Source organism: Streptomyces sp. SS7 (assembly GCF_037993025.1).
Taxonomy (GTDB): domain Bacteria; phylum Actinomycetota; class Actinomycetes; order Streptomycetales; family Streptomycetaceae; genus Streptomyces.
The window spans coordinates 4,092,312-4,207,654 of record NZ_CP141223.1; the positions used below are offsets into that span (position 1 = coordinate 4,092,312).

General features: G+C 71.6%; 100 protein-coding genes, 3 rRNA genes and 2 pseudogenes (2 of these 105 cut by a window edge). 32 read left to right on the forward strand and 73 right to left on the reverse strand.

The genetic code is table 11. The annotated features are described in order from the left end of the window. Window positions 1-42 carry the final stretch of an SAM-dependent methyltransferase gene (locus U5640_RS18875; RefSeq protein WP_340376933.1) on the forward strand. It extends 756 nt beyond the left edge of the window, so only the last 42 of its 798 coding nucleotides appear in the window; its start codon lies beyond the left edge, outside the window; the stop codon is at window positions 40-42. 166 nt (window positions 43-208) lie between these two features. Here U5640_RS18875 and argG read toward each other — a convergent pair whose 3' ends face one another. The 13 genes from argG to U5640_RS18940 form a co-directional block, all read right to left on the reverse strand. Beyond that, window positions 209-1,657 carry an argininosuccinate synthase gene (gene argG, locus U5640_RS18880; protein WP_340376934.1) on the reverse strand — a complete coding sequence of 483 codons (1,449 nt, stop codon included), beginning with the start codon at window positions 1,655-1,657 and terminating at the stop codon, window positions 209-211. 61 nt (window positions 1,658-1,718) lie between these two features. Then, window positions 1,719-1,952: a hypothetical protein gene (locus tag U5640_RS18885; protein ID WP_340376935.1), complete on the reverse strand. Its 234-nt coding sequence runs from the start codon at window positions 1,950-1,952 to the stop codon at window positions 1,719-1,721. 122 nt (window positions 1,953-2,074) lie between these two features. Then, window positions 2,075-4,561, reverse strand: a complete 2,487-nt coding sequence (locus tag U5640_RS18890; protein ID WP_340376936.1) for a SpoIIE family protein phosphatase — start codon at window positions 4,559-4,561, stop codon at window positions 2,075-2,077. Window positions 4,562-4,646: 85 nt separating this feature from the next. After that, entirely contained in the window at window positions 4,647-5,336 is a 690-nt protein-coding gene (locus U5640_RS18895; protein WP_340376937.1) for a sigma-70 family RNA polymerase sigma factor, read from the reverse strand. Between the two features lie 139 nt (window positions 5,337-5,475). Then, complete coding sequence (locus tag U5640_RS18900; protein WP_340376938.1) at window positions 5,476-6,204, reverse strand: hypothetical protein; 729 nt, start codon at window positions 6,202-6,204, stop codon at window positions 5,476-5,478. 202 nt (window positions 6,205-6,406) lie between these two features. Further along, on the reverse strand, window positions 6,407-7,822 hold the full coding sequence (locus tag U5640_RS18905) for a HAMP domain-containing sensor histidine kinase (protein WP_340376939.1): 1,416 nt from the start codon (window positions 7,820-7,822) through the stop codon (window positions 6,407-6,409). Next, complete coding sequence (locus U5640_RS18910; protein ID WP_340376940.1) at window positions 7,823-8,545, reverse strand: response regulator transcription factor; 723 nt, start codon at window positions 8,543-8,545, stop codon at window positions 7,823-7,825. It abuts the gene before it with no gap. A gap of 93 nt (window positions 8,546-8,638) precedes the next feature. Beyond that, window positions 8,639-9,238, reverse strand: coding sequence for an FMN reductase (locus U5640_RS18915; RefSeq protein WP_340376941.1), 600 nt, complete (start codon window positions 9,236-9,238; stop codon window positions 8,639-8,641). Next, a complete protein-coding gene (locus tag U5640_RS18920; protein ID WP_340376942.1) occupies window positions 9,235-10,323 on the reverse strand; it encodes an LLM class flavin-dependent oxidoreductase in 1,089 nt (362 codons plus the stop codon). The genes U5640_RS18915 and U5640_RS18920 overlap by 4 nt, the downstream gene beginning before the upstream one ends. 249 nt (window positions 10,324-10,572) lie before the next feature. After that, window positions 10,573-11,307, reverse strand: coding sequence for a TIGR03943 family protein (locus U5640_RS18925; protein WP_340376943.1), 735 nt, complete (start codon window positions 11,305-11,307; stop codon window positions 10,573-10,575). Next, entirely contained in the window at window positions 11,304-12,422 is a 1,119-nt protein-coding gene (locus U5640_RS18930; protein ID WP_340376944.1) for a permease, read from the reverse strand. The genes U5640_RS18925 and U5640_RS18930 overlap by 4 nt, the downstream gene beginning before the upstream one ends. Before the next feature lie 6 nt (window positions 12,423-12,428). After that, on the reverse strand, window positions 12,429-12,902 hold the full coding sequence (locus tag U5640_RS18935; protein ID WP_340376945.1) for a MarR family winged helix-turn-helix transcriptional regulator: 474 nt from the start codon (window positions 12,900-12,902) through the stop codon (window positions 12,429-12,431). Between the two features lie 58 nt (window positions 12,903-12,960). Further along, the gene (locus U5640_RS18940) at window positions 12,961-13,440 is read right to left on the reverse strand and encodes a hypothetical protein (protein ID WP_340376946.1); all 480 of its coding nucleotides are present in this window, start codon (window positions 13,438-13,440) and stop codon (window positions 12,961-12,963) included. Window positions 13,441-13,551: 111 nt separating this feature from the next. Here U5640_RS18940 and U5640_RS18945 point away from each other — a divergent pair, with 111 nt between their 5' ends. The 3 genes from U5640_RS18945 (at window position 13,552) to U5640_RS18955 (ending at window position 14,969) form a co-directional block, all read left to right on the forward strand. Further along, window positions 13,552-13,887, forward strand: a complete 336-nt coding sequence (locus tag U5640_RS18945; protein ID WP_340376947.1) for a YnfA family protein — start codon at window positions 13,552-13,554, stop codon at window positions 13,885-13,887. Window positions 13,888-14,067: 180 nt separating this feature from the next. After that, a complete protein-coding gene (locus U5640_RS18950) occupies window positions 14,068-14,844 on the forward strand; it encodes an SDR family NAD(P)-dependent oxidoreductase (RefSeq protein ID WP_340376948.1) in 777 nt (258 codons plus the stop codon). Further along, window positions 14,844-14,969 carry a hypothetical protein gene (locus U5640_RS18955; protein WP_340376949.1) on the forward strand — a complete coding sequence of 42 codons (126 nt, stop codon included), beginning with the start codon at window positions 14,844-14,846 and terminating at the stop codon, window positions 14,967-14,969. Before U5640_RS18950 ends, U5640_RS18955 begins: the two co-directional genes overlap by 1 nt. Before the next feature lie 4 nt (window positions 14,970-14,973). Here the strand turns inward: U5640_RS18955 and U5640_RS18960 are convergent, their stop codons facing one another. Together U5640_RS18960 and U5640_RS18965 are read right to left on the reverse strand one after the other, a co-directional pair. Further along, on the reverse strand, window positions 14,974-15,282 hold the full coding sequence (locus U5640_RS18960) for a hypothetical protein (RefSeq protein ID WP_340376950.1): 309 nt from the start codon (window positions 15,280-15,282) through the stop codon (window positions 14,974-14,976). Beyond that, complete coding sequence (locus U5640_RS18965; protein WP_340376951.1) at window positions 15,270-15,554, reverse strand: hypothetical protein; 285 nt, start codon at window positions 15,552-15,554, stop codon at window positions 15,270-15,272. Before U5640_RS18965 ends, U5640_RS18960 begins: the two co-directional genes overlap by 13 nt. A gap of 91 nt (window positions 15,555-15,645) precedes the next feature. Here U5640_RS18965 and U5640_RS18970 point away from each other — a divergent pair, with 91 nt between their 5' ends. Further along, window positions 15,646-16,734, forward strand: a complete 1,089-nt coding sequence (locus tag U5640_RS18970; protein ID WP_340376952.1) for a tyrosine-protein phosphatase — start codon at window positions 15,646-15,648, stop codon at window positions 16,732-16,734. Window positions 16,735-16,786: 52 nt separating this feature from the next. Here the strand turns inward: U5640_RS18970 and U5640_RS18975 are convergent, their stop codons facing one another. After that, entirely contained in the window at window positions 16,787-17,980 is a 1,194-nt protein-coding gene (locus U5640_RS18975) for an RtcB family protein (RefSeq protein WP_340376953.1), read from the reverse strand. A 216-nt stretch (window positions 17,981-18,196) separates the two neighbouring features. Between U5640_RS18975 and U5640_RS18980 the strand changes: the two genes are divergently transcribed. The 3 genes from U5640_RS18980 (at window position 18,197) to U5640_RS18990 (ending at window position 21,547) form a co-directional block, all read left to right on the forward strand. Further along, entirely contained in the window at window positions 18,197-19,057 is an 861-nt protein-coding gene (locus U5640_RS18980) for a DUF3558 domain-containing protein (protein ID WP_340376954.1), read from the forward strand. A gap of 118 nt (window positions 19,058-19,175) precedes the next feature. Next, window positions 19,176-20,126 carry a DUF3558 domain-containing protein gene (locus U5640_RS18985; RefSeq protein ID WP_340376955.1) on the forward strand — a complete coding sequence of 317 codons (951 nt, stop codon included), beginning with the start codon at window positions 19,176-19,178 and terminating at the stop codon, window positions 20,124-20,126. A 74-nt stretch (window positions 20,127-20,200) separates the two neighbouring features. Further along, window positions 20,201-21,547, forward strand: a complete 1,347-nt coding sequence (locus tag U5640_RS18990) for a DUF2637 domain-containing protein (RefSeq protein ID WP_340376956.1) — start codon at window positions 20,201-20,203, stop codon at window positions 21,545-21,547. Between the two features lie 227 nt (window positions 21,548-21,774). Here U5640_RS18990 and lysS read toward each other — a convergent pair whose 3' ends face one another. Continuing rightward, window positions 21,775-23,520 (reverse strand): lysine--tRNA ligase, encoded by a 1,746-nt coding sequence (gene lysS / locus U5640_RS18995; RefSeq protein ID WP_340376957.1) that lies wholly within the window; start codon window positions 23,518-23,520, stop codon window positions 21,775-21,777. A 191-nt stretch (window positions 23,521-23,711) separates the two neighbouring features. On the opposite strand from lysS, the gene argS reads away from it, so the two are divergent. Together argS and U5640_RS19005 are read left to right on the forward strand one after the other, a co-directional pair. Continuing rightward, complete coding sequence (gene argS, locus U5640_RS19000; RefSeq protein WP_340376958.1) at window positions 23,712-25,472, forward strand: arginine--tRNA ligase; 1,761 nt, start codon at window positions 23,712-23,714, stop codon at window positions 25,470-25,472. 81 nt (window positions 25,473-25,553) lie between these two features. Next, on the forward strand, window positions 25,554-25,976 hold the full coding sequence (locus U5640_RS19005; protein ID WP_340376959.1) for a VOC family protein: 423 nt from the start codon (window positions 25,554-25,556) through the stop codon (window positions 25,974-25,976). Here the strand turns inward: U5640_RS19005 and U5640_RS19010 are convergent. Then, window positions 25,973-26,374: an ATP-binding protein gene (locus U5640_RS19010; protein ID WP_067249598.1), complete on the reverse strand. Its 402-nt coding sequence runs from the start codon at window positions 26,372-26,374 to the stop codon at window positions 25,973-25,975. The genes U5640_RS19005 and U5640_RS19010 overlap by 4 nt on opposite strands. A 112-nt stretch (window positions 26,375-26,486) precedes the next feature. On the opposite strand from U5640_RS19010, the gene U5640_RS19015 reads away from it, so the two are divergent. The 3 genes from U5640_RS19015 to U5640_RS19025 are packed head-to-tail and all read left to right on the forward strand — an operon-like array spanning window position 26,487 to window position 28,347. Next, window positions 26,487-27,293, forward strand: a complete 807-nt coding sequence (locus U5640_RS19015) for a helix-turn-helix transcriptional regulator (protein ID WP_340376960.1) — start codon at window positions 26,487-26,489, stop codon at window positions 27,291-27,293. Beyond that, a complete protein-coding gene (locus U5640_RS19020) occupies window positions 27,290-27,535 on the forward strand; it encodes a DUF397 domain-containing protein (RefSeq protein WP_340376961.1) in 246 nt (81 codons plus the stop codon). Before U5640_RS19015 ends, U5640_RS19020 begins: the two co-directional genes overlap by 4 nt. Before the next feature lie 35 nt (window positions 27,536-27,570). Beyond that, window positions 27,571-28,347 carry a DUF4253 domain-containing protein gene (locus U5640_RS19025; protein ID WP_340376962.1) on the forward strand — a complete coding sequence of 259 codons (777 nt, stop codon included), beginning with the start codon at window positions 27,571-27,573 and terminating at the stop codon, window positions 28,345-28,347. A gap of 9 nt (window positions 28,348-28,356) precedes the next feature. Here the strand turns inward: U5640_RS19025 and U5640_RS19030 are convergent, their stop codons facing one another. The 7 genes from U5640_RS19030 to U5640_RS19060 form a co-directional block, all read right to left on the reverse strand. After that, the gene (locus U5640_RS19030) at window positions 28,357-29,550 is read right to left on the reverse strand and encodes a PLP-dependent aminotransferase family protein (protein WP_340376963.1); all 1,194 of its coding nucleotides are present in this window, start codon (window positions 29,548-29,550) and stop codon (window positions 28,357-28,359) included. 359 nt (window positions 29,551-29,909) lie between these two features. After that, window positions 29,910-30,902: a porphobilinogen synthase gene (gene hemB, locus U5640_RS19035; RefSeq protein WP_340376964.1), complete on the reverse strand. Its 993-nt coding sequence runs from the start codon at window positions 30,900-30,902 to the stop codon at window positions 29,910-29,912. A gap of 131 nt (window positions 30,903-31,033) precedes the next feature. After that, window positions 31,034-32,743 carry a uroporphyrinogen-III synthase gene (locus U5640_RS19040; protein WP_340376965.1) on the reverse strand — a complete coding sequence of 570 codons (1,710 nt, stop codon included), beginning with the start codon at window positions 32,741-32,743 and terminating at the stop codon, window positions 31,034-31,036. Next, entirely contained in the window at window positions 32,740-33,699 is a 960-nt protein-coding gene (gene hemC / locus U5640_RS19045; RefSeq protein ID WP_340376966.1) for a hydroxymethylbilane synthase, read from the reverse strand. The genes U5640_RS19040 and hemC overlap by 4 nt, the downstream gene beginning before the upstream one ends. A 5-nt stretch (window positions 33,700-33,704) precedes the next feature. After that, a complete protein-coding gene (locus U5640_RS19050; protein WP_340376967.1) occupies window positions 33,705-35,405 on the reverse strand; it encodes a glutamyl-tRNA reductase in 1,701 nt (566 codons plus the stop codon). After that, on the reverse strand, window positions 35,402-36,166 hold the full coding sequence (locus tag U5640_RS19055; RefSeq protein WP_340376968.1) for a redox-sensing transcriptional repressor Rex: 765 nt from the start codon (window positions 36,164-36,166) through the stop codon (window positions 35,402-35,404). Before U5640_RS19055 ends, U5640_RS19050 begins: the two co-directional genes overlap by 4 nt. A gap of 333 nt (window positions 36,167-36,499) precedes the next feature. Then, complete coding sequence (locus U5640_RS19060; protein WP_079079528.1) at window positions 36,500-36,784, reverse strand: glutaredoxin family protein; 285 nt, start codon at window positions 36,782-36,784, stop codon at window positions 36,500-36,502. 107 nt (window positions 36,785-36,891) lie between these two features. On the opposite strand from U5640_RS19060, the gene U5640_RS19065 reads away from it, so the two are divergent. From U5640_RS19065 to U5640_RS19075, 3 genes are all read left to right on the forward strand, one after another. Beyond that, complete coding sequence (locus tag U5640_RS19065) at window positions 36,892-37,824, forward strand: HAD-IB family hydrolase (RefSeq protein ID WP_079079529.1); 933 nt, start codon at window positions 36,892-36,894, stop codon at window positions 37,822-37,824. Window positions 37,825-38,165: 341 nt separating this feature from the next. Beyond that, window positions 38,166-38,954: an ECF subfamily RNA polymerase sigma factor, BldN family gene (locus tag U5640_RS19070; protein WP_079079530.1), complete on the forward strand. Its 789-nt coding sequence runs from the start codon at window positions 38,166-38,168 to the stop codon at window positions 38,952-38,954. A gap of 249 nt (window positions 38,955-39,203) precedes the next feature. Beyond that, window positions 39,204-40,439 carry a DUF5667 domain-containing protein gene (locus tag U5640_RS19075; protein WP_340376969.1) on the forward strand — a complete coding sequence of 412 codons (1,236 nt, stop codon included), beginning with the start codon at window positions 39,204-39,206 and terminating at the stop codon, window positions 40,437-40,439. A gap of 216 nt (window positions 40,440-40,655) precedes the next feature. On the opposite strand, the gene U5640_RS19080 is transcribed toward U5640_RS19075, so the two are convergent. The 6 genes from U5640_RS19080 to U5640_RS19105 all read right to left on the reverse strand — a co-directional run bounded on the left by U5640_RS19080 (window position 40,656) and on the right by U5640_RS19105 (window position 45,779). Next, a complete protein-coding gene (locus U5640_RS19080; RefSeq protein WP_340376970.1) occupies window positions 40,656-41,717 on the reverse strand; it encodes a lysophospholipid acyltransferase family protein in 1,062 nt (353 codons plus the stop codon). Window positions 41,718-41,731: 14 nt separating this feature from the next. Further along, on the reverse strand, window positions 41,732-42,826 hold the full coding sequence (locus U5640_RS19085) for an NAD-dependent epimerase/dehydratase family protein (protein ID WP_340376971.1): 1,095 nt from the start codon (window positions 42,824-42,826) through the stop codon (window positions 41,732-41,734). A 317-nt stretch (window positions 42,827-43,143) separates the two neighbouring features. After that, a complete protein-coding gene (locus U5640_RS19090; RefSeq protein WP_003948845.1) occupies window positions 43,144-43,242 on the reverse strand; it encodes an AURKAIP1/COX24 domain-containing protein in 99 nt (32 codons plus the stop codon). Between the two features lie 122 nt (window positions 43,243-43,364). Then, the gene (locus U5640_RS19095; RefSeq protein ID WP_004984898.1) at window positions 43,365-43,577 is read right to left on the reverse strand and encodes a helix-turn-helix domain-containing protein; all 213 of its coding nucleotides are present in this window, start codon (window positions 43,575-43,577) and stop codon (window positions 43,365-43,367) included. 129 nt (window positions 43,578-43,706) lie between these two features. Next, complete coding sequence (locus U5640_RS19100; RefSeq protein WP_340376972.1) at window positions 43,707-44,525, reverse strand: phosphatase; 819 nt, start codon at window positions 44,523-44,525, stop codon at window positions 43,707-43,709. Window positions 44,526-44,615: 90 nt separating this feature from the next. Beyond that, window positions 44,616-45,779, reverse strand: a complete 1,164-nt coding sequence (locus U5640_RS19105; RefSeq protein WP_340376973.1) for a histidine kinase — start codon at window positions 45,777-45,779, stop codon at window positions 44,616-44,618. Window positions 45,780-46,074: 295 nt separating this feature from the next. Between U5640_RS19105 and U5640_RS19110 the strand changes: the two genes are divergently transcribed. Then, complete coding sequence (locus tag U5640_RS19110; RefSeq protein WP_340376974.1) at window positions 46,075-47,811, forward strand: PQQ-binding-like beta-propeller repeat protein; 1,737 nt, start codon at window positions 46,075-46,077, stop codon at window positions 47,809-47,811. Between the two features lie 203 nt (window positions 47,812-48,014). On the opposite strand, the gene U5640_RS19115 is transcribed toward U5640_RS19110, so the two are convergent. From U5640_RS19115 to U5640_RS19145, 7 genes are all read right to left on the reverse strand, one after another. After that, the gene (locus U5640_RS19115; protein ID WP_340376975.1) at window positions 48,015-49,187 is read right to left on the reverse strand and encodes an acetoin utilization protein AcuC; all 1,173 of its coding nucleotides are present in this window, start codon (window positions 49,185-49,187) and stop codon (window positions 48,015-48,017) included. Then, window positions 49,138-50,373, reverse strand: a complete 1,236-nt coding sequence (locus U5640_RS19120) for an MFS transporter (protein WP_340376976.1) — start codon at window positions 50,371-50,373, stop codon at window positions 49,138-49,140. The genes U5640_RS19115 and U5640_RS19120 overlap by 50 nt, the downstream gene beginning before the upstream one ends. A 66-nt stretch (window positions 50,374-50,439) precedes the next feature. After that, a complete protein-coding gene (locus tag U5640_RS19125) occupies window positions 50,440-51,156 on the reverse strand; it encodes a VC0807 family protein (RefSeq protein ID WP_340376977.1) in 717 nt (238 codons plus the stop codon). 69 nt (window positions 51,157-51,225) lie between these two features. Continuing rightward, window positions 51,226-51,870, reverse strand: a complete 645-nt coding sequence (locus U5640_RS19130; protein ID WP_340376978.1) for an HAD family hydrolase — start codon at window positions 51,868-51,870, stop codon at window positions 51,226-51,228. Window positions 51,871-51,933: 63 nt separating this feature from the next. Then, window positions 51,934-52,050 (reverse strand): 5S ribosomal RNA (gene rrf, locus U5640_RS19135). An 84-nt stretch (window positions 52,051-52,134) separates the two neighbouring features. Beyond that, window positions 52,135-55,255: ribosomal RNA gene (locus U5640_RS19140) — 23S ribosomal RNA — on the reverse strand. Between the two features lie 293 nt (window positions 55,256-55,548). Next, window positions 55,549-57,074 (reverse strand): 16S ribosomal RNA (locus U5640_RS19145). The 16S, 23S and 5S rRNA genes sit together here, the layout of an rRNA operon. A gap of 846 nt (window positions 57,075-57,920) precedes the next feature. On the opposite strand from U5640_RS19145, the gene trpS reads away from it, so the two are divergent. Next, entirely contained in the window at window positions 57,921-58,964 is a 1,044-nt protein-coding gene (trpS, locus tag U5640_RS19150; RefSeq protein WP_340376979.1) for a tryptophan--tRNA ligase, read from the forward strand. Here trpS and U5640_RS19155 read toward each other — a convergent pair. Beyond that, a complete protein-coding gene (locus tag U5640_RS19155; protein WP_340376980.1) occupies window positions 58,886-59,899 on the reverse strand; it encodes a helix-turn-helix domain-containing protein in 1,014 nt (337 codons plus the stop codon). The genes trpS and U5640_RS19155 overlap by 79 nt on opposite strands. 75 nt (window positions 59,900-59,974) lie before the next feature. Here U5640_RS19155 and U5640_RS19160 point away from each other — a divergent pair, with 75 nt between their 5' ends. After that, complete coding sequence (locus tag U5640_RS19160; RefSeq protein ID WP_340376981.1) at window positions 59,975-60,559, forward strand: cysteine hydrolase family protein; 585 nt, start codon at window positions 59,975-59,977, stop codon at window positions 60,557-60,559. A gap of 33 nt (window positions 60,560-60,592) precedes the next feature. Here U5640_RS19160 and proC read toward each other — a convergent pair whose 3' ends face one another. The 3 genes from proC to U5640_RS19175 form a co-directional block, all read right to left on the reverse strand. Then, entirely contained in the window at window positions 60,593-61,405 is an 813-nt protein-coding gene (gene proC, locus U5640_RS19165; RefSeq protein ID WP_340376982.1) for a pyrroline-5-carboxylate reductase, read from the reverse strand. 103 nt (window positions 61,406-61,508) lie between these two features. Continuing rightward, window positions 61,509-62,276: an ABC transporter permease gene (locus U5640_RS19170; protein WP_340376983.1), complete on the reverse strand. Its 768-nt coding sequence runs from the start codon at window positions 62,274-62,276 to the stop codon at window positions 61,509-61,511. After that, window positions 62,273-63,091, reverse strand: a complete 819-nt coding sequence (locus U5640_RS19175) for an ABC transporter ATP-binding protein (RefSeq protein WP_340385196.1) — start codon at window positions 63,089-63,091, stop codon at window positions 62,273-62,275. Before U5640_RS19175 ends, U5640_RS19170 begins: the two co-directional genes overlap by 4 nt. A gap of 293 nt (window positions 63,092-63,384) precedes the next feature. Between U5640_RS19175 and U5640_RS19180 the strand changes: the two are divergent. Next, window positions 63,385-64,834: pseudogene (locus U5640_RS19180) on the forward strand (SulP family inorganic anion transporter). Window positions 64,835-64,839: 5 nt separating this feature from the next. Here the strand turns inward: U5640_RS19180 and U5640_RS19185 are convergent. From U5640_RS19185 to U5640_RS19200, 4 genes are all read right to left on the reverse strand, one after another. Further along, window positions 64,840-65,628, reverse strand: a complete 789-nt coding sequence (locus U5640_RS19185; protein ID WP_340376984.1) for a class I SAM-dependent methyltransferase — start codon at window positions 65,626-65,628, stop codon at window positions 64,840-64,842. 27 nt (window positions 65,629-65,655) lie between these two features. Continuing rightward, window positions 65,656-66,222, reverse strand: a complete 567-nt coding sequence (locus U5640_RS19190) for a hypothetical protein (RefSeq protein WP_340376985.1) — start codon at window positions 66,220-66,222, stop codon at window positions 65,656-65,658. A gap of 91 nt (window positions 66,223-66,313) precedes the next feature. Continuing rightward, window positions 66,314-66,754 (reverse strand): EamA/RhaT family transporter, encoded by a 441-nt coding sequence (locus tag U5640_RS19195; protein WP_340385198.1) that lies wholly within the window; start codon window positions 66,752-66,754, stop codon window positions 66,314-66,316. Between the two features lie 260 nt (window positions 66,755-67,014). Beyond that, window positions 67,015-67,338 (reverse strand): SH3 domain-containing protein, encoded by a 324-nt coding sequence (locus U5640_RS19200; RefSeq protein WP_340376986.1) that lies wholly within the window; start codon window positions 67,336-67,338, stop codon window positions 67,015-67,017. A gap of 178 nt (window positions 67,339-67,516) precedes the next feature. Here U5640_RS19200 and U5640_RS19205 point away from each other — a divergent pair, with 178 nt between their 5' ends. Continuing rightward, window positions 67,517-69,724, forward strand: a complete 2,208-nt coding sequence (locus U5640_RS19205; RefSeq protein WP_340376987.1) for a serine/threonine-protein kinase — start codon at window positions 67,517-67,519, stop codon at window positions 69,722-69,724. A gap of 135 nt (window positions 69,725-69,859) precedes the next feature. On the opposite strand, the gene ilvD is transcribed toward U5640_RS19205, so the two are convergent. From ilvD to U5640_RS19225, 4 genes are all read right to left on the reverse strand, one after another. After that, a complete protein-coding gene (gene ilvD / locus U5640_RS19210; RefSeq protein ID WP_340376988.1) occupies window positions 69,860-71,713 on the reverse strand; it encodes a dihydroxy-acid dehydratase in 1,854 nt (617 codons plus the stop codon). Window positions 71,714-71,854: 141 nt separating this feature from the next. Further along, window positions 71,855-72,520, reverse strand: a complete 666-nt coding sequence (locus tag U5640_RS19215; protein ID WP_340376989.1) for a TetR family transcriptional regulator — start codon at window positions 72,518-72,520, stop codon at window positions 71,855-71,857. Further along, entirely contained in the window at window positions 72,517-73,341 is an 825-nt protein-coding gene (locus tag U5640_RS19220) for a sugar phosphate isomerase/epimerase (RefSeq protein ID WP_340376990.1), read from the reverse strand. The genes U5640_RS19215 and U5640_RS19220 overlap by 4 nt, the downstream gene beginning before the upstream one ends. Before the next feature lie 123 nt (window positions 73,342-73,464). Next, window positions 73,465-74,397 carry a Ppx/GppA phosphatase family protein gene (locus tag U5640_RS19225; protein ID WP_340376991.1) on the reverse strand — a complete coding sequence of 311 codons (933 nt, stop codon included), beginning with the start codon at window positions 74,395-74,397 and terminating at the stop codon, window positions 73,465-73,467. Window positions 74,398-74,469: 72 nt separating this feature from the next. Here U5640_RS19225 and U5640_RS19230 point away from each other — a divergent pair, with 72 nt between their 5' ends. Then, the gene (locus tag U5640_RS19230) at window positions 74,470-75,303 is read left to right on the forward strand and encodes a hypothetical protein (RefSeq protein ID WP_340376992.1); all 834 of its coding nucleotides are present in this window, start codon (window positions 74,470-74,472) and stop codon (window positions 75,301-75,303) included. 119 nt (window positions 75,304-75,422) lie between these two features. Here the strand turns inward: U5640_RS19230 and U5640_RS19235 are convergent. Next, window positions 75,423-77,169 (reverse strand): annotated as a pseudogene (locus tag U5640_RS19235) (hypothetical protein). A gap of 237 nt (window positions 77,170-77,406) precedes the next feature. On the opposite strand from U5640_RS19235, the gene radA reads away from it, so the two are divergent. Both radA and disA read left to right on the forward strand, forming a co-directional pair. Further along, the gene (gene radA / locus U5640_RS19240) at window positions 77,407-78,816 is read left to right on the forward strand and encodes a DNA repair protein RadA (protein ID WP_340376993.1); all 1,410 of its coding nucleotides are present in this window, start codon (window positions 77,407-77,409) and stop codon (window positions 78,814-78,816) included. A gap of 81 nt (window positions 78,817-78,897) precedes the next feature. Then, window positions 78,898-80,022: a DNA integrity scanning diadenylate cyclase DisA gene (disA, locus tag U5640_RS19245; RefSeq protein ID WP_340376994.1), complete on the forward strand. Its 1,125-nt coding sequence runs from the start codon at window positions 78,898-78,900 to the stop codon at window positions 80,020-80,022. 68 nt (window positions 80,023-80,090) lie between these two features. On the opposite strand, the gene U5640_RS19250 is transcribed toward disA, so the two are convergent. Beyond that, window positions 80,091-80,936, reverse strand: a complete 846-nt coding sequence (locus U5640_RS19250) for a hypothetical protein (RefSeq protein WP_340376995.1) — start codon at window positions 80,934-80,936, stop codon at window positions 80,091-80,093. Between the two features lie 263 nt (window positions 80,937-81,199). On the opposite strand from U5640_RS19250, the gene U5640_RS19255 reads away from it, so the two are divergent. From U5640_RS19255 to cseC, 5 genes are all read left to right on the forward strand, one after another. Beyond that, window positions 81,200-82,123 carry an A/G-specific adenine glycosylase gene (locus U5640_RS19255; protein WP_340376996.1) on the forward strand — a complete coding sequence of 308 codons (924 nt, stop codon included), beginning with the start codon at window positions 81,200-81,202 and terminating at the stop codon, window positions 82,121-82,123. A 323-nt stretch (window positions 82,124-82,446) separates the two neighbouring features. Next, the gene (locus U5640_RS19260; protein ID WP_055631904.1) at window positions 82,447-82,989 is read left to right on the forward strand and encodes a SigE family RNA polymerase sigma factor; all 543 of its coding nucleotides are present in this window, start codon (window positions 82,447-82,449) and stop codon (window positions 82,987-82,989) included. Further along, window positions 82,974-83,660 (forward strand): hypothetical protein, encoded by a 687-nt coding sequence (locus U5640_RS19265; RefSeq protein WP_340376997.1) that lies wholly within the window; start codon window positions 82,974-82,976, stop codon window positions 83,658-83,660. The genes U5640_RS19260 and U5640_RS19265 overlap by 16 nt, the downstream gene beginning before the upstream one ends. 259 nt (window positions 83,661-83,919) lie before the next feature. Beyond that, the gene (cseB, locus tag U5640_RS19270; RefSeq protein WP_340376998.1) at window positions 83,920-84,618 is read left to right on the forward strand and encodes a two-component system response regulator CseB; all 699 of its coding nucleotides are present in this window, start codon (window positions 83,920-83,922) and stop codon (window positions 84,616-84,618) included. Between the two features lie 22 nt (window positions 84,619-84,640). Then, complete coding sequence (cseC, locus tag U5640_RS19275; protein WP_340376999.1) at window positions 84,641-85,975, forward strand: two-component system sensor histidine kinase CseC; 1,335 nt, start codon at window positions 84,641-84,643, stop codon at window positions 85,973-85,975. A gap of 683 nt (window positions 85,976-86,658) precedes the next feature. Here cseC and U5640_RS19280 read toward each other — a convergent pair. Continuing rightward, on the reverse strand, window positions 86,659-88,233 hold the full coding sequence (locus tag U5640_RS19280) for an MDR family MFS transporter (RefSeq protein WP_340377000.1): 1,575 nt from the start codon (window positions 88,231-88,233) through the stop codon (window positions 86,659-86,661). Between the two features lie 135 nt (window positions 88,234-88,368). On the opposite strand from U5640_RS19280, the gene U5640_RS19285 reads away from it, so the two are divergent. Continuing rightward, window positions 88,369-88,956 (forward strand): TetR/AcrR family transcriptional regulator, encoded by a 588-nt coding sequence (locus U5640_RS19285; RefSeq protein WP_340377001.1) that lies wholly within the window; start codon window positions 88,369-88,371, stop codon window positions 88,954-88,956. 13 nt (window positions 88,957-88,969) lie between these two features. On the opposite strand, the gene U5640_RS19290 is transcribed toward U5640_RS19285, so the two are convergent. After that, complete coding sequence (locus U5640_RS19290) at window positions 88,970-89,539, reverse strand: M23 family metallopeptidase (RefSeq protein WP_340377002.1); 570 nt, start codon at window positions 89,537-89,539, stop codon at window positions 88,970-88,972. A 533-nt stretch (window positions 89,540-90,072) separates the two neighbouring features. On the opposite strand from U5640_RS19290, the gene U5640_RS19295 reads away from it, so the two are divergent. Then, entirely contained in the window at window positions 90,073-90,705 is a 633-nt protein-coding gene (locus U5640_RS19295) for an HAD family acid phosphatase (protein WP_340377003.1), read from the forward strand. Window positions 90,706-90,795: 90 nt separating this feature from the next. Here the strand turns inward: U5640_RS19295 and U5640_RS19300 are convergent, their stop codons facing one another. Next, window positions 90,796-93,321, reverse strand: a complete 2,526-nt coding sequence (locus U5640_RS19300; RefSeq protein WP_340377004.1) for an ATP-dependent Clp protease ATP-binding subunit — start codon at window positions 93,319-93,321, stop codon at window positions 90,796-90,798. 430 nt (window positions 93,322-93,751) lie between these two features. On the opposite strand from U5640_RS19300, the gene U5640_RS19305 reads away from it, so the two are divergent. Beyond that, entirely contained in the window at window positions 93,752-94,516 is a 765-nt protein-coding gene (locus tag U5640_RS19305; RefSeq protein WP_340377005.1) for an SCO3374 family protein, read from the forward strand. Here U5640_RS19305 and U5640_RS19310 read toward each other — a convergent pair. From U5640_RS19310 to U5640_RS19395, 18 genes are all read right to left on the reverse strand, one after another. Then, complete coding sequence (locus tag U5640_RS19310; RefSeq protein WP_055631914.1) at window positions 94,495-94,830, reverse strand: Lsr2 family protein; 336 nt, start codon at window positions 94,828-94,830, stop codon at window positions 94,495-94,497. The two genes, U5640_RS19305 and U5640_RS19310, sit on opposite strands and share 22 nt — an antisense overlap. A 224-nt stretch (window positions 94,831-95,054) precedes the next feature. Further along, the gene (locus U5640_RS19315; protein ID WP_340377006.1) at window positions 95,055-95,612 is read right to left on the reverse strand and encodes an amino-acid N-acetyltransferase; all 558 of its coding nucleotides are present in this window, start codon (window positions 95,610-95,612) and stop codon (window positions 95,055-95,057) included. A gap of 9 nt (window positions 95,613-95,621) precedes the next feature. Next, the gene (locus U5640_RS19320) at window positions 95,622-96,056 is read right to left on the reverse strand and encodes a BlaI/MecI/CopY family transcriptional regulator (RefSeq protein ID WP_340385200.1); all 435 of its coding nucleotides are present in this window, start codon (window positions 96,054-96,056) and stop codon (window positions 95,622-95,624) included. 120 nt (window positions 96,057-96,176) lie between these two features. Further along, the gene (locus U5640_RS19325) at window positions 96,177-96,356 is read right to left on the reverse strand and encodes a hypothetical protein (RefSeq protein WP_340377007.1); all 180 of its coding nucleotides are present in this window, start codon (window positions 96,354-96,356) and stop codon (window positions 96,177-96,179) included. 57 nt (window positions 96,357-96,413) lie between these two features. Further along, the gene (locus tag U5640_RS19330; protein ID WP_340385202.1) at window positions 96,414-97,100 is read right to left on the reverse strand and encodes a hypothetical protein; all 687 of its coding nucleotides are present in this window, start codon (window positions 97,098-97,100) and stop codon (window positions 96,414-96,416) included. 108 nt (window positions 97,101-97,208) lie between these two features. After that, on the reverse strand, window positions 97,209-98,006 hold the full coding sequence (locus U5640_RS19335; protein ID WP_340377008.1) for a type III pantothenate kinase: 798 nt from the start codon (window positions 98,004-98,006) through the stop codon (window positions 97,209-97,211). A gap of 16 nt (window positions 98,007-98,022) precedes the next feature. Next, window positions 98,023-99,009, reverse strand: coding sequence for a carboxylating nicotinate-nucleotide diphosphorylase (gene nadC / locus U5640_RS19340; protein ID WP_340377009.1), 987 nt, complete (start codon window positions 99,007-99,009; stop codon window positions 98,023-98,025). Window positions 99,010-99,014: 5 nt separating this feature from the next. Next, window positions 99,015-100,730: an L-aspartate oxidase gene (locus tag U5640_RS19345; RefSeq protein WP_340377010.1), complete on the reverse strand. Its 1,716-nt coding sequence runs from the start codon at window positions 100,728-100,730 to the stop codon at window positions 99,015-99,017. Beyond that, on the reverse strand, window positions 100,727-101,740 hold the full coding sequence (panC, locus tag U5640_RS19350) for a pantoate--beta-alanine ligase (RefSeq protein WP_340377011.1): 1,014 nt from the start codon (window positions 101,738-101,740) through the stop codon (window positions 100,727-100,729). Before panC ends, U5640_RS19345 begins: the two co-directional genes overlap by 4 nt. Then, entirely contained in the window at window positions 101,737-102,684 is a 948-nt protein-coding gene (locus U5640_RS19355; protein ID WP_340377012.1) for a DUF2520 domain-containing protein, read from the reverse strand. The genes panC and U5640_RS19355 overlap by 4 nt, the downstream gene beginning before the upstream one ends. Window positions 102,685-102,795: 111 nt before the next feature. After that, window positions 102,796-105,471 (reverse strand): amino acid adenylation domain-containing protein, encoded by a 2,676-nt coding sequence (locus U5640_RS19360; RefSeq protein ID WP_340377013.1) that lies wholly within the window; start codon window positions 105,469-105,471, stop codon window positions 102,796-102,798. A gap of 49 nt (window positions 105,472-105,520) precedes the next feature. Next, the gene (locus U5640_RS19365) at window positions 105,521-106,345 is read right to left on the reverse strand and encodes an SDR family oxidoreductase (RefSeq protein WP_340377014.1); all 825 of its coding nucleotides are present in this window, start codon (window positions 106,343-106,345) and stop codon (window positions 105,521-105,523) included. A 16-nt stretch (window positions 106,346-106,361) separates the two neighbouring features. Then, the gene (locus tag U5640_RS19370; RefSeq protein ID WP_340377015.1) at window positions 106,362-107,078 is read right to left on the reverse strand and encodes an alpha/beta fold hydrolase; all 717 of its coding nucleotides are present in this window, start codon (window positions 107,076-107,078) and stop codon (window positions 106,362-106,364) included. Beyond that, the gene (locus U5640_RS19375) at window positions 107,075-108,469 is read right to left on the reverse strand and encodes a cytochrome P450 (protein WP_340377016.1); all 1,395 of its coding nucleotides are present in this window, start codon (window positions 108,467-108,469) and stop codon (window positions 107,075-107,077) included. Before U5640_RS19375 ends, U5640_RS19370 begins: the two co-directional genes overlap by 4 nt. After that, window positions 108,469-109,773, reverse strand: a complete 1,305-nt coding sequence (locus tag U5640_RS19380; protein WP_340377017.1) for an MFS transporter — start codon at window positions 109,771-109,773, stop codon at window positions 108,469-108,471. The genes U5640_RS19375 and U5640_RS19380 overlap by 1 nt, the downstream gene beginning before the upstream one ends. Then, window positions 109,766-113,521, reverse strand: coding sequence for a beta-ketoacyl synthase N-terminal-like domain-containing protein (locus U5640_RS19385; protein ID WP_340377018.1), 3,756 nt, complete (start codon window positions 113,519-113,521; stop codon window positions 109,766-109,768). The genes U5640_RS19380 and U5640_RS19385 overlap by 8 nt, the downstream gene beginning before the upstream one ends. A gap of 2 nt (window positions 113,522-113,523) precedes the next feature. Then, window positions 113,524-114,618, reverse strand: a complete 1,095-nt coding sequence (locus U5640_RS19390) for a cytochrome P450 (RefSeq protein WP_340377019.1) — start codon at window positions 114,616-114,618, stop codon at window positions 113,524-113,526. Continuing rightward, window positions 114,615-115,343: the end of an amino acid adenylation domain-containing protein gene (locus tag U5640_RS19395; protein ID WP_340377020.1), read on the reverse strand. Its footprint extends 2,691 nt past the window's final position; the window shows 729 of its 3,420 coding nt (coding positions 2,692-3,420); its start codon lies off the right edge, out of view; its stop codon occupies window positions 114,615-114,617. The genes U5640_RS19390 and U5640_RS19395 overlap by 4 nt, the downstream gene beginning before the upstream one ends.

Sequence of the window (115,343 nt, forward strand, 5' to 3'; positions counted from 1 at the left end):
CCGATCGGCTTCTACGGCGGCGTGGCGCGCAAGGACGCCTGAGACCAGGGGACCGGGGGACCGGGAGGCCCGGACCGGAAGACCGGGACCGGAAGACCGGGACCGGAAAACCGGTCGGCGACGGCGGTACGACAGCTGTGGGACGGCGAGGGGCCGGGCGGGCGCGTCCTTCTCGCGCCCGCCCGGCCCCTCGCCGTCGGTCGGTGGATCAGTCCGTGCCGGACTCCATCGCCGCGCGGTCCAGGAGGGCGTCCTCCTCGGAGACCTCGCCGCGGGAGGCGATCGCCTCGGCACCGCCCTCGGGAAGGGTGCCGATCAGACCGGTCGCGGCGGCCTGGGCGGCGCCCAGCGCCGGGGTGGCCGTGCTGCCGAGCAGCCCGAGGCCGACGTACTGCTCCAGCTTGGAGCGGGAGTCGGCGATGTCGAGGTTGCGCATGGTGAGCTGGCCGATCCGGTCCACCGGGCCGAACGCGGAGTCCTCGGTGCGCTCCATGGACAGCTTGTCCGGGTGGTAGCTGAAGGCCGGGCCGGTGGTGTCGAGGATCGAGTAGTCCTCGCCGCGCCGCAGCCGCAGGGTGACCTCACCGGTGACGGCGGCGCCGACCCAGCGCTGGAGCGACTCGCGGACCATCAGCGCCTGCGGGTCCAGCCAGCGGCCCTCGTACATCAGCCGGCCGAGGCGCCGGCCCTCGTTGTGGTACTGGGCGACGGTGTCCTCGTTGTGGATCGCGTTGACCAGACGCTCGTACGCGGCGTGCAGCAGGGCCATGCCGGGCGCCTCGTAGATGCCGCGGCTCTTGGCCTCGATGATCCGGTTCTCGATCTGGTCGGACATGCCGAGGCCGTGCCGGCCGCCGACGGCGTTGGCCTCCATCACCAGGTCGACCGCGGAGGCGAACTCCTTGCCGTTGATGGTGACCGGGCGGCCCTGGTCGAAGCCGATCGTGACGTCCTCGGGGGCGATCTCGACCGACGGGTCCCAGAACCGGACGCCCATGATGGGGTCGACGGTCTCGATGCCCGTGTCCAGGTGCTCCAGCGTCTTCGCCTCGTGGGTGGCGCCCCAGATGTTGGCGTCGGTGGAGTACGCCTTCTCGGTGCTGTCCCGGTAGGGCAGTCCGTGGGCGAGGAGCCACTCGGACATCTCCTTGCGGCCGCCGAGCTCCGTCACGAAGTCGGCGTCCAGCCACGGCTTGTAGATCCGCAGGTGCGGGTTGGCGAGCAGACCGTAGCGGTAGAACCGCTCGATGTCGTTGCCCTTGAAGGTCGAGCCGTCGCCCCAGATCTGGACGTCGTCCTCGAGCATGGCGCGCACCAGGAGGGTGCCGGTGACCGCGCGGCCGAGCGGGGTGGTGTTGAAGTACGCCCGTCCGCCGGAGCGGATGTGGAACGCGCCGCAGGCGAGCGCCGCCAGGCCCTCCTCGACCAGCGCCGCGCGGCAGTCGACCAGGCGCGCGATCTCGGCGCCGTAGGTGTGCGCGCGGCCGGGCACCGAGGCGATGTCGGGCTCGTCGTACTGGCCGATGTCGGCGGTGTACGTGCAGGGGACGGCGCCCTTGTCGCGCATCCACGCGACGGCGACCGACGTGTCGAGTCCGCCGGAGAAGGCGATGCCGACGCGCTCGCCGACCGGAAGGGAGGTGAGGACCTTGGACATAGGAAGAGTATGCATGATGACGCATGACCATGCAAAGTCGCCCGGATGGCTGTGAGAGGGGTCACACTCCAGGGGTCACTCCCCCCTCCCGTCGGCGGTCCTGCCAGGCCCGGCGGACGGTGTGCACCCGGATGGCGGTGAACAGCAGCGCGGCGGCACCGATGCCGACGGCGGCCCAGCCCCCGTCCCGGACGACCGCGACGTAGAAGAGGAAGCCGGCGAAGACGACGCCGAAGACGATCAGCAGGGGTTCGCGCACCCAGAACGGGAGTGCGCGGAGAACGAGTCCGACCATGGCGCCAGTTGATCAGGTTCATGCCAGCAAGCGCCACGGAATTCGTACGGCTGCCGCACGGCTCCCCTCTCTCCCGGCTCCCCTCTCCCGTCTCTCCCGGCTCCCCTCTCCCGCCCCCCACCTCACTTACCGACGTTCTGTTCCGCCCAGATCGTCTTGCCGCCCCGGGTGCCGGGGCGGGTGCCCCAGCGTTCGGTGAGCTGGGCGACCAGCAGCAGGCCCCGGCCGCCCTCGTCGTAGGTGCGGGCCCGCCTCATGTGCGGGGCGGTGCCGCTGGCGTCGGAGACCTCGCAGATCAGGGCACGGTCGTGGATCAGGCGGAGCTGGACCGGCGGTTCGGCGTGCCGGATGGCGTTGGTGACCAGCTCGCTGACGATCAGCTCGGTGACGAAGGCCGCGTCGGTCAGCCCCCAGGCCTCCAGGCACGCGATCACGTTCTTGCGGGTCTCGGCGACGGCGGCCGGGTCCGGCTGCACGTCCCAGATCGCGACCCGGGAGGCGTCGAGGCCCCGGGTGCGGGCGACGAGCAGCGCCACGTCGTCGGCGGGCCGCTGCGGCAGCATCCCGCCGAGGACGGTGTCGCACAGGTCGTCCAGCGAGGCGGCGGGCCGGGCGAGGCTGCTGCACAGCAGGGAGACGCCGTCGTCGCCGTCGTCGTCGCCGCCCGCGCCCGCGCCGGTGCCCGTGACCGTGCCGTCCTCGCCGGGCGGGTCGGTCCGGCGGGTGCGGGAGTCGAGCAGTCCGTCCGTGTAGAGAGCGAGCACACTGCCCTCGGGCAGATCGAACTCCACCGACTCGAAGGGGAGTCCGCCCAGCCCCAGCGGCGGCCCGGCGGGCAGGTCGAGCAGCTCCACCCTGCCGTCCGGGCTGACCAGCGCCGGCGGCGGGTGCCCGGCCCGGGCGAGCGCGCACCGCCGGGAGACGGGGTCGTAGACGGCGTACAGGCAGGTCGCGCCCACGTCCCCGGCGGTCTCGTTCTCGGCGGCCTCCGCCTCGGTGGCCAGTCTCGCCACCAGGTCGTCGAGATGGGTGAGGAGTTCGTCCGGCGGCAGATCGATGTCGGCCAGGGTCCGTACGGCCGTCCGCAGCCGCCCCATGGTCGCCGAGGCGTGGATGCCGTGGCCCACCACGTCCCCCACGACCAGCGCCACCCGCGCCCCGGACAGCGGGATCACGTCGAACCAGTCGCCGCCCACCCCGGCCCGGGCACCGGCCGGCAGATAGCGGGAGGCGACCTCCACCGCCGACTGCTCGGGCAGCCGCTGCGGCAGCAGACTGCGCTGGAGGGTGACCGCCGTGCCCCGGGCGCGGGTGTAGCGCCGGGCGTTGTCGATGCAGACCGCCGCCCGGGCGGCCAGCTCCTCGGCGAGCACCAGGTCGTCGTCCTCGAACGGGTCGGGACGCCGGTGCCGGGCGAGGACGACCACCCCGAGGGTCGTCCCGCGCGCCGAGAGGGGGACGGCCATCACGGAGTGGAAGCCGAAGTCGCGGATCCGGGCGGTGCGCTGCGGATCGTCGGCGACCCAGGGCGGCAGCGCGGCCGGGAACACCCGGCGGTACAGGCCCCGCCCCGACCGCAGGCTCTCCACCGGTGGCGAGCCCTCCGGGTACGCGTCCACGTCACCGAGCGCGAGGACCGCCTCGGGGACGCCCGGCAGCACGGACTGGTGGGCGACCCGCCGCAACGCCAGCGGCGCCCCGGCCGCGGCCCCGGCGCCCGCACCACCGCCCTCGGTGCCCACCCCGGCTCCCCCGGCCCCCCAGGCTCCCCCGCCCTCCTCGAAGGAGGTCAGCAGGTCCACGGTGAGGAAGTCGGCCAGGTCGGGCACCGCCACGTCCGCCAGTTCCTGTGCCGTCCGCGTGACATCGAGGGTGCTGCCGATCCGCGAGCTGGCCGCGGCGATCAGCTGGAGGCGTTTGCGCGCCCAGTACTGCTCGGTCACGTCGTGCCCGGTGGCGGCCACCCCGAGCACCCGTCCGTCGTCCGGGTCCTCCACCCGGTACAGCTGGACCGACCAGGCGTGCTCACGGTCCTCGCCGGGGGCACGGGCGTGGTTCTCGACGTACTGCGGTTCGCCCGTCTCCAGGGCGAGCCGCATGCGCCGCTCGACCGCCTCCGACACCGGGGTCGGGATCACGTCCGTCGTCCGCAGCCCGCGCAGTTCCTCCTCACCGAGGCCGAGGGCGTGCTGTGCGGCCCGGCTGGAACGGCGGTAGCGCAGGTCGGTGTCGTACACGGAGGTCGCGCAGGACGGGGACTGCATCAGGCCCCGCCGCATCAGGGCGTCGTCCTCGGGCCGCGGGGTCCCGGCCACGGCGGAGACCAGCAGCCAGTCGCGGCTGCCGTCCTCCGCCGTACGGTGATGGGCCAGGACCCTGGCCACCAGGCGGCGGCCGGACCGGTGCAGGAGGGTGAGGGTGCCGTGCCACCGTGGCGGCCCGGCCGACGGGGGGAGCTCCTGCGGTACCGGCCGCTCGGCCAGCAGCAGCACCGCCGGGCGGCCCACGATTTCTTCCGCCGGGTAACCGAGAAGCCGCTCGGCACCGTCGTTCCACCCGGTCACCGTGCCGAGTTCGTCGAGGGTGACCCGGGCGCTGAGTGCCTCCATGGCCGCTCATCTCGCTCTCCTGCGTGACGCGCTTCCTGGCTTACATGTCGCACTATTGGGCACTATTACCCATTCGTACCACCGTTCAGGCAGCCACGTGCGGGTGCGCCTCCGCCTCGTCCAGCAGGTCGGCCAGCGAGGCCCGGGCCCGGGCCACCCGGGAGCGGACCGTGCCCACCGGACAGTCGCTGACCTCGGCCGCCTCCGTGTACGGCAGTCCGAGCAGCTGGGTGAGGACGAACGCCTCCCGCCGCTCGTCCGGCAGCGCGGCCAGCAGGTCGAGCAGCACGATCCCGTCGTCGAAGCCGGGCAGCCCGCGCGGCTGGGCCGACTCCACGGCGAGCTGCCAGTCCGGTACGTCGGCGTGGCGCGGCCGGGCGGAGGCGTACCGGTAGCTGTCGGTCACCGCGCGGCGGGCGATGGACAGCAGCCAGGAGCGCGCCGAGGAACGGCCCTCGAACCGGTGCAGACTGCCGAGCGCCCGCAGGAAGGTGTCCTGGGCGAGGTCGTCCACAGCCTGGGGATCGCCGCACAGATGGGCGACGTACCGCAGGACGTCCCGGTGCAGCGCGCTCACGAACCGCTCGACGGCGGCCGGGTCACCACCGCGCGCGGCCAGCGCCCACGCGGTGATCGAGTCGTCACGGGACGCATCGGGGCGGGACGAGGCGGCCGGGGAGACGGGGGAGGCAGAGGAGACGGGGGAGACGGGGGAGACGGGGGAGACGGGGGAGACGGGGGAGACAGTTGAGACACGGGAGACTGAGGTGATCACCTGGGGGTGTCCTTCTCGGTCGTCCGGAGGCCGGGACCAGGGCCCCGGTCCGGATACGGGGAGACGGCCCCACGGCGCCTGTGCGCGCGTACGGCCGAAGCCCGGGGCGCACAGGGGCGGCCCGGGTCACCGGCTGCCGTCAGACGGCAGCGGCCCCCACGGGCGGGCCCCGAGAAGTGATCGCGTGGACGAGGAGGAGCCGCGGCACCCGCTCGCGGTGGCGGCGGCGCGGCCGGACACGCGGGCGGGCGGGCGCGAGGGGCAGGGCGAGCAGCAGCCGCAGCGGCGCCGCGAGCCGGCCGGCCACCGCCCGCAGCACGCGGAACGCGGCGCGCTCACCGTGGGCCAGCCACAGCCCGCACAGCAGCGCCGCCAGCAGGTGGGCGGCGAACATCCCCCACGAGGAGGAGCCGAAGACGTCCTCCAGGACACCGCGGCCACCGCCGCCGCCCTTCCCGGGGTGGCTCATGTGGCCCATGCCGACCATGTGCGCCATGTCCATGCCGTCCATGGACGTGTTCATGGACATGTTGCTGGACAGGGAGGGGGACGAGGACGTGGACACCGAGCCCATGCCCCCGGCGACCGGCACCTGCGCGCCCGGGCCCACACCCACCGTCTGGGCGTACTCGAACGCCCGGTGCAGCAGCGCCTGCGCGGCCACCACGACCGCGACCACCGACGCCGGCCCCCGTTCGCGGCCCGCCAGGCACCAGCCCGCCGCGCCGGTCACGGCCGCACCGGCGGCCAGGGCCCAGGCGGGGACGTGGGCGCCGGACATCAGGACGTGGCCCAGGGCGGCGAGCAGCACACAGACGGCCGCGAACATCGCGGCACGCAGTGTGCGTGTACACCACCCGGCAGTCATGGCGCCTCATCCTCGCATCCGCAGGGCCCCTCGGGCGGTGGTACGGAATCCCGCGCGTCCGCGCTCACCCGCCGCCGCCCCGGAGAACGCCCCCGAGGACGCCACCCCGGAGGAGGGGAATCGACCGCCCGGGGTTCCCCGACCGCCCTGGTCACCCCCCCGTCACCAACCCCCGTCACCAACCCCCGTCATCAAGCCCCCGTCACCAACCCCCGCCCACCGTGAACCCGGTCACGGAGCCCCCGCCCTCCCGTCGGCGGGCGAAGGGGGCGCCGCCGTGGGAGAGGGCCACCTCCCGCACGATCGACAGGCCGAGGCCGGATCCGGGCAGGGAGCGGGCGTCGGCGGCGCGGTAGAAGCGGTCGAAGACGCGGGTCAGGTCCTCGACGGCGATGCCGGGCCCGCGGTCGAGGACCTCGACGCGGACGACGCCGGGCCGGGCGGGCCCGGTGACGGAGATCTCGACGGGCGCCACGCCCTCGCGGTCGAACTTGGTGGCGTTCTCCACGAGGTTGGACACGGCCCGCTGGAGCATGCCGGGCCGGCCGTCGGTCGTGGTGTCACCGCTCGCCCGGACCTGGATCACCCGTCCGGTGCGGCGCCGGGCGAGCACCGCGACCTCCTCGGCGATGTCGGCGAGGTCCACTTTCTGCGGGGGTTCGTTGTCGGCCTGGCCTGCGGCGAGGTCGACCAGCTCGTTGACCAGGTCGGTCAGCTCACGGGCCTCCTGGGTGAGGTCGGCGACCAGGTCCTCGCGCATGGCGGGCGGCAGCTCGTCGATCCGCCGCAGCAGCGAGATGTTCGTCCGCAGCGAGGTCAGCGGGGTGCGCAGTTCGTGCCCCGCGTCCTGCACCAGGCGCCGCTGGTCCTCCTCCGACTGGGCGAGCCGGCCCAGCATCCGGTCGAAGGCCCGGCCGAGCCGGCCCACCTCGTCGTAGCCGGTGACCGGCACCTGCACACCGAGCCGCCGGGTCCGGGCGACGTCCTCGGCGGCGGTCGTGAGGATGACCAGACGGTGGGTGATGCGACGGGCCAGCCACCAGCCGAACAGGCCCGCGGCCAGGACGACGGCGGTCATCAGGATCAGGGTGCGCTGCTGGAGCGCCCGCAGCAGGTCCTCGGTGTCGCTGAACTCCTGCGCCACCTGCACCGCACCGCGCCCGCCGCCGAGCGCGACGGTCGCGACCCGGTACACGTCGCTGCCGACGTCCACGTCCTTGTGCTCGGCCATCCGCCCGGCCGCCGGGGCCGCTGCCACCTTCCGGTCGGCGGCCACCACGGGCAGCCGCGGACTGCCGCTGTCGACGACCGTCCCGTCGGCCCCGAGCACCTGCACGTTCGTCCGCGCGGGCCGCACGATGTCGTGCCCGGGCGCCGCGGAGGAGAAGTCCTCCGGTGCCATCGCGTGCCCGCGCACCTCGTCGCGCAGATCCTGGACGACCTCGTCGAACACCGACTCCTGGTCGACCCGCACCAGGCGGGCCGCCGCCGAGTACGACAACACCCCCACCAGCACGGTCACGGCGGCGGTCACCGCGGCGAACGACACGGCGAACGTCGTCCGCAGGGACACCAGCTTGGGCCGCGGCCCACCCAGCAGCCGCCGCAGCCGGCCCACTCAGTCCTCCCGGAGCACGTATCCGACGCCGCGCACCGTGTGGATCAGCGGGGAGGCGTCCGGGTGGTCGAGCTTGCGGCGGAGGTAGCCGACGTAGACGGCGAGGTTCTTGGAGCCGGGGCCGAAGTCGTAGCCCCAGATGCGGTCGTAGATCGTGGAGTGGTCGAGGACGATCCCGGCGTTGCGCACGAGGAGTTCCAGCAGTTCGAACTCGGTGCGGGTGAGCTCCAGCTCGCGCTCGCCCCGCCAGGCCCGCCGCGCCTGCGGGTCCATGCGCAGCCCGGCCGCCTCCAGGTACCGCTCGGGCGTCTGCCGCGGGGCGGCGGCGGTCTCCACCGGGGCGGGGACACCGCCCGGGTTGGTGCGCCGCAGCAGGGCCCGCAGCCTGGCGAAGACCTCCTCGACGTCGAACGGCTTGACGACGTAGTCGTCGGCGCCCGCGTCGAGCCCGGCGATCCGGTCGGCGGTCTCCACCAGCGCGGTCAGCATCAGGATCGGCGTGCGGTCGCCCTCGGCGCGCAGCACCCGGCAGACCTGGAGTCCGTCGATCCCGGGCATCATCACGTCGAGGACGAGCACGTCCGGCGGCGTCTTGTGGGCGTGGGCCAGCGCCTCGACGCCGTCGGCGACCGCGGTGACCTGGTACCCCTCCAGGGCCAGGGCGCGTTCCAGGGCGTGACGGATGGCGCGGTCGTCTTCGGCGAGCAGCAGGGTGGGAGGCACGAAGCCAGTCTGCCAAGCTTTCCGGGTCGGACGACCTGATGATCTTCCTTCCGTCGGGCTTCTTACTGCCCTCTCACTCAGCCGGAGGCAACCTCATCCCGCGGGCCGCAGCGCGGCGAGCTGCTCGGCGAACGGTACGACGTCGAAGGCGTCCTTCACCGGCTCGGGCTCGCGCACCGCCGACAGCCCGCCCATCAGCGCCGCCAGCTCTCCCGCGGCCCGCTCGATCCGCTCCGGCAGCCCCTCGGCGCCCCAGTCCTCCGAGGCGGCGTAGACGGCGGTCGGCACGACGACGGCCCGCAGGTGGGCGAAGAGCGGCCGCAGGGCGTGCTCCAGGACGAGGGAGTGCCGGGCGGAGCCGCCGGTCGCCGCGATCAGCACCGGCTTCCCGGTCAGGGCGTCCGGGTCCAGCACGTCGAAGAACGACTTGAACAGTCCGCTGTACGACGCGGAGAACACCGGCGTGACCACGATCAGGCCGTCGGCGGCCCCGACCGCGTCCAGGGCGGCGGCGAGCCTGCGGCCGGGGAAGCCGTTGGTGAAGTGGTGCGCGATCTCCACGGCGAGGTCGCGCAGCTCCACGATCTCGGTGTCCACCGGCGTCCGCGCCCCGGCCGCCTGGGCGAGCCGGTCGGCGAGCAGCCGGGTCGACGAGGGGACGCTCAGTCCTGCCGAGACGACGACGAGCTTCATGCCACGGTCTCCTTCCGTGCGGCCGCGAGCAGCGACTGGTGGGTGGGCGCGTCCGGCACCTCGGCCGGGCGCCGGGCGGCGAACTCCTTGCGCAGCACCGGCACGACCTCCTCGCCGAGCAGGTCGAGCTGCTCCAGGACGGTCTTCAGGGGGAGGCCTGCGTGGTCGAGCAGGAACAGCTGGCGCTGGTAGTCGCCGGCGTACTCACGGAAGGTGAGGGTCTTCTCGATGACCTGCTCGGGGGTGCCGACGGTCAGCGGGGTCTGCTCGGTGAAGTCCTCCAGGGACGGCCCGTGCCCGTAGACCGGCGCGTTGTCGAAGTACGGCCGGAACTCGCGGACCGCGTCCTGCGAGTTCTTCCGCATGAACACCTGACCGCCGAGCCCCACGATGGCCTGCTCGGGCGTGCCGTGCCCGTAGTGGGCGTACCGGGAGCGGTACAGCTCGACCATGCGCTTGGTGTGGTCGGCGGGCCAGAAGATGTTGTTGTGGAAGAAGCCGTCGCCGTAGTAGGCGGCCTGCTCGGCGATCTCCGGGGAGCGGATGGAGCCGTGCCAGACGAACGGCGGGACGTCGTCGAGGGGCCTCGGCGTGGAGGTGAACCCCTGGAGCGGGCTGCGGAACTTGCCCTCCCAGTCCACGACGTCCTCGCGCCACAGCCGGCGCAGCAGGGCGTAGTTCTCGACGGCGAGGTTGATGCCCTGCCGGATGTCCTGGCCGAACCAGGGGTAGACGGGACCGGTGTTGCCGCGGCCCATCATCAGGTCCACCCGGCCGTCGGCCAGGTGCTGGAGCATCGCGAAGTCCTCGGCGATCTTCACCGGGTCGTTGGTGGTGATGAGGGTGGTGGAGGTGGAGAGGATCAGCTTCTCCGTCTGCGCGGCGACGTACCCGAGCATGGTGGTCGGCGAGGAGGGCACGAACGGCGGGTTGTGGTGCTCCCCGGTGGCGAAGACGTCGAGCCCGACCTCCTCCGCCTTCAGCGCGATGGCGACCATGGCCTTGATCCGCTCCCGCTCACTCGGCGTACGGCCGGTCGTCGGGTCCGGCGTCACATCGCCCACCGTGAAGATCCCGAACTGCATGGTCGCTCAACCTCCAAAGTTGTTGACCGTTCAACTATACCCCTTGAACGGGACCCGGGGGCGGGGTATTCCCCTCCTCGGAGAAGGGCCGGGGGAGGTCGGAGGGCGGTGCGCAGAACCCAGGATCAGCGCCGGGCAGGCAGGCCGGGAGGCACCCCCGGGCAGGCAGGCCGGGGCCCAAGGCAGGCAGCGCCGGGCAGGGAAGTCAGGGTTCGGCCGGGGTCGAGGCCCCGGGGCAGGCGTCCGGTGTCAGCCCAGGGGAAGCGCGTCCATGTACGCGTTCGACGGCTTGCGTACCTTCTTCAGCGCCTGGGCGTCCAGCGCCACCGCCGCCGACGAGGTGCCGAGCCTGCCACCCGGGTGCCAGGTCCCGGTGACCGTCACCCACGTGTCCGCCTTCGGCGTCGTACCGCCGTACACCCGCACCTTCAACGTCGTGGCGTCCGCCGCGCAGCAGCTGATGAGAATCCGGGTCAGGTACCAGCCGCCCCCGTCGGCCGGCGACGCGAACCCCGTCAGCTGCACCGCGCGCCCCTTGATCGCCCGGCTGCGGTCCTGCTGCACCCGCTGGGTGAACCCCGTCAGCGTGATCGGCAGCGGCGAGGTCGCCGGCAGCGGATCGAACCCGTCGTCCTCGACCGCGACGACCTTGGCCGGCTCCCGCGACGCCGTGTACGAGCCCAGCGCGGGCGGCGCGTAGAACAGCAGGCTCAGCACCGGCAGGAACAGCAGCCAGGCGACCCGCGGCACCCGGGAGTGGTCATGCCCGTGCCCGTGGTCCTCCCCCCGCGCGCCCTGTCCGTCCCGTCGGCGCGCGGCCAGCGCCTCCAGGACCCCGAGCCCCACCAGCACCACACCCGACACGACCAGCAGCCACCGCATCCCCGGCTTCACGAACCGCAGGTACTCGTCCGTGAACAGCGCGGTCTGCAACAGCCCCAGCCCGCTCAGCAGCAGCAACGCCACCCGTATGAACCGCTTCACAGCAGCACCCCTCCCACGATCGCGCTGCACACCACCGCGACGACCACCGTCGCCGAGGAGAACCGGACCGCGAAGGCCCGGCCGAACGTCCCCGCCTGCAACGCGATCAGCTTCAGGTCGACCATCGGCCCGACCACCATGAACGCCAGCCGCGCCAGCGGCGAGAACCCGCTCAGCGAGGCCGCCACGAACGCGTCCGCCTCACTGCACACCGCCAGCAGGATCGCCAGCGCCGCCAGGAACAGCACCGACAGCCACGGCGACCCCGAGAACACCTCCAGCACCGACCGCGGCACCGCCACGTTGAAGGTCGCCGCCGCCATCGCCCCGACCACCAGGAAGCCCCCCGCGTGCAGGAAGTCGTGCTGGAAACCCTGCCGGAACTCCTCCCAGCGGCTGTGCCCCGCCCGGTGCCCGGTGTGCCGTACGGCCGGCCGCAGCCACTCCTCGCGCCCCAGCCAGAGCCACAGCCAGCCCATCACGGCCGCCGTCACCAGCGAGGCCAGCAGCCGGGCCAGCACCATCTGCGGACTGCCGGGGAACGCCACCGCCGTCGCCGTCAGCACCACCGGGTTGATCGCGGGCGCGGACAGCAGGAACGCGAACGCCGCCGCCGGAGTCACCCCCCGCCCGATCAGACTGTTCGCCACCGGCACCGAGGCGCACTCACACCCCGGCAGCACCACCCCCGCCGCCCCCGCCACCGGCACCGCCAGCGCGGGCCGCTTCGGCAGCAGCCGGCTGAACACACTCGCCGGCACGAACGCGTTGATCGCCCCCGACAGCGCCGTCCCCAGCAGCAGGAACGGCAGCGCCTGCACGGTCACCGCCAGACACACCGTCCGCCACGCCTGCACCGCCGGCTCCTCCAGCGACCGGCCCACGACCACCAGCACCGCCCCCGGCAGCACCGCCGCCCCCAGCAGTACCAGGGGCCAGTGCCGGGGCAGCCCCCGCCCCGAGAACGCGGACACCGCCTCGGCCACCTCGGCCGCCCCACTCCTCTCGGCCTCCGCCGCCCGCGCCTGCCGGCGGGCCTGCACCACACCGAACTCCAGCGTCTCGGAGTCCCGGAAGTCCGGTACGCCGGAGCCCCGTATGCCCGTGTCCCGCATGAACCCCTACACCCGGCCTTCCCGCAGTCGTGCGATCCGCTCCCCGTGGAACTCCACCGTCCGCCGCATGTGCCGCACGATCACGGCCAGCTCCGCGTCCGGCAGATCCGCGACCAGGGGCGTGCGGTCCCCGCCCAGCCGCTTCCACATCCGCCCGAACTCCGCGATCCGCTCCGGCACCGGCGCCACCAGCACCCGCCGCCGGTCGGCCGCGTCCCGCTCCCGGACCACGTACCCCGCCCGCTCCAGCCGGTCCACCAGCCGCGTCGCCGACCCCGTCGTCAGCCCGGTCAGCTCGGCCACCCGGCCCGCCGTCACCGGTTCCGGCTCCAGCGTCAGCAGGTTCAGACACTGCAGATCGGTCGGATGCAGCCCGAGCCGGTCCGCCAGAGCCTGGTTGAACAGGGCGTACGACGCCACGTACCGCCGGGAGACCACGGACAGCTCGTCCAGCAGACCCGACCGCACGTTCCCGGACATCGCCCAACCCCTTCGTCAGCGCCGCCTGCCGAGATCGTACTCAGGGACCTCACGGCCCTCAGAAGTAGTAGGTGTCCCCGGTGTCCAGCACCAGCACCTGCTGCCGGTCATTGGCCCGGTTGCGGTCCACCGCCCCGCCCGCCCACACCGTGTCCACGTCCAGCGTCGCCTCCGCCGGCCGCCCCCGCAGCCGTACCTCCAGCTCGATCCGCTCCCCCAGCGTGTCCGCCGCGAGCGGCCCCGTCCGGCACACCACCGACCGCTCCCCCGTCCGCGCACACCCCTGCGGCAGCCGCTGACCGCGCGCCGCCAGCGGCACCGACCAGCGCAGCCGGACCGTCGCGTCGGCCACGTCCGCCGGACCGTGGTTCCGTGGCGTCAGCCGTACGTCGACCCGCCCACCGTGCAGGACCGCGAACCCGTGGTACGACAGATCGGCCTCGGCCCCGTCCCTCGCCCCCGCCCCCGCCACCGCGGGCGAGCCCACCGCCAGTACCGCCAAGGCCCCCCACACCGCGAGCCCCCGCATCCTGCGCATGCCACCACTCCTTGCGTCGGCCGGTCCTACCGGGGGGATGTATCCCACGGCGAGCGGGCGGTGAGGCGCCCTCCAACAGGTGACGCGACCCCCCGTGCGAGGCTGAGCGGCATGACGATCCTCCGCTCCGCCGCCCTCTTCGTCCTCGCCGCCCTCTTCGAGATCGGCGGCGCCTGGATGGTCTGGCAGGGCGTGCGCGAGCAGCGCGGCTGGCTCTGGGCCGGCGGCGGCGTCCTCGCCCTCGGCGCCTACGGCTTCGTCGCCACCTTCCAGCCCGACGCCCACTTCGGCCGCATCCTCGCCGCGTACGGCGGGATCTTCGTCGCCGGCTCGATCCTGTGGGGCACGGTCGCCGACGGTTTCCGCCCCGACCGCTGGGACATCACGGGCGCGCTGATCTGCCTCGCGGGCATGGCCGTGATCATGTGGGCCCCGCGCGGCGAGTGAACGCCGCCGCGCCGGTGCCGGGGGGCCATCTCATGGACACCCAGCCGATGCCGGGGGTGGTCCACCTCACGGACACCCCGGCGTCCGTCCCGCGTTTCCCGCCTATCCTGGCCGGACGGCCTTTCGAGGCCGGCCGACCTTTCCGCGCCAGCCCGATCGCGTAGCCCGAGGAGCAGTCCCATGGCCACCGCCGCCCCGTCCGCCGCCTCCCGCATCGCCGTCGTCACCGGTGCGAGCAGCGGAATCGGCGCCGCCACGGCCCGCCGCCTCGCCGCCGCCGGCTACCGCGTCGTCCTCACCGCCCGCCGCAAGGACCGTATCGAGGCGCTGGCCGAGGAGATCGTCGCGGCGGGCGGCTCGGCGACCGCGTACCCGCTGGACGTCACGGACCGCGCCGCCGTCGACGAGTTCGCCACCGCCTTCACGACGGTCGGCGTCCTGGTCAACAACGCGGGCGGGGCGCTCGGCGCCGACCCGGTGGCCACCGGCGACCCCGCCGACTGGCGCACGATGTACGAGACGAACGTCATCGGCACCCTCAACCTCACCCAGGCCCTGCTGCCCAAGCTCGACGCGAGCGGCGACGGCACGATCGTCGTCGTCTCCTCCACCGCCGGCCACGGCACCTACGAGGGCGGCGCCGGCTATGTCGCCGCCAAGCACGGCGCGCACGTCCTCGCCGAGACCCTCCGCCTGGAGATCGTCGGCCGGCCGGTCCGCGTCATCGAGGTCGCCCCCGGCATGGTCAAGACCGACGAGTTCGCCCTCACCCGCTTCGGCGGCGACGAGGACCGGGCCGCCAAGGTCTACGAGGGCGTCGCCGCACCGCTCACCGCCGACGACGTCGCCGACACCATCGCCTGGACGGTGACCCGGCCCAGCCACGTCAACGTGGACCTCCTGGTGCTGCGCCCCCGCGCCCAGGCCTCGAACACCAAAGTGCACCGGGAGCTGTGATGGCGGGCGAGGAACCCCGGGGGCCGCACGACGAGCGCCAGATGTGGTGGTGGCTCGGCTACTTCCTCTTCGGCATCCACATCGTGGCGTTCGTCATGATCTACGCGGTGCGGCACGCGAAGTGACCCCTCACGGCGCCTGACACCGCGGGTCGTCGACGATCACCGCGTTGGCCGGGACGACGATCACCTCGTCCTCGTCCTCCTGCTGCACGAACTTCGTCGTCGCGTACGCCCGCTTGCCCTTCCCCACGCACTTGGTGGCGAGGTTGCCGAACCCGTCGGGGAAGTTGTAGACCTCGGCGGCGGAGTCCTCGCCCGCCCGCCCCGCCACCGGGGCGTCGGCCTTCCCCCGCTCGTCGTAGTACTGCTGCGACGCACACCCGCCGAGCGCGAGCACGAGCACGGCCACCGCCCCCGCGGCCCTCAGCCCCCGCACGACTTGTCCTCGACGATCTGCACATTCGACGGCCCCGTCGCGTTGGTCGTCACATACGCCCTGAACCCGTGCCCCACGCACTTGGTGGCGAGGTTGCCGAACCCGTCCGGCATGTTGAACACCTCGGCCGGAGTGTCGTCCCCCGCCTTCCCGGCGACCGGGGCGTCCCCCTTCCCCCGCTTGTCCTCGTACTCCTGCGAACACCCCGCGAGCAGAGTGCCCACGACGAGCACGAGCCCCGCCACCGCCACCGCACCACGCATCCGCTGCATCCGACACCCCCGTGTCCACGACCCGAACCGGCCAGCCTAAGACACCAGTTCACCCCCATCCGGTTCCGCGCCCTCCGCATAGGGTCACACCGTGGACAGACACCCCGCCTTCGACAGCCCGCACACCTTCCGCGACCTGGGCGGCTACCGCACCACCGACGGCCTCCGGGTCCGCCCCGGCCGCCTCTACCGCGCGGACTCCCCGGGCGACCCGACGAAGCACACCGCCGACCGGGACCGGTTCCCGTCCCTGTCCGTGGGCACGGCGATCGACCTCCGCACGGAGAAGCCGGCGACCGCTCTCGGACTGATCGCGCGGGCCCGCTCCCCCCTCGCCTTCCACTGCGCCTCGGGCAACGACCGCACGGACCGGCTCGCGGCCCTGGTGCTGGCCCTCCTCGGCGTCCCCGACGACACGATCGTCTTCGACTGCACCCTGACCGAACTGGCCGGCCGGGCCCCGCTGTCCGACGGGCGCATCCGCAACGAGGGCCGCTCCCCGGCCCGGCCGGCCGCCGCACGGGCCCCCGAGTCCGTCATGCGCCTGTTCCTCGCCTCCCTGCGCAGCCGCTACGGCTCGGTGGAGTCCTACGTCACGACCGCCCTGGGCGTGGACGCGGCGCCGCTCTCCGTCGCCCTCCGCGCCCACCTCCTGGAGCCCGTCCCCGCCACCTGGCCACCCCTGACCTTCCGCAGGGCGACCCCGGCCGAGGCCCCCCTGCTGGTCCGCCTCCGCGACACCGCCGCCCTCTGGCAACTCGCCCACGGAATCGACCAATGGAAGCCGGGCGAGAAGGACGAGACCCACTTCCGCGACCGCATGGAGTCCGGCGAGGTCTGGCTGTCCCACACGGACGCCGTGCCGACCGGCGCCTACGAACTCTGGTGGTCCGACCCCGCGGCCTGGGGCCCCCGCCCACCCGACGCCGGCTACGTCCACCGCCTGATGACCACCCCGTACACCGCACCCCCGGCCACGGGCCGCGCCCTCCTGGCCCACGCCGAATCCCGCATAGCCGCAGCGGGCCGCCCCTACGCCCGCCTGGACTGCCTCTCCTCCAACCCCCGCCTGCGCGCCTACTACGAGGCGGCGGGCTACACGGTGGTGGGCGAACAACGGGAAAAGGACGGCGGATCGGGCAGCCCGTACGCGGTGACACTCCTGGAGAAACGGCTGTAGCGCGTTGCCCTCGCCCGGTGACGGGGACAACGCGCCGGCCGTGTGAGGCGGGTCAGCCCTTCACGCAGACGACCTGCTTCAGCTTCGCCACGACCTCGACCAGGTCCCGCTGCTGGTCGATGACCTGGTCGATCGGCTTGTAGGCGCCCGGGATCTCGTCCACGACGCCGGAGTCCTTTCGGCACTCCACGCCCCGCGTCTGCTCCTCCAGGTCCTTCGTCGAGAAGCGCCGCTTGGCCGCGTTGCGGCTCATGCGCCGACCCGCGCCGTGCGAGGCGGAGTTGAAGGACTTCTCGTTCCCGAGGCCCTTCACGATGTAGGAACCGGTGCCCATGGAGCCGGGGATGATCCCGTATTCGCCGGAACCGGCCCTGATCGCGCCCTTGCGGGTCACGAGCAGGTCCATCCCGTCGTAGCGCTCCTGGGCAACGTAGTTGTGGTGCGCGCTGATCTCCGGCTCGAAGGTGGGCTTCGCCTTCCGGAACTCCTTGCGCATCACGTCCTTCAGCAGCGCCATCATGATCGTGCGGTTGTACTTCGCGTATTCCTGCGCCCAGAACAAGTCGTTGCGGTACGCCGCCATCTGCGGTGTCTCCGCGATGAAGACGGCGAGGTCGCGGTCGACCAGGTTCTGGTTGTGCGGGAGCTTCTGGGCTATGCCGATGTGGTGCTCCGCGAGCTCCTTGCCGATGTTCCGGGAACCGGAGTGCAGCATCAGCCAGACAGATCCGACCGTATCCGTGCACACTTCGACAAAGTGGTTCCCGCTTCCGAGAGTTCCCATCTGCCTCGTGGCACGCTCCTGACGGAACTTCACCGCCTCGGCCACCCCGTCGAACCGCCCCCAGAAGTCGTCCCACCCCGCGGTCGCGAAGCCGTGGAACGCCCCCGGGTCCACGGGGTCCTCGTGCATCCCCCGCCCCACCGGAATCGCCTGCTCGATCTTCGAGCGCAGGCGGGACAGGTCCCCCGGCAGGTCGTTCGCCGTCAGGGACGTCTTCACCGCGGACATCCCGCAGCCGATGTCCACACCGACCGCCGCCGGGCAGACCGCGCCCCGCATCGCGATGACCGACCCGACCGTCGCGCCCTTGCCGTAGTGGACGTCCGGCATCACGGCGAGGCCCTTGATCCACGGCAGGGTGGCGACGTTGCGCAGCTGCTGGAGCGCCACGTCCTCCACCGACGCCGGGTCGGCCCACATCCGGATCGGTACCTTCGCGCCCGGCATCTCTACATATGACATAGCGTCCTCAATCCCCCGGATACCCAACAGAAGTCTCAAGTCGCAAAACCGGCGCCAAGATCAACGAATGGGACATCGGACCGGCGGCCACGGTGTTGCGTGCGATACACATTGTCTGCTGGGGCCGCCCCCGTCCGGCAAGCGATTAAGCAGCGGGGACACTGGACCCAAGATCGCCGTCCCGCTCGCCACGCGAACCGTCGAGAGGAGCCGACCGTGCACCGGAAGGCCTACGTACCCGGCATCGCCGCACTCCTCGCGGCGCTGCTGGCCGGCTGCACCGGCAGTTCGGACAACGGCGGTTCCACGGACGACTCCAACCCCGGCGAGGCCGGCACCGCCTCGGCCACCGCGCAGCCCGGCAAGTACACGACCCTGCCCGAGGCCTGCAGCGCCGTCGCCCGTCCCACGCTCGACTCCCTGCTGCCCGGCATCGGGCAACTCACCGACGAGAAGCAGCGCGAGACCGCCTACGACGGCGAGGCGACGCTGACGTTCGACACCGACCGCAAGGACGGCTGCCGTTGGAAGGTGCAGTCGGCGGACGCCACGGACCATCTCTTCGTCGACCTCGAACGCGTCGTCTCCTACGACAACTCCGTCAGCGACGACGACGAGGCCGAGGAGTTGTTCGCGCGGAAGGTCACCGCGGCCGACATCCCGCAGCCCGCGGCCTCCGAGTCCGGCACGGGGTCCCCTTCCTCCGCCGCACCCTCCTCCACCGCATCCCCTTCGTCCCCTTCGTCCTCTCCCTCCGGTGCGGCCGCCTCCTCCGCGCCGCCCTCGGCCTCCGGCTCCGGCTCGGCGGGCGCCTCCCCCTCCTCCGCCCCCACCGACCTCCAGCCCCGCCTGCTGGACGACCTCGGTGACGAGGCGTTCGTGGACGACGCGCTCAGCAGCTCGGGTTCCACGGTCAGACAGCGCACGGTGACTGTGGCGTTCCGCACGTCCAACGTCATCGTGACCATCGAGTACGAGGAGCAGCCGGCGACGGTCGGAACCGTCCCGGACAGCAAGGAAATGCAGGACAAGGCCCGGAAACTGGCTTCTCAGCTCGCCGACTCCCTGGCCGGATAACGGCCTTCGGCGTCGGCGTCCGGCGGGTCCGCACAGCGGGTGAAGCGGAACCGCACAGCTGTCCCACCGCGTACCGTGGCCCCTCGGACCCGATCCGACCGCAGGAACCACGAGCGTCATGAGTGAAGGAACCATGCAGCGACGAGCCCAGCGAGACGACCAGTTTGACCAGCGCGCCACCCGCACGGGGGGCCTGAACCGCGTCCTGGCCGCCGCGCTCGCGGTGCCGGTGATGGTGTTCGCCGCGGCATGCTCCTCGGACTCCGGCTCGGACTCGGGCTCGGCCGGCGCCGCCTCCGCCGCGGACGGCGCGCAGGGCACGGGCGGTTCCGGCGACACCGCCGCGACCACCGCCCCCGCTGTCGAGGCGGCCGCGTACGCGACGCTGCCGGGCGCCTGCAAGGTGCTGTCGAAGAAGACGCTGACGGAACTGGTCCCGAAGGGCACGTCCTCCGGCAAGGAGGGCGACTCCTCCGACACGGGCGCCCGCGCCAGCTGTTCCTGGTCCAGCCTGGACAACAACGGGGTGAAGGGGTCGCAGTTCCGCTGGCTCAACGTCTCCCTGCTGCGGTTCGAGTCGGACGCGGCGACCGGTGACGCCGAGTCGCAGGCACAGACGTACTACGCGAAGCAGGTCAAAGCCGCCCAGACGGTGGCGGACGCCAAGAACGCCAAGACGGAGACGGTCACCGGCACGGGCGACCAGGCGACGGTGGTGCGCTACGACCTGAAGAAGAAGGAAGGCGCCTTCAAACAGCAGACGGTCGTGGCCCGCGTCGAGAACGTCGTCATCACGCTCGACTACAACGGCGCCGGTCTGGCCGGCGAGAAGACGCCCAGCGGGGACACCCTGACGGCGTCCGCGAAGAAGGCGGCCCAGGAGGTCGTGGCGGCGGTCCGGTCCGCCAACGGCGAAGGGGACAACGGGGGTTCGGCCGCGACGACGAGCCCGTCGCAGTCCCCGTCGGCGTCGGGGTCCGCGTCCGCCACCCCGAAGCCGACGGCGACGAAGTCGGCTTCGGCGGCCGCGAAGGCGACGGCGTCCAAGGCCTCGTCCGCAAAGAGCTGACGGACCGGACACGCGTCCGCCGTACACATGTGCCACCCTGTTGCGCGCAACAACACGCAAGGGGAGGGGAGTAGGTGTCCGCGCCAATCCAGCTGACTCGGATGCACCGCGTTCTCATAGGCGTGGTCGTGACCGGCGCCGTGATCATCGCCGGCATCGGCTTCGCCGGCTCGTACGCGGCCGTGCGCGAGCTGGCCCTGAAGAAAGGTTTCGGGAACTTCTCGTACGTGTTCCCGATCGGCATCGACGCGGGGATCTGCGTCCTGCTCGCCCTGGATCTGCTCCTGACCTGGATCCGCATCCCCTTCCCCCTGCTGCGGCAGACGGCATGGCTGCTGACGGCGGCCACGATCGCCTTCAACGGCGCGGCCGCCTGGCCGGACCCGCTGGGCACCGGCATGCACGCGGTGATCCCGATCCTGTTCGTGGTCTCCGTCGAGGCCGCCCGGCACGCGATCGGCCGGATCGCGGACATCACCGCGGACAAGCACATGGAGGGCGTCCGCATCACGCGCTGGCTGCTCTCGCCGGTGCCGACGTTCCTCCTCTGGCGCCGGATGAAGCTCTGGGAACTGCGCTCCTACGACCAGGTGATCAAGCTGGAGCAGGAACGTCTCGTCTACCAGGCCCGCCTGCGCTCCCGCTTCGGTCGCGCCTGGCGCCGCAAGGCCCCGGTGGAGTCCCTGATGCCGCTCCGTCTGGCGCGCTACGGCGTGCCCCTCGCGGAGACGGCCCCCGCGGGCCTGGCGGCGGCAGGCATAGAACCGGCGGTACTTCCCCCGGCGCCCCATCACCAGGAGCTGCCGGCGGCGGCCGAGATGTTCTCGACGGCCGCGGGCGGCCGCGCCGCCGGGGCGGTACCCGTCCCACCGAGAGCCACGCCCGCGGACGAGCAGCGCGCCATCCCCGGCGGCGGCCGCAACCCCGGGCCACAGGCCTACGCCCCCGAGCCCGAGCCCGACCAGAGCCCCTGGTTCCAGACGCCTCCGCAGGAGGTCGAGTACCACGGCGGCTACGACCCCAACTACGACCCGCCGTACGACCCTTCCGAGCAGTACGACCAGTGGTACGAGCAGGAGCAGCAGGCCACGGAGTACCGGGAGCAGTACGAGGAGGAGCCCCCGGCCCCGGGCCAGGAACCGGCCCCGGAGGAGACCGGCACGTTCCCGATCCCGGTGGGTTCCGGTGGCCGCACCCGCGAGCTGGGCGAGGGCGGCGGCTACGAGCCGGACGAGAACGCGTACTACCAGGTCTTCCGTGAGTCGATCAAGGGCGGCAACGGTGCGCCGACCCCCAAGGGGTTCATCGTCGACGTGGAGGCGATCTACGGCATCTCGCTCCCCGAGGCCGAGGCCAAGCGCATGGTGAACCGCTTCTCCAACCGTCTCAACGCGGAGATGGCGGACGAGCACATCGCCTAGTGCCGTGACCGGAAAGGTTTGCCGGGAAGCTCGCGGCGTCCGGTGCGGTGCATCGCAAGGCGGAGCGTCGCCTGCGTACTGGATGTACTCGGGTGATGCGACAACGCGGCGAGGTGCCGTGCCGGGCGTCGCGAGCCGGTGAACCTTTCCGGTCACGGCACTAGGAACGCCCACGCACACGAGAAAGCGCCCGGTCCCCCAAGGCACCGGGCGCTTTCCTCACGGCGTCACTCGCCGAGCAGGCCCCGCACCCGCTCCTGCCCCACCGCGAGCAGCAGCGTGGGCAGTCGCGGACCGGTGTCGCGGCCGACGAGCAGGTGGTAGAGCAGCGCGAAGAACGTCCGCTGGGCGGTCTTGATCTCCGGCGGCAGTTCCTTGGGCGTGGCGTCGGCCGGGAACCCGGCCTGGACCTTCGGGACGCCGTAGACGAGGTGGGTCAGTCCGTCCAGCGACCAGTTCTCGGCGAGTCCGTCCAGCAGCAGCCGCAGGGACTGCCGGGACGCCTCGTCGAGGGACTTCAGCAGTTCGGCGTCGGGCTGCTCACGCACGACGGTCCGCTGGTCGGCGGGGACGTACGTGTTGGTCCAGGCCTCGGCCTTGTCGTAGCGCGGACGGGCCTCGTCGAGGGCGGTGAGCGGGTCGGAGGGGTCGAGTTCGCTCAGGATGCGCAGCGCCTGGTCCTCGTGCCCGGCGGTGATGTCGGCGACGGAGGCGAGCGTCCGGTACGGCAGGGCGCGCGCGGTCCGCGGCAGCTCGCCGCCGGCGGTCCGCACCGCACGCGAGTGGGCGGCCACGTCGGCCGGCAGGGCGGAGCCGTCGGCGACCTTCGCGTCGAGCTTGTCCCACTCGTCGTAGAGGCGCTGGATCTCCTGGTCGAAGGCGATCTTGAAGGACTGGTTGGGGCGGCGGCGGGCGTAGAGCCAGCGCAGGAGCTGCGGCTCCATGATCTTCAGCGCGTCGGCGGGGGTCGGCACACCGCCCCGCGAGGAGGACATCTTGGCCATGCCGGTGATGCCGACGAAGGCGTACATCGGGCCGATGGGCTGCTTGCCGCCGAAGATGCCGACGATCTGGCCGCCGACCTGGAAGGAGGAGCCGGGCGAGGAGTGGTCGACGCCGGAGGGCTCGAAGATCACGCCCTCGTAGGCCCAGCGCATGGGCCAGTCGACCTTCCAGACGAGCTTGCCGCGGTTGAACTCGTTCAGCCGTACGGTCTCGGAGAAGCCGCAGGCGGTGCAGGAGTAAGTCAGCTCGGTGGAGTCGTCGTCGTAGGCGGTGACGGTGGTCAGGTCCTTCTCGCAGTTGCCGCAGTACGGCTTGTACGGGAAGTACCCGACGGACCCGGCGCCGGAGCTGCCGTCGTCCTCGCTCGCCGCGCCGGAGCCCTCGGCGGCCTCCAGCTCGGCCTCGTCGACCGGCTTCTGCGACTGCTTGGCGGGCGCCTTCTTCGTGCGGTACTGGTCGAGGATCGCGTCGATCTCGGCGCGGTGCGCGACGGCGTGCAGCACCTGGTCGCGGTAGACGCCGGAGGTGTACTGCGCGGTCTGGCTGATGCCGTCGAACTCCACGCCGAGCTCGGCCAGCGACTCGGTCATCGCGGCCTTGAAGTGCTCGGACCAGTTCGGGTACGCCGACCCGGCGGGGGCCGGGACGGAGGTCAGGGGCTTGCCGATGTGCTCGGCCCAGGAGTCGTCGACGCCGGCGATGCCGGCGGGCACCTTGCGGTAGCGGTCGTAGTCGTCCCAGGAGATCAGGTGGCGGACCTCGTGACCGCGGCGCCGGATCTCGTCGGCGACCAGGTGCGGGGTCATGACCTCGCGGAGGTTGCCCAGGTGGATGGGGCCCGAGGGCGACAGACCGGAGGCGACGACGACAGGTTTGCCGGGGGCCCGACGCTCCGACTCCTCGATGACCTCGTCCGCGAAACGGGAGACCCAGTCGGTGGTCTCGGTGCTCTGACCCACGATCGGCACGTCCTTCTTTCTCCGGGGCAGTCGATACGGTCAAACGGCCGCGCCCCCAGTTTAGGCGGCGCAGCCGCCTCTTAGGAGCGCGGGGAACTGCGCGACGAGCCCCCACCGGCCCGCGGCCAAAAAACCGCTTCATCCCTCATGGGATACTGACGACGTCTATCTGATCCCCTCGACGAGAACGGCCCTTTCCCATGGCCCCGGTCAAGTCCCTCAGCGACTCCGTCAACCAGCACCTCGCCTCCGCCCTCGCTTCCGCCCTCCCGGAAGCCGACGGAGTCGACCCGCTGCTGCGCCGAAGCGACCGGGCCGACTTCCAGGCCAACGGCATCCTGGCCCTGGCCAAGAAGGCGAAGGCCAACCCGCGGGAGCTGGCGACGCAGGTCGTCTCCCACATCGCCACCGGCGCCGAGCTGATCCAGGACGTCGAGGTCTCCGGCCCCGGCTTCCTGAACATCACGCTCGCGGACGGGGCGATCACCCGGAACCTGGCCGCGCGGTACGCGGACGGCGACCGGCTCGGCGTGGCGGCCAAGGCGGACCCGGGCACCACGGTCATCGACTACGCCCAGCCGAACGTGGCGAAGGAGATGCACGTCGGGCATCTGCGCTCGGCGGTGATCGGCGACGCCCTGCGCGGCATGCTCGACTTCACCGGCGAGAAGACGATCGGCCGGCACCACATCGGCGACTGGGGCACCCAGTTCGGCATGCTCATCCAGTACCTGATCGAGAACCCGGACACGCTGTCCGCGGAGACCGACACGGACGGCGAGCAGGCCATGTCGAACCTGAACCGGGTCTACAAGGCCTCCCGCGCGGTGTTCGACGCGGACGAGGACTTCAAGGAGCGGGCGCGCAAGAGGGTCGTGGCCCTCCAGTCCGGCGACAAGGAGACCCTGGACTTCTGGCAGCGGTTCGTGGACGAGTCGAAGGTCTACTTCTCCTCGGTCTTCGAGAAGCTCGACATGGAGATCCGCGACGACGAGATCGTCGGCGAGTCGGCGTACAACGACGGCATGCCCGAGACGGCCCGGCTCCTGGAGGAGACGGGCGTCGCGGTCCGCTCCGAAGGCGCGCTCGTGGTCTTCTTCGACGACATCCGGGGCAAGGACGACCAGCCGGTCCCGCTGATCGTGCAGAAGGCCGACGGCGGCTTCGGCTACGCGGCCTCCGACCTCACCGCGATCCGCAACCGGGTCCAGGAGCTGCACGCCACGTCCCTGATCTACGTCGTGGACGTCCGCCAGTCCCTGCACTTCAAGATGGTCTTCGAGACGGCCCGCCGGGCGGGCTGGCTCACCGACGACGTCACCGCGCACAACATGGGCTACGGCACCGTGCTGGGCGCGGACGGCAAGCCGTTCAAGACGCGTGAGGGCGAGACCGTACGCCTGGAGGACCTGCTGGACGAGGCGGTGCAGCGGGCCGCCGAGGTCGTCCGGGAGAAGGCGCAGGACCTCACCGAGGACGAGATCCAGGAGCGGGCCGCCCAGGTCGGCATCGGCGCCGTGAAGTACGCGGACCTGTCGACGTCGGCCAACCGCGACTACAAGTTCGACCTGGACCAGATGGTCTCGCTGAACGGCGACACCTCCGTCTACCTCCAGTACGCGTACGCCCGTATCCAGTCGATCCTGCGCAAGGCGGGAGACGTCCGGCCGGCCGCGCACCCGGAGCTGGAACTGCACGCGGCGGAGCGGGCGCTGGGCCTGCACCTGGACGCGTTCGGCGACACGGTCTTCGAGGCGGCGGCGGAGTACGCCCCGCACAAGGTGGCGGCTTATCTGTACCAGCTGGCGTCGCTCTACACGGCCTTCTACGACAAGTGCCCGGTGCTGAAGGCCGAGACGCCGGAGCAGGTGGAGAACCGTCTCTTCCTGTGTGACGTCACGGCCCGCACGCTCCACCAGGGCATGGCCCTCCTGGGCATCCGCACGCCCGAGAAGCTCTGAGCGTCAAACGCTCCTGCTCGGCGCCGGTCCGCTGCTGACCGGCGCCGCCCAGGGCGGCTTGTCCTGTGGCAAGATCGCGGAATGCTGCGACTGACCGACTTCATCATCGACTGCCCGGACACGATGAAGCTGGCTGCTTTCTACTCCGGGGTGACGGGCCGTCCGATCAAGGAAGACAGTTCCGAGGACTGGGCCGGCATCCAGTTCGGCGAGATCGAGCTGGCATTCATCCGGGTGGACGACTACCGCGCTCCGCAGTGGCCCGACAGCGAGCACCCCAAGCAGTTCCACCTCGACTTCGAAGTGGACGACATCGAGTCCGAGCAGCGCCGCGTCCTGGACCTCGGCGCCACGCTGAGGCAGGACTTCATCGGCCCCGACGGCTACGGCTGGCGAATCTACACCGACCCGATCGGCCACCCCTTCTGCCTCTGCCGCAACAAGGGCGTCACCTGGACCGACGAGGGCCCGATCTGGCCCAAGCGCGACCAGGACAGGTCCTAGGGTCCGGCGAACTCGCACCACACCGCCTTGCCGAGCCCTCGCTCCCGAACCCCCCAATCGTCACTCAGCGCGGCCACCAGCAGCAGTCCCCGCCCGCCCTCACCCTCCGGCTCGACCACCCGGGGCACCCCCGGCCCGCTGTCGTGCACCTCGACGCGCAACGCCCGGCCGTCGTACCGCAGGAACAGCAGGAACTGACGGCCGGGCGGTACGCCGTGCAGCAGCGCGTTCGTCACCAGCTCGCTGACACACAGCAGCACGTCGTCGGCCCGCTCGGCCCCGGCGAGCCCCCACCCGGCGAGGGTCTCCGACGCGAACCGCCGCGCGGCCGGCACGGAACGCCGCTCACGCCGGAAGAACCTCTCGCACAGGGGCGGGAGTTGAATCGTCTCGTTCACGGGACAAGAGTCACGGAAAGTGACTACCGTTGATCAGTGAGTGAACCCGTACAGATTATTTGTACGGGTCGCCACCGGGTCGGGAACGGGCACGCGGGGGGATGGCAGCACCATGAGCCAGCGCAAGAAGAACCTCTCCACCATGAAGATGCTGGGCAGACAGCTCGGCACGGCCCGGCGCGGGGCGGGCCTGACCCAGATCGGCCTCGCCGGACTCGTCCGGGTCGACGAGGAGACCATCGCGTCGATCGAGCAGGGCCGACGTGCGCTGAAGCCGGACCTGGCGGCACTGCTGGACGAAGTCCTGGACACGAAGGGGATGTTGGCGACGGGGGTGGCCAACCTCCCGGAGATCGACCAGTTCCCCCTGTGGGCAGAGCTGTACATGGAGCACGAGCGGGAGGCCATCGCGCTGTCCTGGTACGACAACGCGGTCCTCCCGGGCCTCCTCCAGAACGAGCCGTACGTCCGGGCCGTACTGCGCAACAGGGTTCCGGCGTACGACGAGGACGAGATCGAGACGTACACGGCACTGAGGTTGAACCGCCAGGAGATCCTGCACCGGAAGAGCCCGCCGACGCTGAGCTTCGTGGTGTGGGAGCCGGTGCTGTACCTGGAGATCGGGGATCGGCGGGCGCAGCTTCGGCATCTGCGGGAGCTGGCCGAACTGTCCTGCGTGTCCTTGCAGTTCCTACCGATGCGAAGCCCGTGCAACGCAGGCTTGGACGGACCTTTCATCCTGGTCGAGACACCAGATCACCAGCACCTTGCGTATGCCGAAGGTCAACGCGGCAGCCAGTGGGTTTCCGACCCAGATGAGGTGTCCATCCTGGCGCGCAAGTATGCGATGCTGCGAACACAGGCCCTGACCCCCCAGGATTCGCTGGGCCTGCTCGACCGCCTGCTAGGAGAGCAATGAGCGCCGATGCACTGAAGTGGTTCAAGTCGAGCTACAGCGGCAGCGAAGGCGGCGCCTGCCTCGAAGTCGCCGTCGAGTGGCGGAAGTCGAGCTACAGCGGCGACGAGGGCGGGCAGTGCCTCGAAGTCGCCGTCTCCCCCACCGCCGTCCACATCCGCGACTCCAAGCACGCCCCCGACAGCGGCCCCACCTTCCACATCACCCCCACCGCCTGGGCCGCCTTCACCAACGCCCTCGCATAACCCCGTTGTCAGTGGCTGCCCCTACAGTCACGGGCATGGCGACTCTTCCCAACCCGCTGCCCAAGCTGGCCTCCGATCCGAGCGGTCGTTCGCTGGGTCTTCAACTGCCGCCGGGGCGGCTGATCGACGCGACGACGGGCGAGGTCGTGCTGTGGCACGCCGAGCAGCAGGCGGCGTCCGGTTCGTGGAAGGCCCTGGGGCGTCCCGCCGCGCGGGCCGGGCTGCTGCCCGTCCTCGTGGATCTGGGCAGCGGTCAGGGCGGGCCGGAGGACTGGGAGTTGGTGCCCGGGGAGATGTCCTACCCGGGGGACCACGACGTCGAGGAGATACTCGCCGGGTACTGGGCCGAGGCGGCGGCCGAGGAGGACGGGGAGTGGCCGGGGCTCGCCGCGCCCCGCACGCTCACCGCCGATTCCGACGCGCGCGCCACCGAGGTCGCCGACGTGTTGTCGGAGGGCGTCCCCGGCTTCAAGGAACCGCATCTCGCCCTGGTGGCCGCCCGCCGCAGCGCGGACATCCCGACGGCGCTCGGCTGGACGGGCCCGGTGAACCAGGAGGAGGACGTGGCCCGTCTCAGTGCCGTGCTGCGCTCCTGGGAGGACCGCTTCGGCGTGCGTGTCGTCGCACTCGGCTACGACCGTCTGTCGGTGTCGGTCGCGGCCCCGCCCGCCGACCCGGCCGAGGCGGTGGCGATCGCCGCCGAACACTTCGCCTTCTGCCCGTACGCCGTCCTGCCGGGCGAGGACGACACCCTGTCCTCGTACGCCGAGAGACTCATCGGTGAACGCTCCTGGCACTTCTGGTGGGACTGACCCCGCCCGCTACCCGCTGAACCCCCTGCCCAGCCGGCGCAGCCCCTCCCCGATCTCCTCCGGCGTCTGGGTCACGAAGCAGAGCCGGAGGGTGGAGCGATCGGGCTCACCGGCGTGGAAGGGGGCGCCGGGGACGTACGCCACGTCGTGCCGGACCACCTGCGGCAGCAGGGCCGTGGTGTCGTACGACTCCGGCAGCCGGGCCCAGAGGAACATGCCGCCCTCGGGCCGGTTCCAGACCGAGCCGTCCGGCAGCGCGTTCCCGAGCCCGGCCAGCATGGCGTCCCGCCGCTCGCGGTAGACGGCGGCCACCTTCGCCACATGCGCGTCGAGGTCGTTGACGGCCAGATAGCGGGCCGCGGCGAGCTGGTTGACGGTGGGGGTGTGCAGGTCGGCGGCCTGCTTGGCGACGGCACAGGCGCGGCGCAGCTCGGCGGGGGCGCGCAGCCAGCCCAGCCGCAGGCCGGGGGCCATGACCTTGGAGAAGGAGCCGAGCAGCACCGTGCGGTCGAGGGCGTCGGGGTGGGCCGCGATCCAGGGGACGCGCTCACCGTCGTAGCGGAGTTCGCCGTAGGGGTCGTCCTCGACGATCCAGAGGCCGTGGCGGGCGGCGACGGAGGCGAGCGCGGCGCGGCGGGCGGCGGGCAGGGTGCGGCCGGTGGGGTTCTGGAAGGTGGGGACGGTGTAGAGCAGCTTGGGCCGCTCCCGCGCCACCAGCTCCGCGAGGGCCTCGGGGTCGGGGCCCTCCTCGTCCTCGGGCACGGCGACGATCCGGGCCCCGGCGAGGGTGAAGGCCTGGAGCGCGGCGAGGTAGCAGGGGGACTCGACGAGGACCGTGTCGCCGGGGTCGAGGAGGGCCGTGGCGAGGAGGGAGAGGGCCTGCTGACTGCCGGTGGTGACGAGGACGTCGTCGGCGGTGGTCGCGAGCCCGCGTGCCGAGGTGCGCGCCGCGAGCGCCTCGCGCAGCTCGGGCTCGCCCTCGGTGGTGGCGTACTGCAGGGCCTGCGCCGGGGTCTCCTGGAGGACGTACCGGAAGGCCGCGGCGACGCCGTCGCGGTCGAAGAGTTCCGGTGCGGGCAGCCCGCCCGCGAAGTTGATCACTTCGGGGCGGGCGGTGACGGCCAGGATGTCCCGGACGGGAGAGCCCCCGGTGGACCGGGCTCGGGCGGCCAGGGCCGGCGGTGGGACGGGTGCGAGTGTCATGACCGCACCCTAGAGAGATACGTGCCGCCTACACACGACTTTCCGGCATCCGGACCGCGTCCCACAGCCCGTCCCGAAGGGACGTCGTTTCCGCAGGTCAGCTGCTATGGGACCGGATCGGCGTCCCGAGTTGCCCGGCACGTGTGGAGGACCGGAGGCCATACGACCCAGGCTTGCCCCCATGCCTGAACTCCGTATCCGTCTTCTCGCCGCCGCCCTCACCGCGACGGCCGCGCTGACCCTGACCGCCTGCAACGACGGCCAGGGCCTACGAGACGAGGGCCCGTCCGGCACCGCAGGGGCGCGGGGAACTGCGCGACAAGCCACAACGGCGCCGCACCGAACCGCCGACAGAGCCCTCAGCGCAACTTCAGTGCCGCTTCCGTGGCCCAGTAGGTGAGGATGTTCCGCGCCCCCGCCCGCTTGATCCCGGTGAGCGTCTCGAAGATCGCCCGGTCCCGGTCGACCCACCCCTTCTCCGCGGCGGCCTCGATCATCGAGTACTCCCCGGAGATCTGATAGGCCGCCACCGGCACGTCCACCGCATCGGCGACCCGCGCCAGGATGTCGAGGTAGGGGCCGGCCGGCTTGACCATCACCATGTCCGCGCCCTCCTCCAGGTCCAGCGCCAGTTCCCGCAGGGACTCACGGGCGTTGGCGGGGTCCTGCTGGTACGTCTTGCGGTCCCCCCGCAGCGAGGACCCCACGGCCTCCCGGAAGGGCCCGTAGAACGCCGACGAATACTTCGCGGTGTACGCGAGGATCGCGACGTCCTCGCGCCCGATCTGGTCGAGCGCGTCGCGGACGACCCCGATCTGGCCGTCCATCATCCCGCTGGGCCCCACCACGTGCGCCCCGGCGTCGGCCTGCACCTGGGCCATCTCGGCGTACCGCTCCAGGGTCGCGTCGTTGTCGACGCGCCCCTCGGAGTCGAGCACACCGCAGTGCCCGTGGTCGGTCGTCTCGTCCAGGCACAGGTCGGACATCACGAGCAGGTCGTCGCCGACCTCGGCGCGGACGTCGCGGATGGCGACCTGGAGAATCCCCTCCGGGTCGGTCCCCGGCGTCCCGAGGGCGTCCTTCTTGGACTCCTCCGGCACACCGAAGAGCATGATCCCGGAGACACCGGCCTCCACGGCCTCCAGCGCGGCCTTCTTCAGGCTGTCCCGGGTGTGCTGCACCACGCCCGGCATCGCCTGGATCGGCACCGGCTCGCTCACGCCCTCCCGCACGAACGCGGGGAGGATGAAGTCGGCCGGGTGCAGCCGGGTCTCGGCGACCATGCGCCGCATGACGGGGGTGGTCCGCAGCCGCCGCGGCCGCGCACCCGGGAAGGATCCGTACGTCGTCATGCGTCCACGCTACGCCCGTGGCGACCCTGCCTTTGCCGACGCCCAGTCGGACCCTCGCCGGCCGGGGCGGGCACACGGCGGCGGCCTTCACGATCGGGGTGATCGTGAAGGCCGCCGCCGTCAGGTCGTGCTCAGGTGGCCCGGCGCCGCCGCGCCCCCGGACGCCGCTCGCTCGGCCGGGTCACCGGGTCCCCGGCGTCCAGCGCAGCGGTGCGGCGCCGCAGGCCGAAGTCGGCCAGCGCCTCCGCCAGCTTGTGCACCGACGGCTCCGGAGCCATGACATCCACCCGCAGCCCGTGCTCCTCGGCCGTCTTGGCCGTCGCCGGACCGATGCAGGCGATCACCGTCACGTTGTGCGGCTTCCCGGCGATGCCCACCAGGTTCCGTACGGTCGAGGACGAGGTGAAGAGCACGGCGTCGAAGCCGCCGCCCTTGATCGCCTCACGGGTCTCCGCCGGCGGCGGCGAGGCCCGCACGGTCCGGTAGGCCGTGACGTCGTCGACCTCCCAGCCCAGCTCGATCAGCCCGGCGACCAGGGTCTCCGTCGCGATGTCGGCGCGCGGCAGGAAGACGCGGTCGATCGGGTCGAAGACCGGGTCGTAGGGCGGCCAGTCCTCCAGGAGACCGGCGGCGCTCTGCTCGCCGCTCGGCACCAGGTCCGGCTTCACGCCGAAGGCGATCAGCGCCTTGGCGGTCTGCTCGCCCACCGCGGCCACCTTGATGCCCGCGAAGGCCCGGGCGTCCAGGCCGTACTCCTCGAACTTCTCCCGGACGGCCTTGACCGCGTTGACCGAGGTGAAGGCGATCCACTCGTAGCGGCCGGTGACCAGGCCCTTGACGGCCCGCTCCATCTGCTGCGGGGTGCGCGGCGGCTCGACGGCGATCGTCGGGACCTCGTGCGGCACCGCGCCGTAGGACCGCAGCTGGTCGGAGAGCGACGCCGCCTGCTCCTTCGTGCGCGGCACGAGGACCTTCCAGCCGAACAGCGGCTTGGACTCGAACCAGGCCAGCTGGGCGCGCTGGGCGGGGGCGGATCGCTCGCCGACCACGGCTATCACCGGGCGGCCGCCGTCCGGCGAGGGCAGCACCTTCGCCTGCTTCAGCGTCTGCGCGATCGTGCCGAGCGTCGCCGACCAGGTGCGCTGGCGGGTGGTCGTACCGGCGACGGTGACCGTCATCGGGGTGTCGGGCTTGCGGCCCGCCGCGACCAGCTCGCCGGCGGCCGCCGCGACGGAGTCGAGGGTCGTGGAGACGACCACCGTCCCGTCGGAGGCACCGACCTCCGTCCAGCAGCGGTCGGAAGCCGTGCGCGCGTCGACGAACCGGACGTCGGCGCCCTGCGCGTCACGCAGCGGCACCCCGGCGTACGCGGGCACGCCGACGGCCGCCGCCACGCCCGGGACCACCTCGAACGGCACTCCGGCGGCGGCGCAGGCGAGCATTTCCTCGGCCGCGTACGTATCCAGTCCCGGGTCCCCGGACACCGCACGGACGACCCGCCTGCCGCCCCGCGCGGCCTCCATGACAAGATGTGAGGCATCCCGCACAGCGGGTACCTCGACGCTTGTTGACGTGCCGTCAACAAGCGTGGGTACAGGCGTGCCCGTGCCCGGAAGCGGGTCCGAAGAGGGACCGGTTTCCGCGTTCACGACGGACACGCCGGGCCGCGCGTGCGTCCGTACGACGTCGAGCACCTCGTGCTCGGCGACGAGGACGTCCGCGTTCGCCAGCGCCTCCACGGCGCGCAGAGTAAGCAGTCCCGGATCCCCGGGTCCGGCACCCAGGAAGGTGACGTGCCCGTGCTCAGGAACGGCGGCGGCAGGAAGGGCGGTGGGGCTCACTGTGCTCGCTCCCCCATCAGACCGGCCGCGCCCTGGGCAAGCATCTCGGCGGCGAGTTCGCGACCGAGCGCCATTGCCCGGTCGTGCGTCTCGGGCACGGGACCGGTGGTGGACAGCTGCACCGTGCGGGTGCCGTCGGTGGTCCCGACGACGGCCCGCAGGCGCATTTCCTTGACAATCTGCCCGTCGGCCAGAAGGTCGGCCAGCGCGCCCACAGGGGCGCTGCAACCGGCCTCCAGGGCGGCGAGCAGTGACCGTTCGGCCGACACGGCGACCCGGGTGAACGGGTCGTCGAGCGCGCCGAGCGCGGCGATCAGGTCCGCGTCGTGCGCGGCACATTCGATGGCCAGGGCTCCCTGGCCGGGGGCGGGCAGCACGGTGTCTATCGACAGGAAGTCGGTGACCTCGTCGATCCGGCCCATGCGGCTCAGGCCGGCCGCGGCCAGCACCACCGCGTCCAGCTCGCCGCCCTTGACGTATCCGAGCCGCGTGTCGACGTTGCCGCGGATCGGGACCGTCTCGATGTCCAGCCCGTGGGCGCGGGCGTACGCGTTGAGCTGCGCCATGCGGCGCGGCGAACCCGTGCCGATGCGCGAGCCGCGCGGCAGGTCGGTGAACTTCAGCGCGTCGCGGGCGACGAGCACGTCGCGGGGGTCCTCGCGCACCGGTACGGCGGCCAGGACCAGTTCCTCGGGCTGCGTGGTCGGCAGGTCCTTCAACGAGTGAACCGCGAAGTCGACCTCCCCCTTCAGCAGCGCGTCGCGCAGGGCCGCGACGAACACACCGGTGCCGCCGATCTGCGCGAGGTGCTCGCGGGAGACATCGCCGTAGGTGGTGATCTCGACGAGCTCGACCGGCCGGCCGGTGACCCGGCGCACGGCGTCCGCGACCTGCCCGGACTGGGCCATGGCGAGCTTGCTCCGTCTGGTGCCGAGCCTCAGTGCTCTCGTACTCATGCCGCTCATGCCGGCCCTCGGTTCTCTGCGTTCTTCTCGGTGCTGTCCTCGGCCCGGGACACGGCGGCCACCGCCTCCTGGTCGAGGTCGAACAGGGTCCGCAGCGCGTCCGCGTACCCGGCGCCGCCGGGTTCGGCCGCGAGCTGCTTGACCCTGACGGTCGGCGCGTGCAGCAGCTTGTCGACGACACGCCTGACGGTCTGGGTGATCTCGGCGCGGTGCTTGTCGTCGAGGCCGGGCAGGCGCCCTTCGAGGCGGGCCATCTCGTTCGCGACGACGTCCGCGGCCATCGACCGCAGCGCGACCACGGTCGGCGTGATGTGCGCGGCCCGCTGGGCGGCGCCGAACGCGGCGACCTCGTCGGCGACGATCCGCCGCACCAGATCCACGTCGGTGGCCATGGGGGCGTCGGCGGAGGCCTCGGCGAGCGACTCGATGTCGACCAGGCGCACCCCGGCCAGCCGGTGCGCCGCGGCGTCGATGTCCCGCGGCATGGCGAGGTCGAGCAGGAACAGCACCGGCGCGGGGCGTACGGGGGTGGCGACCGGCTCGGGCCTGCGGCGCTCGGGGATGCGGCCGAGGGTGGCGGCGGTGGCGGCCAGCGCGGAGATCAGTTCGGCGTCGGCCTCGGGGCCGCGGCGGCCGGCGGTTCGGCGGTCCACGGTCGCGTTGTCGACCCAGGCCGCGTGCTGCTCCAGGGTCGCCGCGTCCATGCCGGCCACGGCGGCCTCGCCCATCACGGAGAACCCGGGCTGCTGCTGCACCGCGGACAGGTCCAGCGGGCAGCCCTCGTCGGTGCCGAGGGAGGTCGGCGGCAGGGGCCGCAGGGAGGGGCTCTCCTCGTCGAAGACGACGGGCTCGCCGGTGCGGCCCTCGACGGCCGCCGCGATGGCCTCCGCGGTGAGGACGAGTCCCGTCGCGCCCGTACAGGAGACGACGACGTCGGCACGTGTCAGCTCGGCCGGCACCGATGCGATCGGGACCGCGCGGGCCGCCACGTCCGTGTTCTCGTCCTCGCCCAGTATCCGGGCGAGGCGTTCGGCGCGGTCGAAGGTGCGGTTGGCGACGACGACCTCGGTGACGCCCACGCGCGCCAGCGTCGCGGCGGCCAGCGAGGACATCGAGCCCGCGCCGATGACCAGCGCTCTTCTGCCCCGCGCCCAGGTGCTCACCTCGGTGCCGGCGGCGAGCTGCTCCAGCCCGAACGTCACCAGCGACTGTCCGGCGCGGTCGATACCGGTCTCGGAGTGGGCCCGCTTGCCCACCCGGAGGCCCTGCTGGAACAGGTCGTTCATCAGCCGGCCCGCGGTGTGCAGCTCCTGCGCCGTGGCCAGCGAGTCCTTGAGCTGCCCGAGGATCTGTCCCTCGCCGACGACCATCGAGTCCAGGCCGCAGGCCACCGAGAACAGGTGGTGGACGGCGCGGTCCTCGTAGTGGACGTAGAGGTAGGGGGTCAGCTCCTCCAGCCCCACGCCGCTGTGCTGGGCGAGCAGCGTGGACAGCTCGGCGACACCGGCGTGGAACTTGTCCACGTCGGCGTAGAGCTCGATGCGGTTGCAGGTGGCGAGGACGGCGGCCTCGGCGGCCGGTTCGGCGGCGACCGTGTCCTGGAGCAGCTTGAGCTGGGCGTCCGGGGAGAGGGAGGCCCGCTCCAGGACGCTGACGGGCGCGCTGCGGTGGCTCAGTCCGACGACGAGGAGACTCATGCCGGCATCACGGCGGGTACGTCCCCGTCGGGCCCCTGGTCGGTGGTCTCGTCGTGCGCCACGGCCGGCGCGACGGCGCCCTCGTGGGCGGCGTGCTCCTCGCCGGCCTTGCGCTGCTCGTGGAAGGCGAGGATCTGCAGCTCGATGGAGAGGTCGACCTTGCGCACGTCGACGCCGTCCGGGACGGACAGGACGGTCGGCGCGAAGTTCAGGATGGAGGTGACCCCGGCGGCCACGAGCCGGTCGCAGACCGGCTGGGCGGCACCGGCGGGCGTGGCGATGACGCCGATCGACACGCCGTTGTCGGTGATGATCTTTTCCAGGTCGTCGGAGTGCTGCACCGGGATGCCGGCGACGGGCTTGCCGGCCATCGCGGGGTCGGCGTCGATGAGGGCGGCGACCCGGAAGCCGCGGGAGGCGAACCCGCCGTAGTTGGCGAGGGCGGCGCCCAGGTTTCCGATGCCGACGATCACTACCGGCCAGTCCTGGGTGAGCCCGAGCTCGCGGGAGATCTGGTAGACGAGATACTCGACGTCGTAGCCGACACCGCGCGTTCCGTAGGAACCCAGGTAGGAGAAGTCCTTGCGCAGCTTGGCGGAGTTGACCCCCGCGGCCGCGGCCAGTTCCTCGGAGGAGACCGTGGGTACCGAGCGCTCCGACAGCGCGGTCAGCGCGCGGAGGTACAGCGGAAGCCTGGCGACGGTGGCCTCGGGAATCCCTCGGCTTCGGGTCGCCGGTCGGTGAGTTCGGCCAGTTGCCACGGTGCTCCTGCGGGTAGAGCGGGGCTGCGGGCGGTCACACGTACCCAGACCGCCCCGTCGACAGCAGGCTATGTCTTTGTGAACGCGTGCACAAAGATGGTGTCCGATTTGCCCGCCCAACGTGACCGGGGTCACGCGCGTCGTTCCCGGGGACATCCCTGGGAGCATCCCTGGGGGCAAAACCGACACACTCCTCGTGAATCCCGCCCCCGAGACCAAAGCGCCATCGATCCTAAGCGACGCCCGGCCCTTGTTGTACGGGTCGGTCAGTTCCTGGTCGGTCAGTTCCTGGTCGGTCAGTTCCTGGTCGGTCAGTTCCTGGTCGGTCAGTTCCTAGTCGGTCAGCGCCTTGCGCAGCCGCGTCTCGTCCACCCGCCAGAAGGTGTGCTGCCTGCCGTCCACGAGCACCACCGGGATCTGTTCCCAGTACGCGTCGTGCAGCGCCCTGTCCTCGGTGATGTCCCGGTGCTCCCAGGGCACACCGAGCTCGCCGCACACCTTCTCGACGACGGTCTGCGCGTCCTCGCACAGATGACAGTCGGGCTTGCCGATGAGCGTGACGAGCCGGTCCTGCGGGGCCGGCCCCTTCCGTCGAAAGAGGGGACTCATACGGGCCATTCTCGCGCGTGTTCCCGCCCCCTCTTTAACGGTGCGGTCGCGGAGAGTTCACACCCACCGAACCTCGTGGCTCCGGAACCACCGAACAAACTGGCTATGCTCACGCCATGGCCGCTCTCGGATGGCTCACCCCCCGTAGGCGCTCCGCCACGGCGCGGAGCGTGTTGGCTGGCGAGGCCTCGGCTGAGGCCGCCCGCAAGTCCACTCAGGAAGAACAGCACCAGGCCCCGGAAGAAGAAGGGGCCGAACCGCAGTTCCCGGTCCACGGCGACGCGCTGGCCGCCGCCTTCTTCGACCTGGACAACACGGTGATGCAGGGCGCCGCCCTGTTCCACTTCGGCCGTGGCCTGTACAAACGCAAATTCTTCGAGACCCGCGACCTGGTCCGGTTCGCCTGGCAGCAGGCGTGGTTCCGGATGGCCGGGATCGAGGACCCCGAGCACATGCAGGACGCCCGCGACTCGGCCCTGTCGATCGTCAAGGGCCACCGCGTCGCCGAACTCCAGTCGATCGGCGAGGAGATCTACGACGAGTACATGGCCGAGCGCATCTGGCCGGGCACCCGGGCCCTCGCCCAGGCCCATCTGGACGCCGGCCAGAAGGTGTGGTTGGTCACAGCCGCCCCGGTGGAGATCGCCACGGTGATCGCCCGCCGCCTCGGCCTCACCGGCGCCCTCGGCACGGTCGCCGAGTCGGTCGACGGCGTCTACACCGGCCGGCTCGTCGGCGAGCCGCTGCACGGCCCCGCCAAGGCGGAGGCGGTCCGCGCCCTGGCCGCGGCGGAGGGCCTCGACCTCTCCCGCTGCGCCGCCTACAGCGACTCCCACAACGACATCCCGATGCTCTCCCTCGTCGGCCACCCCTACGCGATCAACCCCGACGCCAAACTCCGCAAACACGCCCGGGGCCTCGACTGGCGCCTGCGCGACTACCGCACCGGCCGCAAGGCGGCGAAGGTCGGCATCCCGGCCGCGGCGGGAGTGGGAGCGGTGGCGGGCGGCACCGCGGCGGCCATCGCCCTGCACAAACGGCGCCGCTGAGGCAGCCGGACCCACGCCGGACGGCGCACCGCACAGCGCACCGAAACAGACGGTCGTACCCCCGGGTACGGCCGTCTATTCGCGTTGTCCGCGCACAGCCACAACACGCGCCCGACCGACCCGAAACCCAAACCTTTCCGATCAATAACCGCTCACCCTGTGCAACTTGATCGAATGCCAATCGGGCACAGAAGCGACGTAATCGAAGTTTTGAGCAACTCGGTGTAGCAGCGCCTGCACGAAGCGTTATTCTCCTCAGACGCAAACCGGTACCTCCTGTCGCTACGACGGGTGAAAGGTCCCGCACTGCACGTGATGGAAGCTCTGCCTCTGGGAGTCCCGTGTACCCACACGTCGGGGTTGACGCCTCGGGCCTGGCTACGCTGCGCGCAACAGTCGCCACGATCAAAGAGTCGCTGCGCGTCCCCACCGCGTACGGCGTCCCCGCCCTCGCCACCGCAGTCCCCGCGGGACCAGCGGGCCCCTGCTACGCCCTCGCGGAAAGCAGCGCCGCGGTCGGCAGAAGAGGACGCTCGGCGGGCGGCGCGACCACCCCGGCCCGCCGTCCCGCGGCCGACAGCGACAGCGCCCGGATGATGGACCTCGTCGAACGGGCCCAGGCCGGCGAGGCCGACGCGTTCGGGCGCCTGTACGACCAGTACAGCGACACCGTCTACCGCTACATCTACTACCGCGTCGGCGGCAAGGCGACCGCCGAGGACCTCACCAGTGAGACGTTCCTGCGCGCCCTGCGCCGCATCGGCACCTTCACCTGGCAGGGCCGTGACTTCGGCGCCTGGCTCGTGACCATCGCCCGCAACCTCGTCGCCGACCACTTCAAGTCCAGCCGCTTCCGGCTGGAGGTGACCACCGGCGAGATGCTCGACGCCAACGAGGTCGAGCGCTCCCCCGAGGACTCCGTCCTGGAGTCCCTCTCCAACGCCGCCCTGCTGGACGCCGTACGCCGGCTCAACCCCCAGCAGCAGGAATGCGTCACCCTCCGCTTCCTGCAGGGCCTGTCCGTCGCCGAGACCGCTCGGGTGATGGGCAAGAACGAGGGTGCCATCAAGACCCTCCAGTACCGCGCCGTCCGCACCCTCGCCCGGCTCCTGCCGGACGACGCCCGCTGAATCCGGCGGGCCCGGTGCGTCAACTGTCGGCGATCCCCAACTCACGTTCAGTGAAAGTCCGTTGCCTTCCCGATCCGTTCATCCGCCGTCCGTAACCCAAGTGCCGCGCCAGTCGTTGTGCGGGATACAGGCTCCCTGTGGTCACGTCCCGGCCGACCCCGATCACTCGATCGAGGGAAAGCAGAACGGGCCGTGCAACCCTCGAGATCCCCGGGGAGTCGACCGTCATGACGAGAGGAGGTGCCGCCAGTGATCGCGAACGTATCGGCGCACCGGCGGGCGAACGCCTTCGCCCAGGCCCTGGAGGAGCAGTCCGACCAGGGCACGGCGGCCGAGCAGACCGAAGGATCACCGCCGGCCCCGGCCGCTGCGGACCAGACCGAGCGGGGCCGCCTCCTGGCCCTCGCGACGAGTCTCGCCGAGCTGCCCAAACCGGAGCTCGACCCCGAGGTCAAGGTCGTCCAGCGGGCCCAGTTGGTCGCCGCGATGGAGGCCATGCTGCAAGCGGGCACCGCAGGAGGCGAGGCGGCGGACAGGCCGGTACCGGAACAGCGGTCCCACCGCGCCAAGGGTGGCGCGCACCGGGCGAGCCCGCTGGGAAAGCTCAGACCGCGCAGTCGGCTCGCCAAGGGCCTCACCGCGGGCGGCCTGAGCGTGGGCGTGGCCGCGGGGGCCTTCGGCGGGGTGGCGGCCGCGAGTTCCGACGCCCTCCCCGGTGACGGGCTCTACGGCCTCAAACGCGGCATCGAGGACTTCAAGCTCAACTACCTGTCCGACGGCGACGACGAACGCGGCCGGACCTACCTCGACCAGGCCTCCACCCGGCTCAGCGAGGCCCGCCGCCTCATGGAACGCGGCCGCGGCGGCCACCTCGACCACGAGTCACTGGGCGAGATCCGCCGCGCCCTCAGCGGGATGCAGCACGACGCCTCCGAGGGCCACCGGCTGCTCCACGAGGCGTTCGAGCGCGACCCGGACTCCCTGGGCCCCATCCAGGCCCTGGACGCGTTCTCCCGCTCCCACCGCGAGGCCTGGGGCGCCCTGCGCGAGAAGCTGCCCGTCCAGCTGGGCGACGTCAGTCAGCAGGTGTCGTCGGTCTTCGAGGCCATAGACGAAGAGGTCGCCCCGCTGCAGTCCAGGCTCCCCCGTCCCCCCGCCCGGGGCGGCACCGGCGGACCGGGCTCCGGCCCGTCCTCCCCCGACACCTCGACCGGCACCGGCCGCTCCACGAGCCCCGGCACCGGCGACGCCTCCCACACCGGCGGCACCAACACGGGCAGCGGCCCCAGCAAGTCGGCCGGCTCCGGCACGACCGACGACGGCCTCCTGGGCGGCAGCACGGGCGGCCTCCTGGACCAGCCGGAGGGCACGAACTCGACCTCCCCGTCGACGGGCATCCCCTCCACCGCCCCCGACGTCACCATCCCGCCCCTCCTCCCCGGCCTCCTCCCCGGCCTGGGCATCGACAGCGAGGACGCGAACTGACACCCCGTTGGGGGCGCCCCTCCCAGAGGGGCGCCCCCAACGCCGTACCCGCAGGGCCTCTGCGGAATCACCTCTGATCAGCAGGTCAGCAGGTCAGCAGGTCAGCAGGTCAAGAGAACACCGACCGCTGCGCAGGCCGCGGGCTGCGGCAACCGGCACCGTCGGCCGGCTCCCGGCAGCCGGCCGACCGGTCACCAGCCACCGGCCCCACCCCGGTCAGAAGAACACCGACCGCCGCTGCACCAGCAGCTTGTACAGCGTGTGCTGGATCTGTTCCCGTACCTGGTCGGTCAGGTTGAACATCAGCATCGGGTCCTCCGCCGCCTCCGGCGGATAGCCGTCCGTCGGAATCGGCTCCCCGAACTGGATCGTCCACTTCGTCGGCAGCGGCACCGCCCCCAGCGGCCCGAGCCACGGGAAGGTCGGCGTCAGCGGGAAGTACGGGAACCCGAGCACCCGCGCCAGCGTCTTCGCGTTGCCGATCATCGGGTAGATCTCCTCCGCCCCGACGATCGAGCAGGGAATGATCGGCGCCCCCTGGCGCAGCGCCGTCGAGACGAAGCCGCCCCGGCCGAACCGCTGGAGCTTGTAGCGTTCGCTGAACGGCTTGCCGATGCCCTTGAAGCCCTCCGGCATCACCCCGACCAGCTCCCCCGCCGCGAGCAGCCGTTCCGCGTCCTCCGCACAGGCGAGGGTGTGCCCCAGCTTGCGCGCCAGCTCGTTGACGACCGGCAGCACGAACACCAGGTCGGCCGCGAGCAGCCGCAGATGACGGCCCGCCGGATGCCGGTCGTGGACGGCGACCTGCATCATCAGACCGTCCAGCGGCACCGTCCCCGAGTGGTTGGCGACGATCAGCGCCCCACCCTCCGCCGGGATGTTCTCGATGCCCTTGACCTCGACCCGGAAGTACTTCTCGTACACCGGCCGCAGCAGCGACATCAGGACCTGGTCCGTGAGCTCCTCGTCGTAACCGAAGTCGTCGACCTCGTAGTCGCCCGTGAGCCGCCGCCGCAGGAAGGACAGCCCGCCCGCGATACGCCGCTCCAGGCCCCCCTCGTCCCGCGCATCCGTCGTCACAGGAACATCATCCTGCTCAACGGACCTGGTGGGCAGGGGCTGGACCTCGCCGATCTCGCCGGCCTCGGCAAGCTCACGGACCGGCGCGGGCTCACCGTTCTTGCGCCGGCTCCCCACACCCCGGCGCCGCGGCGGCCGCGCCGAGGCGCCCCCGCGGGTCCGGTCGTCGTCGAACGGAATGACCTTGGCGTCCGCCATCGTTGATGCGCTCCTCAGTTGGCGCTCGGCGTCGAGGGATGGACCACGGAGGGACCGGGACCGCTGCCGGAGCCCCCGCGGGCGAGCGGCGGCAGCGCACCGACCCGGTCGACGGCCCGCGCGACGGCCTCGGGCGGCAGCAGCCCGGGCCCCTGACTGCGCGCGAAGTCCGCGAACGTCTCCGCCGTCGTGTACCGCGGGCTGAACCCGAGCGTCTCGCGCATCTGCGTCGTCGACACGACCCGGCCATGGGTCAGCAGCCGGATCTGCTCGGGCGAGAAGTCCGTCATCCCCAGCGTCCGCACGAGCGAGCCCGCCCAGGTGACGGCCGGCAGCAGCAGCGGCACGGTGGGCCGCCCGAGGCGCCGCGAGCACTGCGACAGCAGCAGCACCCCGTCCCCGGCGATGTTGAAGGTCCCGCTGTTGAGCGTGCCGCGCTCCGGCTCGTGCGAGGCGATCCGCAGCACCTCGATCACATCGTCCTCGTGCACGAACTGCAGTCGCGGGTCGTAGCCGAGCACGGTCGGCAGCACGGGCAGCGCGAAGTACGAGGCGAGCGGGGTCTCGGCGGTCGGCCCCAGGATGTTGGCGAACCGCAGCACACACACGGCCACATCGGGCCGTCGCCGCGCGAACCCGCGCACGTACCCCTCGACCTCGACGGTGTCCTTGGCGAACCCGCCGCTGGGCAGGGACTTGGCGGAGGTGGTCTCGGTGAACACGGCGGGATCCCGGGGCGCGGACCCGTACACATTGGTACTGCTCTTCACCACCAGCCGCTTCACACCGGGCGACTTCTGGCACGCGCCGAGCAGCTGCATGGTCCCGATGACGTTGGTCTCCTTGACCGTGGTCCGGCTGCCGCTGCCCAGCGCGGTCGCCGTCACATCGAGGTGGACGACGGTGTCGGCGCCGCTCTCGGCCAGCACGCGCGCGATGGTGGGCTGCCGGATGTCGGCCTGGACGAACTCGGCACCGCCCAGATGGTGCTCCGGCCGCACGGCGTCCACCCCGACGACCCGCTCGACATCCGGGTCACGCTGAATCCGTCGGACGAACCGGCCCCCCAGCTGGCGGGCCACTCCGGTCACGAGCACGACCTTCCCCAAGACCAGCGCCTTCCTCTCGTCCGCACTGATGCACTGCTCGTACCCTGCCGCGTTCCCCGTGTGCGGGCCAACCTATCGGGTCGATGTTGCGCTGCGATGACCGACCGATGCACGACGTGACGGCAGGAGACGCCATGGACCCGGCCATACGACCAGATCAGCGGGGCTCTCCCCGCCCCACCCCGTCCAGACACGCGCACGGCATTCAGCCCACCGCACACCACCCGGACATGCGTGTGGCCCCCGCCGGCAGAGCCGACTGGGGGCCACACCACGCTTCCGCGGCTCGCGCGTCGCGAAGAAGTGAAGGACGGGCCTTACTTCTTGTTACGACGCTGAACGCGCGTGCGCTTGAGCAGCTTGCGGTGCTTCTTCTTGGCCATCCGCTTGCGCCGCTTCTTGATAACAGAGCCCACGACTACCCTCGCTCACTTCTCATCACTCGGTGTTTGGGCGCCATGGGCCCATACGACCTACGAGGGGCCAGCCTACCCGTCCGAGCGCCGAGGTCGTAATCGAGGGCTCCGGAGGGAGTCCGTCAGGCGGTTTCCACCCCCACATAGCTCTCGCGGAGGTACTCGTGGACCGCTTGCTCGGGGACGCGGAACGACCGCCCCACCCGGATCGCGGGCAGATGACCGCTGTGCACCAGCCGGTACACGGTCATCTTGGACACTCGCATCACCGAGGCGACTTCCGCCACGGTAAGGAACTGAACCTCGTTCAGAGGCCTTTCGCCTGCTGCAGCCATGACACACCTGAACCTTCCGCACTCGACGGCCACCGGCTTCCCCTTCCGGTGACTCTTCGTCGTTGCGTGCTCACTCCCCAATGTAGGGGCGGGTGATGCGAGTGGGGAAGAGGTGCACCCATCGCAGGCCTACTGTGACAGACACGCTCGATTGAGTACGTAGCGGGTCAGCGGCAGGTAGTAATCGGACCGCACGCCGTCATCAAGTGGAACGACGACGGATACGGCCCCCTCCGCCTCCCCCACGAACAGCGCCGGGTCATCCGTGTCCGCCAGCCCGATGGCCTCGACCCCCAGCTGACCTGCACCGCAGACCCAGCCGTGGTCCCCGATCACAAGATCGGGCAGCACCCCGCCCTCCTCGGCGGCCGCCCCGAGCGCCACCCGAACCGGCAGCGGGGAATGACTGTGCACGGGGGTCGCACAACCGGCGTGTTCGCCATCGCGCTCCCGCACGACCCCGACCCCTCCGACGTAGTCGAGATGGCACGTGCGTAGACCGAACCGGGTCGTTATGTCGACACAGCGACCCTGCGCCGGGGTGAGGACACTCACTCCCACCGCCGACAAAGCGTCTGCGAGCCCGGCGTAGAAACCCAGCAGCCGGTCCGGGTGCCCGGTCCCGAGCAACACGCTCCCACCACGCTGGGCAACCGCCCCCAACCGCTTCCCGAAGGCATCCAGCGCGGCGACGGTCCGCTCGGGATCAATCACATCCTGCCCTGAAACACACAGCGGATCGTCCGAAACCCCACACTTCTCCGCCATCAAGGCGACCAACTCATCGACTCCCCAGTCCCCTTCGGGACACACCCCGATCAACACCCGCGGATCCCGGACGGCGAACCCCCGATACCTCCGCAGACTCACCTCCCGAGCGGTCCCCACCACCCCCGCCAGCCCCACCCCGAGGAGATAACCCCGAATCCCACCCACACCCTTGAACACCCTCCCGATGCTCCCTCACCCCCGACTCCTCAGCCCTGGAACGCGGGGAAGTGAGCACGGTTGGCGTAAAGGGCACCGACCGGGGGGTCGTCAGGCGGGAGTCCCGTCCGCTTCCGTGCCGGCCGGGTGGGGGATACGGGCGGCCAGGCGCCAGGAGCCCCCGCCGGCCGGTCCCACGGTCAGCCGGCCGCCGAGGGCGCTGACGCGTTCGCGCAGACCGACCAGCCCGAAGCCGGAGCCGACCGCGGCCGCCGGCCCGGGGAGACCGGCGGGGTTGGTGACCTCCACCAGCGTGGCCGGCGCCCGGTAGTCGATCGTCATGGTCACCGGGGCACCCTCGGCGTGCTTGCGGGCGTTGGTCAGGGCTTCCTGCGCGATGCGGTACACGGCCAGGCGGTGGGTCGTGGGCGCGTCCTCCGGCCGGCCCCGGGTCGTCAGGGCAAGGGACTGGGAGGCGGCGCGGGCGTCGTCCACCAGCTGCCGGACGTCTCCGGGAACCGGCGCGGGTACGGCACCCGAACCGTTCGGTGCGGTGCCGGACGTGTGCAGCACACCGAGCACGTCCCGCAGATCGGTGAGCGCTTCCGTGGAGGCGCCCCGCAGCAGGGCCAGTCGTTCGGCGACGGGTTCGGGCAGGGTGTCGCCGCGGGTGGCCAGCACGCCCGTGTGCAGGGCGATCAGGCTGAGCCGGTGAGCGAGGACGTCGTGCATCTCCGCCGCGATCCGAGACCGCTCCGCGACCCGCGCGGTCTCCTCGCGCAGCTGCGCCTCGACGCGCAGGTGCTCCACGTCCGCGGCCAGCGCCCGCACCAGACGCCGACGGCTGCCGATCCACAGGCCGACGACATACGCGAAGGCCCATAGGAACAGTGCGGTGACGTACCCCCGCTCGTCCCACAGCCGGGTCGGCGGAAAGCCGACGAGGTTGGCACCCAGCGCGGCGGCGACGCAGAGGCCCGCCGCCCGCGTCCGGCGGCCCACGGCCAGGTCGTACAGGACAAGAGCCAGCAGCAGCGTGCCGATCGAACCCCACCCCGCGGTGACCGCGGCGACCACGACGGGCGCGACGGGCCAGCGCAGCCGCGGCACGAGCAGCACCACCGCACACGCCACCGCCGAGGCACTGAGGGGGACCACATACCGGCCCTCGCCGGCCAACCGCGCGCCGCCCACTGCGGCGGCTGCGGCGAAGAACACCACGACCGCGCCACGCCCGACGGCCAGCACCCTCGCCTGTATCTCGCTGCTGTTCACCGGCAGAATCCTAGGCAGGCATCCGCCCGCCGCCCCTCGACGACCGACGACGCCCACCCCCTACTTTCGTCGAGGAGAGCGGCCGAAGAACGGCGGATCTGCCGCTGATCGAAGCAGCCCGTGATCTGTAGCGGCCGGCCCCGGACACACCGGCCCGGAGGCCGCCGGGGATACCGCCGTACGGGTGGACCCCATGGGCCGGCCCGGACGGCATCACCGGCAGCGCTCACCGTCCCACCGATCATGACGGTCGGCGGGACGGGCCCGCCCACGGACGACCCGGGCGGAGCGGCGGATGCACAACAGATTCGGTGTCCTGGCATCGGTGGTGACGGCCTGTCTGGCGACGAGCAGTCTCGTCGCGCCCTGCTCGGCCGCCTCTGAGAAAACCCGCACCGCCGACGTCACCGCGGTCTCCAAGGACAGCTACCGCACCGGCTGGGACCCCGACGAGCCCGGCCTCGCGCCCGGCCAGGTCTCCAGCCCGGACTTCGGCCGGCGGTTCTCCACCGCTGTCGACGGACAGGTCTACGCCCAGCCGCTGGTCGTCGGGAACACGGTCGTCGTCGCCACCGAGAACAACAAGGTGTACGGCCTGGACTCGGCCACCGGCGTGGTCATCTGGACGAAGAGCCTGGGCGCCGCCTGGCCCGCCTCGGCCATCGGCTGCGGCGACCTCGTGCCGAACATCGGCGTCACCGCGACCCCTGTCTACGACCCGGCGACGGGCACGGTCTACCTCACCTCCAAGACCGACGACGGCGCCGACGTCCAGCACCCCAACTGGTACGTCCACGCCCTCGACGTCACCACCGGCGCCGAGCGCAGCGGCTGGCCGGTCAAGGTGGCCGGCGCCCCGGTCAACGACCCGGGCCGCCCCTTCGACGCCTACACCGCGATGCAGCGCCCCGGCCTGCTGCTGATGGACGGCGCGGTGTACGCGGGCTTCGGCTCCCACTGCGGCCACGCCCCCTACGTCGGCCATGTCCTGCGGGTCGACACCGCCACAGGCACGACCACCCTGTGGTCCACCGTGACCTCCTCCGCCAACGGCAAGGGGGGCGTCTGGATGAGCGGTGGCGGCCTGGTCTCCGACGGGCCCGGCCGCATCCTGCTCTCCACGGGCAACGGCACCTCCCCGGCGGCCGGCCCGGGTGCGCAGCCGCCGGGCCAGCTCGGTGACTCCGTCGTACGCCTCGGTGTCAACAGCGACGGCACGTTGTCCGCGCAGGACTTCTTCAGCCCCTCCAACGCCCCCCTCCTCGACCTGCTCGACGCCGACCTCGGCTCCGGCGGCCCGGCCGCCCTCCCGGACGACGCCTTCGGCACGGCCCAGCACCCGCACCTCCTGGTACAGATCGGCAAGGACGGCCGGCTGTTCCTCCTCGACCGCGACGACCTCGGCGGCCGCAGCCAGGGAGCGAGCGGCGCCGACAAGGTCCTCGGCACCTTCGGCCCCTACGAAGGCGTCTGGGGTCACCCGGGCGTGTACGGCGGAGAGGGCGGCTACGTCTACACGATCGGCGGGAACGGCCCGCTGCGCGCCTTCAAGTACGGCGTGAACGGCGCCGGCCTGCCCGTGCTCGGCGACGCCGGCCGCTCCACCGAGACCTTCGGCTTCGCCTCCGGCTCCCCGGTGATCACCTCCACGGGCACCACCCCCGGCTCGGCGGTCGTCTGGGCGGTGTACGCGGACGGTTCGAGCGGCGCGAACGGCCAGCTGCGCGCGTACGAGGCCACACCGGTGGACGGCACCCTGAAGAAGCTGTGGTCGGCCCCGATCGGCGTCGCCTCCAAGTTCTCCGTCCCCGCCACCGACGGCGGCCGCGTCTACGTCGGCACTCTCGACGGCCACGTCCTCGCCTTCGGCCGTCCCGCCGGCACCGCGCTCACCGCCAGGCCCGTGCGCTCCGGCGACACGCCGACCGGCGGTGTCCCCGGCCACGCCCTGACCTCCGCCCCCTGGGCTGCCGACCCCCGTCTCCTGGAGCGCGCCCGCGTCCGGACCGCACCGCCGACCCCACGCCGGTGACGAGTCCCCGGCCCTCGGCCGGGACGCCGCCGGGGAAGCTGCTGTTCGCCTTCTTCGCAGCGATGGCGGAGACCGAGCGGGAGAACATCCGCGGTCGACACTCGAAGGGCTCGACACCGCAGCGCGGGCCGGTGACCCGGCGGGCGGGCGCCTCTCACCCCACCGAGTCGGTCGGGCGGGTGGGCAGAGCCCGCGAAAACCCCCTACGCCAACAACCCCCGCAACGGAAAAACCGCCCGCCGCGTAGCCAGCACCGCCTGATCCAACCGATCCGCAGGGTCGTACCCCGCCTCCCACTCCCGCCAGGACACCGGCCACCGCCCATCACTCATCCGCACCGGCGCCAACTGCCTGGTCCGAGCAAACACCTCCGCCCGCCAGCTCTCCGGAATCACCGTCTCCGGCGCCACTTCCCTCCCCGCCGCGATCCCCACCAGATGCGCCCACGACCGCGGCACCACCTCCACCACCGCGTAACCACCCCCACCCAACGCGACCCACTTCCCCCCGGCGTACTCATGAGCCAGCTCATGACACGCCACCTGCACGGCCCGCTGCGCGTCCAGCGACACCGCCAGATGTGCCAGCGGATCTTCGAAATGCGTATCGGCCCCGTGCTGCGTCACCAGCACGTCCGGCCGGAAATCAGCGATCAGCTCCGGCACCACCGCATGGAACGCCCGCAACCACCCCGCGTCCCCCGTCCCCGCCGGCAACGCCACATTCACCGCCGCCCCCTCCCCGGCCCCCGCCCCCGTCTCCTCCGGCCACCCCGTCTGCGGGAACAACGTCCGCGGATGCTCGTGCAACGAGATCGTCAGCACCCGCGGATCTTCCCAGAACGCCGCCTGCACCCCGTCCCCGTGATGCACGTCCACATCGACGTACGCGACCCGCCGGGCCCCCAGCTCCAGCAACCGCGCGATGGCCAACGACGCGTCGTTGTAGATGCAGAACCCCGACGCCCCACCGGGCATCGCATGGTGCAGCCCACCCGCGAAGTTCACCGCGTGCAGCGCGTCCCCCCGCCACACCGCCTCGGCCGCCCCCACCGACAATCCGGCGATGACCGACGACACCTCGTGCATCCCCGGGAACGCCGGATCGTCCATCGTCCCCAGCCCGTACCCCTGGTCCGCCGCCGCGGGGTCCGCCGAAGCCGCCTTCACGGCCTCGACGTAGTCCTCCCGGTGCACCAGCCGCAGCGTCGAGTCCCCGGCCGGCTTGGCGCCCACGACCGCCAGCTCCCGGTCGAGCCCGAGGGCGCCGACCAGCTTCCGGGTCAGCTCCAGCCGTACCGGATCCATCGGATGGTCCGGGCCGAAGTCATAGCCCGTTACTGCCTCGTCCCACATCAGCTGTGCGCGGCCGCTCATGCCCGCCACCGTATCGGTCCGGTTGAGCGACGAACGACCTGGCGTACACCAACGTCACCAGCACCAACACCATCGGCACCACCATCGCCCCCCGATAGCTCCACGCGTCCCCCAGCGCCCCCACCAACGGCGACCCCACCAGGAACCCGACGTAGTTGAAGACGTTCAGCCGGGCGATGGCCGCGTCCGACGCCCCCGGGAACAACCGCCCCGCCGCGGCGAAGGTCTGCGGCACCAGCACACACAGCCCCAGCCCCACCAGCGTGAACCCGCCCATCCCCACCCAGGCCCCCGGCGCCACCGCCACCACCGCGAAGCCGGCCGCCGCCACCAGCGCGCCCAGCCGCACCACGGCCGCCGCCCCGAAGCGCCGTACCCCGAAGTCCCCGATGGTCCGCCCGACCAGCGTGGTCACCATGTAGACGTTGAACGGCACGGTCGCGAGCTGCTCCGAGCTCCCCAGCACGTCCTGCAGATACTTCGCGCTCCAGTTGGAGACGGTCGAGTCCCCGATGTAGGTGAAGGACATCACCAGGCACAGCGGCAGCAGCAGCTTGAAGACGACGCCCCCACCGTCCCGCCCCGTCTCCTCCTCGACGCCCCCGGCCCCGTTCCCGGCGTCCGCGGGGCCCCCGTCGACGTACCACCGACTGGCCACCAGCACCGCCGGCAGCAGCACCACGGCCACCGGCAGATACGACAGCCACAGCGCCAGATGCCAGTGCGCACCCACCCACGCCAGCGACGCCCCCACGATCCCGCCGAGGCTGTACGCCGCATGGAAGCTCAGCATGATGCTGCGCCCGTACGTCCGCTGGAGACTCACCCCGAGCATGTTCATGGAGGCGTCGAGCGCCCCGACGGCGAGCCCGAAGACGGCGAGCGAGAGCGCCAGGACGGCCAGCGCGTCCCCGGACCCCACTCCGACCAGCGCCAGCAGCACGACCGGCTGGGACCAGCGCAGCAGCCGGCTGGCGGGTATCCGCTTCACCAGCTGCTCGGTCGTCACACTCCCGACCCCGGCCAGCACGGGCACCGCGGCGAGGAAGATCGGCAGCTGTCCGTCCGACACGCCGTACCGGTCCTGGATCGCCGGAATCCGGGTCACGAGCAGAGCGAACGCGGCCCCCTGCGCAAAGAAACTGAACGCCAAAGAGGCCCTACCGCGCCGCAGCACTTCTGTCATGGCGGCGAGCGTAGGGCCCCGGCGTACCCGTGGGTAGATCCAGCCAAAGATGAATTTCCCTCAGCTTTACTTCGCGCCGACCAGAACCGGCATTCCCTGCCCCTGGACCTCCCGGTCACCGGCCTCCGCAGTGATCACCCCCGCCATGGGCCCGGCGGCCAGCCCGCCACTGAGCACGACCCCGGCCCCGATGGCCACGGCCATCACCACGGACCCCAGCCACACCATCGTGTCCACGGGCACCGTGTACGCCCCCACGACCCGCACCACGCACTCCGCCAGCAGCACGACGCCCCAGACCACCGAGTAGACCCGCTCGGCCCGCAGGAAGGCCGAGGAGCGCTCCGACCCGCCCGCCAGCAGCCGCTCCCAGGCGGCCTCCCGGTCGGCCTTCCCCTTCACCAGGAACGGCTTGAGCCCCGCGGTCATCATCGGCCTCCCCAGCCCCACGGACACGAGGATCCCGATGCCGACCGTGCTGCTGATCGCGCTGTCCTTGGCGAGCATCAACCGCGGGTCGCCGGCGACGAAGCTGAGCAGCAGCCCGACGACGTTCACCAGCAGGATCAGCCCGGCGAGCGCGTTGACCCTGCGCTCCTTGACCACGCTCCACACCGTCCGGACCGCGGGCCCGAGGCTGCTCCAGGCGAGCGCCGCGAACGTGCTCACCCCGAACGCGTTCTTGAGCAGGTAGTACGACCCGATCGGCACCGCCACGTCCATGAGGAGCGGCGCGAAGGCGTTCGTCTTCTTCTGACCCTGGTCAACCGTGTTCGTCGTCATGCCCTCAGCTTCGCCGCAGGCAGGGGGCCGCCAGTAGAAACGATCGTAAGCAACTCGGCATGACAAATGTCAGGCCAGCAGCCCCGGCAACTCCCCCATTCCGGAGAAGAGTTGCGACGCACCGGCGAGCTTCGCGGCCGGCGTCATCGCGGTGAACGCGAGCACGTCCATCCCGGCCGCCACCGCCGCCCGGACCCCGAGGGGGGAGTCCTCCACGACCACGCACCGCCCGGGAGCGACCCCCATCCGCTCGGCGGCGTACAGGAACAGATCGGGCGCCGGCTTGCCCTTCCCCACGTCCTGCGCGCTGAAGATCCGCCCCTCGTCGAACCACCGGTCCAGCCCGGTCGTCCGATGCCCCACCCGAATCCGTTCATGACTCCCGGAGGACGCCACGCAGTACGGCACCTCGTCCGCAGCCAGCTTCTCCAGGACGTCGACGACCCCGGCGACGGCCACCAATTCCCGCTCGAACGCGGCGAACACCCTCCGGTGGAAGACCTCGTCGAAGTCGGCCGGCAGCCGCTCCCCCGTCCGCGCCTCGACCAGGTCGTGGACCCGGTGCATGGCCGACCCCATGTAGTCCCGGATGGAGTCCTCGTAACTGGTGGGATGCCCGAGCTCGGTGAGATAGGCGGCCAGCAGCCGGTTGGAGATGGGTTCGCTGTCCACCAGCACGCCATCGTTGTCGAAGATCACCAGGTCGTAGCGCATGTAATGAACCCTAAACGCAGAAAACCCCCGCACCATACGGTGCGGGGGTCTCCCGGAATGATTGTTCGGCGGTGTCCTACTCTCCCACAGGGTCCCCCCTGCAGTACCATCGGCGCTGTGAGGCTTAGCTTCCGGGTTCGGAATGTAACCGGGCGTTTCCCTCACGCTATGACCACCGAAACACTATGAAACTGTCAGCCGCACCGTATGTGGCATACGGGGCTGTTCGTGGTTTCAGAACCAACACAGTGGACGCGAGCAACTGAGGACAAGCCCTCGGCCTATTAGTACCGGTCACCTCCACACATTACTGTGCTTCCAGATCCGGCCTATCAACCCAGTCGTCTACTGGGAGCCTTACCCCATCAAGTGGGTGGGAGTCCTCATCTCGAAGCAGGCTTCCCGCTTAGATGCTTTCAGCGGTTATCCCTCCCGAACGTAGCCAACCAGCCATGCCCTTGGCAGAACAACTGGCACACCAGAGGTTCGTCCGTCCCGGTCCTCTCGTACTAGGGACAGCCCTTCTCAAGACTCCTACGCGCACAGCGGATAGGGACCGAACTGTCTCACGACGTTCTAAACCCAGCTCGCGTACCGCTTTAATGGGCGAACAGCCCAACCCTTGGGACCGACTCCAGCCCCAGGATGCGACGAGCCGACATCGAGGTGCCAAACCATCCCGTCGATATGGACTCTTGGGGAAGATCAGCCTGTTATCCCCGGGGTACCTTTTATCCGTTGAGCGACGGCGCTTCCACAAGCCACCGCCGGATCACTAGTCCCGACTTTCGTCCCTGCTCGACCCGTCGGTCTCACAGTCAAGCTCCCTTGTGCACTTACACTCAACACCTGATTGCCAACCAGGCTGAGGGAACCTTTGGGCGCCTCCGTTACTCTTTAGGAGGCAACCGCCCCAGTTAAACTACCCATCAGACACTGTCCCTGATCCGGATCACGGACCCAGGTTAGACATCCAGCACGACCAGAGTGGTATTTCAACGACGACTCCACCTGAACTGGCGTCCAAGCTTCACAGTCTCCCACCTATCCTACACAAGCCGAACCGAACACCAATATCAAACTGTAGTAAAGGTCCCGGGGTCTTTCCGTCCTGCTGCGCGAAACGAGCATCTTTACTCGTAGTGCAATTTCACCGGGCCTATGGTTGAGACAGTCGAGAAGTCGTTACGCCATTCGTGCAGGTCGGAACTTACCCGACAAGGAATTTCGCTACCTTAGGATGGTTATAGTTACCACCGCCGTTTACTGGCGCTTAAGTTCTCAGCTTCGCCGAGACGAATCTCGACTAACCGGTCCCCTTAACGTTCCAGCACCGGGCAGGCGTCAGTCCGTATACATCGCCTTACGGCTTCGCACGGACCTGTGTTTTTAGTAAACAGTCGCTTCTCGCTGGTCTCTGCGGCCACCCCCAGCTCGGAGAGCAAGTCCCCTCACCAGACGTGGCCCCCCTTCTCCCGAAGTTACGGGGGCATTTTGCCGAGTTCCTTAACCATAGTTCACCCGAACGCCTCGGTATTCTCTACCTGACCACCTGAGTCGGTTTAGGGTACGGGCCGCCATGAAACTCGCTAGAGGCTTTTCTCGACAGCATAGGATCATCCACTTCACCACAATCGGCTCGGCATCAGGTCTCAGCCACATGTACGACGGATTTGCCTATCGCACGGCCTACACCCTTACCCCGGGACAACCACCGCCCGGGCTGGACTACCTTCCTGCGTCACCCCATCACTCACCTACTACAAGTCTGGTCCGTCGGCTCCACCACTCCCCTTTGCCCGAAGGCTCCGGGGCGGCTTCACGGACTTAGCATCGCCTGGTTCGATGTTTGACGCTTCACAGCGGGTACCGGAATATCAACCGGTTATCCATCGACTACGCCTGTCGGCCTCGCCTTAGGTCCCGACTTACCCTGGGCAGATCAGCTTGACCCAGGAACCCTTAGTCAATCGGCGCACACGTTTCTCACGTGTGAATCGCTACTCATGCCTGCATTCTCACTCGTGAACCGTCCACAACTACCTTCCGGTGCTGCTTCACCCGGCACACGACGCTCCCCTACCCATCACAGCACCCGTTGGGGCTATATACTGCAATGACACGACTTCGGCGGTACGCTTGAGCCCCGCTACATTGTCGGCGCGGAATCACTAGACCAGTGAGCTATTACGCACTCTTTCAAGGGTGGCTGCTTCTAAGCCAACCTCCTGGTTGTCTCTGCGACTCCACATCCTTTCCCACTTAGCGTACGCTTAGGGGCCTTAGTCGATGCTCTGGGCTGTTTCCCTCTCGACCATGGAGCTTATCCCCCACAGTCTCACTGCCGCGCTCTCACTTACCGGCATTCGGAGTTTGGCTAAGGTCAGTAACCCGGTAGGGCCCATCGCCTATCCAGTGCTCTACCTCCGGCAAGAAACACACGACGCTGCACCTAAATGCATTTCGGGGAGAACCAGCTATCACGGAGTTTGATTGGCCTTTCACCCCTAACCACAGGTCATCCCCCAGGTTTTCAACCCTGGTGGGTTCGGTCCTCCACGAAGTCTTACCTCCGCTTCAACCTGCCCATGGCTAGATCACTCCGCTTCGGGTCTTGAGCGTGCTACTGAAACGCCCTGTTCGGACTCGCTTTCGCTACGGCTACCCCACCCGGGTTAACCTCGCAACACACCGCAAACTCGCAGGCTCATTCTTCAAAAGGCACGCAGTCACGAGAACAAGGCAAGCCTTGTTCCGACGCTCCCACGGCTTGTAGGCACACGGTTTCAGGTACTATTTCACTCCGCTCCCGCGGTACTTTTCACCATTCCCTCACGGTACTATCCGCTATCGGTCACCAGGGAATATTTAGGCTTAGCGGGTGGTCCCGCCAGATTCACACGGGATTTCTCGGGCCCCGTGCTACTTGGGTGTTTCTCAAGCGAGCCGTACAGATTTCGACTACGGGGGTCTTACCCTCTACGCCGGACCTTTCGCATGTCCTTCGCCTATCCATACGGTTTCTGACTCGCCGACCAGCCGGCAGACTGGTCAAGAGAAATCCCACAACCCCGCATGCGCAACCCCTGCCGGGTCTCACACGCATACGGTTTGGCCTCATCCGGTTTCGCTCGCCACTACTCCCGGAATCACGGTTGTTTTCTCTTCCTGCGGGTACTGAGATGTTTCACTTCCCCGCGTTCCCTCCACACTGCCTATGTGTTCAGCAGCGGGTGACAGCCCATGACGACTGCCGGGTTTCCCCATTCGGAAACCCCCGGATCAAAGCCTGGTTGACGACTCCCCGGGGACTATCGTGGCCTCCCACGTCCTTCATCGGTTCCTGGTGCCAAGGCATCCACCGTGCGCCCTTAAAAACTTGGCCACAGATGCTCGCGTCCACTGTGCAGTTCTCAAACAACGACCAGCCACCCATCACCCCCGAGCAACAACCCGGAGTTCACTGGGGCCGGCATCCGAGGGTTCATTCCCTCAGACACCCAACAGCGTGCCCGACCCGATCTGTCCGTCCTCTCCACGTTCCACGCCGAAGCAGTACTAGCAGGAGACATCCAGACCGTGCCGAATAATCAACGTTCCACCCATGAGCAACCAGCACCGGACGTTCGCCGGTGTACTGGCCTCTGGACCGCAGAGCGGCCTAGAAGTGCTCCTTAGAAAGGAGGTGATCCAGCCGCACCTTCCGGTACGGCTACCTTGTTACGACTTCGTCCCAATCGCCAGTCCCACCTTCGACAGCTCCCTCCCACAAGGGGTTGGGCCACCGGCTTCGGGTGTTACCGACTTTCGTGACGTGACGGGCGGTGTGTACAAGGCCCGGGAACGTATTCACCGCAGCAATGCTGATCTGCGATTACTAGCAACTCCGACTTCATGGGGTCGAGTTGCAGACCCCAATCCGAACTGAGACAGGCTTTTTGAGATTCGCTCCACCTCACGGTTTCGCAGCTCTTTGTACCTGCCATTGTAGCACGTGTGCAGCCCAAGACATAAGGGGCATGATGACTTGACGTCGTCCCCACCTTCCTCCGAGTTGACCCCGGCGGTCTCCTGTGAGTCCCCATCACCCCGAAGGGCATGCTGGCAACACAGGACAAGGGTTGCGCTCGTTGCGGGACTTAACCCAACATCTCACGACACGAGCTGACGACAGCCATGCACCACCTGTACACCGACCACAAGGGGGGCACTATCTCTAATGCTTTCCGGTGTATGTCAAGCCTTGGTAAGGTTCTTCGCGTTGCGTCGAATTAAGCCACATGCTCCGCTGCTTGTGCGGGCCCCCGTCAATTCCTTTGAGTTTTAGCCTTGCGGCCGTACTCCCCAGGCGGGGAACTTAATGCGTTAGCTGCGGCACCGACGACGTGGAATGTCGCCAACACCTAGTTCCCACCGTTTACGGCGTGGACTACCAGGGTATCTAATCCTGTTCGCTCCCCACGCTTTCGCTCCTCAGCGTCAGTAATGGCCCAGAGATCCGCCTTCGCCACCGGTGTTCCTCCTGATATCTGCGCATTTCACCGCTACACCAGGAATTCCGATCTCCCCTACCACACTCTAGCTAGCCCGTATCGAATGCAGACCCGGGGTTAAGCCCCGGGCTTTCACACCCGACGTGACAAGCCGCCTACGAGCTCTTTACGCCCAATAATTCCGGACAACGCTTGCGCCCTACGTATTACCGCGGCTGCTGGCACGTAGTTAGCCGGCGCTTCTTCTGCAGGTACCGTCACTTTCGCTTCTTCCCTGCTGAAAGAGGTTTACAACCCGAAGGCCGTCATCCCTCACGCGGCGTCGCTGCATCAGGCTTTCGCCCATTGTGCAATATTCCCCACTGCTGCCTCCCGTAGGAGTCTGGGCCGTGTCTCAGTCCCAGTGTGGCCGGTCGCCCTCTCAGGCCGGCTACCCGTCGTCGCCTTGGTGAGCCGTTACCTCACCAACAAGCTGATAGGCCGCGGGCTCATCCTTCACCGCCGGAGCTTTCGACCCTCACAGATGCCTGCGAGAGTGATATCCGGTATTAGACCCCGTTTCCAGGGCTTGTCCCAGAGTGAAGGGCAGATTGCCCACGTGTTACTCACCCGTTCGCCACTAATCCACCCCGAAGGGCTTCATCGTTCGACTTGCATGTGTTAAGCACGCCGCCAGCGTTCGTCCTGAGCCAGGATCAAACTCTCCGTGAATGCTTCTCACGGGAGCGGAACAGTCGGAGGAATGATCCGACCGTTCACAGCGTCCTCGCTGTATTTTTTTCAAAGGAACCTCATCCTCGGCTATCACTGCCGGGGACGGGGTATCAACTAATCTGGCGTTGATTTTTGGCACGCTGTTGAGTTCTCAAGGAACGAAAGCTTCCTTTGTACTTGCCTGAGAGACTCTCTCAGGTTTTCCTCCGGGCTTCCCTTCGGTCTTGCGTTTCCGACTCTATCAGATCTTTTCTCGATCCGATTTCCTCGGCGCTTTCCAGGTTCCCGCTTTTGTTTCGCGGTTTCCTTTCCGGCGGTTCCGACTCTATCAGATCCTTTCGGCGTCTGATTCCCAGTCAGGGGGCTTGTCCTCCCGGCCCTTCGGCCGTTCCGACGAGTGAGACTTTAGCGGAGTCCTGGCTCCCGAAGCCAATCGGGGGCCGTGTTCATTCGAACGCGGATTCCTCATTTCGCGAATACACATGCCAATGACACGGCGGCAGACGAAACGACTGCTCGTCGAGGAGTGGTTGGTACTTGCGGAATGGCTGTCCGGGGACCGACCGGGGTCGGCGCTCACGTCGGACAGCTCGGAGAACACTACGTACCGGGCCGAGGTGTGTCAACCCGCCTCCCCAGGCACTCTCGGGGCGTAGTGTGGACGACATGACCACGCGTACGTACACCCAGCTCTGGTGGGCCGCCTGACGGCGGCCGCGCTCACGTACGTGTTCAACGGCCGCCGCCTCGGCGGCCGTTTCTCGTATCCCCCTCCGGGACCAGCGAGGGTCGGGCCGACCGGGACGGCGGCCTCGACCTAGAAGTCCAGCAGGAGGAGTGGAGATGACGAGGGTCTTCAGCGGGATCAAGCCGACCGGGCATCTGACCCTGGGGAACTACCTGGGCGCCATGCGGCAGTGGGTCCAGGCCGACCAGCACCGTTCGGACGCCTTGTTCTGTGTGGTCGATCTGCACGCGCTGACCGTGGACCACGATCCGGCACGGGTGCGCCGGCTGAGCCGGCAGGCCGCGACGCTGCTGCTGGCGGCAGGGCTGGATCCCGAGCTGTGCACCCTCTTCGTGCAGAGTCATGTCGACGAGCACGCGCGGTTGTCGTATCTGCTGGAGTGCGTGGCCACCGACGGCGAGATGCGGCGGATGATCCAGTACAAGGTGAAGGCCGCGCAGGAGCGGGAGCGCGGGGGGAGCGTGCGGCTGTCGCTGCTGACGTACCCGGTGCTGATGGCGGCGGACATCCTGGCGTACGGGACCGACGAGGTGCCGGTGGGGGACGACCAGGCGCAGCACGTGGAGCTGGCGCGGGATCTGGCGGTGCGGTTCAACCAGCGGTACGGGCACTCGTTCGTGGTGCCGCGGGCGACGTTGCCGGCGGTGGCGGCTCGGGTGATGAACCTCCAGGACCCGGGGTCGAAGATGGGGAAGAGCGATGACTCGGGGCCGGGGATCGTCTATCTGCTCGACGAGCCGGATGTGGTGCGGAAGAAGATCATGCGGGCCGTCACGGACAGCGGGCGGGACGTCGTCTACGACCGGGAGGGGCGGCCGGGGGTCGCGAATCTGTTGGAGATCCTGGCCGCCTGCACGGACGGGAACCCGTCGGAGCTGGCGTCCGTTCATCGGTCGTACGGCGCTTTGAAGGCGGCCGTGGCGGAGGCCGTGGTCGAGGTGTTGGGGCCGGTGCGGGCAAGGCACCAGGAGTTGTGTGCGGATCCCGGTTATGTGGAGGGGGTGCTCCGGGATGGGGCGGACAAGGCGCGGGAGATGGCGCGTCCGGTAGTGGACGGTGCTTATCGCGCGATCGGGTTGCTGCCACCGGTGGCTGCGGCGGAGCCCGTGTCGGGCAGAGTGCTGAACGCGGCTCGGTAGGCGCGCGGGCTGGTGGCGAGGCGCGAGGCGAAGTGCTGGCGCATCGTGACCTCGCTGCCGAAGCCGGCGCGGCGGGCGACCTCGGGCATGGGGAGGTCGGTGCGTTCGAGGAGTTTCTGGGCTGCCGCGATGCGCTGGTCGAGGAGCCAGCTGAGGGGGGTGGTGCCGGTGGCGGCGGTGAAGTGGCGGGCGAAGCTGCGGGGTGACATACCGGCGTGAGCCGCCAGATCGGCGACGGTGAGTGGTTCGTGCAGTCGGCGCAGGGCGTGTTCGCGTACGGCGGCGAGCGTGTCGGCGTCGCGGTCGGCGGGCGTGGTGGGGTGCTCGATGAACTGTGCCTGGGAGCCGGTGCGGAAGGGGGCGGTGACCATGGAGCGGGCGATGGTGGCGGCCGCTTCCGCGCCGTGTGAGCGGCGGACCAGATGGAGGCAGAGGTCGATGCCGGCTGCTGTGCCCGCGGCGGTCCAGATGTTGTCGTCCTCGATGAAGAGGGCGTCGGGGACGACGTTGACCTGGGGGTGGTGGGTGCGGAGGGTGTCGATGAGGTCCCAGTGGGTGATCGCGCGGCGGCCGTCGAGGAGGCCGGCCTGGGCGAGGGTGAAGGCTCCGCCGCAGAGTGCGGCGAGGGTGGTGCCGCGGGCGTGGGCGTGGCGGAGTGCGTCGAGGACCGGGGGCGGTGCGGGGGTGAGGTGGTCGTCCAGGCCGGGGACGAGGATCAGGTCCGCGCGGGTGAGCCAGGTGAGGGTGCGGTCGGGGTGCAGGGCGAGTCCGCCGCGCATGGGGACGGGGGTGGTGTGGCTGGCGACGCGGCGCAGGTCGAAGGCGGGGACGCCGCGGTCGGTGCGGTCGTTGCCCCAGACCTCGGTGATGACGGAGACGTCGAAGGCGCGGATGCCGGGGAAGGCGACGAGGGCGACGCGGTGGGCGGAGGCCATGGCTGGCAGTAAACCATCGATCGCTGGCTTTTGTACCTCTGGGGTGGGTCGGGTGCCGGCGGCAGGATCGTGGGCATGGACATCGCAGAGAACGCAGCACTGGTGGTCGTGGACGTGCAGAAGGGCTTCGAGGAGGCCGACTTCTGGGGGCCGCGGAACAATCCGGGGGCCGATGAGAACATCGCCGCGCTGATCGACGTATGGCAGGCGTCGGGGCGGCCGGTGGTGTTCGTGCGGCATGACTCGGTGATGCCGGGGTCGCCGCTGCGGCTGGGGTACGAGGGGAACGAGCTGAAGCCGTATGTGGAGGAGAGGAGGGGCAAGGGTGCCGGTGCCGAGCTGTTCGTCACGAAGACCGTGAACTCGGCTTTCCTCGGGACGCCTGATCTGGGGGCCTGGCTGGGGGCCGCGGGGATCTCGCAGATCGTGCTGGCCGGGATCCAGACCAACATGTGCGTGGAGACGACGGCCCGGATGGGCGGCAATCTCGGGTACGACGTGGTGGTGGCGTTCGACGCGACGTACACGTTCGACCTGGAGGGGCCGTTCGGCTGGCGGCGCAGTGCGCAGGAGTTGGCGCGGGCGTCGGCGGTGTCGCTGCACGGGGGCGGGTTCGCACGGGTGGTGACCACCCAGGAGGTGGTGGACGCGGCGCGGTGACCGCCCCCGGCGCGGGAGGGGCAGTCGGGTGGGTCAGTCCTTCTTGCCGGAGGCCAGTTCGCGGCTGCGGTCGCGGGCGGCCTCCAGGGCGGCGATGAGGGCGGCCCGTACGCCGTGGTTCTCCAGTTCGCGGATGGCGTTGATGGTGGTGCCGGCCGGGGAGGTGACGTTCTCGCGGAGCTTGACGGGGTGTTCGCCGCTGTCGCGGAGCATGGTCGCGGCGCCGATCGCGGACTGGACGATGAGGTCGTGGGCCTTGTCGCGGGGCAGGCCGAGGAGGATGCCGGCGTCGGTCATGGCTTCGACCAGGTAGAAGAAGTAGGCGGGGCCCGAGCCGGAGAGGGCGGTGCAGGCGTCCTGCTGGTTCTCGGGGACGCGGAGCGTCTTGCCGACGGAGCCGAAGATCTCCTCGGCGTGGGCGAGGTGGTCGGCGGTGGCGTGGCTGCCGCCGGAGATGACGGACATGGCCTCGTCGACGAGGGCGGGGGTGTTCGTCATGACGCGGACGACGGGGGTGCCGGGGGCGAGGCGCTCCTCGAAGAAGGAGGTGGGGATGCCGGCGGCGCCGCTGATGACCAGCCGGTCGGCGGGGACCTGGCCGGCGAGTTCGTCGAGGAGGGTGCCCATGTCCTGCGGCTTGACCGTGAGGATGAGGGTGTCGGCGGTCTTCGCGGCTTCCGCGTTGGTGACCGGGGTGACGCCGTGGCGGCTGCGGAGTTCCTCGGCGCGTTCGGGGCGGCGGGCGGTGACGAGGAGGTCGGCCGGGGGCCAGCCGCCTCGGATCATTCCGCTGAGCAGGGCTTCGCCGATTTTTCCGGTGCCGAGGACTGCGACTTTCTGGGTCATGGTGCGGGTGCCCTCCGGGGGTGCGTCGTCCGGGGTCCATCCTCGCACCGGTCGGGGGGTGGCGTGGGCCGGTGTCCGGGTGGCGGGACGTCGGCCCCCTGGGTCATGCGGTGCGCCGTCGCAGGGTCGCCGCGCCCAGGACCAGGACGAGGAGGGCGCAGCCGCCGACGATCAGGGCGTCACGGACGAAGGTCGCCGTCATGTCGGTGTGGGTGAGGACCTGGTTCATGCCGTCGACCGCGTAGGACATGGGGAGGACGTCGGAGAGGGCTTCCAGGGCGGGGTGCATGGTGTCGCGGGGTGCGAAGAGGCCGCAGAGGAGGAGTTGGGGGAAGATCACCGCCGGCATGAACTGGACGGCCTGGAATTCTGAGGCGGCGAAGGCGGAGACGAAGAGGCCGAGTGCCGTGCCGAGGAGGGCGTCCAGGAGGGCCACGAGGAGCAGGAGCCAGGGGGAGCCGATGACGTCGAGGTCGAGGAACCAGACGGCGAGGGCGGTGGCGAGGGCGGACTGGATGATCGCGAGGGTGCCGAAGGCGAGGGCGTAGCCGGCGATGAGGTCGCCTTTGCCGAGGGGCATGGCGAGGAGGCGTTCGAGGGTGCCCGAGGTGCGTTCCCGCAGGGTGGCGATGGAGGTGACCAGGAACATCGTGATGAGCGGGAAGATGCCGAGGAGGGAGGCGCCGATGCTGTCGAAGGTGCGCGGGCTGCCGTCGAAGACGTAGCGCAGCAGGACCAGCATCAGGCAGGGGATGAGGAGCAGGAGCGCGATCGTGCGGGGGTCGTGGCGGAGCTGGCGCAGGACGCGGGCGGCGGTGGCGGTGGCGCGGGAGGCGTTGAGGCCCCGGGCAGGGACGGGCGCGGTGGTCATCGGGTGGTCTCCTTCGCGCGGGCGGCGTCGGCCGCCTGGTCGACCAGGTGGAGGAAGGCGGCTTCGACGGTGTCGGCGCCGGTGCGGGTGCGCAGGGAGTCGGGGGTGCCGTCGGCGAGGATCTCGCCGGCGCGCATGAGCAGCAGGCGGTGGCAGCGCTCGGCCTCGTCCATGACGTGGGAGGAGATGAGGAGGGTGGCGCCGCGGGTGTCGGCGATGTGGTGGAAGAGGGCCCACAGGTCGCGGCGGAGGACGGGGTCGAGTCCGACGGTGGGTTCGTCGAGGACGAGGAGTTCGGGGGTGCCGAGGAGGGCGACGGCGAGGGAGACGCGGTTGCGCTGGCCGCCGGAGAGGTTGCCGGCGAGGGCGTCGGCGTGGGTGGTGAGGTCGACGTCGGCGATGGCCCGGGTGACGTGCTCGTGGCGGCGGTCGGCGGCGGCGCGGCCGGGGTCGAGGATCGCGGCGAAGTAGTCGAGGTTCTGGCGGACGGTGAGGTCGTCGTAGACGGAGGGCGCCTGGGTGACGTAGCCGATGCGGGTGCGCAGGGTGGGGTGGCCGGCGGGGTGGCCGAGGACGTCGAGGGTGCCGGTGACCTTGGCCTGGGTGCCGACGACGGCGCGCATCAGGGTGGACTTGCCGCAGCCGGAGGGGCCGAGGAGGCCGGTGATGCGGCCGCGCGGGACGGTGAAGTCGAGGGAGCGCAGGACGGTGCGGGGGCCGCGGGCGACGGTGAGGTCGTGGGCGCTGACGGCGGGGACGTCGGTGGCGGCGGTGCGGGTGTCGGGGGGGCCGGGCGGCTCGGGGGCAGAATTCATCATGCGATGAATAATGCGCGCGGGGGTGCGGGTCGTCAAGCGGCCGGGGCGGGCGGGTGCATACGGCGGCGCAGGCGCGCGGGGGTGGGATTGGAAGGGGACGGTCCGCTTCCCGTGCCTCCGTCCGCACACGTCCCGGGCGCGAACCCCTGCCCCAGTCGATCTCCTCAACCGACAATGGAATTCATGACGCCGTGCCCTCCCCCGGTGCGGCGCACCCACGCATCTCCCGTTCCCTACCGGAGGTGCCGTCCGTGCTGTTCCGTCGTCCGTCGAGTCGTTCGTCCCGTCGTCTGCGCGAGGTCGGCCAGGCCGATCTGTGCGCTTCTCTTGTCGTCTTCCTCGTCGCCCTGCCGCTGTGCGTCGGGGTGGCCATGGCCTCGGGTGTGCCCCCGGAGCTGGGGCTGGTCACCGGGATCGTGGGCGGGCTGGTCGCTGGGGTGCTGCCCGGCAGCAGCCTCCAGGTGAGCGGGCCGGCGGCCGGGCTCACCGTGCTGGTCTTCGAGGCCGTCCGCGCGTACGGGCTGGAGACCCTCGGAGCGATCGTGCTCGCCTCGGGTCTGGTGCAGCTCGCGCTCGGGGCACTGCGCCTCGGGCGGTGGTTCCGGGCCGTGTCGGTGGCCGTCGTGCAGGGGATGCTCGCCGGGATCGGTCTGGTGCTGGTCGCCGGGCAGGTGTACGCCCTCGGCGACGCGGCCGCTCCGCCGGGCGGGCCCGGCAAGCTCGCCGGGCTGGTGGCCCTGCCGGGGCGGGCGGATCCGGTGGCGTTGTCAGTGGGGGCTGCCACCCTGGTCGTACTGCTGCTGTGGGGGAGGTGGCGGCGCGGGGCGCGGCTGGTTCCGGCGCCGTTGGTGGCGGTGGCGGTGGTGTCGGCGGTGACCTGGGGCTGCGGCCTGGACGTGCGGCGGGTCCGGGTGCAGGGACTGTGGGAGGTCGTCCGGGTGCCGCAGGCGGCGGATCTCGGGCGGCTGACGGAGCTGGGGGTGGTCGGGACCGTCGTGGCGTTCGCGCTGATCGCGTCGGCGGAGTCGCTGTTCAGCGCGGCCGCGGTGGACCGGCTGCACGACGGGAGGAGGACGGAGTACGACCGGGAGCTGATGGCGCAGGGCGCGGGCAACACGGTGTGCGGAGTGCTGGGCGCGCTGCCGATGACCGCAGTGATCGTGCGGAGCGCGGCGAACGTACAGGCCGGGGCGCGGACCAAGGCGTCGCGGGTGCTGCACGGGGTGTGGCTGCTGCTGTTCACCGCGGTGGTGCCCGGGATGCTGGGGGTGATCCCGGTGGCGGCGCTGGCCGCGCTGCTCGTGTACGCCGGGTGCAAGCTCGTGCCGGTGCGCGAGGTGCGCGCGCTGTGGGGCGGGCATCGGGGGGGAGCTGCTCGTGCTCGGGGTGACGGCGGTGGCGATCGTCGTGGGGAACCTGTTCGAGGGGGTCCTGGTCGGGCTGGCGCTCGCCGTCGCGAAGACGGCGTGGGAGATCAGCCATGTGCAGGTGGAGACCGAGGACCGGGGGGAGGCCGGGATCGTGGTGCGGGTGCTGGGGCACGCGACGTTCCTGCGGCTGCCGAAGCTGCTGGACGCGCTGGACGCGCTGCCGGCCGACCGGGAGGTGCGGCTGGATCTGGGCGGGCTGCGGCATGTGGACCACGCCTGCGCGGCGGCCCTGGAGGGCTGGGCGGCCGCGCGGGAACGGCGGGCGACGGGGCGGCAGGGCGAGGTGGCGGCGGGGAGCCCGGCGCCCTGAGCGGTTCAGGCCTCGCCGGGTGTGGTGGCGAGGAGGAGTTCGACGTCGTACGTCTCCTCGATCGTCCCGTCGGGGAACGCGGCGAGGAGGTGGCGCCGTTCCTCGGCGAGGAAGGCGGCGGTGCTCTCCTCGTCGTGGACGAGGAACGCCGAATGGCTGCCGATGTTGGCCAGGTGGAGTGCGAGGGGGACGCGGCGGCTCCAGCGGACCGTGCGGTGCGTGAAGTCGAGGCCGCCGGTGGGGTCGGCGAGGGCGGCGCGGCTGCCGTCGCCGTTCCTCTGCACGACGTGGTCGACGCCGAGGAAGCGCTCCATGCGGCGGGCCTGGGCCTCGATCCACGGCACGTCCACGGCGCTGGTGTTCCACCACAGGGCCAGCGCACCGCCCGGTCGCAGCACGCGCAGCGCCTCCGGCACCGCGAGGGCCGGGTCGGTCCAGTGCCAGGACTGGGCGTAGGTGAGCAGGTCCAGGGAGGCGCTGGCGAGGGGGAGGCGGTTGCCGTCGCCGCGGACGAGCGGGACGTCGGGGAGGCCGCGGCGGAACTCCGCCGCCATGCCCTCCCCCGGTTCGACGGCGACGACCCGTGCGCCGCGGGCGTGCAGCAGGGCGGTGGCCATGCCGGTGCCCGCGCCGACGTCCGCAACCCGGGCGTCCGCGAGGGGGCGACCGGTGAGCGTCTCGACCGTGTCGAGGAGGGCGGACGGGTAGGAGGGGCGGTTGGCGGCGTACTGCGCCGCGGCGGCGTTGAAGGAGTGGGCGCGTGCCTGGGTCCGGGATGCGGGTGAGGCCGTCATCCGTCCATGGTGAAGGGGGGCGGGAGATCAGGCGGCGGTTTTCTCGCTGAGGAGGAAGGTGACGTCGTCGGCGCCGGTCAGGGTGAGGGTGCGGGTGCGGGCGTCGGTCTTGGCGTGCAGGGGGCCGGGGCCGGGCGGGAAGAAGCGGGTGGGGTCCGCGGCGGCCGCGGTGCCGGACGGGCACCCGATCAGCGTGGTGCTCAGCTCGGGGGCGAGGGTGACGACGGTGTCGCTGCCGGCGTCGTTGGCGTTGTTGTCGTTGTCGTTGTCGTTGTCGTTGTCGTTGTCGTTGTCGTCGGTGATGTTCGCGTCGCCCTCGAAGTGGTTGCAGCCGTCGTAGCCGGTGACCGTGTTGTGGTCGTCCGCCTGTCCCTTCTCTGCGTCGAAGCGGATCCAGGGAACGGTGGTGCCCTCGGGGACGGCGTGGCGTTTTCCGTCCACGGTGACGGCGACGAGTTTCCACACGACGCCGACGACGGGCGCGGGGCGGGGCTGATGGCCGACGGGATCGGGGGTCGCGGCGCAGCTCGTCACGAAGGGCGTGGTGAGGAGGGCGGCGGCGAGGACGGTGCACGTCCGGCTGATGCGTTCCATGGCACGTTCCATGGCACTGGGACGCCGGAGGCCGGTGGGGCGTTCGACTGTTGGGCCTATTGGCCTTATGGCTGTTCCGCCGTGCAGTCCTTCAGCGGCGGCGGCGCTTCTTCGAGGGGTTGCCGGTGCGGCGCTCGGAGCGCTTCGCGTGCTGCTTGAGCGCGCTCTCGTACTCCTCGCGGTGGAGCTTCTCTCCCGGGGCCTCGACGAGGGCGCGGAAGAACCAGGCGGCGAGGGAGCCGACGAAGCCGATGGCCAGCAGGCCCCGCAGCGAGGCCTGGCGGTCGGGGTCGGGGCGCTTGGCGAAGCCGTCCCAGGTGGTGCGGAAGGCGAGCGCACTGCAGACCGTGAACATGACCACGACGAGCAGGGTGACGAAGCTGCCGGTCTCGGCGATCGCCAGGCCCTCGTAGGCGAAGCGCAGGACGAGGCAGGAGGCGGCGGTGGCGGCGAGGGCGCCCGCGGCCACGGCGAGACGGCGGGCGGTGTAGCCCCGGTCGCGCTCCACCCAGGTCGTGCCGAAGAAGCGCAGGGCTTCGGGGCGGGGGCCGCCGGGGTCGGCGGTCGGGGTGGCCGGCCGTTCGGCGGTCGGGGTGGCCGGCCGTTCGGCGGTCGGGGTGGCCGGCCGTTCGGCGGTCGGGGTGGCCGGCCGTTCGGCGGGCGTGTGCTGTGTGCCGTGGGCGTCCCGGGTGTCCCGGGAGCCCGCCGGGGTGTCCGGGGTGCCGTTCTCGTCGCTCACGGGACGATTATGGCTCCGGTCGGCGGCGGGGCTCCCGGGTGGGTCGCCCCGGGTCAGGAGCAGCGCGAGGCGACGTAGCCGTCGCTGCCGGTGTGGACGTATGAGTCGGAGACGTACTCGCCGCCGCCGATGTTGTCCCAGATGTTCGAGGTGCCGTACGGGCCGCTGACCGTCGTGCCGGGCGTCTGGCAGTAGATCGGCACCTTGGCGCCCTCGGCCAGGACCCGCACGACGCTGTAGCCCGTGCCGGGGCCACTGCGGACGTTCAGCCGGACGCCCGGCGCGATCGGGTAGTAGGTGACGGCCACCGCGGCCGCCGTCGCGACGGCCTCCGACGCACCGACGTTCTCGGCCTCTTCCACACGGTCGACAGACATGCGAAACCTCCCCCGTTGAACCCCATGACTGCCATGGGGTGACCTTGATTCCCCTGGAATCCGACATGAAACACATGTGCACGATTCGTACGTGGAGGCTAGCAAGCCGCCTCTGTCCCGTTGAAGTCATCGACTAGGCTCCGTGGGTCGCGCGCGGAGAACAGCACGGGGGTGGTCCATGTCGCCACAGCGCAACACCGGGCAGGGCGCGGAAGCGGAACTTCCGGAGTACGCCGGTCACTACCGTCTGGAGTCACGGCTGGGTTCCGGCGGCATGGGCGTGGTCCATCTGGCCCGGAGCACCTCCGGGATGAAGGTCGCGGTGAAGGTCGTACACGCCGCCTACGCGCGCGATCCCGAGTTCAGGGGGCGTTTCCGGCAGGAGGTCGCGGCGGCGCGGCGGGTCAGCGGTGCGTTCACCGCCCCGGTGGTGGACGCCGACCCGGACGCCGAACGGCCGTGGATGGCGACTCTGTTCATCCCCGGCTCGACGCTCGCCGAACAGGTGAAGCGGAACGGGCCCATGACCGCGGGTGAGTTGCGGCGGCTGATGGCCGGGCTCGCGGAGGCGCTGCGCGACATCCATCGGGTGGGGGTCGTGCACCGCGACCTCAAGCCGAGCAACGTCCTGCTCGCGGAGGACGGCCCCAAGGTCATCGACTTCGGGATCTCCCGGCCGAAGGACAGCGAACTGCGGACCGAGACCGGCAAGTTGATCGGTACTCCGCCCTTCATGGCACCGGAGCAGTTCCGGCGGCCGCGTGAGGTCGGTCCGGCGGCGGACATCTTCGCGCTCGGGTCGGTGATGGTGCACGCGGCGACCGGGCGCGGGCCTTTCGACTCCGACAGCCCCTATGTCGTGGCCTACCAGGTCGTGCACGACGAGCCGGACCTGACGGGCGTACCGGAGAACCTCGCGCCGCTGGTGGTGCGTTGCCTCGCCAAGGAGCCCGGGGACCGGCCGACGCCGGACGAGCTGATGCGGGAACTGCGGTCGGTGGCGGCGTCGTACGACACGCAGGCGTTCATACCGGAGCAGCGTGCGGAGGGGGCCGGGAAGCCCGAACGGGCTGAACCGGCTGAACCGGCTGAACCGTTTCATCCAGCTGATCCGGTTGCTCCAGCTGATCCGAGCGCTTCGGCTGATCCGAGCGCTTCGGCCGATCCGGTTGCAGCGGCCGGGCCGGTCGCGGGGGCCGGGCGGCCGTCCGGCGCCGCCCGTCGGAGGATGCGGCGGGCGGCGGTCGTGGCCGGTGTCCTCGGGCTGCTCGCCGGTGGCGTGTTCGCCTCGGCGCGGCTCCTCGGTGACACACCGGCGCCGGGCGAGTCGAACCCCCGGACCACGACGGCCGCGTTCGACGCGTGGGACGCCGCGTCGGTGTCGAAGACGCAGAGCACGCCCCAGTGTTCGTACGGGGCCGACGAACTGCTGTGCGGGCAGACCGGTGTGGTGTACGCCCTCGACCCGGCCGACGGCTCGCTGCTGTGGAAGCACTCCGTTTCCGGTGCCCTGCGCAGTGGCCCGCCGCTGCTGGCCGGGGAGTTGGTCCAGCCGCTGACGGACCCGGACCCGCGGCTGGAGGCGCTCGCTCCGGCGACGGGGAAGGTGAGCTGGCGGCGCGACATGCCCGAGCACACCGGGTTGCGGGTGGTGGGCGGCACGCTCCTGTTCAGCGGGGCCGACGGGACGGTCACCGCGGTGGACGCGGCCACGGGCGGGACGAAGTGGCGGCACGCGGTCACCGAGCGGGGGGTGCCGTACTTCTCCTCCTTCCCCGGCGACCCGCTGGCCTACGCGGTGAACGTCACCGACACCGGGACGACCGAGGTCACCGCGGTGGACCCGGACTCGGGGCGGGTGCGGTGGAACGCGCGGCTGGAGGGCTCGCTGACGGGGGTCGGCAGCCACGACGGGAAGGTCTTCTTCCTCTCCGACGACCGGACGGGCGAGGCCACCGGGGCCGTGGTGCGCTACGACCCGGAGACCCGCAGGACGCGCCGTGTGGCGCTGCCGGTGCCGCGGCAGGACCCGGAGGCCACCGTGCACGGCGACATCGTCTATCTGATGTCCACCGCCGGGGCGCTGGAGGCCGTCGACACAGCGGCGGGCAAGCGGCTGTGGAGCCTGGAGACGGGCCTGTTCCGGGGGTCGCGGCCGGCCGTCGGGGACAGGCATGTGTACATCACCGGCGCGGACGGACGGCTCCTCGGCGTGGACGCCCGCAGCGGGAAGCTGCTCGGGCAGACGCGGGCGCGGCTCGGCGCGCACTCCGACCGGGTGGCCGCCTCGCTGCCGGCACCGCTGCCGGTCGACGGCCGGGTCTACGCCGGGGCGCCCGACGGGAGTGTGTTCGCGGTGGACGGACGGGATCCGGCGAGCTGGTAGGACGCGGACCCGTCGGCGGGACGTGACGGGACGCCGCCGAGGGGCGGGCCCAAGAAGGCAGAACGGCGAAGGGGCCGCCCCAGAGGAGGCGGCCCCTTCGTCGTTCTCGTTCGTCCACAGGCTGTGGGCCGGTGGTCAGCCCAGCTTGGACACGTCCCGCACCGCGCCCTTGTCGGCGCTGGTGGCCATCGCGGCGTAGGCACGCAGCGCGGCGGAGACCTTGCGCTCCCGGCCCGACGGGGCGTACACCCCGTTCAACGCCTGCTCACGGCGGGCGAGTTCCGCGTCGTCGACGAGCAACTCGATCGAGCGACCCGGGATGTCGATGCGGATGCGGTCGCCGTCCTGGACCAGGGCGATGGTGCCGCCGGAGGCCGCCTCGGGGGACGCGTGGCCGATGGACAGGCCGGAGGTGCCGCCGGAGAAGCGGCCGTCGGTGATCAGGGCGCAGGTCTTGCCGAGGCCGCGACCCTTGAGGAAGGACGTCGGGTAGAGCATCTCCTGCATACCGGGGCCGCCCTTGGGGCCCTCGTAGCGGATGACGACGACGTCGCCGTCGGTGACCTGCTTGTTGAGGATCTTCTCGACGGCCTCCTCCTGCGACTCGCAGACGACCGCCGGACCCTCGAAGGTCCAGATCGACTCGTCGACGCCTGCGGTCTTGACGACGCAGCCGTCGACGGCGAGGTTGCCGCGCAGGACCGCGAGGCCGCCGTCCTTGGAGTAGGCGTGCTCGGCGGAGCGGATGCAGCCGCCCTCGGCGTCGTCGTCGAGGGCTTCCCAGCGCTCGGACTGGGAGAAGGCCTCGGCGGAGCGGACGCAGCCGGGGGCCGCGTGCCACAGCTCGACGGCCTCGGCGGACGGGGAGCCGCCGCGCACGTCCCAGGTCTTCAGCCAGTCGGCGAGGGAGGGGCTGTGGACGGCGTGCACGTCCTCGTTGAGCAGGCCCGCGCGGTGCAGTTCGCCGAGGAGGGCGGGGATGCCGCCGGCGCGGTGCACGTCCTCCATGTAGTACGTGCGGTTCTTGGCGACGTTGGGCGCGACCTTCGCCAGGCACGGCACCCGGCGCGAGACGGCGTCGATCTCCTCCAGGCCGAAGGGGACGCCCGCCTCCTGCGCGGCGGCCAGCAGGTGCAGGATCGTGTTGGTGGAGCCGCCCATCGCGATGTCCAGCGCCATGGCGTTCTCGAACGCGGCGAAGGTCGCGACGTTGCGCGGCAGGACCGTCTCGTCGTCCTGCTCGTAGTAGCGGCGGGTGATGTCCATGGCCGTGCGCGCGGCGTCGACGTAGAGCCGCTTGCGCGCGGTGTGGGTGGCGAGGACCGAGCCGTTGCCGGGGAGGGAGAGGCCGATGGCCTCCGTCAGGCAGTTCATCGAGTTGGCGGTGAACATGCCGGAACAGGAGCCGCAGGTCGGGCAGGCGTTCTCCTCGATACGGCGGATGTCCTCGTCCGAGATCCTGTCGTTCACGGCGTCGGAGATCGCGTCGACCAGGTCGAGGGTGCGGACCGTGCCGTCGACGAGCGTGGCGCGGCCGGACTCCATGGGGCCGCCGGAGACGAAGACCGTCGGGATGTTCAGCCGCAGGGCGGCCATGAGCATGCCGGGCGTGATCTTGTCGCAGTTGGAGATGCAGACCAGGGCGTCGGCGCAGTGGGCCTCGACCATGTACTCGACCGAGTCGGCGATCAGGTCGCGGGAGGGCAGGCTGTAGAGCATGCCGCCGTGGCCCATGGCGATGCCGTCGTCGACGGCGATGGTGTTGAACTCGCGCGGGATGCCGCCGGCCTCGGTGATGGCCTCGCTGACGATCCGGCCGACCGGCTGGAGGTGGGTGTGGCCGGGCACGAACTCGGTGAAGCTGTTGGCCACCGCGATGATCGGCTTCCGCCCGATGTCCGCACCGGGTACACCGGAGGCGCGCATAAGGGCGCGGGCGCCCGCCATGTTGCGGCCGTGGGTGACTGTGCGGGACCTCAGCTCGGGCATCGTCGCTCGCTCCTTGAGACTGCTAGGGCTGCCATCAGACGGATGGGGCTGCTCCTGAGCGTACGCCGGTCATCCAGCGTGCGGGACGAGGTGTCCGAAATGCGGGATGCGCGTCTCGGTGCCAGGGCGGCGGGGCCGGCGTCAGGGCGCGGTGAGGTGGCCCTGGACGACCGGCGCGACCCGCTCGATGATCAGTTCGACGTCCGCCGAGGCGAGCGGTTCCACCTTGATCACGTACCGCAGGATCGCGCATCCGACCAGCTGGGCGGCGGCCAGTTCGGCGCGCAGTTCGGCGTCCGGCAGGTCGACCTGGGCGGTGACCCGGCGCAGCACCTGGGAGGCGACCAGCCGGCGGAAGACGGCCGCCGCGGTGTCGTTGTTGACGGCCGAGCGCACGATGGCGAGGAGGGGCGCGCGCGTGGCGGGATTTTCCCAGACACCGAACACGAACCGGGCCATCCGCTCCCCGACGCCGTCCAGCGGCCCTTCGGTGATCGCCGCAGGGGCCTGGAACGCGGGTGCGAAGGCGACCTCGATCGCCGCCTCGAAGATCTGCTCCTTGGTGCCGAAGTAGTGGTGCACGAGCGCGGAGTCCACGCCGGCCGCCTTGGCGATCCCGCGCACGGAGGTCTTCTCGTACCCCCGCTCGGAGAACTCCTCCCGTGCGGCGGCCAGGATGCGGTCGCGCGTGTCCGCCGCTTCGGTACGCGGGGGCCGGCCGCGTCTGCGGGTCGTCCCGCCGGTGCCGGACGCCGCCGTACGAGGGGGCCGGCCGGGGCGCCGGGAGGTGCCGTCCGGCTCGCTCACGGGCGGGGCACCTTCGCCGCCGACCCCAGGTGGAGCCGGGTGAACGCCAGGGCCTCCGCGAGGTCGGCCTCACGTTCGGCGCCCGACATGGCGCGCCGGGTGTTGACCTCGATGACCACATGGCCGTCGAAGCCGCTCAGCGCGAGCCGCTCCAGCAGCTCCGCGCAGGGCTGTCCGCCGCGGCCGGGGACCAGGTGCTCGTCCTTGGCCGAGCCGTTCCCGTCGGCGAGGTGGACGTGGCCGAGGCGGTCGCCCATGCGGTCGACCATCCGGAGGGCGTCCGCGCGGGCGGTGGAGGCGTGGCTGAGGTCGATCGTGAAGTGCCGGTAGTCGTCCTTGGTGACGTCCCAGTCGGGGGCGTACGCGAGCATCTCGCGGTCGCGGTAGCGCCAGGGGTACATGTTCTCGACGGCGAAGCGCACATCGGTCTCGTGCGCCATGCGCCAGACGCCCTGGACGAAGTCCCGCGCGTACTGGCGCTGCCAGCGAAAGGGCGGGTGGACGACGACGGTGGTCGCGCCGAGCTTCTCGGCGGCGGCGCGGGCCCGCTGCAGCTTCACCCAGGGGTCGGTGGACCAGACCCGCTGGGTGATGAGCAGACAGGGCGCGTGCACGGCGAGGACGGGAACGCCGTGGTAGTCGCTGAGCCGGCGCAGCGCCTCGATGTCCTGGCTGACGGGGTCGTTCCACACCATCACCTCGACGCCGTCGTATCCGAGGCGCGCGGCGATCTCGAAGGCCGTCGCCGTCGGCTCCGGGTACACGGACGCCGTCGACAGGGCGACCTTCGTGTCCGGGATCCGTACGACTGGCTCTGCCATGGGGGACAGGTTACGGGGTGCGGCCTTGTGCGAGCCGGGCGTCCGTTCGCCGTTGTGGCGTATGCCACGGGCGGCTCGGGGCGGGAGTTGCCGCTCGCGCCGTTCCCCGCGCCCCTTGCGTCGCTACGCCGAGCCCATGTGATCCAGGCGCCGCAGGATCACGCCCTCGCGCAGGGCCCAGGGGCAGATCTCCACCGTGTCGACGCCGAACAGGTCCATCGTGCCCTCGGCGACCAGGGCGCCGGCGAGGAGCTGGTTGGCCCGGCCCTCGGAGACGCCGGGGAGTTCCGCGCGCTGGGCGTAGGTCATGCCGGCCAGGCGGGGGACCCAGGCCTCAAGGGACTCGCGCTTGAGTTCGCGCTGGACGTAGAGGCCCTCGGTGGAGCGGGCGGCTCCGGCGATGCGGGCGAGCTGCCGGAACGTCTTGGAGGTGGCGACGACGTGGTCGGGGGCGCCGAAGCGGGCGAACTCGCCGACCGTCCGGGCGATCTGCGCCCGGACGTGCTTGCGCAGGGACCTTATGTCCTCGGGGTCGGGCGGGTCGCCGGGCAGCCAGCCCGCGGTGAGACGGCCGGCGCCCAGCGGCAGGGAGGCGGCCGCGTCGGGCTCCTCGTCGATGCCGTAGGCGATCTCCAGGGAGCCGCCGCCGATGTCCAGGACGAGCAGCTTGCCGGCCGACCAGCCGAACCAGCGGCGGGCGGCGAGGAAGGTCAGCCGGGCCTCCTCGGAGCCGGTCAGGACCTGGAGCTCGACGCCGGTCTCGGCCTGCACGCGCGCGAGGACGTCGTCGGCGTTGGTGGCCTCGCGCACGGCGGAGGTGGCGAACGGCAGGAGTTCCTCGACGCCCTTGTCCTCGGCGGCCTGCAGCGCCTCGTGGACGACCGTGATCAGTTTGTCGACGCCCTCGGGGCCGATGGCACCGTCGCCGTCGAGCAGCTGGGCGAGGCGCAGTTCGGCCTTGTGCGAGTGCGCGGGCAGGGGGCGCGCGCCGGGGTGTGCGTCCACCACCAGCAGATGCACCGTGTTCGATCCCACGTCGAGGACACCGAGTCTCATGGAAGGAAACGCTACTGCCAGTGAGGCCATGGGCCGTCCCCGAAGCGGCCTTCGGCGACTTACCCTGGACGGGTGCCAAAGACGAAAAAGGCGAAGACCGACAAAACAACCGGCGGTTCTTCGCGGGCGAACCCGGGGCCTGCAGCGTCGGACGAGAAAGGGCTCGACTTCGCGCGCGCGTGGGTGGAGTTCCCCGATCCGGCGGACGACGAGCAGGTCTTCCGCTGCGACCTGACCTGGCTGACCTCCCGCTGGAACTGCGTCTTCGGCAGTGGCTGCCAGGGCATCCAGGCCGGCCGCGCGGACGACGGGTGCTGCACGCTGGGCGCCCACTTCTCCGACGAGGACGACGAGCAGCGGGTCGCCGGGCATGTGGCGCGGCTCACCCCGGACATCTGGCAGCACCACGCCGAGGGAGTGCTGAACGGCTGGGTGGCCGAGGACGAGGACGGGGACCGGCAGACCCGCCCCTACCAGGGCTCCTGCATCTTCCAGAACCGTCCGGGCTTCGCCGGTGGGGCGGGCTGCTCGCTGCACATCCTGGCGCTCAAGGAGGGCCGCGAGCCCTTGGAGACCAAGCCGGACGTCTGCTGGCAGCTTCCGGTGCGGCGGACGTACGACTGGATCGACCGGCCGGACGACACGCGCGTGCTCCAGGTGTCGATCGGCGAGTACGACCGCCGCGGCTGGGGTCCGGGCGGTCACGACCTGCACTGGTGGTGCACGTCGGCGACCTCGGCGCACGGCGCGGGTGAGCCGGTGTACGTGTCGTACCGGGCGGAGCTGACGGAGCTGATGGGCAAGGCCGGCTACGACCGTCTCGTCGAGCTGTGCGAGGAGCGTCTGGCCTCGCGGCTTCCGTTGCTGGCACCGCATCCGGCGGATCCCGTGGACGGGCGCGCCTAGGGGGTGCGTTTCGTCTGGGGGCGCGCTCGCCCGGGGGGCCGGCTCGCGTACGTGGCGGGCGCGCCCGGGTGGTGGGCGCGCCCGGGTGGTGGGCGCGCTCGGGTGGTGGGCCTCCTCGCCTACGTGGTGGGGCTCGTCGTGCCGTCGTCGGCCGGTGGCGGGGTCGAGGTCTCCGGGCCGGTCGGGGAGTCGCTCGCGGAGGGCTGGGGGTCGGTGCTGGGCGGGGGCGTGCTCGGGGTGGGGTCCGGAGCGGGCGGAGTGGAAGGGTCCGGGTCCGGCCGGGAGGTCGGCGGGGCCGGGGTGCCCGGGCGGGTGCCCTCTCCGGGGCCGGGGGCGGGGCCGGACGCGGTGCCGTAGCCCTCGATGGTGACCACGGCGCCCGCCGGGGCGATCGCCACGCGCGCGTGCCAGTGTCCGGACGGTTCGCGCAGGGGGTCGACGTACGCCCTGATCGTCACCGACTCGCTGGGGTACAGGGTGCCTGCGGCACGGCTGAGGTAGATCCAGGGGGTTCCGGTGGAGGCGGACCAGCGGACGGGGCCGTCGGCGTCCCGGGCTGCGGTGAGGGTGATCAGTGTGGTGTCGCCGCTGGTGACGGCGCTCACGGTCAGCCGCTGCGCGTCACTCGCGCCGATCCCGGCGACGCTGACGACCTCGACGGACACATCCGGCTTGGGGTCCTTGCCGAAGCCGGTGGCGGGCCTGGTCCTGGCGTTCCCCGCGTTCTCGTAGCCGCTCGTCCCCTCGCTGTCCGGGCTGCCGGGGCCGTGCGCCTCGCCCGCACTGGTCGAGCGGCCGTCGGCGTCCTCGGCGGGGGTGCTCCGGTGGGCCGCCCACAGGGCGAGCACGGGGGCCGCGACGACGGTGGCGACGACGGTGGTCGTGACGGCACGCGCGCGCAGCCGGTCGCGCCGGGCGGCGCGGTCCTTGGGGTCCATCGGGAAGCCGCGCCGGTCGAACCGGGGCGCGGCGGCTCCCCGCGCGCGGGTGACGTGCGTCATGGCGACGCGCAGGGCGGGGCGGGGTGCCTCCAGGACGGGCAGCTCGGCGGGGGTGACCCCGGCCCCGGGCCAGCGGCCGGGGGCGGCGCGCTCGGCGGCCCGACGGCAGCGGGGGCAGTCGTCGACGTGCCGGACGAGTTCGCGGCGCAGGGTGGCGCTGAGGACGAGCTGGTGCTCGCCGGTGAGGCGGGCCACTCCCGGGCAGCCGCCGGTCTCCACCACGGCGAGGGCCGCGCGGGTGCGCTCGACCTCGCAGGCGGCGGAGGCGAGCAGCTCACGGGCGGCGGCCTGGTCCATGCCGAGGACGGCGGCGACCTCGTCGGCGGCGAGGTGGTGGCGGACGGCGAGTTCGAGGGCCTCGCGCTGCTCGGGGGTGGTGCCGGCCGCCTCCGGCCAGGCGAGCAGGGCGAGTTCGCGACGCCGCTCCTCCTGGAGGCCGTCGGGCGCGGCGGGACCGTCCGGGTCGGGGGCGCCTGATGGTGCGCCGGGGCGCGCGCCGGACGCGCGGTCGGCCGCGGTGCGCCCGGCCGCATGGGTGCCCATGCGCTTCTGTCTGGCCTCGGCCAGCTTGCGCAGGCAGGCCCAGCGGGCCAGTGCGTACAGCCAGGCCCTGCGCTCCGCGGCCTCCGGGATGCGCTGCCCGCGCCGCTCGGCGAGGGCGAGGACGTCCCCGAGGGCGGCGGTGGCCGCGTCGTGGTCGCACAGCGCGGACAGACAGTAGGTGAACAGCCCGTCCAGATAGGGCTCGTAGCGCGCGGGGGGGGCGCTGCGCGAGCGTGCGCCCCGCGGCGCGGTCGCGCGCCTCCCGGTGCGCCCGGTGCGCGCCGGTCGTGCGGGTCGAGATCTCGGGGCTGCTGCTCATCACCCGTGGACCGTAGGCGGCGCGGAACGGGCTCTTCCCGTCCCTTGAGCCCTTTTAATCCGTACGGGTGAAACGATCCCTCATAAGGGGACAGGAACGGGGGGTTCCGTGGCTCGTTCGTGAGGGGGCGTGGCCGGATCACAGGGGGTGTCCGGATTCTCCGCAGGTGTCCGGGCGCGGGGGCGGGCCGGTTGTCCACAGGCCGGTCCGGCTGTCGGTGGCGGCGGTTACGGTTTCCCCATGGCTGCCCGTACGAAGACCACCAAGGACCGCCCGTCCTACCGCTGCACGGAATGCGGCTGGCAGACGGCCAAGTGGCTCGGCCGCTGCCCCGAGTGTCAGGCCTGGGGCACGATCGAGGAGTACGGCACGCCCGCGGTCCGGACGACGGCACCGGGGCGGGTCACCACCTCCGCCGTGCCGATCGGCCAGGTCGACGGCCGGCAGGCGATCGCCCGCTCGACCGGTGTGCCCGAGCTGGACCGCGTGCTCGGCGGCGGTCTGGTGCCCGGCGCGGTGGTGCTGCTCGCCGGCGAGCCCGGCGTCGGCAAGTCGACCCTGCTGCTGGACGTGGCGGCGAAGTCGGCGAGTGACGAACACCGCACCCTGTACGTGACGGGCGAGGAGTCCGCGAGCCAGGTGCGGCTGCGCGCGGACCGGATCAACGCCATCGACGACCATCTGTACCTGGCGGCCGAGACCGATCTGGCCGCCGTCCTCGGCCACTTGGACGCGGTCAAGCCGTCGCTGCTGATCCTCGACTCGGTGCAGACGGTCGCCTCGCCCGAGATCGACGGGGCGCCGGGCGGCATGGCCCAGGTGCGCGAGGTCGCCGGCGCCCTGATCCGCGCCTCGAAGGAACGCGGCATGTCCACGCTGCTGGTGGGCCATGTCACGAAGGACGGCGCGATCGCGGGGCCCCGCCTGCTGGAGCACCTGGTGGACGTCGTCCTGCACTTCGAGGGCGACCGGCACGCGCGCCTGCGTCTGGTGCGCGGCGTGAAGAACCGGTACGGCGCGACGGACGAGGTCGGCTGCTTCGAGCTGCACGACGAGGGCATCACGGGCCTCGCCGACCCGAGTGGACTTTTCCTGACCAGACGTGACGAACCGGTCCCCGGTACCTGTCTGACCGTCACCCTGGAGGGCCGCCGCCCGCTGGTCGCCGAGGTCCAGGCGCTGACCGTCGACTCCCAGATCCCCTCGCCCCGGCGCACCACCTCCGGCCTGGAGACCTCCCGGGTCTCGATGATGCTGGCGGTGCTGGAGCAGCGCGGCCGGATCAGCGCGCTCGGCAAGCGGGACATCTACTCGGCGACGGTCGGCGGGGTGAAGCTCTCCGAGCCGGCCGCCGACCTGGCCATCGCCCTCGCGCTCGCCTCCGCGGCGAGCGACACCCCCCTGCCGAAGAACCTGGTCGCGATCGGCGAGGTCGGGCTCGCGGGCGAGGTCAGACGGGTCACGGGCGTCCAGCGCAGACTGGCCGAGGCGCACCGGCTGGGCTTCACGCACGCGCTCGTACCGGGCGATCCCGGCAAGATCCCGCCCGGCATGAAGGTCCTCGAAGTGGCCGACATGGGGGACGCGCTGCGGGTCCTGCCGAGGTCGCGTCGCCGAGAGGCCCCACGGGAGGCGGAGGACCGCCGGTAGACTTTGCCCTGGTCTCGCCCGTCCGTACGAACCGAGTACGTGTACGGGAGCGCCCGAAGAACCTGCGACCGGAGGAGTGCAGTGGCAGCCAACGACCGGGCGGCAGCTCCCGGAAAGTCCGGTGGGAGTTCCCGTACCGAGAGCCTCATGCGTGCCGCCCTGAGCGCGGTGGCACCGGGCACGGCCCTGCGCGACGGGCTCGAGCGGGTGCTCCGCGGCAACACCGGCGGGCTCATCGTGCTCGGCTCCGACAAGACCGTCGAGACGATGTCCACGGGCGGGTTCGTCCTGGACGTGGAGTTCACCGCCACCCGGCTGCGGGAGCTGTGCAAGCTCGACGGCGGCATCGTGGTCTCCTCCGACCTGTCGAAGATCCTGCGCGCCGGCGTCCAGCTGGTCCCGGACCCCACGATCCCCACGGAGGAGACGGGCACCCGGCACCGCACGGCGGACCGCGTCTCCAAGCAGGTCGGCTTCCCGGTCGTCTCGGTCTCCCAGTCGATGCGGCTGATCGCCCTGTACGTGGACGGCCAGCGCCGCGTGCTGGAGGACTCGGCCGCGATCCTGTCCCGCGCCAACCAGGCCCTCGCCACCCTGGAGCGCTACAAGCTCCGGCTGGACGAGGTCGCGGGCACGCTGTCGGCGCTGGAGATCGAGGACCTGGTGACGGTCCGGGACGTCTCCGCGGTGGCCCAGCGCCTGGAGATGGTGCGCCGCATCGCCACCGAGATCGCCGAGTACGTGGTCGAACTGGGCACCGACGGCCGTCTGCTGGCGCTCCAGCTGGACGAGCTGATCGCGGGCGTGGAGCCGGAGCGCGAGCTGGTGGTCCGGGACTACGTCCCCGAGCCCACCGCCAAGCGCTCCCGCACGGTCGACGAGGCGCTGTCCGAGCTGGACGCCCTCACCCACGCCGAGCTGCTCGAACTGTCCACAGTGGCGCGCGCGTTGGGCTACACCGGCTCGCCCGAGGCGCTGGACTCGGCGGTATCCCCGCGCGGTTTCCGCCTCCTCGCCAAGGTGCCCCGGCTGCCCGGCGCCATCATCGACCGCCTGGTGGAGCACTTCGGCGGCCTGCAGAAGCTCCTCGCCGCCAGCGTCGACGACCTCCAGACGGTCGACGGCGTGGGCGAGGCCCGGGCCCGCAGCGTCCGCGAGGGCCTGTCGAGGCTGGCGGAGTCGTCGATCCTGGAGCGCTACGTCTGACGGCGTCCACCGACCGTCGCCGGGGCCGGTCGCGCACGTGGCCCCGCCTGCCGCTCTCGCGACAGGCCCTAGTCGGCCGCGAGCACGAACGACGTCTGTGCCGTGGCGAACCCGGGAGCCTTCGCCTCCACCAGATACGTCCCCGCGCCGGCCACGCCCGCCGGAGGCGTCGCGCACTCGGCGGCACTCGGCTTGCGGTCCCACTTCAGCGTGTAGGTGAAGTCCCCGCCGGCCGGCACCCGGTACAGCAGGCTCCCCGACACCTTCGGGCAGTCGGCCGAGGACCAGTAGTCGTCCTCGCTCCCCGCCTTCGTGATCGTCAGCACCGCCGTCTTCGGCCCGAGGTCGACCTTGCAGTCGCTGGCGGAGGAGTTCTTCGCGACGAGCTGGAAGGTGGGCGTCTCGTCGGGCGAGTAGGAGTTCCGGACGCTGCGGAGGGTCAACCCGACCACGCTGGCGGTGCAGTTGGGCAGGGTCGTACCGGCCGGGAGGGTCGCGCTCGAACCGCCGCCGTTGGCCCCGTCGTCCGTGCCGCCGCCGCCCGTGGCCGAGCCGTCGGCCCCCGAGCCGTCCGACCCCGACCCGCCGGCCCCGGAACCTGCGCTGCCCGAACCGGTGTCCGAGCCCGAACCGGATCCCGGCTCCGAGCCCTCGGTGGCGCCCCCGCTCGACTCGTCGCGCCCGCCCGGCGCCTGGCTGATGGCGGGGCCCGAACCGGACGGCCCCGGCGTGATCGAGGACGCGGGATTCTTTCCGCCGGACCCCTTCGCGTCGCGGGAGCCGCCACCGTCGTCTGAGGTGACGACCCAGATGGCGACCAGCGCCAACAGGGCGATCACGGACAGCAGTACGACCCTCCGGCGCCAGTAGATGGAGGAGGGAAGCGGCCCGATCGGATTGCGCAGAGATCCCACGGCGCAAACTGTACGAGAGATCGCCGCTCCAACCGGCCCCACCCGCCGCCCGGAGTACAACTTTTCCGGATCATCATCCCGGACTCCGCATCCCTGCCCCTGACTTCACCCTGTGCACCGGCCCCCGGCGCCCCGCGGAGGCGCCTCCTGCGCCCGCGACCACGACCGGGGCGCGCGGCGGAGGGCCACGCTCCCGGCCGGCCACCCGGACGAGTGGCGGTACGCACGCGTGCCCCATCGCCCATGGCAGGATCGGAAGGGCCATGACTGCGCCCACGAAGCCCCCGCACCGCAGCCCCGCCGACGACACCGCCGGCGCGGACCTGCACTCCCCCGTCATCGACTGGTTCCAGGACAACGCCCGCGACCTGCCCTGGCGGCACCCCGAGGCCGGCGCATGGGGTGTGATGGTCAGCGAGTTCATGCTCCAGCAGACGCCGGTCAGCCGCGTCCTGCCGGTCTACGAGCAGTGGCTCGCCCGCTGGCCGCGCCCCGCCGACCTGGCCGCGGAGGCCCCCGGCGAGGCCGTACGGGCGTGGGGACGGCTCGGCTACCCGCGCCGCGCCCTGCGGCTGCACGGCGCGGCGGTGGCCATAACGGAACGGCACGGGGGCGACGTACCGGCGGACCACGCGCAGCTGCTCGCGCTGCCCGGCATCGGCGAGTACACGGCCGCCGCGGTCGCCTCCTTCGCGTACGGGCAGCGGCACGCCGTGCTGGACACGAACGTCCGCCGGGTCCTCGCCCGGGCGGTCACGGGCGTGCGCTACCCGCCGAACGCCACCACGGCCGCCGAGCGCAAACTGGCCCGCGCCCTGCTGCCCGAGGACGAGCGGACCGCCGCCCGCTGGGCCGCCGCCTCCATGGAGCTGGGCGCGCTGGTGTGCACGGCGAAGAACGAGACCTGTGTGCGCTGTCCGATCGCCGCACAGTGCGCGTGGCGGCTCGCGGGCAAGCCGGAGCACGAGGGTCCGCCACGCCGCGGCCAGACGTACGCCGGTACGGACCGGCAGGTGCGCGGCAAGCTGCTCGCCGTACTGCGCGAGGCGCACGCGCCCGTGCCGCAGGCGTCGCTGGACCGGGTGTGGCACGAGCCGGTGCAGCGCGCGCGGGCCCTGGACGGGCTCGTGGCGGACGGGCTCGTGGAGCCGCTGCCGGGCGGTCTGTACCGCCTGCCGCTCAGCTGACACACAGTCACGTCACAGACGACGGGCTTCGTCACGGGCTTCGTCACAGGTTTCGTTACGGCCGCCGCCCGGCGTCTGTCACATGCGACGGCCGGATAAATCGGTACATACGCCAACTTTTCGGCTCGCCCCTCTACCCAGAACCCGGTTCCGTTACACAACCGACGGACAGCCGCGCGCTAGCCGCAGGCTGCTCCGCACAGCCCCGTGACAACAGCTCCGTAGCTTCGTTTGCGTGCCCACCGAGGGCACGACGGCGACAGACCACGCGGGGTCCGGCGGACGACCGCGCGCCGCAAACGGGGTAAACGGAGGGGTTGACCATGGCGCAGGGCGAGGTGCTCGAGTTCGAGGAGTACGTCCGCACCCGGCAGGACGCGCTGCTGCGCAGCGCCCGCCGACTGGTCCCGGACCCGGTCGACGCGCAGGACCTGCTGCAGACGGCGCTGGCGCGGACGTACGGCCGCTGGGAGGGCATCGCGGACAAGCGGCTCGCGGACGCCTATCTGCGCCGGGTCATGATCAACACCCGGACCGAGTGGTGGCGGGCCCGCAAGCTGGAGGAAGTCCCCACCGAGCAGCTCCCGGACGCCTGCATCGACGACTCCACCGAACAGCACGCGGACCGCGCTCTGCTGATGGACGCCATGAAGGTGCTCGCTCCGAAGCAGCGAAGCGTCGTCGTGCTGCGACACTGGGAGCAGATGTCCACGGAGGAGACGGCCGCCGCCCTCGGCATGTCCGCGGGAACGGTCAAGAGCACGCTGCACCGGGCGCTCGCCCGGCTCCGCGAGGAGCTGGAGGCCCGCGATCTGGACGCACGCGCGCTGGAGCGTGAGGAGCGGGAGCGTTGCGCGGCGGCCTGACCGAGGCCGGGCCGACACCGGCCCAGGCAGGGCTCTCAGCGGCCCGAGGCACCTTCCAGGCGGCGATCACGGCGGTGACCGTGCTCGCCGCCCTCGCCCTTTTCGTCTCCGCGTGCGCCACCGGCGGCACCGGCACCCGTGACGAGGGTCCCGCACACGCCGACGCGATGGTCGGTGCCGCGACGATGACGCCCTCGGCCGCGCCCACCCACACCCCCTCCCGGGTGGACGCGGTCCAGCTCGTCAAGGCGGACCCCGAGGTCTCGGTGGAGGTCAAGGGCGCGCTGAAGCCGTGCGTCGGCGACGAGTACCCGGTCGACGTCTCCTACGGCGATCTGACCGGCGGTCCCGTCAAGGACATCGTGGTGAACGTGCTGACCTGCGGCGACGCGGTCGGGGTCGGCTCGTACGTGTACCGCGAGGAGGACGGCCGGTACGAGAACGTCTTCAGGACCGAGGAGCCCCCGGTCTACGCGGAGATAGACCGCGGCGACCTGGTGGTGACCAAGCAGGTGTACGCGAAGGGCGACTCCTTCTCCAGCCCGTCCGGTGAGAACGTGATCACCTACCGCTGGACCAGCGCGGATCGCTTCGTCAAGGAGTTCACCATCCACAACGAGTACAGCAGCAGCGTGGACGGGGACCCGACGCCGGTGCCCGGGACCGGATGACCTCGGGGACCGGCTGACCCCAGGGACCCACTGACCTCGGTTCCGGGCGGGTCGGAAAATTTCTCCGGAACCCGTGAACCGATCGGGCCGCCCGAACCGATCAATGAGTGGGCGCGCCGGGAGTGAACGCGGCGGAGGCCTCCGGCGTCCCTCAAGAGGGGCACCGGAACAGCAGGACGGCGCCCGAGGACACACATCACCGACGCACCGACGACGCACCACCGACGCACCACCGAACACGAGGACTGAGAGCACCGGGATGGCAGACCAGACCCACGTCCTGTTCGTCGAGGACGACGACGTCATCCGCGAGGCCACCCAGCTCGCCCTGGAGCGGGACGGCTTCGTGGTCACCGCGATGCCGGACGGCCTGTCCGGCCTGGACGCGTTCCGCGCCGACCGCCCCGACATCGCCCTGCTGGACGTCATGGTGCCCGGCCTGGACGGCGTCAGTCTGTGCCGGCGCATCCGGGACGAGTCCACCGTGCCCGTGATCATGCTGTCGGCGCGCGCCGACTCCATCGACGTCGTCCTGGGCCTGGAGGCCGGCGCCGACGACTATGTGACCAAGCCGTTCGACGGCGCCGTCCTGGTGGCCCGGATCCGCGCGGTGCTGCGCCGCTTCGGGCACGCGGGCGGCGGGGACCGGACCGAGGACACCGCGCCCGCGGGCGGGGTGCTGACCTTCGGCGACCTGGAGGTCGACACCGAGGGCATGGAGGTGCGCAGGGCGGGTCGGCCGGTGGCCCTGACGCCGACCGAGATGCGGCTGCTGCTGGAGTTCTCCTCCGCCCCGGGCACGGTCCTGTCGCGGGACAAGCTCCTGGAGCGCGTCTGGGACTACGGCTGGGGCGGGGACACCCGCGTCGTGGACGTTCATGTGCAGCGGCTGCGGACCAAGATCGGCCAGGACCGCATCGAGACGGTCCGTGGCTTCGGCTACAAGTTGAAGGCCTGAGCGGGCGGGGGTGTTGAGGGGGATGATCCGGCACCTGGTTCCGGACCGCGCACAGGGCGCGGGCATCCGTACCGGTCTGCGGTGGAAGCTGAGCGCGGCGATCGCTCTGGTCGGCGCGCTGGTGGCGATCGCGCTCAGTCTTGTCGTGCACAACGCGGCCCGGGTCTCGATGCTGGACAACGCGCGCGACCTCGCGGACGAGCGCATCCAGATCGCCCAGCACAACTTCGAGATGACCGGACGGCCCAACTTCCCCCAGATCAAGATCGACGACTCCCGGCTGCCGTCGGAGGTGCGGGAGAAGGTCGCGCAGGGCCGCCGGGTGACGTACGTGTCCGACCGTGCGGGGGGCACGCCGGACATCTGGGCGGCGGTGCCGCTGAAGGACGGGCGGGTGATGTCCCTGCACACCGGTTTCACCGACCGGAGCACCGACATCCTCAACGACCTCGACCAGGCGCTGGTGATCGGCTCGATCGCGGTCGTGTTCGGCGGCAGCGCGCTCGGGGTGCTCATCGGCGGACAGCTCTCGCGGCGACTGCGCAAGGCGGCGGCAGCAGCCCACCAGGTCGCCAATGGCGAGCCTGACGTCCGGGTGCGGGACGCGATCGGCGGGGTCGTCCGGGACGAGACCGACGATGTGGCGAGCGCGGTGGACGCCATGGCCGACGCGCTCCAGCAGCGGCTGGAGGCCGAGCGGCGGGTCACCGCCGACATCGCGCACGAACTGCGCACCCCGGTCACCGGTCTGCTGACCGCAGCCGAGCTGCTGCCGCCGGGCCGGCCGACCGAGCTGGTCCTGGACCGGGCGAAGGCCATGCGCACGCTCGTCGAGGACGTCCTGGAGGTGGCCCGACTGGACAGCGCCTCGGAGCGGGCGGAGTTGCAGGACCTCCTGCTGGGGGAGTTCGTCGAGCGGCGGGTGGCGGCCAAGGACCCGGAGGTGGAGGTGCGGGTCGTCCATGAGTCGATGGTCACGACCGACCCCCGCCGTCTGGAGCGGGTCCTGTTCAACCTCCTCGCCAACGCCGCCCGGCACGGAAAGCCACCGATCCAGGTCACCGTCGAGGGCCGGGTGATCCGCGTCCGCGACCACGGCCCCGGGTTCCCCGAGGACCTGCTGGCCGACGGACCGAGCCGGTTCCGCACCGGCAGCGCCGACCGGGCCGGGCAGGGTCACGGCCTCGGCCTGACCATCGCGGCGGGCCAGGCCCGGGTCCTCGGCGCCCGCCTCACCTTCCGCAACGTCCGCCCGGCCGGCGCGCCGGAACACATACCGGCCGAGGGCGCGGTGGCGGTGCTGTGGCTCCCCGAACACGCACCGACGAACACGGGCAGCTACCCGATGATGCCTTAGGGCCCGCGTCCGGCGGCGTTCGCCGCCGGACGCGGGCGGGCGGGGCGGGGTTCAGTTTCCGGCCGGGGGGCGGCGGGGTTCCGGCCGGGGCCGACTGGGTTCCGGCCGGGGCCGACTGGGTTCCGGCCGGGGCCGACTGGGTTCCGGCTGGGAGGCCAGCGGGGGATCCCGCCCCGAGCCCGGCAAGGTCCCGGCCCGAAGGCCGACGGGGAGCCGACCGAGAGCCCAGCGAAGATCCAGCCGGGAGGTGCCGACAGGGGCCCGGCTGGGGGCAGCTGGGATCCGCCGCCCGGGAAACGGGCGAGGCCCCAGCCGGGAGACCGGCGAGGATCCTGCCCGCAGGCCCGCAGGGTCCCGGCCGGGAGACCCGCAGAACCCCATCCGCAGGCCCGCAGGATCCCGGCCGGGAGACCAGCGAGGCTACGCGGCCCGGTCGGCCCGCGAGGAGCCTGTCCGGAGCCTGGCAAGGTCCCGGACAGGAGGTCGGCGGGGATTCGGCCGGGGGCCCGGCGGGGATTCGCGGGAATCCGGCCGGGAGGCCAGCGAGGTCCCGGCCGAAAGGCCAACGGGGAGCCGGCCGGGAGGTCGGCAGTCGGCGTCGGCGTCGGCGTCGGCGTCGGCGTCGGGATACGCGCCGAAGGCCCCCGGGGCGGACACCCGGGGGCCTTCGTGGGAATGCTCTGTCAGACGGCCTCGACGACCGGCGGAGTCACGGCCGTCGGCTCCTGGTCCGACTTCTGCGGCCCCGCCCCCTTGAGCGGGACCTCCTTGACGAACACGGCGGCGATCAGCGCGGCCACCGCGACGATCGAGCCCAGCAGGAAGGCCGAGTGGGTACCGGCGGACACCGCGTGCTGGTAGGCCTCGCGGGCCGCGGCCGGGAGCTTGGCCAGGCTGGCGGCGTCGAGCTGCGCCGACTGCTCGGTGATCTTCGAGCCGAGGGCACCGGCGCGCTCGGCCATGACGTCCTGGACGCGGTGGTTGAACAGCGCGCCCATGATCGCGACACCGAAGGAGGAGCCGAGCGTACGGAACAGGGTGGTGGAGGACGAGGCGACGCCCATGTCCTTCATCTCCACGCTGTTCTGCGCGACCAGCATGGTGATCTGCATCAGACAGCCCATGCCCAGACCGACGACGGCCATGAAGACACCGGAGGTGAAGCGGGAGGTGCCGGTGTCCATCGTGGACAGCAGGTAGAGGCCGATGACCATCAGGACGCTGCCGACGACGGGGAAGACCTTGTACTTGCCGGTGTTGGTGGTGATGCGACCCGCGACCATGGAGGTGACGAGCATCGCGCCGAGCATCGGCAGGAGCAGCAGCCCGGAGTTGGTGGCGGAGGCGCCCTGTACGGACTGCTGGTAGAGCGGCAGGAACAGGGTGGCGCCGAACATCACGAAGCCGGTGATGAAGCCGATGACGGACATCAGGGTGAAGTTACGGCTACGGAAGATGTGCAGGGGCACGATCGGCTCGGCAGCCCTGGTCTGCCAGAACACGAACCCGATGAGGGAGGCGACGCCGATCCCGATCAGTTCCATGATCCGCGCGGAGCTCCAGGCGTACTCCGTGCCGCCCCAGGTGGTGACGAGGACGATCGAGGTGATGCCCACGGTGAGCAGCACGACACCGAGGTAGTCGATGCCGGCCTTGGCCCGCTTCTTCGGCAGGTGCAGGACGGCGCTGATCGCGGCGAGGGCGATCACACCGAGCGGCAGGTTGATGTAGAAGGACCAGCGCCAGCCCCAGTTGTCGGTGATGGTGCCGCCGACGAGCGGGCCGCCGATCATCGCGAGCGCCATGACGCCGGCCATCATGCCCTGGTACTTGCCGCGCTCACGGGGCGGGATCAGGTCGCCGATGATCGCCATGACGCCGACCATCAGACCGCCGGCGCCGAGGCCCTGCACGGCGCGGAAGCCGATGAGTTCGCCCATGTTCTGGGCCATGCCGCTGAGCGCGGAGCCGATCAGGAAGATCACGATCGAGGTCATGAAGGCGCCCTTGCGCCCGTACATGTCGCCGAGCTTGCCCCAGATCGGGGTGGCCGCGGCGGTCGCGAGGGTGTAGGCGGTCACGACCCAGGAGAGGTGCTCCAGACCCCCGAGTTCGCCGACGATGGTCGGCATCGCGGTGCCGACGATCATGTTGTCCAGCATCGCGAGCATCATCGTGATCATCAGTGCGAGCAGCACGACCCGCACGCTCTTGGGTTGTTTCTCCGGTTCGGTCTCGACCGTCTGGGTGTCCGCCATTGATTCCACTCCCCTGGGCACTGCCTCGGGCCGCCCACTTACTTGCCGCCCGGCTAGTTCACTACACTGAGGAAAGTAGACCTGTCACTAGCCGGTCGTCAAGTAAGTTTCCGTGGGAGCACGAGGAGTACGAGGATGGACGGCACCATGGACGGGACCAAGCAGCAGCGCCGCGGCAACACACGCCAGCGCATCCAGGACGTCGCGCTCGAACTCTTCGCCGAACAGGGGTACGAGAAGACCTCCCTCCGCGAGATCGCGGAGCGGCTGGAGGTCACGAAGGCGGCCCTGTACTACCACTTCAAGACCAAGGAAGAGATCATCGTCAGCATCTTCACGGATCTGACGAAGCCGATCGAAGACCTGATCGAGTGGGGTGCGAGCCAGCCGCACACACTGGAGACCAAGCAGGAACTGGTCCGGCGCTACAGCCGCGCCCTGGCCGAGGCGACCCCGCTCTTCCGCTTCATGCAGGAGAACCAGGCAACGGTACGGGAGCTGCAGATCGGCGACTCGTTCAAGGACCGGATGCGCGGGCTGCGGGACATCATCATCGACCCGGACGCCCCGCTCACCGACCAGGTCCGCTGCGTGAGCGCGATCTTCACGCTGCACGCCGGGATGTTCTTCCTCCAGGACCTCGAAGGCGACCCGGAGGACAAGCGCGCAGCCGTCCTCGAGGTCGCCGTCGATCTCGTGACCCAGGCGCATCAGGGCGCCTGATCGCCCGTCACCGTCAGACGGTCAGCCCGTGGGCGCGCAGGAAGGCGACCGGGTCGATCGCGGAGCCGTAGTTGGCGGTCTTGCGGATCTCGAAGTGCAGGTGGGGACCGCTGGAGTTGCCGGTGTTGCCGGACAGGGCGATGCGCTGACCCGTCTTGACTATCTGGCCGGCCTTCACGTCGATGTGCGACAGGTGCGCGTACTGCGAGTAGGTGCCGTTGCCGTGCTTGATGACGATGGCGTTGCCGTAGGCCGGGCCGTCACCGGCACCGTTGCCGCCGGCCTTGACCACGGTGCCGCCGTGGGCGGCGACGACCTTGGTGCCGCTCGGGACGGCGAAGTCCTGGCCGCTGTGGGTGGACTGCCACATGGCACCGGCCTGGTGGAAGGTCGCGGACTTGGTGTAGTGCGCCACCGGCTTGACCCAGGCGGTGGCGGAGACGGCCGTCTTCGCGGCGGGCACGGCGGCGGACGCCACCCCGCTTCCCAGCACGACCGTGGCACCCAGGGCGGCGGCCCCGACGGCCACGCGGGTGCGGAGCAGGGACGTACGGGAAGAACGGGACGTGACGCGCTGGAACATGAGGACCTCGTGGGTTCGGGGACAGGAGGACCACCCGGCGCGAGAACGCCTGCCGGGTGGGCCATCCCTTGGTAACCCCGAGGGCGATGCGCCCTCAAACGTGTGACGTACGACGGAAGCTAGTACTTCACCCCAGAAATCCCGCCTTCTTGACAGTTGGCCCGAGACGCCCCATTTGGCGCCGATCCATGCCGGAGGCCGGGGAGCCCTTGAGGGTTCCGAGCACTATGTCCTTTTTGCCAGATTTTGCGTTGTCACTATCCGCGCTAGTAGACCACTGATGACCTGTGCCGCTTGTCACCGGCCGCCCGCCGCAAGGGACTTCAGGATGTGACGGGCGCTACTCGCCTGCCCCTTGGGGGACTTGTGACCCCCGTCACGAATGACGCACGGGTCTGTGAGTGGGGTCTCACCGACCCTTACCGTCCAGTAACCCGCAGGTTTCCCCCGGTAACCCGTTGGTTCCCCGCAGGCCATCCCCACAGCACAGCATGCCCACGACAGGCAGGCCAGGACGCGAGAGGACCCCACACATGACCACCACCACCTGGAAGCGCCGCATAGCCATGACGGTCGCGGCGACGGCAGCCGTCACCGCCATGGCCGTCCCGGCGGGCGCCCAGGCGGCTACGGCCACCAGCACCTCCACCGTGGCCTCCACGGCCGCGGAGGACGTCGACTACGCCACCTGGCAGGCCGACTGCCAGTCGGTGATGAACGAGGCCCTGCCCTATCTGAAGGAGCGCATCGCCGCTGCCAAGACCGGCGAGAAGCAGGCGATCGTCTTCGACATCGACAACACGACACTGGAGACCGACTTCGGCTTCAGCTACCCGGCGCCGGCCAACAAGCCGGTCCTCGCCGTCGCCAAGTACGCCCAGGAGCACGGCGTCGCGCTGTTCTTCGTCACCGCCCGGCCGGACATCATCGGCGCGTTCACCGACTACAACCTCAAGTACGTCGGCTACAAGGTCTCCGGGCTCTACGTCCGCAATCTGATCGACCTCTTCAAGGACGTCGCCGCCTACAAGACCGCCCAGCGCGTCGACATCGAGAAGAAGGGCTACACGATCATCGCGAACATCGGCAACAGCGCCACCGACCTCTCGGGCGGCCACGCCGAGAAGACGTACAAGCTGCCGGACTACGACGGACAGCTCTCCTGACGCACGGCTCGCACCCCACGCGACAAAGGGGCTGCCCCCGGGACGCGAGTCCCGGGGGCAGCCCCTTCAGTGCGAGCCGAGCGCGGACGCCTACGCGTCCTTGCTCAGGTTCGGGCCGGCGCCGCCGGCGGCCTGCTCGATCGGCGGGACGTCGGGCAGGGACGACTTCTCCTCGCCGCGGAAGGTGAAGGTCTTGGTCTCACCCTCGCCCTCGGTGTCCACGACCACGATGTGACCGGGACGCAGCTCGCCGAAGAGGATCTTCTCGGAGAGCGTGTCCTCGATCTCGCGCTGGATCGTGCGACGCAGCGGACGCGCGCCCAGCACCGGGTCGTAGCCCTTCTTGGACAGCAGTTCCTTGGCGGACTGGGAGAGCTCGATGCCCATGTCCCGGTCCTTCAGGCGCTCGTCCACCTTGCTGATCATCAGGTCGACGATCCGCAGGATGTCCTCCTGCGTCAGCTGCGGGAAGACGACCACGTCGTCGACGCGGTTGAGGAACTCGGGGCGGAAGTGCTGCTTGAGCTCGTCCGAGACCTTGTTCTTCATGCGCTCGTAGTTGGACTTCGTGTCGCCCGAGGCCGCGAAGCCCAGGTTGAAGCCCTTGGAGATGTCCCGGGTGCCGAGGTTGGTCGTCATGATGATGACCGTGTTCTTGAAGTCCACGACCCGGCCCTGGGAGTCGGTCAGGCGACCGTCCTCCAGGATCTGCAGCAGCGAGTTGAAGATGTCCGGGTGGGCCTTCTCGACCTCGTCGAAGAGGACGACGGAGAACGGCTTGCGGCGGACCTTCTCGGTCAGCTGGCCGCCCTCTTCGTAGCCCACGTATCCGGGCGGGGAGCCGAAGAGACGCGAGACCGTGTGCTTCTCGCTGAACTCCGACATGTCGAGGGAGATCAGCGCGTCCTCGTCGCCGAAGAGGAACTCGGCGAGCGCCTTGGACAGCTCGGTCTTACCGACACCGGACGGGCCGGCGAAGATGAACGAACCACCCGGACGCTTCGGGTCCTTCAGACCGGCACGGGTACGGCGGATCGCCTTGGACAGCGCCTTGACGGCGTCGACCTGGCCGATGACCCGCTTGTGGAGCTCGTCCTCCATGCGCAGCAGGCGGGACGACTCCTCCTCCGTGAGCTTGAAGACCGGGATGCCGGTGGCCGTCGCGAGGACCTCGGCGATCAGCTCGCCGTCGACCTCGGCGACGACGTCCATGTCGCCGGCCTTCCACTCCTTCTCGCGCTTCGCCTTGGCGGCGAGGAGCTGCTTCTCCTTGTCGCGCAGGGAGGCGGCCTTCTCGAAGTCCTGCGAGTCGATCGCGGACTCCTTGTCGCGGCGCACGCCGGCGATCTTCTCGTCGAACTCGCGCAGGTCCGGCGGAGCGGTCATCCGGCGGATGCGCATCCGGGAACCGGCCTCGTCGATCAGGTCGATCGCCTTGTCCGGCAGGAAGCGGTCCGAGATGTACCGGTCGGCCAGGGTGGCGGCCTGGACCAGCGCCTCGTCGGTGATGGAGACGCGGTGGTGGGCCTCGTACCGGTCGCGGAGACCCTTGAGGATCTCGATGGTGTGCGGCAGCGACGGCTCGGCGACCTGGATGGGCTGGAAGCGGCGCTCGAGGGCGGCGTCCTTCTCCAGGTGCTTGCGGTACTCGTCGAGCGTGGTGGCACCGATGGTCTGGAGCTCACCGCGGGCCAGCATCGGCTTCAGGATCGAAGCGGCGTCGATGGCGCCCTCGGCGGCACCCGCACCGACCAGCGTGTGGAGCTCGTCGATGAACAGGATGATGTCGCCGCGGGTGCGGATCTCCTTGAGCACCTTCTTCAGGCGCTCCTCGAAGTCACCGCGGTAGCGGGAGCCGGCGACCAGCGCGCCGAGGTCGAGGGTGTAGAGGTGCTTGTCCTTGAGGGTCTCGGGCACCTCGCCCTTGACGATGGCCTGGGCGAGGCCCTCGACGACGGCGGTCTTGCCGACGCCGGGCTCACCGATCAGGACCGGGTTGTTCTTGGTACGGCGGGACAGCACCTGCATGACCCGCTCGATCTCCTTCTCGCGCCCGATGACCGGGTCGAGCTTGGACTCACGAGCGGCCTGGGTGAGGTTCCGGCCGAACTGGTCGAGGACCAGGGACGTCGAGGGGGTGCCCTCGGCAGGCCCGCCGGCGGTGGCGGTCTCCTTGCCCTGGTAGCCGGAGAGCAGCTGGATGACCTGCTGCCGCACCCGGTTGAGATCAGCGCCCAGCTTGACGAGGACCTGGGCGGCGACGCCCTCGCCCTCGCGGATCAGGCCGAGCAGGATGTGCTCCGTGCCGATGTAGTTGTGGCCCAGCTGAAGGGCCTCGCGGAGCGACAGCTCCAGGACCTTCTTGGCACGGGGGGTGAAGGGGATGTGCCCGGACGGGGCCTGCTGGCCCTGGCCGATGATCTCCTCCACCTGCTGGCGGACCGCCTCGAGCGAAATCCCGAGGCTCTCAAGGGCCTTGGCGGCGACACCCTCACCCTCGTGGATCAGGCCCAGGAGGATGTGCTCGGTGCCGATGTAGTTGTGGTTGAGCATCCGGGCTTCTTCCTGAGCCAGGACGACAACCCGCCGCGCGCGGTCGGTGAACCTCTCGAACATCGTTAATCGCTCCTCAGAGCGGTCAGGCAGTGGGGGGAACTTCCCCTCCCTGTCCTACCGCAGCTTAGTCCCGCAAGCAGGGACCGCTCATTCCAACTGCCGACACCGTCGATGGCCTCCTGACCCCGAACGCCGACATCTGCTCCAACCCGATGGTGCGAGACGATGTTCCCGCAGGCCAGGCAGTTACCCTCACCATCAGTACGCCGATGGCGAACGTGAGACGTCCTTGCCTGCGTGTCGCCCCCTCCCACTAGGGAAGTCTTACCCGCAGCGACGGACTGTCCATGCCGTGCGCACCCTTTCCCTCCGCTACGGGCGAACAACCTTGCGCCTCCCGAGCCCCTTGGTGGCACCGCCGTTCGCCACCGTGCGCGACCATGACGGAACCCAGCGTAACTCCGGGGCTCTTCGGAGGGTTCTACTCGGCATGGTCCCCTCCGTCCCCCTTCCCCGCCGCCCGGACGGGCCGGTCCGCGGCTGGTACGAGAACGTACTGGGGTGGGCGACGGTGCCCGGGGAGCCGGTACGACTTTCCGTGGGCGATCGCTTCGACGTCCTGGAGGTCCCCGCGGAGGCGGGCTTTGCGGCGCTCGGGCGCCGCGCACCGGGCTTCCCGGTGGCCGTGCACGACGGGACGGGCGCGAGCGGGAGAGGCGCACACCGCGGGACCGGCGCAAGCGGCAGACCGGACGGCGGGGACTACGGGCCCGGCAGGGACTACGGGCCCGGCAGGGACTACGGGCCCGGCAGGGACTACGGGCCCGGCAAGGACGACAGGCCCGGCAAGGACGACAGGCCCGGCAAGGACGGCAAGCCCGGTCGGGGCTGCCGGATGCGGCTCCTGGTGGCCGCCGGGAGCGCCGAGGAACTGCCGGGGATCCTCCAGTGGCTGGAGTGGGGCGCACTGCCGCTGGATCTGTCCGCGCTCGGCCGGGGCTCGGTCATGGCGGCGCCTGCGCCGCCGGGGCTCGTCGTCCCGGGCCTCGGGCGCCCTTCGCCGGTGCAGGGGGCCGCCGTGTGGCTGCGGCCCCCCGTGGCGGGGTGCGAGGTCGAGGCCTCGCTGCCGACGGTGTCGGCGTCGGGGGGCGCGAAGGACGCCCCCGATCTCGTGCGGTTGGTGGACACGCTGGCAGCGCACTGTCACCGTGTCCGGCTGCGGCGGCTCGCCGCTCAGCCGTTGGCCTTCTCGTAAGCCTCGCGAATGGTCGCCGGAACACGGCCACGGTCGTTGACCTCGAAACCGTTCTCCTTCGCCCACGCGCGGATCTGAGCGGTGTCCTGGCTGCTGCCGGAAGCGGCACGCGCCTTTCCACGCCCGCCCGAGGCACGGCCTCCGGTACGACGGCCGCCCTTCACATAGGCCTCGAGAAGCCCGCGCAGCTTGTCCGCATTGGCGGTCGTGAGGTCGATCTCGTAGGTCTTGCCGTCCAGCGCGAACGTCACGGTCTCGTCAGCCTCGCCGCCGTCGAGGTCGTCGACAAGAAGGACCTGAACCTTCTGTGCCACCGGATTTCCTTTCATCGATAACGTGAGGGACGGGGGTCCGCGGCGTCCGCCGTTTAGCCGCGCCCTGTTATATGCAGTACTGCAGTACGTCGGAAAGCAAACCGCTTTTGCCGGAAAAACACAAACCCCTGGGAGAGACCGACAGCCCGCCCCTCGCCCGGAAACGTGCGCGTTTCGGACATAGGGCACCGGTCAAGGCCGGTCCGCCGGAATGGGGGCCACGATCACAGATGCAGAAGCATCCGGCTGTTGCCCAAGGTGTTCGGTTTCACTCGTTCGAGTCCGAGGAACTCCGCTACGCCCTCGTCATAGGAACGCATCAGCTCCGTGTAGACATCGGTGTCCACCGGCGTCTCACCGATCTCCACGAAGCCGTGCTTGCCGAAGAAGTCCACTTCGAAGGTCAGGCAGAAAACGCGACGAACGCCGAGCCAGCGCGCGGTGTGCAGCAACTTCTCCAACAACCGGTGGCCCACACCGGAACCCTTCAGGCCGGGCTTCACGGCGAGAGTGCGCACTTCAGCGAGGTCTTCCCACATCACGTGCAGCGCGCCGCAGCCGACGACCTCGGCGTTGTCGTCGCGTTCGGCGACCCAGAACTCCTGGATGTCCTCGTAAAGGGTCACCGTCGCTTTGTCGAGGAGGATGCCGCCGCGGACGTACGCGTCAAGGAGTCGGCGCACGGCGGGGACATCGGCGGTGCGGGCCCGCCGGACGGTGATGGCTTTAGCGCTGACTTCGAGGTTCTCGGGGTTCTCGCCGACGGGGCTCTCTGCGGACATGTGCGGACGCTATCGCCCGCCGCCCCCGGATGCCGAGGCGGGGTTGTCCCCGGCGGTGCCGGCGGATGCGGCTTCGGACGTTTCGGGACCTTGGACGATGCGTACGGCGTCGCGCAGTGCCTGTCGCTGTTCGTCGCTCATCATCCCGAAGAAGGCGACGAGGGCGGCGGCGGGGTTGTCGCTCTGCGCCCAGGCGTCGTTCATGAGGGCGGCGGCGTAGGCGGCGCGGGTGGAGACCGCCTCATATCGATAGGCCCGGCCTTCGGCCTCGCGGCGCACCCAGCCCTTCTGATGGAGATTGTCCAAAACGGTCATCACCGTGGTGTAGGCGATGGACCGTTCACGCTGAAGGTCTTCCAGGACTTCCCGAACGGTCACCGGGCGGTTCCACTTCCACACCCGCGTCATGACCGCGTCTTCGAGTTCTCCCAATGGGCGAGGCACCCTCAGCACAATAGTGGGAGATCTCGGCAATCGCGTGCCGGACGTGCGCTTACCCTGCCGAACAGGCACAAAAAGGGCGTACGACTCCGGGGGAAGCCGTACGCCCAGGAGGGGCGGGGGTCAGGCGTCGGTGCCCGCGGGGGCCTGGCCGGCGCCCTGCGTGCGGGCGAGGGCGGCGTCGACGGCCGCGTCCTCCTTGGCCTTGTTGGCGCCCCCCTGGCTCTTCACGATCACCCTGATCACACCGACGAAGAACACGGCCATGACGACGGGGGGCACCAGCGCGGAGACATAGTCCATGGCTCCAGGGTAGCCACGGGCGCACGGGACTCCGGGCCGGGGTCGGACCGGCGCGTCTCAGCCGACGGCCAGGGTCCGCTGCTCCGGTTCGGCGGGCGGCGGCGCGGGGGCGGCGGGTCTGCGGCGCGGGAAGACCTCGCCCGGGGTGGGGACGGGGCGGCGGCCCGGCTCGGGGGCGGGCCGTTTCACGGGACCGGGAGCCGGTGCGGCGGGCCGCTCGGCGGGCTTCTTGCGGGGCTCCTCGCGCGGTGCGTCGTCGGAGCCGGTCGCCGGCGCGCCGTCGGCCTCGGCACAGCGGCCCCCCGGAAGGGCGAGGAGGCGCGTACGGGACGCCGGGACCAGGGGGGCGGCCGCGGAGGCCTGGCGGGGCGTGCGGCACGCCAGGCGGGCCCGTACGTCCTGTTCGGCGAGCACCTGGCAGCGGGCCAGGAGGGCGGCGGCGGCCGGATCGTGCCGCAGGGTGCGCAGCGCGGCGAGGTCCTCGGGGCCGGGCCGGTGCCCCGTGGCCAGGACCTCCTCCAGGAGCGGGAGGTAGCCGGCGGCGGCGCCGGGCAGGGCGGCGCGGTACCGGCCGAGGTCGGCCACCAGGAAGGCCCGCAACCGGGCGGCCTCGGCCAGGGCCTCGTCGAGGGACTCGGCTAGGCGATGGCAGTCCTGGACGTCCGCGTCGCTGGCGGGGCCGGGGTGCAGGGCGAGGGCGAGGGCGCGGCGGAGCACGCGCAGCTCCTCCGCGCCGAACGCCATGCCGCCGCGGGATCCGTATGGCGTGGGCATGCGCCGACGATACGCGCTAATCGGACAAATTCGACATAGGGGGCAGGTGTGGCGCGCGTGAATCCGCCCCCCGGCCGGTCACATGCGGGAGACGTTCCGCTCGTACACCAACCGCAGCCCGATCAGCGTCAGCCACGGCTCGTGCTCGTCGATCACCGACGACTCGCCGAGGACCATGGGCGCGAGGCCGCCCGTCGCGATCACGGTGACGTCATCGGGGTCCTCCGCCAGCTCACGGGCCATCCGGGTGACCACCCCGTCGACCTGGCCCGCGAAGCCGTAGACGATGCCGGACTGCATCGCCTCGACCGTGTTCTTGCCGATCACGCTGCGCGGCCGGGCCACCTCGATCTTGCGGAGCTGGGCCGCCTTGACGCCGAGGGCCTCCACGGAGATCTCGATGCCCGGGGCGATCACCCCGCCCACGTACTCGCCGCGCGCGCTGACCGCGTCGAACGTCGTCGCCGTGCCGAAGTCGACGACGATCGCCGGGCCGCCGTAGAGCTCGTTCGCGGCGACCGCGTTGATGATGCGGTCGGCGCCGACCTCCTTGGGGTTGTCGAAGAGGATCGGCACCCCGGTCTTGACGCCCGGTTCGACGAGGATCGCGGGGACGTCGCCGTAGTAGCGGCGGGTCACCTCGCGCAGTTCGTGCAGCACCGAGGGGACGGTCGCGCAGATCGCGATGCCGTCGATGCCGTCGCCCAGCTCCACGCCCAGCAGCGGGTGCATGCCCATCAGGCCCTGCAGCAGGACCGCGAGCTCGTCGGCCGTACGGCGGGGGTCGGTCGAGATCCGCCAGTGCTCGACGATCTCCTCACCGTCGAACAGGCCGAGCACCGTGTGGGTGTTCCCCACGTCGATCGTCAGCAGCATGACCGGTACCCGCTCCCTACTCCGCGTCCCGCAGATCCAGGCCGATGTCCAGGATCGGCGAGGAGTGGGTGAGGGCGCCGACGGCCAGGAAGTCGACGCCGGTGTCGGCGTAGGCCTTGGCGTTCTCCAGGGTCAGCCGGCCCGAGGCCTCCAGCAGGGCCCGTCCGCCGACGATGCCCACCGCCTCGGCGCACTCGCCCGGGGTGAAGTTGTCCAGCAGGATCAGGTCGGCGCCCGCGTCGACGACCTCACGGAGCTGGTGCAGGGTGTCGACCTCGACCTCGATCGGCACGTCCGGGAAGGCCTCCCGCACGGCCGTGAAGGCCTGGGCGACCCCACCCGCCGCGACGACGTGGTTGTCCTTGACGAGGGCCGCGTCCGACAGCGACATGCGGTGGTTGACGCCGCCGCCCGCGCGGACCGCGAACTTCTCCAGGGAGCGCAGGCCCGGCGTGGTCTTGCGGGTGTCCCGCACGCGTGCCTTCGTGCCGTCCAGGGCGTCCGCCCACGCGCGCGTGGCCGTCGCGATCCCCGACAGCCGGCACAGCAGGTTCAGGGCACTGCGCTCGGCGGTCAGCAGGTCGCGCGTGCGGGTCGTCACCGACAGCAGCTTCTGGCCCGCCTCCACCCGGTCGCCGTCCTCGACGTGCCGCTCGACCTCGAACTCGTCGGTGCAGACCACCGAGACGACGGCCTCGGCGACCCGCAGGCCGGCGACCACGCCCGCCTCACGCGCGGTGAAGTCGGCGGTGGCCACCGCCTCCTCGGCGATGGTCGCGACCGTCGTCACGTCCACGCCGTGCGCCAGGTCCTCCTGGATGGCGACGTTGGCGATGTCCTCGACCTCGACCGGGTCGAGCCCGGCCTCGGCCAGGAGCTGGGCGAGCGCGGGGTCGAGACCGCACTCGAGGTATTCCTCGTCGCCGAGGTCGCCCTCTGCGCCGCAGGCGCAGCCGTCGCCGCAGCCGCCGGTCGGGGCGAGGGGGAGGTCGTCGGTGCTCACGTGTGTCACTGCTCCTGCTGGTGCTGCCGGGTCGGGGGGAAGTCTGCGGTATCGGTGGTGTGTACGGCGAGGGACCGGTCCGGATTCAGCCGTACGACGATATGACGGCGCCACGCCGCGTCGTCGCGGCCGGCGTGGTCCTCGCGCCAGTGGCAGCCGCGCGTCTCCTCGCGCAGCGCGGCGGCGGCGACCAGGACGCGGGCCACGCACAGGAGGTTGGTGGACTCCCAGGTGTCCACGCCGGGCTCGGCGGTCTTGCCGTTCTCGTCCAGCGCGTCCCGGGCCTCGGCGTGCAGGCGCTGAAGCTGGTTGGCGGCCTTGGCCAGGGACTCGGCGGAGCGCAGCACCCCGGCGCCCTCGGTCATGATCCGCTGGATCGCGAACCGGGCCTCGGCGCCGAGCAGCGGGTGGGCGGGCCGGAGCGGGTGCTCCACGGGGGCGGGCACGCGCGCGTGCAGCGCGTGGCCGGCGTGGGTGTCGGCGATGTCGGCGGCGATCCGCTCGGCGTAGACCAGGCCCTCCAGGAGGGAGTTGGAGGCGAGCCGGTTCGCGCCGTGCACCCCGGTGCAGGCGACCTCGCCGCACGCGTACAGGCCCGGGACGGTCGTGCGGCCCCGTGAGTCGGTGCGCACCCCGCCGGAGGCGTAGTGGGCCGCAGGGGCTATCGGGATGGGCTCGTGGACGGGGTCGATGCCGTGGGCGCGGCAGGCGGCGAGGATCGTGGGGAAGCGGTGCTCCCACATCTCGGCGCCGAAGTGCCGGGCGTCGAGGAACATCTGCTCGGCGTCCTGCTCCTGCATCCGGCGCATGATGCCCTTGGCGACGATGTCCCGGGGCGCCAGCTCGGCGAGTTCGTGCTGCCCGAGCATGAAGCGCACGCCGTCCGCGTCCACCAGGTGGGCGCCCTCGCCGCGCACGGCCTCGGAGACCAGCGGCTGCTGGCCCTCCGCGTCCGGGCCGAGGAACAGCACGGTCGGGTGGAACTGCACGAACTCCAGGTCGCTGACCTCCGCACCGGCCCGCAGCGCGAGCGCCACGCCGTCGCCCGTCGACACGGACGGGTTGGTGGTCGCGGAGAAGACCTGGCCCATGCCGCCGGTGGCGAGCACGACCGCCGGGGCGTGCACGGCGCCCACGCCGTCGTGCTGGCCCTCGCCCATCACGTGCAGGCTGACGCCCGCCGTGCGGCCGTCGGCGTCGGTGAGCAGGTCCAGGACGAGGGCGTTCTCGATGGTCCGTACGCCCCGCGCGCGGGCGGCCTCGACGAGCGCGCGGGAGATCTCGGCGCCGGTGGCGTCGCCGCCCGCGTGGGCGATCCGGCGCCGGTGGTGGCCGCCCTCGCGGGTGAGCTCCAGGGCGCCCTCGGCGGACTCGTCGAAGTGCGCGCCGGTCTCGATCAGCCGCCGTACGGCGTCCGGGCCCTCGGTGACGAGGATGCGGACGGCGTCCTCGTCGCACAGGCCCGCGCCCGCCACCAGGGTGTCGTCCAGGTGCTGCTCGGGGGTGTCGCCCTCGCCGAGTGCCGCGGCGATGCCGCCCTGCGCCCAGCGGGTGGAGCCGTCGTCGAGCCGGGCCTTGGTGACGACGACGGTGTTCAGGCCTGCGGCCTCGCAGCGCAGGGCCGCGGTGAGCCCGGCCACGCCGGAGCCGACGACCACCACGTCGGCGGAGATCGACCAGCCCGGGGCGGGCGCGTGCAGTCGTATGCCTGTGCTGGTCACGAGGCGGCTCCGAAGGATCCGAAGGTGAGGGGGAGGTTGTCGATCAGCCGGGTCGTCCCGACCCTGGCGGCGACGGCGAGCACGGCCTCGCCGGTGAAACCGTCCCCGCCGTCGCCGATCTCCGTGAAGTCGGACGGGTCGACGAGGGCGAGGTAGTCGAGTTCCAGCGGCGGGTCCAGGTGCGCGGCCTCGTCGAGGACCAGCCGGGCGGCCGCGCGGACGGCGGACGGACCGCCCGGGGCGGCCTGGGCGACGGCGTGGGCGTCGGCCGCCGCGCGGGACTCGCCGAGGGCACTGAGCGCCTCGGCACGCGCGTGCGTGGCGGGCACCTCACGCGCGCGTGCCCGCAGCGCCTCCTGGGCGGCGTGCCGGTCGCGGCCGGCGAACAGGGCCGCCGAGAGCGCGAGCGCGGTGCGCCGCTGCGGCGCGGAGAGGTAGCGGTTGCGGCTGGACAGGGCGAGTCCGTCGTCCTCGCGGACGGTGGGGACGCCGACGATCTCGACGCCGAAGTTGAGGTCCCGGACCATCCGGCGGATCAGGGCGAGCTGCTGGGCGTCCTTCTGGCCGTAGAGCGCCACGTCGGGCCGGGTGAGGTGGAGCAGCTTGGCGACGACGGTGAGCACGCCGTCGAAGTGGCCGGGGCGCGAGGCGCCCTCCAGCCGCTCCCCCATCGGGCCGGCGCTGATCCGGACCTGGGGTTCGCCGCCGGGGTAGACCTCGTCCACGGCCGGGGCGAACACGGCGTCCGCGCCCGCCTCGCCGGCGATCTTGAGGTCGGCGTCGAGGGTGCGCGGATAGCGGTCGAGGTCCTCGCCCCGGCCGAACTGGAGCGGATTGACGAAGACGGTGACGACGACCTCGCCGTCCGGCCCGGCGAGTTGGCGGGCGGTGCGGATCAGCGTGGCGTGGCCCTCGTGCAGGGCGCCCATCGTCATCACGACGGCCCGGCGGCCTCCGCGCGCGCGGGCGGACAGTTCGGCGGCGGTGCGCAGGAGGGTGGGGGTGGTCATCCGGCGTCTCCTTCGGGGCCGGCGGTGCCCGGGGCGCCGTCGGCCCGGCCCGCGAGGACGCCGAGGAGGTCCTCGGCCAGTTCCGGCTTGAGCAGTCCGTGGGCGAGCGCGCGGTCGGCGGTCGCCCGGGCCATCGCCAGGTACCCGGCGACGGTCTGCGGGGCGTGCCGGCGCAGCTCGGCGACGTGCGCGGCGACCGTGCCGGCGTCACCACGGGCGACGGGGCCGGTCAGCGCGGCGTCGCCGGAGCGCAGCGCGTTGTCGAGGGCGGCGCCGAGGAGGGGGCCCAGCATCCGGTCGGGGGCGGCGACGCCCGCCGCCCGCAGCAGCTCCATGGACTGGGCGACCAGGGTGACGAGATGGTTGGCGCCGAGGGCGAGGGCCGCGTGGTAGAGCGGGCGGTTCTCCTCGGCGATCCACTCGGGTTCGCCGCCCATCTCGATGACGAGGGCCTCGGCGGCCAGCCGCAGTTCGTCGGGGGCGGTGACGCCGAAGGAGCAGCCGGCGAGGCGCTGGACGTCCACGGGCGTGCCGGTGAACGTCATCGCCGGGTGCAGGGCCAGGGGCAGCGCGCCGGCGCGCAGGGCGGGTTCGAGGACCTGGGCGCCGTAGCGGCCGGAGGTGTGCACCAGGAGCTGCCCGGGCCGTACGGCGCCGGTCTCGGCGAGGCCCTGCACCAGGCCGGGCAGGGTGTCGTCGGGGACGGTGAGCAGCACCAGGTCGGCGTGGCGGAGCACCTCGGCGGGCGGCACCAGCGGCACGTCGGGCAGCAGCAGCGCGGCCCGCCGCCGGGAGGCGTCGGAGACTCCGGAGACGGCCACCGGGCGGTGTCCGGCGAGCTGGAGGGACGCGGCCAGGGCGGGCCCCACGCGGCCGGCGCCGACGACACCGACGGTGAGCCGCGCGGGGCGGTCCCTGGGGTCTGGTTGTTGAAATGCACTCACGCGAGGGCGGCCTTCCCGTTCCAGTCCGCGCGGGGTACCGGACGATTTCTCGTCATGTTAACGCGATTGGGGTTCGGGACGGCCCGCCCGTCTCGCGGCGGGGCCGGGGCGTCAGCCGGTGAGGGCCCGGATCGTGGGGGTGCGGTAGAGGTCGCGCAGCGGTACGGCGGTGAGTCCGCGGGCGCGCAGGGCGGCACTGACACGGACGGCGAACAGGGAGTTTCCGCCGAGCTCGAAGAAATCGTCGTCGAGACCGACGGGGGTGCCGAGGACGGATGCCCAGATCTCCTGCAGGGCGTCGGCGAGACCAGTGTCACGTACCGGGGCGGGGGTCTGCGGGGCGGCCGGCCCGGCGGCCGGGGAGCGCAGCGGGGCGGGGAGCCGGTCCGCGTCCAGCTTGCCGTTGGTGGTGAGGGGGAGGGCGTCGAGAGGGGTGACGGTCGCCGGGACCATGTGCTCGGGAAGGATCGCGGCGGCGCGCTTGCGGATGCCCTGCGGGTCGGCGGCCGAGGGACCCCCGGCGGGTACGACGTAGGCGTCCAGACGGGCCGTGGCCGGGTCGGCGGGGTCGTCGCGGCGGACGACGACGGCCGCGGCGGTGACGGCGGGGTCCTCCAGGAGCACCGAGCGGATCTCGTCGAGCTCGATGCGGAAGCCCCGGATCTTGACCTGGCTGTCGATCCGGCCGAGGTGTTCGAGCCGCCCGTCGGGGCGGAGCCGGCCGAGGTCGCCGCTGCGGTAGAGCCGGGCGGAGGGCTCTTCGGCGTACGGGTCCGGGAGGAAGCGTTCGTCGGTCAGTGCGGGCCGGTCGAGGTAGCCGGCGGCGACGCCCGCGCCGCCCACCAGGATCTCGCCGGTGACGCCGGGCGGCACGAGCCGGCCGCGCCCGTCGGTGACGTACAGGTGCCAGCCGGGCAGGGCGGGGCCGACGGAACGGGAGCCGGCGAGGGCGAGCGCGCGGGTGACGGTCTGGGCCGTGACGTGCACGGTCGTCTCGGTGATGCCGAACATGTTGACCGTGCGACAGGCGGTTTCGGGGTGCCGGTCGAACCAGGGCAGCAGCATGCGGCTGTCCAGGGGTTCGCCGCCGAACACCACCAGCCGGACCGGCAGCGCGGCGTGGTCGGTCCGCAGCAGCTGGGAGAACGCGGACGGGGTCTGGCTGAGCACCGTGACCCGGCGCTCCAGGAGGAGGTCGCGGAAGTCCTCGGGCTCGCGGCTGACGAAGTACGGCACCACGACGAGCCGTCCGCCGGTCAGCAGGCAGCCCCAGATCTCCCACACCGAGAAGTCGAAGGCGGCGGAGTGGAAGAGGGTCCAGGTGTCGTCGGGGCCGAGCCGGTAGGTGTCCCGGGTGGCGTCGATCAGGGCGGTCACGTTGCGGTGCGGCACCAGCACGCCCTTGGGGCGGCCCGTGGAGCCGGAGGTGTAGATGACGTACGCGGGGTCGTCCGGGGCGGGGTCGGGGAGGGGGGCCGGGGTGGCCTCGGCCAGTTCGCCGGGGGTGACGAGGGCGACCCCGTCCGCGCGCGGGAACGCGGCGAGGCGGGTCACCACGAGGTTCAGCCCGGCGTCCCCGACGGTGTGGGCGAGCCGCTCGGCCGGGTAGGCGGGGTCGGTCGGCACGTACGCCGCACCCGCCCGGACCACGCCGAGCAGGGTGACCACGAGTTCCGCGGTGCGCTCCAGACAGACGCCGACCCGGTCGCCGGGGCGGACGCCGTGGGCCAGCAGCCCGGCCGCGATCCGGGCGGACCGTTCGTCCAGTTCCCGGTAGGTGAGGTCGGTGGTGCCGTCGCAGAGGGCTACGGCGTCGGGGGTGGCGGCGGCGATCCGCGCGAACGCCGCGGGCAGCGTGTCCGGTGCGGAGCGCGACGCCACGGCGGGCCGGCCGAGCCGGGCCACCCGCGACCGTTCCTCGGCATCCAGCAGTTCCACGTCCGCGACCGTCGTCTCCGGGGCGAGGGCTGCCTGCCGGCAGACCGTGGCGTAGTGCCGGGTGAAGCCCTCGGCGACCGCCGCCGAGACATGGCTGTGCCGGTAGTGGCAGGTGAGACGGGTGCCGCCGGAGGGGAGGGGCGAGAGGGCGAACGTGAGGGGGAAGGGCGGGGCGAGGCAGGCGAGACGGCCGGCCGGGGCCGCGTCGCCGTCGTCGAGGAGCCCCGCGAGCACCGCCCCGGTCACCCGCCGCGGTTGCGTCCGGGCCAGCTCGCGCAGGGTGGCCGAGTCCGGCAGTTCGTACCGCAGGGGCCCGGTCCGGTCGGTGGCGACCGTCGCCGAGCCGGTCCGGCCGTGGCCGTCGTAGCGGGCGAGGGTCAGCGCCAGGGCGGGCAGACCCGGTGCGGTGCACGGAAAGGGCAGGTCCAGGGCGTAGCTGCCGCAGGTCGTGGCGGACGGGTCGCCGCCACCCCAGTCGGGGGCGTCGGCCGGGGCCGGGAACGGGGCGCGGTCGGCGGCGGGTGCGGGGCACGGGGCAGGCGGGCGCTCCCCCGTCAGCACCTCCGTCAGCCGGCGCAGCCCCGCCCCGTCCAGGCGGTCGCGGTGGGCGACGAGGACCAGGTCCGCCGTGCCGTCGCCGTACCGCAGCAGGACGCAGCGCACGTCCCGTTCGACCGGGCGGCGCAGTTCGGCCTCGCGGCGGCGTACGGCGAGCGGCTCGCCCGGGGCGGCCGGGACGTCGTCCGTCCACAGCCGCCAGGGGCCCGCCGCGGCCAGCCGGTCCCGCAGTCGTCGTACGTCCGTCCCGGTCACCGGGACACGGACGGCATGGCACTGTGCACCCGGCACGGGTGACCTCCCCTGTTGCTGGACCTGATCCTGTTGCTGCCCGTGGCGTTCAGCGCGCGGAGAACCCGCCGTCGACCGTCAGGGTCGTCCCGGTGACCTGCCGGGCGTCGTCGGAGAGGAGGTGGACGACGGACGCCGCCACGTCCTCCGGTTCGATGAGCGCGTTCATCGGCTGGGCGGCGACGAACTCCTCCTCGTGCTCGCCCACCGGTACGTCGAGGGCGCGGGCGATCTCGGCGAGCATCCGCCCCTCGGCGGCCGGGTCGTCGCGGACCGAGCCGGGGCAGACGGCGTTGACGCGCACCTTGCGGGGGGCGTAGTCGAGGGCCGCCGCCCTGGTGAGCCCGATCAGGCCGTGCTTGGCGGCGACGTACCCGGCGAAGTGCCGGTAGCCGACCAGGCCCGCCGTGGAGGCCACGTTGACGATGCTGCCCGAGCGGCGGGCGCACATGGCCTTGCCGACGGTACGGATCATCCGCCAGGCACCGGAGAGGTCGACGTCGATCATCAGCGCCCACTCCTCCTCGCCGATCTCGTGCGCGGGGCGGCCGGAGGGCGCCGCGATGCCCGCGTTGTTGACGACCCCGTCGAGGGCGCCGAACCGGTCCCCGGCGAGCGCCACCGCCTCCTCGACGGACCGGAGGTCGCGGACGTCGCAGCGGGCGGTCAGCACGGCCGAGCCCGCCTCCCGGCACAGGGCCGCGGTGTGCTCCAGCTGCCCCTCGGTGCCCAGCGGATACGGCACCCCGGGCAGGTCGCCGCAGATGTCGAGGAGCGCCAGGTCGGCGCCCTCGGCCGCGCACGCCACCGCGGTGGCCCGCCCGAGCCCGCGGGCCGCCCCGGTGACGACGACGGTCTTCCCTGTCAGACGCATGGCCCGCTCCCTCGGCTCAGTGCAGGTGGGCGGCGACGACGGCCAGCAGCTCCGGCGCCGACGCGGTCAGGTACATGTGGCCGCCGGACAGCTCCACGGACCGGAAGCCGGCCCCCGCGGCCTTCTCCCAGGCCGCCGCCTCCTCGCCGCTGACGAGTTCGTCGTGGCTGCCGCGGAGCACGGTGAGCGGGACGGGCAGCGGCAGGTCGGTGGACGGCGCGTAGTTCTCGTGCATCTGCACGTCGGCGCGGAGCGTCGGCAGGATCAGCTCGCGCATCTCCGGGTCGTCGAGGGCCTCGTGGCTGTACCCGGCGAACTCGTGGACCCGGGCGAGGAACGCGTCGTCGGGCAGGCCGGTGGCGCGCCGGGTGCGCTGTTCGGCGGGGTGCGGGCAGCCGCTGGCGAAGAGGCGGACGACGGTGGTGTCCCCGGGGTCGGCGACGAGACGGTGGGCCAGGTCGTAGGCGAGGACGGCGCCGAGGCTGTGTCCGAACAGGGCGATCCGGCGGGGCAGCGCGGGGTCGGCGTCGAGGGCGGCGCGCAGGTCGCCGTACAGGCCCTCGACCGCCGTGCGGGCCTCGGTGTGCGGTTCCTCGTCGATACGGCGTTCCCGGCCGGGCAGTTGGAGCGGCAGGATCGTCAGGCCGTCGCCCGCGACCCGCTGCCAGGGGCGGAAGAAGGAGGCGCCGGCCCCCGCGAAGGGCAGGCAGACCAGGGTCGTGCGCGCGGTCATCGGCCCGCCCCTTCCGGATCGGCGGCCCGTCGGGCCGTGTAGCGCACGGGCAGTCTCCTCAGGCCCCGGCTGGTGGAGTTGTCGAAGACCCACTCCAGCTCGTCGTGCGGGACGGCGAGTTCGAGGCCGGCCAGGCGGCGCAGCAGGGTCGGGAAGGCGACGGAGCCCTCGACGCGGGAGAGGGGGGCGCCGACGCAGAAGTGGGCGCCGTGTCCGAACGCGAAGTGCCGGTTGTTGGCGCGGGTGATGTCGAGGCGGTCGGGGTTCTCGAAGGCCTCGGGGTCGCGGTTGGCGGAGTCCATGAGGATGTGGACGAAGCCCTCGCGGGGGATCGGGCAGCCGTCGAGTTCCATGTCCTCGGTGGCCACGCGCAGGGTGCCGCGGTAGACGGGCGGTTCGAAGCGCAGGAACTCCTCGACCGCCGACTCCACCAGCTCGGGCCGGTCGCGCAGCAGCGCGAGCTGGTCGGGGAAGCGGAACAGGGCCTGGAAGCCGTTGCCGATGAGGTTGGCGGTGGTCTTGTGGCCGGCGATGATCAGCAGGACGAGGGTGGAGACGAGTTCGTCGTTGGTGAAGACGTCCTCCTCGTCGGCGGCCCGCAGCAGGATGGAGACCAGGTCCTCGCCGAGTCCCTCGGCGCGGCGCCGGTCGAGCAGCCCGATCAGGTACTGCTCGATGCTGTCGCTGGCTGTCTTCAGCTGCCGGTTCGACTCCTCGTCGGCGAAGGGGGCGCCGCTCAGCCAGTGGCCCCAGGCGTGCAGGTCGGGCCGGTCCTCGATGGGGACGCCGAGGAACTCGCAGATGACCCGCATGGGCAGGGTGAACGCGAACTCCATCAGGTCGATCTCGCCCGACGGGGGCAGCGCGTCGATGAGTTCGTCGGTGATCTCCTGGATGCGGGGCCGCAGCAGGGCCATCCGGCGCGGCACGAAGGCGCGGCTGACCAGTCGGCGCAGCCGGGTGTGCTCGGGCGCGTCCGCGGTGATCATGTTGCGGATGAGGACCGGGCTGCTGTCCTTGAGGAGGTCGCGGAACCAGCCGGGCGCGTTGTCCACGGACTTGGAGAGCCTCGGGTCGCCGAACGCCCGGAGCGCGGTGTCGTAGGCGGAGACCACGTAGGCGTCGCCGCCCGGCGGGTAGTCGATGGCGTGGACCGGGCAACCGGTGGCGCGCAGGCGGGTGTTGGCGGCGTGGGTGGCGCCGGGCGCCGGGTCGGGGCGGGTGAAGAACTCCGGGGGGAGGCGCTCGCCGCCGGCCGCGACACCGACGAGCGTGGCGAGGGCGGGGGCCGGGACGGGGGGCGTGGGAGCCGAGGTGGCGGCCGGCTCCTGCGGACCGTTCGCCGGGACGGCGGCGGGTGCGGCGGGCTGCCGGGGGGCGTCGGCGGGCATCACGTCTCCTTGGAGGTCGGGGCGCCGGACGTCTGCGCCGTGTCGGTGACGGCGTACTCCTCCGGCGGGGCGAGCTTGCGGATGCGGGGGCTGAGCGTGGGCAGGGCGGCCAGGCCCGAGACGATGCCCATGGCCGTGAAGACCGCGGTGGGTCCGGCCAGGTCGAAGAGGGCGCCGACGCCGAACACGCCGAGCGGCGCGGCCACCATCGACATGAACATCACGGCGCCGAGCACCCGGCCCTGGGTCCGGTCGGGGGCCATCGCCGCGAGGTAGGCGAGGAACAGGGCGCTGGTGATGGGCCCGCGCAGGAAGACGCAGGCGACGATGACGCCGAGGGGGACGAGCCCGGAGACGTTGGCGAGCAGGACGGCGGCGACCGGGCCGATCCAGGCGGCGGCCAGGAACAGCACCGGCGGCGGCACCCGTTTGATGATCGGGCCGGCCAGGAGCGAGCCGACCACCCCGCCGATGCCGGCGATGGACAGCAGCAGACCGGTGAAGGTGGCGGAGGCGCCGCGGCTCTCGGCGGTGGCGATCAGCGCGAGGAAGACCCCGGTGTGGGTGAACGCCATGTTCGAGCCCATGATCCAGACGATCAGCAGCCGCAGGACGGGCTGCCGGGCCAGGAAGCGGAAGCCCTCGGCGGCGTTGCGCTTCTCGCCGGGCCCCAGGTTCTCCACCTTCAGGGGCTTGCGGATGAACAGCAGCAGCGCGGACGACACCAGGAACGACAGGGCCGCCGTCAGGAACGGGAAGGCGCGCGCGAGGGCGAACAGCGACCCGCCGGCCGGGGGCCCGCCCATGGTGGCCGCGAAGTACCGGACCTGGTTCTGCGCGGTGGCCTGGGTCAGCTGCGAGGGCGGCACCAGCTGCTTGATGACGGCGAGTCCGGTCGGGTTGGAGACGCCGAGGCAGGCCGCCGAGCCGACGGCCACGGCGAGGATGACGACGGGGTGGGTGTGCCCGGTGGAGACGAGGAGCGCCAGCAGTCCGAGCAGGACGACGCGCACCATGTTGCACACGATCAGCAGCAGCCGCCGGTCGACCCGGTCGGCGAGCGTGCCGCCGGGGATCGACATCAGGCTGGCCGTGACGAGCTGGGCGGAGCCGACGGCACCCGCGTAGAACGCTGAGCCGCCCGTGGCGAGGATCAGCAGCGGGTAGGCGACCTCGGCGGTCTCCTTGGCCAGCGCGGCGAACGCCTCACTGGTCCACAGCGCCTGGAAGTCGGCGTTGCGCAGCAGCGGTTTCGGCTCCCGCGGGCGGGCCTGCGCCTCGTCCTCGGTGATCGCCTCAGCCATGGTCACTCCGTTTCTCGTCCAGCACCGCGAGGAGCCTGGCCGCGAGGGGGCCCGCGTGGGGCGGGGCGAGCATCGACCAGTGGTCACCCGGGACCCGCTCCACCCGCAGCCCCCCGCCGTACAGCCCGGCCAGCCGGGACCGCAGCCGGTCCGGACCGTCCGGCGCGAGCCCCTCGGCCGCCGTGAACAGGACCGCGCGGCAGGGCAGCGGGCGCGGCCGGTGGCGCAGCAGGGCGGTCTGCCGGGCCGCGAACCGCCGCCGCAGCTCCGGCTCCCCGCGCAGCCGCCGGCCGAGCGGGCCGACGCCGAGGGCGGCCTCGGCCCGGTGCCGCAGCCCGGCGCGCAGGAAGTCGGGAGCGAGGCCGACGGGCAGTCCGGCGGTGTCGGGCACGAACCCGTCCAGGCACAGCAGGACGTCGACCTGCTCGCCGCGCCGGATGAGCTGCCGGGCCAGTTCATGGGCGACGACGGCGCCGTAGGACCAGCCGCCGAGCGTGTACGGCCCCTCCGGGCGGGCCCGCAGCAGCGCGGTGAGGTGGGCGGCGGCGAGGGCGGCGACCGTGCGCGGGGTGCCCCGGGGGTCGTCGGCGTCCTCCAGCCCCAGCACCGGCCGGCCGCAGCCGGCGGCGGCGAGGGCGGCGGCGAGGTCCCGGTACGGGAGCGCGGTGCCGACGGCGTCGCTGACCAGGAACAGCGGGCGCTCGCCGGGCCGTCCCTCGGCGAGGGTGGCGACCCCGGGCACCGGGGGTGCCTCGGCGGCGGCCGCGACGACGGCCGCCACGAGGTCTCCGAAGGTGGACCTGCGGGAGAAGTCGGTGACGGACGGGGCGTGACCGGTGCGCTCCCGGACGGCGGACATCAGGCCCACGGCCATCAGCGACTCGCCGCCCAGCACGAAGAAGTCGTCCTCGTCCCGGGCTTCGGGGGCACCGAGGGTGCGGCACCAGAGGTCGGCGAGGAGGGGGCGCAGGCCTCGGCCGGCGACCGGGGCGGTGACGGGCGCGTGCGGGGCGGGGACGGGCGCCGGGGCCGGGGCGGCTGCCGGTGCCGGGGGGCGCGCGGACGCCCCCGCCTCCGCCTCCGCCCTCACGGACGGCCGCTGCCCCTGCCCCTGCGGGTCCTCCCCCTGGAACCGGTACCCGGGCAGCGAGATCCGCTCCGCCCCGGGTCCGGCCGGCTCCAGCACGTCGTCGAGGGCGCGGTCGGCGCCCAGTTCCCACAGGGTGGCGAGCGCCGCCAGCAGGGCGTCCTCGGCGGGTTCGCCGGGCCGTCCGGTCAGACGTACGGCGGTGAAGGCGGCGGCGTCCCAGCCGGCGCTGCGGCGCAGTCCGCCGAGCATCGAGCTGCCGGGGCCGAGTTCGACGTACGTCGTGCAGCCGGAGGCGAGGAGGGTGTCCATGGCGCGGGCGAGCAGGACCGGGCTGCGGAGCTGGGTGGCCCAGTAGTCGGGCCGGGTCACCCGGTCCGGGTCGGCGCGGTCGCCGGTGGTGTTGGAGATCAAGGGCAGCCGGGGCGGGCGGGCGGGCACCGACGACAGGTGGGTCCGCACCGCCTCGGCTGCCGGTTCCATGGCCTTCGAGTGGAAGGCGCGCCGGGTGTGCACCGGCGTGATCGGCAGGCCCGCCAGCGCGGGGCCCGCCAGCAGGTCCGTCAGGGTGTTCCCGGGTCCGGACAGCACGACGGTCCCCGGGCCCTCCACGGCGACGGTGACCTCTCCGTCGGCGGGGAGCCGGGCGGCGATCTCCCGGGCGTCGCCGGTGACGCCGACCATGCGGCCGGGCTCGGTGTCCGCCATGGCGCGGGCCCGCAGGTGCACCACGTCGGCGGCGTCCTGCGGGGACCAGACCCCGGCGAGGGCGGCGGCCGTGTACTCGCCGACGCTGTGCCCGAGCAGCGCGGCGGGCCGGACGCCCCACTCCTTGAGCTGGCTGCCGAAGGCGTGCCCGAGGGCCAGCAGGGCGAGCTGCTGGTGCACGGTGTCCGCGAACCAGCCCTCGGAGGCGCCCGCCCCGGGGTCGACGGCGGGGGACAGGTCGATGCCGTGGGCGTCCCGCACGTGCGCGGCAATCGTGTCGAAGGCGGTCCGGAAGCCGGGGAGCGCGTGGTGCGCGGCGGCGCCGGCGGCGTGCCGCAGGGTGCCCTGGCCGGGGAGGAGGAAGGCGACCTTGCCGAGCCTGCGCGGCCTGGCGCCCGCCTCCCGGCGCGCCTCGCGCCCGGCGACCGAGCGCAGCAGCCGTACGGCCTGCTCGGGGTCGCCCGCCACGACGGCCGCCCGGTGCTTGTACCTCCGTCGCGCGGCGAGCGTCCGGGCGGCCTGAGCGACGGTCGGAGCGGCCGCGGCCGGCCCACCGGCCGCCTCGGCTCCGGACGGGCCGAGGGTGTCGGCGAGGAGGCCGGCCAGTTCGCCCAGTGCCCGCGGTGCCGCTGCCGAGAGCAGCAGGGGGCGTGGGCCGGGGCGGACGGGCCGGGGGGTGGTGCGGGGGGCGGCGGTGAGGACGACGTGGGCGTTGGTGCCGCCGACGCCGAAGGAGCTGACGGCGGCGGCGCGGGGCGCCTGCCACGGCTCGGCCCGGTCCACGATCCGGAACGGCGAACCGTCCAGTTCCAGCAGGGGGTTGGGCCGGGTGTAGTGCGCCGTGGGCACCAGCCTGCGGCGTTCCAGCATCAGCGCGGTCTTGATCAGCCCGGCGACCCCGGAGGCCGCGCCGGTGTGTCCGATGTTGCCCTTGACGGCGCCGAGCGCGCACCGCGTACGGCCCGGCGCGGGGCGGCCGAAGACCTCGGTGAGCGCCTGGACCTCCACCGGGTCGCCGAGCCGGGTCGCGGTGCCGTGGGCCTCGATGTAGTCGAGGTCGGCGGGGTCGATGCCCGCCACGGTCTGTGCGGCGCGGATCACCTCGCTCTGGCCGGCCGGGGAGGGCGCGGTGAAGGCCATCTTGTCGGAGCCGTCGTTGTTGACGGCGCTGCCGGTGATCACGGCGGCGATCCGGTCGCCGTCGCGCTGCGCGTCCGCGAGCCGTTTGAGGACGACCACGGCGACGCCTTCGCTGGGGACCGTGCCCGCCGCGTGCTCGTCGAAGGGCCGGCAGCGGCCGTCGGGCGAGAGGATGCCGCCGGGCTCGAAGAGGTAGCCCCACTCGCCGTCGGGCATCACGGTGACACCGCCCGCGAGCGCCGCGTCGCACTCGCCGCCGAGGAGGGCGCGCACGGCGAGGTGGGTGGCGGTGAGTGAGGTGGAGCAGGCGGTCTGCACGGTGAGCGCGGGGCCGCGCAGCCCGAGTTTGTAGGCGGCGCGGGTGGCGAGGAAGTCCTTCTCCCGGCCGATGTAGCGGGCGAGTTCGCCCAGGTCGGGGCCGAGGTGCTCGCCCACCCGGTCGGCACCGGCGTACACCCCGACGCGCCCCCGGAAGCGGGTCGGGTCGAGTCCGGCGTCGTCGAAGGCGGTGACCGCGGCCTCCAGGAAGACCCGCTGCTGCGGGTCGGTGGCGGCGGCCTCGGCGCGGCTGTAGGAGAAGTACGCGTGGTCGAAGCGGCGGGAGCCGGCGATCACGCCCATCGCGGGCACGAAGTTCTCCCGGCGGACGTACGCCGGGTCGGCGCCGCGCGCGATCAGCTCCTCCGGTGCGGGGCGGCTGATGCCGTCGGCCCCGGCGCCGAGCAGCGCCCAGTACCGTTCCACGTCCTCGGCCCCGGGCAGCCGGCAGGCCATGCCGACGACGGCCACCGCGCCCTGTGCTGCGCTCGGCACGCTCACACCCCCAGCTCGACGTAGAGGTGGTCGAGACCCACGTACGACAGGTTGGGGCCCCACTCGGGGGTCTCGGCGGCGAGCCGGGCGTCCGGGAAGCGGGCGGCGAAGCGGCGCAGCAGGACGGCGGCCTCCAGGCGGGCCAGGGGCGCGCCCACGCAGTAGTGCGGGCCGAAGCCGAAGACGAGGTGCTGGTCGCCGGTGACAGGACAGGCACCGCTGCCACCCGTCCCGTCGAGCAGCGCCTCGCCGGTGAGGCTCACCAGCACCAGGTCGCCGGCGCGCATCGACTCCCCGGCGAGCTCCTGGTCGTACGCCACGACCCGGCCCAGGTGCCTGAGCGGCGGCCGGCGTTGCAGCACCCGTTCGACGAACTCCTCGGCCGCACCGGGCCGTTGCGCCCGTACGGCGTCCCAGACCGCCGGCTCGGCCAGGGCGTCCATGACGGTCGACGCGAGGAGCGAGGAGGTGGTCTCCAGGCCGCCGAAGAGGTTCATCGCCCACGTCGCGGTGGTGCGGGCGCGGTCCTCGGCGGTCTCCTGCGGGAAGGACTTGGGGGCGTCGGCGCGCGAGAGCGCCTCGGTCATCTCCCCCATCGTGCGGTGGGCCTCGGCCGCGTGGTCGCGGCGGTACATGGCGCCGATGAACAGCGACAGGGTGCGCGCCCAGCGGTGCAGGGTCTCCGGGGGTTCGGCGATCCCGACGACGTGCGCCATCACGCGGCCGGAGATCCCGTCGGCGACGGCCGGGACGACGTCGTACGGCGGGCCCGCGGCCAGCGCGTCCAGGCACGCGTCGGTGATCTCCTCGACGCGGGGCGCGAGGGAGCGGACGTAGGAGGCGGACAGCAGGCGCTGCACGGGGCGGCGCAGCGCGGTGTGCTCGGGGGCGTCGGTCTGCACGAACCACAGCCGCAGGAACTCGGTGAGCTCGCGGTACTCCTCGCGGACCGCCTCGGGCATGTAGAGCTGGAAGGATCGCTCGAACGTCCCGGATGTGAAGCCGGGGTGGTGGAGGACCTGCCGGGCGAGCCGCGGATCGGCGACCACCCAGCAGTCGAGGTCCTCGTCCCACGCGAGCGGGGGTGTGGCGTTCACGCGCCGCCGGCCTCCTTCTCGACGAGCGCCCTGAGGCCCGCCGGGGTCGGCGAGAGCAGGAAGTCGCGGAGCCGGACGGTCGTGCCGAGGTGCTCCTTGACCTTGCGCATGAGGCGTACGGCGCCCAGGGAGTTGCCGCCCACCATGAAGAAGTCGGTGTCGGCGTCGATGTCCCCGGCCTCGGCGTCCTCGGCGAGTTCGGCGAACAGCTCGGCGATCCGCGCGGTCAGGGCCGCCCCGGGGTCGGCGGCGGTCCGCTCGGCCTGTCCGGCGGGGACCGCGGAGGCGGCGAGGGCGCGCCGGTCGACCTTGCCGTTGGCGGTGACGGGGATGCCGTCCACGAGCGTCCACAGGGTGGGGACCATGTACGCGGGCAGCTGCCGCTGGAGCAGGGAGCGCAGGTCGGTGGCGGCGAGGGAGGCGCCCGGCGCCGGGACCACCGCGGCGAGAAGCCGCTTGTCGGCGCTGTCCCCCTCGGTGACCAGCACGACGGCGTCCTGCACGGCCGGGTGGCCGCACAGCACGTCGGCGATGGCGCTGAGCTCGACCCGGTAGCCGCGCAGCTTGACCTGGTCGTCGGCGCGGCCGAGGAAGGTCAGCCGGCCGCGGGAGTCGAGGCGTACAAGGTCACCGGTGCGGTAGAGCCGCTCGGGGACGTCGGGTGAGAACGTCCCGAAGGAGCGGGCCGTCTCGTCGGGGTCGCCGAGGTAGCCGTCGGCGAGGCC

Coding starts and splice junctions, on each gene's coding strand:
- argG (WP_340376934.1), bottom strand. CDS start 1,657: ATGTCCAAGGTCCTCACCTCCCTTCCGGTCGGCGAGCGCGTCGGCATC.
- U5640_RS18885 (WP_340376935.1), bottom strand. CDS start 1,952: ATGGTCGGACTCGTTCTCCGCGCACTCCCGTTCTGGGTGCGCGAACCC.
- U5640_RS18890 (WP_340376936.1), bottom strand. CDS start 4,561: ATGGAGGCACTCAGCGCCCGGGTCACCCTCGACGAACTCGGCACGGTG.
- U5640_RS18900 (WP_340376938.1), bottom strand. CDS start 6,204: ATGACTGCCGGGTGGTGTACACGCACACTGCGTGCCGCGATGTTCGCG.
- U5640_RS18915 (WP_340376941.1), bottom strand. CDS start 9,238: ATGAAGCTCGTCGTCGTCTCGGCAGGACTGAGCGTCCCCTCGTCGACC.
- U5640_RS18920 (WP_340376942.1), bottom strand. CDS start 10,323: ATGCAGTTCGGGATCTTCACGGTGGGCGATGTGACGCCGGACCCGACG.
- U5640_RS18930 (WP_340376944.1), bottom strand. CDS start 12,422: ATGCGGGACACGGGCATACGGGGCTCCGGCGTACCGGACTTCCGGGAC.
- U5640_RS18935 (WP_340376945.1), bottom strand. CDS start 12,902: ATGTCCGGGAACGTGCGGTCGGGTCTGCTGGACGAGCTGTCCGTGGTC.
- U5640_RS18940 (WP_340376946.1), bottom strand. CDS start 13,440: ATGCGCAGGATGCGGGGGCTCGCGGTGTGGGGGGCCTTGGCGGTACTG.
- U5640_RS18945 (WP_340376947.1), top strand. CDS start 13,552: ATGACGATCCTCCGCTCCGCCGCCCTCTTCGTCCTCGCCGCCCTCTTC.
- U5640_RS18950 (WP_340376948.1), top strand. CDS start 14,068: ATGGCCACCGCCGCCCCGTCCGCCGCCTCCCGCATCGCCGTCGTCACC.
- U5640_RS18955 (WP_340376949.1), top strand. CDS start 14,844: ATGGCGGGCGAGGAACCCCGGGGGCCGCACGACGAGCGCCAGATGTGG.
- U5640_RS18965 (WP_340376951.1), bottom strand. CDS start 15,554: ATGCAGCGGATGCGTGGTGCGGTGGCGGTGGCGGGGCTCGTGCTCGTC.
- U5640_RS18975 (WP_340376953.1), bottom strand. CDS start 17,980: ATGTCATATGTAGAGATGCCGGGCGCGAAGGTACCGATCCGGATGTGG.
- U5640_RS18985 (WP_340376955.1), top strand. CDS start 19,176: ATGAGTGAAGGAACCATGCAGCGACGAGCCCAGCGAGACGACCAGTTT.
- argS (WP_340376958.1), top strand. CDS start 23,712: ATGGCCCCGGTCAAGTCCCTCAGCGACTCCGTCAACCAGCACCTCGCC.
- U5640_RS19005 (WP_340376959.1), top strand. CDS start 25,554: ATGCTGCGACTGACCGACTTCATCATCGACTGCCCGGACACGATGAAG.
- U5640_RS19015 (WP_340376960.1), top strand. CDS start 26,487: ATGAGCCAGCGCAAGAAGAACCTCTCCACCATGAAGATGCTGGGCAGA.
- U5640_RS19020 (WP_340376961.1), top strand. CDS start 27,290: ATGAGCGCCGATGCACTGAAGTGGTTCAAGTCGAGCTACAGCGGCAGC.
- U5640_RS19025 (WP_340376962.1), top strand. CDS start 27,571: ATGGCGACTCTTCCCAACCCGCTGCCCAAGCTGGCCTCCGATCCGAGC.
- U5640_RS19030 (WP_340376963.1), bottom strand. CDS start 29,550: ATGACACTCGCACCCGTCCCACCGCCGGCCCTGGCCGCCCGAGCCCGG.
- hemB (WP_340376964.1), bottom strand. CDS start 30,902: ATGACGACGTACGGATCCTTCCCGGGTGCGCGGCCGCGGCGGCTGCGG.
- hemC (WP_340376966.1), bottom strand. CDS start 33,699: ATGAGTACGAGAGCACTGAGGCTCGGCACCAGACGGAGCAAGCTCGCC.
- U5640_RS19050 (WP_340376967.1), bottom strand. CDS start 35,405: ATGAGTCTCCTCGTCGTCGGACTGAGCCACCGCAGCGCGCCCGTCAGC.
- U5640_RS19060 (WP_079079528.1), bottom strand. CDS start 36,784: ATGGCCCGTATGAGTCCCCTCTTTCGACGGAAGGGGCCGGCCCCGCAG.
- U5640_RS19065 (WP_079079529.1), top strand. CDS start 36,892: ATGGCCGCTCTCGGATGGCTCACCCCCCGTAGGCGCTCCGCCACGGCG.
- U5640_RS19080 (WP_340376970.1), bottom strand. CDS start 41,717: ATGGCGGACGCCAAGGTCATTCCGTTCGACGACGACCGGACCCGCGGG.
- U5640_RS19095 (WP_004984898.1), bottom strand. CDS start 43,577: ATGGCTGCAGCAGGCGAAAGGCCTCTGAACGAGGTTCAGTTCCTTACC.
- U5640_RS19110 (WP_340376974.1), top strand. CDS start 46,075: ATGCACAACAGATTCGGTGTCCTGGCATCGGTGGTGACGGCCTGTCTG.
- U5640_RS19115 (WP_340376975.1), bottom strand. CDS start 49,187: ATGAGCGGCCGCGCACAGCTGATGTGGGACGAGGCAGTAACGGGCTAT.
- U5640_RS19120 (WP_340376976.1), bottom strand. CDS start 50,373: ATGACAGAAGTGCTGCGGCGCGGTAGGGCCTCTTTGGCGTTCAGTTTC.
- U5640_RS19125 (WP_340376977.1), bottom strand. CDS start 51,156: ATGACGACGAACACGGTTGACCAGGGTCAGAAGAAGACGAACGCCTTC.
- U5640_RS19130 (WP_340376978.1), bottom strand. CDS start 51,870: ATGCGCTACGACCTGGTGATCTTCGACAACGATGGCGTGCTGGTGGAC.
- trpS (WP_340376979.1), top strand. CDS start 57,921: ATGACGAGGGTCTTCAGCGGGATCAAGCCGACCGGGCATCTGACCCTG.
- U5640_RS19155 (WP_340376980.1), bottom strand. CDS start 59,899: ATGGCCTCCGCCCACCGCGTCGCCCTCGTCGCCTTCCCCGGCATCCGC.
- U5640_RS19160 (WP_340376981.1), top strand. CDS start 59,975: ATGGACATCGCAGAGAACGCAGCACTGGTGGTCGTGGACGTGCAGAAG.
- proC (WP_340376982.1), bottom strand. CDS start 61,405: ATGACCCAGAAAGTCGCAGTCCTCGGCACCGGAAAAATCGGCGAAGCC.
- U5640_RS19170 (WP_340376983.1), bottom strand. CDS start 62,276: ATGACCACCGCGCCCGTCCCTGCCCGGGGCCTCAACGCCTCCCGCGCC.
- U5640_RS19175 (WP_340385196.1), bottom strand. CDS start 63,091: ATGAATTCTGCCCCCGAGCCGCCCGGCCCCCCCGACACCCGCACCGCC.
- U5640_RS19185 (WP_340376984.1), bottom strand. CDS start 65,628: ATGACGGCCTCACCCGCATCCCGGACCCAGGCACGCGCCCACTCCTTC.
- U5640_RS19190 (WP_340376985.1), bottom strand. CDS start 66,222: ATGGAACGCATCAGCCGGACGTGCACCGTCCTCGCCGCCGCCCTCCTC.
- U5640_RS19200 (WP_340376986.1), bottom strand. CDS start 67,338: ATGTCTGTCGACCGTGTGGAAGAGGCCGAGAACGTCGGTGCGTCGGAG.
- U5640_RS19205 (WP_340376987.1), top strand. CDS start 67,517: ATGTCGCCACAGCGCAACACCGGGCAGGGCGCGGAAGCGGAACTTCCG.
- ilvD (WP_340376988.1), bottom strand. CDS start 71,713: ATGCCCGAGCTGAGGTCCCGCACAGTCACCCACGGCCGCAACATGGCG.
- U5640_RS19220 (WP_340376990.1), bottom strand. CDS start 73,341: ATGGCAGAGCCAGTCGTACGGATCCCGGACACGAAGGTCGCCCTGTCG.
- U5640_RS19225 (WP_340376991.1), bottom strand. CDS start 74,397: ATGAGACTCGGTGTCCTCGACGTGGGATCGAACACGGTGCATCTGCTG.
- radA (WP_340376993.1), top strand. CDS start 77,407: ATGGCTGCCCGTACGAAGACCACCAAGGACCGCCCGTCCTACCGCTGC.
- U5640_RS19255 (WP_340376996.1), top strand. CDS start 81,200: ATGACTGCGCCCACGAAGCCCCCGCACCGCAGCCCCGCCGACGACACC.
- U5640_RS19260 (WP_055631904.1), top strand. CDS start 82,447: ATGGCGCAGGGCGAGGTGCTCGAGTTCGAGGAGTACGTCCGCACCCGG.
- cseB (WP_340376998.1), top strand. CDS start 83,920: ATGGCAGACCAGACCCACGTCCTGTTCGTCGAGGACGACGACGTCATC.
- cseC (WP_340376999.1), top strand. CDS start 84,641: ATGATCCGGCACCTGGTTCCGGACCGCGCACAGGGCGCGGGCATCCGT.
- U5640_RS19280 (WP_340377000.1), bottom strand. CDS start 88,233: ATGGCGGACACCCAGACGGTCGAGACCGAACCGGAGAAACAACCCAAG.
- U5640_RS19285 (WP_340377001.1), top strand. CDS start 88,369: ATGGACGGCACCATGGACGGGACCAAGCAGCAGCGCCGCGGCAACACA.
- U5640_RS19290 (WP_340377002.1), bottom strand. CDS start 89,539: ATGTTCCAGCGCGTCACGTCCCGTTCTTCCCGTACGTCCCTGCTCCGC.
- U5640_RS19295 (WP_340377003.1), top strand. CDS start 90,073: ATGACCACCACCACCTGGAAGCGCCGCATAGCCATGACGGTCGCGGCG.
- U5640_RS19300 (WP_340377004.1), bottom strand. CDS start 93,321: ATGTTCGAGAGGTTCACCGACCGCGCGCGGCGGGTTGTCGTCCTGGCT.
- U5640_RS19305 (WP_340377005.1), top strand. CDS start 93,752: ATGGTCCCCTCCGTCCCCCTTCCCCGCCGCCCGGACGGGCCGGTCCGC.
- U5640_RS19315 (WP_340377006.1), bottom strand. CDS start 95,612: ATGTCCGCAGAGAGCCCCGTCGGCGAGAACCCCGAGAACCTCGAAGTC.
- U5640_RS19325 (WP_340377007.1), bottom strand. CDS start 96,356: ATGGACTATGTCTCCGCGCTGGTGCCCCCCGTCGTCATGGCCGTGTTC.
- U5640_RS19330 (WP_340385202.1), bottom strand. CDS start 97,100: ATGGCGTTCGGCGCGGAGGAGCTGCGCGTGCTCCGCCGCGCCCTCGCC.
- U5640_RS19335 (WP_340377008.1), bottom strand. CDS start 98,006: ATGCTGCTGACGATCGACGTGGGGAACACCCACACGGTGCTCGGCCTG.
- panC (WP_340377011.1), bottom strand. CDS start 101,740: ATGACCACCCCCACCCTCCTGCGCACCGCCGCCGAACTGTCCGCCCGC.
- U5640_RS19365 (WP_340377014.1), bottom strand. CDS start 106,345: ATGCGTCTGACAGGGAAGACCGTCGTCGTCACCGGGGCGGCCCGCGGG.
- U5640_RS19370 (WP_340377015.1), bottom strand. CDS start 107,078: ATGACCGCGCGCACGACCCTGGTCTGCCTGCCCTTCGCGGGGGCCGGC.
- U5640_RS19375 (WP_340377016.1), bottom strand. CDS start 108,469: ATGCCCGCCGACGCCCCCCGGCAGCCCGCCGCACCCGCCGCCGTCCCG.
- U5640_RS19380 (WP_340377017.1), bottom strand. CDS start 109,773: ATGGCTGAGGCGATCACCGAGGACGAGGCGCAGGCCCGCCCGCGGGAG.